Here is a 113442-nt window from a genome sequence, read left to right on the forward strand (position 1 = left end):
GTAGGACGTTGCCAGGCAATTGGAGGATTAGCTCAGCTGGGAGAGCACCTGCCTTACAAGCAGGGGGTCGGCGGTTCGATCCCGTCATCCTCCACCATTTAGCCGACTTAGCTCAATTGGTAGAGCAACTGACTTGTAATCAGTAGGTTGGGGGTTCAAGTCCTCTAGTCGGCACCAGAAAATCATGGCGGTTGTGGCGAAGTGGTTAACGCACCGGATTGTGGCTCCGGCATTCGTGGGTTCGATTCCCATCAGTCGCCCCATTTTTTCTTTGAATAATTAATATGCGGGTGTGGCGGAATTGGCAGACGCACTAGACTTAGGATCTAGCGCCTTTGGCGTGGGGGTTCGACTCCCTTCACCCGCACTTTTAATAAAATAACTCAAACATGTCTTGCGGAAGTAGTTCAGTGGTAGAATACAACCTTGCCAAGGTTGGGGTCGCGGGTTCGAATCCCGTCTTCCGCTCCAATTTTCAATATGACATGCCGGGGTGGCGGAACAGGCAGACGCACAGGACTTAAAATCCTGCGGTGGGTGACCACCGTGCGGGTTCGACCCCCGCCCTCGGCACCATATGCGCCCGTAGCTCAATTGGATAGAGCGTTTGACTACGGATCAAGAGGTTAGGGGTTCGACTCCTCTCGGGCGCGCTTTTATTAACGGGAAGTGGCTCAGCTTGGTAGAGCACCTGGTTTGGGACCAGGGGGTCGCAGGTTCAAATCCTGTCTTCCCGATTTTCCAAAAACACGGGGCCTTAGCTCAGCTGGGAGAGCGCCTGCCTTGCACGCAGGAGGTCAGCGGTTCGATCCCGCTAGGCTCCACTTATTTTAATATATTTTATGGCGGTGTAGCTCAGCTGGCTAGAGCGTACGGTTCATACCCGTGAGGTCGGGGGTTCGATCCCCTCCGCCGCTACCATAAAGGACCTTTAGCTCAGCTGGTTAGAGCAGACGGCTCATAACCGTCCGGTCGTAGGTTCGAGTCCTACAAGGTCCACCACTAAAGCTTTATATCTCGGAGGTATACCCAAGTTCGGCTGAAGGGATCGGTCTTGAAAACCGACAGGCGGCGAGAGTCGCGCGGGGGTTCGAATCCCTCTACCTCCTCCATTTTTTCTAAATTAAATATTTTATCATCGCGGGGTGGAGCAGCACGGTAGCTCGTCGGGCTCATAACCCGAAGGTCGCAGGTTCAAATCCTGTCCCCGCAACCAAATGGTCCCGTGGTGTAGTGGTTAACATGCCTGCCTGTCACGCAGGAGATCGCCGGTTCGACCCCGGTCGGGACCGCCATTTTTTTACATAAAGGCTCGGTAGCTCAGTCGGTAGAGCAGAGGACTGAAAATCCTCGTGTCGGCGGTTCGATTCCGTCCCGAGCCACCATTTTGAAGTCGCAAGCCGACTTAGCTCAACTGGTAGAGCAACTGACTTGTAATCAGTAGGTTGGGGGTTCAAGTCCTCTAGTCGGCACCACTTTCAAAATGAGCCATTAGCTCAGTTGGTAGAGCATCTGACTTTTAATCAGAGGGTCGAAGGTTCGAATCCTTCATGGCTCACCATTTACAATTTAATGCGGGTGTAGTTTAGTGGTAAAACAAGAGCCTTCCAAGCTCTGGTCGAGAGTTCGATTCTCTTCACCCGCTTTTCAATTATGGGCCTATAGCTCAGCTGGTTAGAGCGCACGCCTGATAAGCGTGAGGTCGATGGTTCGAGTCCATTTAGGCCCACCATAATTATTCCGCAGTAGCTCAGTGGTAGAGCTATCGGCTGTTAACCGATCGGTCGTAGGTTCGAGTCCTACCTGCGGAGCCATATTATAGAGAAGTACCCAAGTGGCTCAAGGGGCTCCCCTGCTAAGGGAGTAGATCGCGAACGCGGTGCGAGGGTTCGAATCCCTTCTTCTCTGCCAGAATTGGCCCGTTGGTCAAGTGGTTAAGACACCGCCCTTTCACGGCGGTAACACGGGTTCGAATCCCGTACGGGTCATACTAAAAGAGATAGCATAATCTGCTATCTCTTTTTTGTTGTGTAAAAGCGGACTTTGGATAGTCTGCTTTTTTTATGGGTTTTTTGTGTCTTTAATGCTTGATAGTAATTATTGCAATAAGTTGTAGGAGATTTATATATATGCATTTATTTTTGCAACCTTTTTATTCTCTCATTCGACTATATTAGTAAAGGGAGGAAGAAATAAAAATGGACATAGCCTATCTAGTAAACCAAGCAACAAGAGGAAATGATCAAGCATTTGAACAACTTATTACTTTTGTTCGCCCAAAGCTATATCGAACAGCCTATTCTTATGTAAGAAATGAACAAGATGCACTGGATATATACCAAGAAACAATTTATGAAGCATATCTTTCATTGAGAAAATTAAAAAAGCCGGAGAAATTTCAAAGTTGGATTACTAAAATTCTTGTTTTTAAATCCATTGATTTTGTAAGAAAGTCCTCTAGACAATTTGTTGCGAATGATGAAATGTTATCTAATTTATGTACAGAAGAGAGCATGAATAAATTAGAGCAATCGCTGGATTTAACCGAGGCATTTAATTTCTTAGACCCTACTTACAAAACCATTATTTTATTAAGGTATTATCACGATTTATCTATTAAGGAAATTGCTGAGGTTCTTAATTCTCCAGAAGGAACGGTAAAATCTCAATTACATCGAGCAAAGCAAGCCTTACGCCCCATTTTAAAGGAGGGATATAGTTATGAATAAAGAAGAAATTAATCACCATATCAATGATATTCCTATACCAGAAGATCGGTTAATTCAAAGAGAAAAAACAGCCATGCTTCAAGCTAAGAAAAATCAGTACCGTAGAAAAAAAACAATTAAGTATTCTAGTCTTATTGCTTGTGGAATATGTGTTTCTCTCTTAGGTTTTGGATTCATTTCTCCTATTATGGCAAAGACATTATCGGGTGTTCCAGTTATAGGCTCCATTTATGAACAATTTAATGATATTGCTTCTGATAAAATTGAAAAGGATGAGCTTGCCACATCAATTGAGAGACGAGATAGTCATAGTGGTTTAACGATGAATGTGAAAGAAGCTGTTTACGATGGTGGACGTTTAGTGGTCACGGTGGAATACAAAGGAGAGAATCCTATTTCCAAAAGTAATGAAGAGAAAGCTGGATTTAGTTATATAACCATTAATGGGAAAGAAGTCAGAGCTGCAATTGGTTCTACTTCACAGAAGTCAAAAGGACAAAACACCATTATTGAGCAGCATGAATTTACTCTGGCTAATTACGGTGAATTTGGTGATAAAATTGATATTTCCGTCCATGGGAAAGATTTATTTGAACAAACAGGAATATGGAACGTAGCATTTCCTCTTACAAAAGTTGAAGGTGAGATTCATAAATTCACTCCTAATATAAAAACATTAACGAAAGATAATTTATATGCATTAACAGTAAATCAAGTAACCTTTTCTTCACTTTCAACGAGGATTGATTTGACCTTTGATTATCCAAAAGAAATGGAAGCTAATGATAGCTGGCCAGCACTTGATTATACCGTAACTGATGATAAAGGAAAAATCTACGAAGGAGTCAGCTTGCAAGTTGGTAGCACGGGACTATACGGACACCATATTGTTTTAGCTCTTCCACCAATGGATAATCCTCCAAAATCCTTAACAATTGAACCTACGTATCTTAGTGGTCTAAATGATACATTAAAAAATGGAGGTGCTGAAGATTTAAAAACGACTGTGTTGCTACAATAATTAAAGAGCTTTGCTAGGTTCACATGTTTATTGACTGTTAATAAATGACGGTATGTTAATTTGACGTGTATGGAAAAAACATCGCTGTCCAGCTAAGATAAATTTGTATCCATATAATCAAAAGACGCTATTCTTTTTGTAGAAATATACAGAAAGGATGGCGTTTGTTATGCTGTTATCATTGTCGGTTTTTGTCGGTAAGTCGATATATTGCAAAAATCGCTGATATATTTGGAGTTACGGTCCATATATTTAAAAAATCGCTGATATAATTTCACTTACCGACAAAAACATAAGAAAATCCCTTTCACAATCTAAAGAAAACGTCTCCATTGAGATGGATTCCACACCTATTCCATCAACTTTACACTCTATGTGAAAAAGTTCACAAATAGGTCATAATTTGTGAAGTAATTCACAATAATACGTGCTACAATATGAATGTAAAGAAGTTAAACAACATTAAATTAGTATTTTAATTAATTACTTAAACAATCATAAAAAAATATATGTGAACAATAGAGAGGGGAAATTACCATGAAAAAAGGTATCAATCGTGTAGTATTAGTAGGAACAGGAGCTGTAGGTTGTAGTTACGCTTACTCAATGATCAACCAAGGTGTAGCTGAAGAATTCGTATTAGTAGATGTTAATGAAGCAAAAGCAGAAGGGGAAGCAATGGACTTAAGCCATGCGGTACCATTCTCTCCATCACCAACAAAAGTTTGGAGCGGTAGCTATGCAGATTGTAAAGATGCAGATCTAGTTGTTATCACTGCTGGATTACCACAAAAGCCAGGTGAAACTCGTTTAGACTTAGTTGAGAAAAATACAAAGATCTTTAAACAAATCGTTCGCGGCATTATGGATAGCGGGTTCGATGGAATCTTCTTAATCGCAACTAACCCAGTTGATATTTTAACTTACGTAACTTGGAAAGAATCTGGTTTACCAAAAGAGCGCGTAATCGGTTCTGGTACTACTTTAGACTCTGCTCGTTTCCGTTACATGTTAGGTGACTACTTAGATGTAGATCCACGTAACGTTCATGCTTACATCGTTGGTGAACACGGTGACACTGAACTTCCAGTATGGAGCCACGCTACTATCGGTGTACAAAAACTAGAAACAATCTTAGCTAACAACGAACAGTACAAACAAGAAGACTTAGATAAAATCTTCGAAAATGTACGCGATGCAGCTTACCATATCATCGAGCGTAAAGGTGCAACTTACTACGGAATCGGTATGTCACTACTTCGTGTAACTAAAGCAATCTTAAGCAACGAGAACAGCGTATTAACTGTATCTGCATACCTTGAAGGACAATATGGTGAGAAAGATGCTTTCGTAGGTGTTCCAGCTGTTATTAACCGCGAAGGTGTACGTGAAATCGTAGAACTTGAGCTAAATGAAGAAGAAAAAGCGAAATTCGCTCATTCTGTAAAAGTATTAAAAGAAACAATGGCACCAGTACTATAATAATTGCTAAATAATTCAGAGGCGGGAAACTGCTTCCTACCTCTGAGTTTTTATATAATTTAATATAAATTCCTTTTCCGGTTTCCCTTGTATATCCCCAATATACCCCTTTTGCTGGATAAGGGTCGTTTATAGAAAAGAGCACTCTACTTTATATAGAGTGCTCTTTATTATTATTTTTTAGGTGTTAATCCTAATTTCTTTAAAATATCTGCCAGTGTACCGCTTTTTGATTTTTCAACAGGTATTTGTGATTTAGATGCATCTGGTCCTTTTTTCAAGAAGTTCTTTTCAACGAAACGAATATCTTTTTCGTCGACAATGCCATCTTTGTTAAGGTCGCCGTCTTTCACAGATAGTCCTTTTTTACCATAGTTGCTAGCGATAATTTCAGCATCTTTCATATCAATTACTTTATCAGCATTTACATCGCCAGCAAGGTTTTCGTCAGGTCGTGCATAATAATATTGACCAAGTAGTTTACCATCTTTTTCAGTACCTAGTTTTGTAGTTAGTCGGCTTGTTAAATGTCCTGGAACCTCCACGTATAAGTTATAATCACGTTTATTAACAGGAAGTCCATTCAATTTGAAGTAACCGTATTTATCAAGTGAGCCTTCAAACTTATGACGGTAAGAATCTGTTGCATATACTTTTACACCAAGCTTTGTATAATCGAATTTCTCATCTAAATATCCACGTTCATTTAAGAATGCACCAGGTTTAATATTTCCTTCTACTTTTGAGTTTAAAGACATAACTGAGAATGTTTGATCTTGAAGCACACGCATTCTGCTTGGCTCTGATTCACCTTGTTTCCAGTAAACGAACACCGGTAAATCTAATTGAGCATTTGCTTCATAAAACTCATCATTTTCTACCTTGAAAGTTACATCAATGAACGGGAAGTCACCATCTAATCCGGCGAAGTTTTTATCATCGATAGCTCCGCCTACTGTAACAGAACCTTCTTCTAGTTTCGGCTCATTTACTTTTGCGGTTACCCCTTTTTCAGAAAGGAGTTTTTCAAAAGCAGGATTCAATTTCGCATTTGCAAATTTGAAGTTCTTCTCTAGGAATTTTACGTTAAATTCTCCAGATACAAATTGTTTCACATGTTTGGCGTTTAGTGTCACAGTGAATTCATCATCTTTATATAATTCTTTTTTATCATAACTAGCTTTTGCATATTGTGCACCTTGCGGAATAAACCAATAGTTATTTACACCGCTTGGATAGTCAGGACCTGCAGTTGCATAATCGAAAATATATACGCCTGTGTTCATTGGACCTTCAGTTTTAAAGGAATCAGGTGTAATACCAACTTTAAAGTCACCATTTTCAGTAATAGGTAAAAACTTGTGCAAGTAGGGAGAATAGTCATAGTACATAACGCCGTTCGCTTCTTGCGTAATGTTTAATCCTTTTCCTCTTAAGTAGTCAACGTTAGAATCATATACATTTCCTTTAATCCATAGTGCTTTTTTACCGTCTTCTACTGTATAGTTTTCTTCATTTAATTCATAAATACCAGGCTGTAATCCAGTTAATTTCACTTCTGGCGGTGTATTATCAATTACGACATAATCACCTTTCACACGTGCTTTCCCGGCTTTATCGTAGCCAACAAATTCAATTGTGTAATCTCCTTCTGGTAAGTCGATTTTTTCATCACCAATTGGTTTTGCAGGATCATTTGTAAAAGGATACACTCTGCCGTTAAAGAATGAATCTAAATAGTAATACACATCTGTTTTTAAGCCACTCGTGTTTAATGTTCCGATGAAGCCAAGTGCTTTATTTGTTTTGGAATCTTTCACGATAAGATCTAACGTTTCAAGTTCGCTATTTAATTGGAACGCCCCGTGAACATATGATTCGCGGTATGGATTGAATGTAGATGTATCAGTTGAGATTGTTTTTCTTGATAATAGTGCATTTTCAATACCAGGCTCTGACACACGAATAGAGAACGGAATTTGATACGTTTCTTCTTTATTTTTTGTATTTGTAATATGAATATATCCTTCATATCGGCCTTGCTTTGCACCAGCTGGAATATTAATTTTTGCTTCAATTTCATCTGATTTACCAGCATCAGTCGTAATTGTTTCAGAAGTAGAAATTTTTACACCGTTTGCGGTAGCGTCGTTAATGGCAGAAGAAGCTGGTGTATAAGAAATGTCTGTTTTAAATTCTTTCTTCTCTTGTTTATTGCGGTTTTCAATTTTAATTTTTCGTTTTTGTTCAATTGATTCCCCGTCTTTTTGATAGTATTTACCGAATGCAATGGATCCAGTTTCTTCTGGTACTTCAATCACTTCATCATTGACAATTGTTTTTGTCGTATCTAATACTTTAAAACTTGTTTCCGTGTGAACAGAGTTATAAGCATCTACTCGTCCAGCTCCAACTTCATATACGGAATACTTTTCTTTTAAATCATCAGCTGTGTTCATAAGAGATGCCTTTACATCGAATGGAGAGTATTCTGGGTGTTCTTGCAAAATAAGAGCAGCAACGCCAGCGATATGAGGAGATGCCATGGATGTTCCTTGCATACGTTCATAGGAAACATCGTAGTTTTCACCTTCTTGCGGGTCGTTAATATATTCAGGTACTGTTGAAAGTACCGCAACACCAGGCGCTGTAATATCAGGTTTAATATCATCATTTGATGTAACAGGGCCGCGTGAGCTAAAGTCTGCAAGATGATCGCCTTTTGTTTGAATGTAATTGATTTCATCGAAAGTTAAGGATGTTTTGCCTTGTTCAATTTGAGCTTTTAGTTTTTCGCCATCTTCTTTCGTTAGGCGGAATGCTGGAATGTATTTTGTACTTTCGCCAATGTAGTAAGGAATTTCTCCATCCACATTGTTATAAATAATAACTGCTTTTGCACCAGCTTGTTTCGCATTTGCGATTTTTTCATCAAACGAGATTGTACCACGTGCAACGAGAGCAATTTTTCCTTTTACATCCTTTTTACTAAACTCGTCAGGAGTACCGATCCCTACAGATTCAATAGGGAGAGATTGTCCTTTGAAATCTTCTATTTTATCAGTGAAGTTTTTGCCGAATAAAATTAGGTTAGGGAATTGTAATTGCCCAGCATGACCGGATAGTTTCGGTAATGAAATAGAGCTATCACTTGCTCCAACTGTAATAGCAAATGGAGAAGCGCCTGGTGACCCAAGTGTCGCTGGATTTGGGCCAGAGTTCCCGGCAGCAACGACTGTAACAACGCCCGAAAGCATTGCGTTATTGACAGCGATAGACGTTGGATCAAGCGGATTGTTGCTATCGTCACCTAACGATAAGTTAATGACGTTCATACCGTCAGAAATAGATTTATCGATTGCAGCAATAATACCAGAACTATCGCCGCTTCCGTAAGGACCTAGTACACGATAGTTATACAGTTCAATGTCAGGTGCAACACCTTTTACTGCGGAATCTGATTTATTTTTCTTTTGAGCAGAAACGATACCTGCTACGTGAGTACCATGCGCAGTATAGAAGGAAGAACCACGATCATCAAATTCAGGAGCGCCAGATTGTTGCCACTCTGTATAAGTTGTTTCCATCGGATCTGCATCGTTATTAATAAAGTCCCAACCTTTTACGGAGTTTGGGTCTACCTTACTAGAATCCTCACCCGATTTTGCGCGATAGCCTTTATACACGTCTTTTAAGTCAGGGTGATTGTAATCAATACCTGTATCTAGTACACCAACTTTAATTCCTTTTCCGGTAATGCCCTCGCTATGTAACTTATCTACCCCAATTTGGGGAATGCTATCTGTTAGTTTTTGAGGTGCTTTCTGCTCTGCTTGTTTTGGTAAATTTAATTTCACTTCGTAATCTTTCCAAATACGTTTTACAACGCCAATGCGTAACAATTCTTCAACTGTATTTGCAGGTAACGTTAGCGCAACACCATTTATAGCGTGCTTATAAGAACGTTTAATTTGTACAGACTGGAAATTCCCTGATTTTACTGATGGGCTGAATTGATAAAGGCGTTTTAATCCTTTTTGGAATTCCTCATGTTCTTGATCAATACGTGCCTTTATATTTTCAGGAGCAGCTTGTAATCCTTTTTCTTTTTGTTTTAATTCATTAATCTTTACTGGAGCAGTTTGAAATTCTACAATGATATTTACTGGTTCAGAACTACTCGTATTAATATCTGGCGAAATAGTAAAACCAGGATTGGCATCTAACGTTTGTAATGCTTGGCGCTGTTCTTTAGAAAGTTTTGATAGTAAAGACTGGGCGTTTGAAGAGTCAATTTGGTTAATAGGGTTTTCAGCAAGTACATTGAACGGAAGGGCAGTTGAAAATAGAACGCCAGCCGTCACAATTCCGGTAACAAAACGATTTTTCTTTTTCATATATAGGCCTCCGATAATTTATATTTTAAAAATTATTTCTCCACGCCTGGTGTTTGTTCTGCATGGAATGTCCAGTTTAGCTGCAGGGAATCACCCTGGAATTTATTTTGATCTTGGTCGTTGTCTTCAAAGGAGAAGAGAACGTGTAAATAATCTGTTTCACCAGATTTAATACCATCTATTAAGTTATGACGTTCTAGAGAAGTAGCTACATCCTCCGGTTTCATAGTTTTTAATTCTGATAATTTTGTTTCCCACAAAATTTCATGATCATCGTTTGGATTAGATGGCTTTCCATCATTCACTAAAAATTTGACGATGATGTGATCGCCTAAATCTTCACCATCATTATTTTGCTTTGCATCTGTAACTTCATAGGATGTTTCAAGTGCTACTTTTGCAATATCTAATGTTCCTTTATTTTCAAGCTTGAAGTTTCTTTCAATCAAATCACCTGGTTTTAAATCTTTCACATTAACAATTACACTTGGGTTAATAGAAAGATCTAGTGTACCAGCTTGAAATGAGTTACTAGATGTTTCAGAATCACTGAAATAGGCGAATACACCGCCGAATGTAAGGGATAAGCCAAGTGAAGCTGTGACAACTCCCATTCCAACCTTTTGTTTTAATGACATAAGAAAGCCTCCTAATTTAATTTTTTATCAAACTTTTTCCTGAAGCATGGACAGAGTAAACATAGTGTTTCAGTATGAATTATATTTGCGAGAGTTCGTAGTTCTTTATTGAGAACAAGTATATGCTTATGAATTTTCCATTTCAATAAAATTGTGACAAAAAATGTTGAGAAACATTTTTTTATGACAGATTATTTTGTTGTGATTTTAAGTGATAAATAGCAAGTAAAATAGAATCAATCTAATGAAATAAAGGTTGAGAAATAAATAATAGGATGAAAGACTAGTAGGAAATGAAGCGTTTGCAATGGATATTCGTCAAAATTCGATATTTTACACAGTAAATTTGAATATTTTAAGCGAAATTAAAGAAAAAAACGAATATTTTTTAAAAAATAACAAGGATATTTCAGTTTTTCGCAGAAATGATAAAGAGTAAAAAATTTCTGTCATCTTAGTGAGGTGAACATATTGGATGTAATAAATTGTGAAGAAGTGAAACGAGATGAGTTTCATACAGAAAAGTACTATGACAGTTATAACATCTTTGGAGCACATATTGTGACGGAAGATGGGATGCGAGGTGTACGATTCACAGTATGGGCTCCTCATGCGAAAGCAATGAGTGTTGTTGGAGATTTTAATGAATGGGATTATGAGCAACATAAGATGCTACAAGTGACAGAAGAGGGGATTTGGTCCTTGTTTGTACCGCATATTGAAGAGAATGAGATATATAAGTATGCGATTGAAACGATGGATGGTGACGTTATTTTAAAAGCAGATCCTTACGCAGTATATGCAGAAGTAAGACCAAATACGGCATCTGTAGTTTTTGATATAGAGGGATATGAATGGAATGATAAAAACTGGATTCGTAAGAGAAAGAAAAAATCGATTTATAAAGAAGCGATGACAGTTTATGAATTACATTTCGGTTCTTGGAAAAAGAAAGAAGATGGCGCTCTGTATTCTTATAGAGAAATGGCCGAGGAGCTCATTCCGTATGTGGTGGAACATCAATTTACACATATTGAAATTATGCCGCTTGTTGAGCATCCATATGATCGTTCTTGGGGATATCAAGGGACGGGATATTATGCAGCGACAAGTAGATTCGGCACGCCACATGATTTGATGTATTTTGTCGATGAATGTCATAAATATGGAATCGGTGTCATTTTAGATTGGGTGCCGGGGCATTTTTGTAAAGATGCTCACGGTTTATATTTGTTTGATGGGACACCGACTTATGAATATAAAGATATAGATGTACAAGAAAACCTAGTATGGGGAACTGTTAATTTTGATTTAGGGAAGAGGGAAGTACGTAATTTTTTAATTTCAAATGCGTTATTTTGGATGAAGTATTTCCACATTGACGGTTTCAGGGTGGATGCAGTTGCGAATATGCTGTACTGGAATAAAGAAGGACAAGAGCAAAGTAATGAGCACGCTGTTTCATTTTTACGAGAGTTAAATGAAGCGGTGTTTGCAGAAGATGAAGATTTTCTTATGACAGCAGAAGATTCAACAGCTTGGCCACTTGTAACAGCTCCAACGTATGAAGGTGGGCTTGGGTTCAATTACAAATGGAATATGGGCTGGATGAATGATGTGCTGAAATATATGGAGTGTGCGCCTGAGTACAGGAAGTATATTCATGAGAAAATGACGTTCTCTTTAATATATGCTTACTCTGAAAATTTCATATTACCGCTTTCTCATGATGAAGTCGTTCATGGGAAGAAGTCGTTATTAAATAAAATGCCAGGAGATTACTGGGATAAGTTTGCTCAACTTCGTTTATTATATGGATATTTCTTTACTCATCCAGGGAAGAAATTGCTCTTTATGGGTGGAGAATTCGGGCAGTTTGATGAGTGGAAAGACCTTGAAGATTTAGATTGGAATTTACATGATTTTGAAATGCATCGTTATATGCATGATTACTTTAAAGAGCTCATAGCATTGTATAAGCGCTCCAAACCACTTTGGCAGCTTGATCATTCACCTGAAGGATTTCAGTGGATAGATGCTAATAATCATGAGCAAAGTATTTTCTCGTTTATCCGCCAAGGGGATAAACAAGAAGATGCGTTAGTTGTCGTATGTAATTTTACGAAAGCTACATATGAAAACTATAAAGTAGGTTTGCCAGATTTCGAGTATTATAACGAGATTTTAAACAGTGACGCTGAGCAATATGGCGGATCGGGGCAAGTGAATAAGAAACGTCTCAAGACGATTCAAGAACCGTATCATAATCAAGCGGCACATGTAGAAATTACAATTCCACCATTTGGCGTATCCATATTACGACCAGTGAAGACGAGAAAGGGGAGCAAAAAACAAGATGGCTCAAAAGCAAAAGTGCGTAGCAATGTTACTAGCAGGGGGAAAAGGTAGTCGATTAAGTGCATTAACAAAAAATTTAGCCAAGCCAGCTGTTCCATTTGGTGGTAAATATCGCATTATTGACTTTACGCTAAGTAACTGTGCGAATTCTGGTATTGAAACGGTTGGGATTTTGACGCAATATCAACCACTCGAACTTCATAATTATATCGGAATCGGCAATGCTTGGGATTTAGACCGAGTAAGCGGTGGAGTCACAGTGTTACCTCCTTATGCGGAGTCTTCAGGTGTGAAGTGGTACACAGGTACAGCAAGTGCCATTTATCAAAACTTAAACTATTTAAGTCAGTATGAACCAGAGTATGTTCTGATTTTATCAGGCGATCATATTTATAAAATGGATTACAGTAAAATGCTAGATTACCATATTGAGAAAGAAGCGGACGTTTCGATTTCTGTTATTGAAGTGCCGTGGGATGAAGCGAGTCGCTTCGGTATTATGAATACGAACGAAGAGATGGAGATTGTTGAATTTGAAGAGAAACCGCAATTTCCAAGAAGTAATCTTGCATCAATGGGAATTTATATTTTTAACTGGGCAATTTTGAAAGAGTATTTAGAGATGGATGCAAGAAATCCTCAATCTAGTAATGATTTCGGAAAAGATGTACTTCCGCTTTTATTAGATGAAGGGAAAAAGCTGATGGCGTATCCGTTTGAAGGATATTGGAAAGATGTTGGAACGGTGAAAAGCTTATGGGAAGCGAATATGGATTTACTTCGCGATGAAACATCGCTGAATTTAAACGATCGTAATTGGCGTATTTATTCTGTGAATCCAAATGAGCCACCTCAATATATTGCAGAAAAGGCAAAAGTAGAAGAATCACTTATTAACGAAGGGTGCGTCATTGAAGGGGACGTGAAGCATTCTGTATTATTCCAAGGGGTGACGGTGGAAGAAGGTAGTATGGTTATTGATTCTGTCGTTATGCCAGGAGCGAAGATTGGTAAAAATGTTGTGATTGAAAGAGCGATTGTTGGATCGGAAATGGTTATTGAAGATGGAACAATTATTCGTCCAGAAAAAAATGTCGACGATGTAGTACTCATTGCTGAAGGGAAATAGAAAAGGGGGATGAAATGAATGGGAGAAAAAATGTTAGGAATTATTAATGCAACGGGAAGTTTTCCTTCCTTAAAGAAAGTAACAGGGCATCGTTCATTAGCGGCGTTACCATTTGGGGGCCGTTATCGACTCATTGATTTCATGCTTTCAAATATGGTGAATTCTAATATTCATAGTGTAGCGGTTTTTACAAGTCATAAAAACCGTTCACTAATGGACCATGTTGGTTCAGGAAAACAGTGGGATTTAGATAGAAAAAGAGACGGACTGTTTTTATTCCCGCCAAATTGCCAATGTGACCAAGATGAATTTGGGTCTTTTGCACATTTTAGAAGACATATTGATTATTTTTTAAGAGCTAGAGAAGAATACGTTGTTATTACGAATAGCCATCTCGTAACAGCATTAAATTTTCAAGCGGTGTTAGAGCGACATATACATACGGCAGCTGATATTACTGAAGTTTGCCATGAAGGGGTTTCGCTTCAAACATACGTGTTAAAGAAACAATTATTGTTAGATTTATTTGAGACATATAAAGATGTGGAGCAATACAGTTTATTTGATGTAGTCAGAGAAAAGCGCGGAAAATCACTGCATATTGCTACGTATGAGCATACAGGATATGTAGCTATTATTGATTCAATTGAAAGTTACTATAAACATAGCTTAGAAATTTTGCAACCTGCTATTTGGAAGCAATTATTTAAGAAAGAAGCACCGATCTTTACGAAAGTAAAAGATGAACCACCAACTCGTTACCTGAAGGGTGCAGCCGTGAAAAATACAATGATTGCAAACGGCAGTATTATTGAAGGAGAAGTAGAAAATAGTGTTATCTCCCGTTCTGTTAAAATTGGAAAAGGCTCAATTGTTCGTAATAGCATTATTATGCAAAAGAGCAAAATTGGAGATAATTGTATAATAGACGGTGTTATTATTGATAAAGACGTGAAAATTGGTGACGGTGTTGTACTAAAAGGAAATGCTGATGAGCCATATGTTGTAGAAAAAGGAAGCATTCAAAACAGTACGATTAATAGTTATTCTTAAAAGAATCAGTGGGGGTTTTTCCTCCACTGATTAAAGCATTCATTCAAATGAAAACTCGAAGGGAGGAAGCTGCAAGGGAAGTCGTATAAGCTTTTCGTGCAGTGGGACAACAAGTGAATATTTTATTTGCAGTATCAGAATGTGTACCATTTGTTAAATCGGGAGGATTAGCTGATGTAGCAGGTGCGCTCCCAAAAGAGCTAAAAAAATTAGGCGTAGACGTTCGCATTATACTTCCAAATTATAGTCTTATTCCGCAAAAATTAAGGGATGGATGTACGTTACATAAAGTAATTAACGTCCCGCTTGGGTGGAGAAATCAATATTGCGGAATTTTAAAAGGTGAGCAAGACGGGATTACGTATTACTTAATAGATAATGAATATTATTTTAAGAGAGATTCTTTATATGGTCATTATGATGACGGAGAGCGTTTTTCTTATTTTTCGAAAGCAGTTTTAGAGTGTATTCCGCATCTTGATTTCGAAGTGGATGTTCTTCATAGCCACGATTGGCATACAGCTATGGTGAATTTCTTACTGCGTGAAAAGTATCAAGATAATCCATTATATGAGCATATTAAAACGGTGTATACGATTCATAATTTGCAGTTCCAAGGTGTATTTCCTCCTGAAGTGATGTACGACTTGTTAGAACTTGGTGATGAATATTTTCATAGTGAGCAGCTAGAGTTTTATGGAAATGTGAACTTTATGAAGGGCGGAATTATTGCTTCTGATCAAATTACAGCGGTTAGCCCGACATACAAAGAGGAAATTCAATATGAGTTTTTCGGTGAGAAGTTAGATGGGTTGTTACGAAAAAATAATGGTAAGCTTAGCGGCATCGTAAATGGAATTGATACGAGCGTATATAATCCAGAAACAGATTCGTATATTACTGCTCAGTATGATGCAGAGTCATTAGAGGAAAAGAATGAAAATAAACGCGCCTTGCAGCGTTATTTTGGTTTGCCAGAAAAAGAAGATACACCAATTATTTCGATGGTAACGAGATTAACGAAGCAAAAAGGTCTTGATTTAGTACGTACTGTATTCCGCGAAATAATGGAGGAAGATGTGCAATGTATTATTTTAGGATCAGGTGATTCTGAATATGAACAATTCTTTGAGTGGATGGCATACGAGTATCCTGAGAAGGTAAAAGTGTATATCGGATTTAATGAAGAACTAGCCCACCAAGTGTATGCGGGAAGTGATTTATTCTTAATGCCATCACTATTTGAACCGTGTGGACTTGGACAACTTATCGCATTAGCGTACGGTACAATTCCGATTGTAAGAGAGACAGGCGGATTAAATGATACTGTACAATCTTATGATGAAGAAACTGGAGAAGGAAATGGTTTCAGTTTCACGAACTTTAATGCGCATGACATGTTGCACACGGTTCTTCGTGCGATTGAATTTTATCATGATAAACCGGTATGGGAGCAGCTTGTAAAACAAGCGATGACTGAAGATTATAGCTGGGAGAAATCAGCTCTTGCCTATAAGAAATTGTATAAAAGTCTCATGGAATAACATGTAGGTGGTGAAGAAATGTTTACTCATGTTGAAAGTTTCAAATCAGCTTTTCTAGAAAAGTTAGAGACGATGTATGGTAAAAGTTTTAAAGACTCTACAACTCGTGATCAATACAATACGCTTGGGTACATGGTACGTGAGTATATGAATAGTCAATGGATTGCAACGAACGAAAGTTATCGGTCTGGAGAGCAAAAGCAAATGTATTACTTATCCATTGAGTTTTTACTTGGGCGTTTGCTTGGAAGTAACATATTAAATTTAGGCATCAGGGATGTATGTGAGCAAGGACTTTCTGAGCTTGGGATTTCTTTGCAACAGTTAGAAGAGGTGGAAGCAGATGCAGGTCTTGGAAATGGTGGACTTGGACGATTAGCAGCCTGTTTCCTTGATTCACTTGCATCTTTAAACTTACCAGGTCATGGCTGTGGAATTCGTTACAAGCACGGCTTATTTGATCAAAAAATTGTTGATGGTTATCAAGTTGAATTTCCAGAACAGTGGCTTCTTCATGAAAACGTATGGGAAGTAAGAAGGCATGATCAAGCTGTAGAGGTAAGTTATTTCGGCAATGTTGAACCGCTATACATTGACGGGCGTTTAGAGTTCAGGCATACGAATGCAGAAGTGATTATGGCAGTACCATATGACGTTCCAGTAGTAGGTTATGAGACGAGTACTGTAAATACACTCAGACTTTGGAATGCTGAACCAGTTCCTTTCCCGCAAAATTGCAAAGATATTTTGAAATATAAGCGTGAAACAGAGGCGGTATCGGAGTTTTTATATCCAGATGATACGCATGATGAGGGGAAAATACTTCGTTTGAAGCAGCAGTATTTCCTCGTATCAGCAAGTTTGCAAAATATCGTTCGTATGCATAGAGAAAGATATGGTGACCTTCGTCAATTACATGAGAAAATTGCGATTCATATTAATGATACACATCCAGTTTTGGCGATTCCAGAACTAATGCGTATTTTATTAGATGAAGAAAAACTAGCATGGGAAGAAGCTTGGCACATAACGACACAAACGATTTCTTATACGAATCATACGACGTTATCAGAAGCGCTTGAGAAGTGGCCAATTCACATTTTTAAACCGTTATTACCGAGAATTTATATGATTATTGAAGAGATTAATGAACGTTTCTGTCATGAACTTTGGGAACGTTATCCATATGAATGGCATCGTATTGAAGAGATGGCGATTATTGCGCATGATCTTGTGAAAATGGCTCATTTAGCAATTGTCGGTAGCCATAGCGTAAATGGTGTAGCAAAAATTCATACGGAAATTTTAAAGCAACGTGAAATGCGATTGTTTTATGAGTTTTATCCAGATAAGTTTAATAATAAAACGAATGGAATCGCTCATAGACGTTGGTTAATGAAGGCGAATCCGCAGCTGACAAACCTTATTTCGGAGGCGATTGGAACAGAGTGGAAGAAAGAACCGATTAAGCTTCAAGAGCTACAATTAGTTCAATATGATGCGAGTTTTCAAGAGAAATTTGCAGAGGTAAAACAAGAGCGTAAAGAGATTTTAGCGGAGCGTATTCATAATAAAATGGGGATTACAATTGATCCTAATTCTATTTTTGATGTGCAAGTAAAAAGACTACATGCTTACAAACGACAACTATTAAACGTTCTTCATATTTTATATTTGTATAACCGCTTGAAAGAGGATGCTAGTTTTACATTTTATCCGCGTACTTTTATCTTTGGAGCGAAAGCATCACCTGGCTATTACTATGCGAAAAAAATTATTAAATTAATCAATGAACTCGCAAGGAAAGTGAATAATGATCCGTACGTAAGCCAATATATGAAAGTTATCTTTCTAGAAAACTATCGAGTGTCTTTAGCGGAAGATATATTCCCAGCTGCGGATGTGAGTGAGCAAATTTCAACTGCGAGTAAAGAAGCATCAGGAACAGGGAATATGAAATTTATGATGAATGGTGCGATTACACTCGGAACGTTAGACGGAGCTAATGTTGAAATAAAAGACCGGGTCGGTGATGATAACTGTTTCATTTTTGGCTTAACAGCGGAAGAGGTTCTTCATTACTATCAAAATGGTGGATATCGTGCAAGTGATTATTATCACCACAATATGCATATTAAAAAAGTAGTAGATCAGTTAACGAATGGTTTCTTTGCACATTCGGGAGCTGAATTTGAAGCGATTTATGATTCTCTCGTAATTCAAAATGATGAATACTTCGTTCTGCGAGATTTTGGTCCATATGCGGAAAGACAAGAAGCTGTTGGTAGAGCGTATGAAAACCGAACGAAGTGGCTAGAAATGTCGATTTTAAATATTGCACAGTCTGGTCATTTTGCGAGTGATCGAACGATTTTACAGTATAGTAATGAGATTTGGAGTATTGGTAATGTCGTTACACAGTATTAAGTGAAAGTCCCTTTTGAAGGGACTTTTATTCATGGAGACAAAGTGTATTCACTTTTAAAAGAGGAATATAATTGCTAAAAACCGAGCTTAATCTCATTAAGCTCGGTTTTCTTTTTTTGCTTAAGAAAGAAATGGGATAGCGGTATATATGATACCTGTTCCACCATATTCTCCCGTCGCAAAGTATGAAAATGTAAAGAAACCTGTAAACGTAAAAATTACAATGAGAAAAAGTGCAAAGATAAATTTTAGCATGTAAGGTCCCCTCATCCAAAAATAACTTCATATATTATTATAGTATAAGGATATAGGGTTTCCAATCATTACCTGGTTAAAAATGAGAAGTCAGACATGTTTTGTATGTTGTCATGGCATGATTATTTGTAATAGATTTTGTGTTTTTTGTAAATGTCATGTTGTGATGAACGTGTGCATATTCCCAGTCTTGGTCATTAAAATGGACATTGCGCGGAGGGAGAAGAGGAACGACATCAAATAGATTAACGAAGCGAAAGCTACTAGCTACTTGTAGTTTATAATAATTACGAAATGCAATATCGCCCACTTTGGGAGAGGCAAATGTATAAAGACCGTACTGTGCGAAGGCGGTGTTGATACGCGCATCGAGTATATGTAGTGTGGCGAGCGCGCCGCCTAAGCTATGACCTGTTGCAAGGAGTTTTTTATGGGCTGGTAGTGATACGAGCATATCCATAATAGAATCTCGGCAAGATTCATAAATGGAAAGAAAGCCGTTATGGACATTTCCGCTGTTTAAAGCATATGGGTATGGTTTTTGGTTAACGAGTGAATCGATAATCCAGTCTGTATCTGTTTGTGTTCCGCGAAAAGCTACAATAATCGTATCCTCAGATTCTAGTATGAATCCGAACCATTCTGTCGTTTGAATGGTTTTTCCTTGAAAGCCTTGTACATATTGAAAACCATCCGGTATTTCGAAAATCCCATTTTGTTTATATTGTTCATACGTTAACTCACAACAAGAAGCTAACAATATGGCGGTATCTTTATCGAAGGATAAAGGAGTACGCATTAAGGAAGCCCTCCTTAAGAAAAGGTATAGTTCAATATATGCAGTGAGGGACTTGATTCATTCTTTTGGAGGGGGCAAATAGTTTGTATCGCGTATTTAAATTAGTAGATGAAATTATAGCGACTTATGGACGAATCATGCCAAAATAAAACAGCACCCCATAAGGGCACTGTTTACTCTTTTCCATCTAATAAACGTCCAAGTCCGCCTAAAACGCTGCCTTCACCGCTGTTTTGAGCTGCTGGGCTTGTAAGACGTGCTGCTAAACGGCTAAGTGTTAAGGACTGAATCCAAACCGTTCCAGGACCTTCTAACGTTGCGAAGAATAAGCCTTCGCCGCCAAATAGAGCTGTTTTTACTTTTCCAACGAACTCGATATCGTAGTTAACGTCTTTTGTCATGGCAACGAGACAACCTGTATCGATGCGAAGTCTTTCGCCAGGTTTTAATTCACGCTTATATACAGTTCCTCCTGCATGCATGAAAGCGAGTCCATCACCTTCAAGTTTCTGCATGATGAAACCTTCACCACCGAAGAAACCAGTTCCAATTTTTTTCGTAAACTCAATTCCGATAGAAACGCCCTTTGCTGCACAAAGAAACGCGTCTTTTTGACAAACGACTTTCCCTTGATATTGTGTTAAATCAACAGGGATGATTTTTCCTGGATAAGGAGCGGCGAATGATACGTGGCGCTTGCCATGACCTGTATTTGTAAAGACAGTCATAAACATACTTTCACCTGTAACAAGACGCTTACCAGCGCCCATTAATTTACCGAATAGACCACTAGATGGGCCAGAACCATCACCGAAAATGGTTTCCATTTCGATATGATCTTCCATCATCATCATTGCGCCAGCCTCTGCGATAACGCTTTCTTCTGGATCTAATTCAATTTTAACAAACTGCATATCATCGCCATATAATTTATACTCGATTTCATGTGCTTGCATTTTTTCACCTCATCATATGTAGTAATTATATTGTACAGAAATCAAAGGAATTAGAATACTGTAGATTTGTTAATTTTTGAATAAAAATAGAATGAAAATTTAAGGTTATACTAGGATTATAAAAAACGATGGGGTGAAAGTGTTCTCATTTGACGTTTTTGACATAGCATGATATAGTGAAAATACTATTGAGCTACATAATGTGGTACGGAAATAAAGCACGTTGTATTAAAGGCTGTAAGCTTGTTATACATTCATGTCCTTTATATCCACCTTTTCATGTGGATTCATAGTTTCATTTTTATTTAGGAGGTACATGACATGCAAACAGGTAAAGTTAAATGGTTTAACGGCGAAAAAGGTTTTGGCTTCATCGAAGTTGAAGGCGGAGAAGACGTATTCGTACATTTCTCAGCTATCCAAGGCGACGGCTTCAAAACTTTAGAAGAAGGTCAAGAAGTTTCTTTCGAAATCGTTGAAGGAAACCGCGGACCACAAGCAGCTAACGTTACAAAAAACTAATTAGCTAGCGAAAAAAAGCATTCCGAATTTCGGAATGCTTTTTTTATTCTTTGGAGCTAGATTCATTTGAAGATAACTCGCCTTTGAAAGTACGCTCTTCAAAGTCATCAAGCATTTGTTCATACTCTTCATGTTCTTCTGTGGCGAAAACTTGAGGATTTTTGCCATACATGTCTGTTCCTATAAAATTTTCGAAATCCTCTACATACCCAACATTTTCTTCACTATTTACGTACATGCCATTATAGTTTTTGGAATCCTGTCTTTCTAAATCGGACGGTGTTTCTGATGTCCCATAATTTGCGACATCTTGCCATGCATCTTCAGCATCGTATTCTACAGAATGATCTTCGTCGTGCTTGTGAAAAGAAGGAGCCAACACCTCTTCTTCAACTGGTCGCGTGTTCATATTTAATTTATTTGTAGTGTGCTGAATACATGTTGTAGCGGTTGGCATTGCCTCTAATCTTTCAAACGGAATTTCTTCGCCAGATACTTCGCAAATTCCATACGTACCTTCTTCAATTTTTTGCAGGGCATGTTTTGTATCTTCTAGCTGCTTATGCCAAAATTCGATGAGCCCGAAATCTTTCTCACGTTCGTACAATTCTGTAGCCATATCACCTGGATGATTGTCATAGCTAGATAATTCTCCAACAGAATCGCGTTCAGAAGCACGATCTGTATTCTCATGAGTTTGTATTGTTTGTTCAACTTCTTGTTGTTGTTTTTCTAAAATAGATTTAAATTGATTTATTTGTTGTGGAGTTAACATAGTCGTCCACCTTCCTACAATTCAGTTTCTTTACATAGTATGAGCGTTGAGAGTAGGAATTATGAGCTGAAATTGGTATATGAAAAAGGAGCCACGTTAGCAGCTCCTTTTTATCCCGCATTACCGGGCAGTTGATTAAAGTTTCACTTTATAGGAAATATCCAAGCAATAATCCGATTCCCATGAGGAGACCGAAGATTGTATTTGTTTTTGCTGTTGCAATCATCGCAGGTACCATTTCCATTGGAATACTTTTGCCGATAAAGCCTTTCGTCGCTTTCAATGCTTTCGGTGCACTTAAAAATACGATAAGCATCCATGGTGATACGATGTTAACGATAATTAGAGCGATTGTCCAAATATAAGAAACGATGAACATAGAAGCGAGTACACCAACGGCTCTTTCGCGTCCAACGAGAATTGCTAACGTTTTACGACCGTTTTCTTTATCGCCATCTAAGTCACGAATGTTATTAGCTAGTAAAATGGCACCAATTAAAATGGAGCTTGGAATAGATAGTAAAAAGACTTCTGATGTTACAGTTCCAGTTTGAATAAAGAATGAAATTCCAATAATAATGACACCCATAAATAATCCGGCTGTTAACTCTCCAAATGGTGTATATGCAATTGGAAGTGGGCCACCTGTATAAAGGTAAGCAACGGCCATACAAACAAGACCGATTGCAGCAAGCCACCAGCTAGAATTCATACAAATATAAACACCTAATAGTATTGCGATCCCAAAAAATCCAAATGCTAAGTTAAGCACCGTTTTTGGCTGAATGCCATCGCGAACGATAGCGCCGCCGATACCAACTGACCCTTCGTGATCGAGTCCTCTTTTATAATCAAAGTATTCATTAAACATGTTTGTTGCTGCTTGAATGAGAAGACAAGCGAGAAGCATCATAAGGAAAAGAGGGAGATGTATTTGATTTATACCTCCGACCTGCATCGCATAGGCTGTTCCGATGAAAACAGGAACGAAAGCTGCTGTTAATGTATGGGGACGTAGTAAACTCCACCAAATGCGCCAGCCGGTTTGCTTACTTGGCTTTGGCGCCGTAGGAGAGGAATTCGTTTCGACGTTCATTTCCATGTTGAATCCTCCTTTGGTCACATATTGTACACAACTAAGTGTAGAAAAAGCATCATTTAGTGTCAACGTTTATTTTCTAGGAAGAGAAGGTGAATTTCTCAGAAATGCTAAACGTTGACAGGCCTTTCGTTTGAGGTGTATCTTAAAATCAAGCGTAATTATGACTATTTTTCGCCCATAGGGGGGAGACAATTGTGATTCAAACGAAACAAATAGGCTTGCAAGAAGTTCTTAGTGCAGCCATTAAGCGTGCAACTGATGAAAAAATATTGGTGAGCTTCGTAAAACAAATAGACTGGATAGATCCGCTTCTGTTTTATGCAGCAGGAAAAAGGATCTCATTCGAAAATAGATGTTATTTTGCAGACCCAGCTCAGCATGTAATATTTGCTGGAATTGGCTCTGTTTTCACTATAGCAACTTCTTCTCACAAACGCTTTCAAACGGCTCGTGACGAGTGGGATAAAGTAAAAGAGAAAGCATTTGTACAAAGAGAAAGATACGAATTTGGAACAGGTCCTCTTTTATTTGGTGGATTTTCATTTGACCAAGAAAAAGAGAAAACCGACTTATGGAAAGAATTTGATGATACGACATTTTCACTACCAGCATTTTTATTAACTGTAAAAAATGAAAAAGCATGGTTAACAATGAATACATTCGTTTCAGCAACTGATTGTGCAGAAACTCTTTATAACGAAATTGTTTCTTTAGAAGAGAAAATTTTTTGGGAGAGTAAATGTGCACTCGAAGGATCGAAATTAACAGTTACTTCTAAAGTAGAAGTAGATCCGCAAGGCTGGATGAAGGCCATTGAGAAAGTGCAGGATGAGATGAAGCAGGGGAACGTGCAGAAGGTTGTATTAGCGAGGGAGCTAAAAGTAGAAATGGATCATCATATTGATTCTGCTCTTGTTTTAGAAGCACTTCGCATTGGGCAACCAGATTGTTACGTATTTTCTTTTGATTATAAAGGAGCATGCTTCTTAGGAGCGACGCCAGAGAGATTAATTCGCAAAGAAGATGAGAAGTTTACTTCGATGTGTCTTGCTGGTTCAACTGGTCATGGTCAATCTATAGAAGAAAGTGAACGAAATAGTAATGCGCTTCTTCATGATGAAAAGAATTTAGCTGAACACGGTTATGTTGTGAACATGATTCGAGGAGTACTAAATGAGCACTGCGAATCCGTTAATATTCCGGAAAGTCCGGGCTTATTAACAACGAAAAACTTAATTCATTTATATACGCCTGTAGAGGCAAAAGGCGATGCGAGTCTTTTGACAATGGTAGAAGAATTACATCCAACACCAGCTCTTGGCGGGACACCTCGTTTGGAAGCGATGAAACTGATTCGTGATGTTGAATTGTTAGACAGAGGGTTATATGGTGCACCGATTGGCTGGATAGATGATGAAGGAAATGGTGAATTTGCGGTTGCACTTCGCTGCGGATTATTAAATGGCGCGAAAGCATCCTTATTTGCTGGGTGCGGGATTGTAATTGATTCAGTACCGCAACTTGAATATGAAGAAACAAGCTTGAAGTTTAGACCGATGCTTGGTGCTTTGGAGGAATTAATGAAATGAACAATCATATAGAAGCATTATCATATTATTTAGGCGCGTTCGTGGATGAACTGACGCGTCTAAATGTATGTGATGTTGTCATTAGTCCAGGCTCACGGTCAACACCGATTGCTCTACTAATGGAACAACATGAAGGAATGAACACATATTTACATGTAGATGAAAGATCAGCGGGATTTTTTGCACTCGGTATCGCAAAAGCAAAAAAACGCCCTGTTGCATTATTATGTACGTCAGGAACGGCAGCAGCGAACTACTATCCAGCTGTATGTGAAGCTTTTCATTCACGAGTACCGCTTATCGTCTTAACGGCAGATAGACCGCATGAATTAAGAGATGTTGGTGCACCACAAGCGATGAATCAATTCAATTTATACGGTACATTTGTGAAGCAATTTACAGAGATGGCACTTCCAGAAGCGAGTGAAGCGATGTATCATTATGCTCGCATGACGACGCAGCGCACGATAGCAAGCGCACTTCTAGCGCCGCAAGGACCTGTTCATCTTAATTTTCCAGTTCGCGAGCCGCTTATCCCAAATTTCTCATTAGAAAGTTTATGGGATAAAGGACGCGGGGAATATACAGGAGTAGTTCAGCAAGGGAACGTGATGATGCCGAGTGAATATGTAGATTCTCTTGTAGGGCGCCTTTCACATATGGAAAAGGGGCTTATTATTTGTGGAGATGATAGTCATTCAGAAATCGCAGCGTTTGCGGCAGAACTAGCTGAGAAAACGGGATATCCAATATTAGCGGATCCACTTTCTAACATTCGTAGCGGACATCACGATAAAACGATGGTAATCGACTGTTACGATACATTTTTACGAAATGAGCTGTTAAAAGAAACGTGGAACCCAGAAGTTATGATTCGTTTTGGTGGGATGCCTGTTTCGAAAGCATTAACGCAGTTCATCAAAAAACAGACGAAAGCTGTTCATATCGTTGTTGACGAATCTGGACAATGGAGAGATCCAGCTCTCGTTGCGACAGAAGTTGTCCAAGCAAGTGATATTGCATTTTGCAGTGCATTAATAGAAAAACTGCCAGTTATGAAAAAGAATGATTGGTTCGGAATGTGGCAACATATAAACGAAAAAACGAAGGAAACGCTTCGTGAAATGGAAACATATGAAACTGCATTTGAAGGGAAAGTTATTACGGATATCGTCCGCGTACTACCAGAAGGGGCAACATTATTTGCGAGTAATAGTATGCCAATTCGTGATACAGATTCATTCTTCTTCACATCGGATAAAAATATTCAAGTGATGGCAAACCGTGGTGTGAACGGGATTGACGGCATCATTTCGACAGCTTTAGGAGCGAGCATTATTTGCGATCCGCTCGTATTAGTTATTGGTGATTTATCATTCTATCACGATTTAAACGGATTATTAGCCGCAAAATTACATGAATTAAATATAACGATTGTCGTTGTAAACAATGATGGTGGCGGTATTTTCTCATTCTTACCACAATATGAGAAAAAGGAACATTTCGAATCATTATTTGGAACGCCAATTGGACTTGATTATGAGCATGTTGTCAAAATGTACGGCGGTTCATTTAGTCGTGTAAATGGTTGGGAGCAATTCCGAGAAGAGGTACAAAAGGGAACGACGACGGAAGGTTTACACGTTGTAGAAATTTGTACGAACCGTGATGAAAACTTAACATTGCACCGTAAATTGTGGGCAAAAACGCAGGACGTAATTACTACATCGTTGCAAGGTGAATCAAAATGAACGTAACGCTGCAAGGTGTATCGTATGAATATGAAGTAGTCGGAAGCGGGGAACCACTTCTACTTCTTCATGGTTTTACGGGAAGCATGGAAACGTGGCGTTCCTTCGTTCCTTCTTGGAGTGAGCAGTTTCAAGTCATTTTAGTAGACATTGTGGGGCACGGAAAAACGGAAAGTCCTGAAGATGTAACTCACTATGATATTCGAAATGTAGCATTGCAAATGAAAGAACTATTAGATTACCTTCATATTGAAAGAGCACACATACTTGGCTATTCAATGGGCGGTAGACTGGCGATTACGATGGCATGTCTATATCCAGAATATGTACATTCCCTTTTGTTAGAAAATTGTACAGCTGGGCTCAAAAGTGAAGATGAGAGAGAAGAACGTCGTGAAAAAGATGAGCGACTTGCCGATAAAATTGAGCGAGAAGGCATCAATAGTTTTGTAACGATGTGGGAAAATATTCCGCTGTTTGAAACGCAAAAACGTTTAGCACAAAACGTACAAGAAGCAGTGCGAAAAGAAAGACTTGCTAACAATCCAAAAGGAATTGCAAATAGCTTGCGCGGCATGGGAACAGGGGCTCAGCCTTCATGGTGGAACGAGCTGCAAAACTTAAAAATACCTGTTCTTTTAATGAACGGGGAGCATGATGAAAAGTTCTTTCGCATATTAAAAAACATCGAAAAATGCGTCTCTGACGCGAAATTTGTGAAAATTGATGGTGCTGGCCATGCAATTCATGTGGAACAACCGGAAAAGTTTGATACAATAGTAAAGGGATTTCTAAAAACTATGCAGTGATGCTTGTTCATCTAAGAAGGAAGCTACACTTATAGAGGAGATCAGAAATATACAAGGAGGTAGTTGTAATGGCTATTGAATGGGTAAAAGAAGGCAATTACGAAGATATTATTTATTCAACATACAATGGTATCGCAAAGATTTCGATTAACCGTCCTGAAGTACATAACGCATTCCGTCCTAAAACGGTAATGGAGTTAATCAACGCTTTTGCACACGCTCGTGATGATGCAAATGTTGGCGTTATCATTTTAACAGGTGAAGGTGGACGTGCATTCTGTTCTGGCGGCGACCAAAAAGTTCGCGGTCATGGTGGATATGTAGGTGACGACCAAATCCCTCGTTTAAACGTATTAGACTTACAACGTCTAATTCGCGCAATTCCTAAACCAGTTATCGCAATGGTAGCAGGTTATGCAATCGGTGGTGGACACGTACTTCATATCGTATGTGACTTAACAATCGCTGCAGACAACGCTGTATTCGGACAAACTGGTCCTAAAGTAGGAAGCTTTGACGGTGGATACGGAGCTGGTTACTTAGCTCGTATGGTAGGCCACAAGAAAGCTCGCGAAATTTGGTACCTATGCCGTCAATACAGCGCACAAGAAGCGCTTGATATGGGCTTAGTAAACACAGTAGTACCACTAGAAGAACTTGAAGCAGAAACAGTACAATGGGCACAAGAAATCTTAGCAAACAGCCCAATGGCACTTCGTTTCCTAAAAGCTGCATTCAACGCAGACACAGACGGTCTAGCTGGTATTCAACAACTAGCTGGAGATGCAACGTTATTGTACTACACAACTGACGAAGCAAAAGAAGGTCGTGACGCGTTCAAAGAAAAACGCAGTCCGGACTTCGGTCAATTCCCTCGTTTCCCTTGATCAAACCAAAAGCGGAGCCGACTGTTTAGCCTCGTAGGCTAAGGTTCTTTCGCACAGAAAGTGTTTTTTACTTTCTCGTGCGGAAGGTTCTTAGACGGAAGGGGCTAGGAGGCGCAGCTAGATGAAACCAAAAGCGGAAGCAGCTCGTTCAGAATGTGAGGGGGATGGAGCTTCTGACAAAGAGGCGCTTTTTGCCTCGTAGGAAGAAGTGAAGCCACCGAACGTTCTAGCCGCTGTAGCTAGATGAGATCAACCGGAAACAAAACAACTAAGAGACTTGATGTCATATCAAGTCTCTTTCTTTCATGAAAGGAGAATGTATGATGGAGACGATGCCAAATTGGTTAAAGCAACGTGCATTTTTAACACCAGATCGCACTGCAATTGAAATAGAGGAAGAGAAAGTTACTTTTATGCAGCTGCATGAAAAAGTAGTATCTGTTTGTGAACACCTCACGCATGTAGGAGTGAAGCGTGGGCAAAAGGTGGCTGTTCTGATGAAAAATGGTATGGAGATGATTACAGTTATTCACGCCCTATCTTACGTAGGTGCAGTAGCTGTGCTTTTAAATACGCGTCTTTCAAGAGAAGAGCTACTTTGGCAAATGGATGATGCTGAAGTTATATGCTTAGTGACGGATCAAGATTTCGAGGCTAAAGATGTTCCTGTATATTCGTTCGCCGAAGTGATGAATGGATCGAAGGCGGAAGCCTCTATACAAGAAGAATTCTCTTTAGAAGAAGCGATGACAATCATTTATACGTCAGGGACGACAGGAAAACCGAAAGGCGTTATTTTAACGTACGGCAATCACTGGGCAAGCGCAGTCGGTTCTTCGCTTAATTTAGGGCTTCGTGATGATGATTGCTGGTTAGCTTGTATGCCAATGTTCCACGTTGGCGGGCTATCTCTTTTAATGAAAAATGTTATGTACGGAATGCGTATTTTACTCGTTCCGAAATATGATGCTGATTTTATTCATAAAGCACTTCAAACGAGAGGTGTTACGATCATTTCTGTCGTTTCTAAAATGTTAACTGATTTATTAGAGAGACTTGGAGAAGAGACATATCCATCTTCTTTACGATGTATGTTACTTGGCGGAGGACCAGCGCCGAAACCGTTATTAGAAACTTGTGTAGATAAAGGAATTCCTGTGTATCAAACGTACGGTATGACAGAAACGTCGTCGCAAATTTGTACGTTATCCGCAGATTATATGTTAACGAAAGTAGGATCAGCTGGGAAACCACTATTTCAGTGCCAACTTCGTATTGAAAAAGATGGCGTAGTAGTACCGCCGTTTGTGGAAGGCGAGATCGTAGTAAAAGGACCAAACGTAACAGGCGGTTACTTTAACCGTGAAGATGCGACACGCGAAACAATTCAAAACGGATGGCTTCATACTGGTGACCTCGGTTATTTAGATGGAGAAGGATTTTTATACGTATTAGATCGCCGCAGTGATTTAATTATTTCTGGCGGAGAAAATATATATCCGGCTCAAATTGAAGAAGTGTTGCTTTCTCATCCGATGGTAGCGGAAGCCGGTGTTGTCGGTATGACTGACGATAAATGGGGACAAGTACCCGCTGCTTTTGTTGTAAAAAGTGGAGAGGTAACAGAAGAAGAAATCCTTCATTTTTGCGAGGAGAAATTAGCGAAATATAAAGTGCCGAAGAAAGCGTGTTTCTTAGAGGAATTACCACGAAATGCTTCGAAAAAATTGTTAAGACGAGAGTTAAGACAATTAGTGGAGGAGATGTAAGTGGAAATAAAAAAAGCGACACTTCATATAACGGAAATGCCACTCGTAATCCCGTTTGCTGCAAGCTACGGAACGTATGAAAAGCGTGAAAGTATCGTCATTGAATTAGAAAATACGGATGGATACATTGGATTTGGCGAAGTTGTTGCGTTCTCTGAACCGTGGTATACGGAAGAAACGGTGAAGACAGCGCTACATGTACTTCAAGATTTTTTAATACCGGATTTATTGAAAGCTGAAATTTCTCATCCGAATGAAATACCAGAGTTGTTCAAGCATATAAAGAGAAACAGAATGGCAAAGGCCGGAATTGAAGGGGCTGTTTGGGATTTATATGCAAAGCGTCAAAAGAAGTCATTAGCGACATTGCTTGGCGGAACTAGGACTGAAATTGAAGTAGGCGTTGTGATTGGTATCAATACAATTCCGGTTATGTTAAAACAAATCGAGAAGTATGCAGAAGAAGGATATGAGCGTTTTAAAGTGAAAATAAAGCCAGAGCACGACTACGAGTTATTGAAAGAAATTCGTAAAGAGTTTCCAAGCATCCCGTTAATGGCTGATGCAAATTCAGCGTATACATTAGCGGATACGGAGAAACTGAAACGATTAGATGAATTTCAATTGATGATGATTGAACAACCGCTAGCGGATTACGATTTTCTTGATCATGCACAGTTGCAAAAGGAAATGGAAACGCCGATTTGTTTAGACGAAAGCATCCACAGTTTAGAAGACGCACGCGTTGCAATTACGCTTGGCAGTTGCCGCATCGTTAATATTAAACCAGGGCGAGTGGGTGGATTAACAGAATCGATTCAAATCCATAATTATTGCATGGAGCATAATATCCCAGTTTGGTGCGGCGGTATGGTGGAGATGGGGATTTCACGAGCGCAAAATGTTGCGCTTGCTTCATTGCCGAACTTTACGATTCCAGGTGATATATCTGCCTCTAGTAGGCATTGGAAGAGGGATATTATTTCGCCGGAAGTGATGCTTGAGAGCGGGAAAGTGATGGTGCCGCAAAGTGTTGAAGCTGAGTATGAAGTAGACCGCGGAAGGCTGGCGGAAATTACGAAGCAGCGGATTGTGTTTGAAAGGTGAAATAACAAAGGTTACTCTTATGAGTAGCCTTTTCTTATTGTACAAATTGGATAGACTAGTTTACAATCGAGCGTATAAAGTGAAACTTTAATCAGTGGGGGCATCCCCACTGATTATTAGCCCGCACCAATCGGGCTTTTATGGGCAGTTGATCTTCCACCTAACTTCTTTGATTCACCCGAATTTTGAGGTGGGAGTCTTACTGCCCGCAAATAGCGGGATAAAGGGGGAGTAAAATGAAGCGCATTTCTATTTTAATAGCGGATGATGAGGCAGAAATTGCTGATTTAATTGAGATACATTTAGAAAAAGAAGGGTACCATGTCGTGAAGGCAGCTGATGGAGAAGAGGCAATTCATGTTATTGAAACGCAGCCAATCGACTTAGTAGTTTTAGATATTATGATGCCGAAAATGGATGGTTATGAAGTGACGCGCCAAATTCGCGCGAAGCACCATATGCCAATTATTTTCTTAAGTGCGAAAACGTCTGATTTTGATAAGGTGACAGGTTTAGTATTAGGTGCAGATGATTATATGACGAAACCTTTTACACCGATTGAATTAGTCGCACGTGTAAATGCACAATTACGCCGATTTCTTACGTTAAATCAGCCGAAAGTAGCGGAGAATAAATCAGCTTTAGAGGTAGGCGGAGTCGTTATTGATCCGGAGCGAAGAACAGTAAATGTGTATGGAGAACAAGTTGAATTAACACCGAAAGAGTTTGATATTTTATATTTATTAGCGAGTCACCCGAAGAAAGTGTACAATGTAGAAAATATTTTTCAGCAAGTATGGGCAGATGATTATTTTGAAGGCGGAAATACAGTTATGGTACATATTCGTACATTGCGGAAAAAACTTGGAGAAGATAAAAGAAAGGAAAAGTTAATAAAAACAGTGTGGGGAGTAGGTTATACTTTCAATGGATAACATGATGAAAAGCTTTCGATTTAAAATGATTGTCTTATTTGCGTTAAGTATGGTGCTCGCTGCAACTGTAACTTATATAATTTATAAAGGATTGCAGCTGTATTATAAAACAATGGTTCGCTATGAAGAGCCTTTAGCACAATTTAGGTCAATCGTAAGGGAATTTGGAGACATTAACTTCTTTTTAATTTTCTTTATTCCGTTATCTATTATCTTCTTCTTCTTTTTGACAAAACCGTATTTAAAGTATTTTAGTGAGATTTCTAACGGGATTCATCACCTTGCGAACGGTAACTTTACGAATAAAGTTCAAGTTTCATCAAATGATGAGTTTGGAGATATCGCACGTGAAATAAATGTTGCAAGTGAAAAGTTAAAAGAAGCGGTGGAAAGAGGAGACTTTGCTGAAAGTAGTAAAGACCAGCTCGTTGTGAACTTAGCTCATGATCTAAGGACACCATTAACATCCGTGATAGGGTATTTAGATTTAATTCTTAAAGATGAGAATTTAACAAAAGAACAAATTAAACATTTTTCCACGATTGCATATACGAAATCGCAAAGGCTCGAAAGTTTAATCGATGAGTTATTTGAAATTACACGTATGAATTATGGTATGTTAAAGCTGGATAAAAAGCCGATTGATATAAGTGAGCTACTTATACAGTTAGATGAGGAATTGTATCCTTTATTAGAGAAACATCATTTAGAAGCTAGGTTGAATATTGATCCTCATTTGCCAATTAACGGTGATGGAAAATTGTTAGCTAGAGTATTTGAAAACTTGTTAACAAATGCCGTTCGATACGGATATGATGGGCAATTTGTTGATCTGAATGGGTATATCGATAATGAAGAAGTCGTCGTACAAATTATTAATTACGGAGACAGCATTCCAGAAGAAGACTTACCGTATCTTTTTGATATGTTTTATACAGGTGATAAATCGCGAACTGAGAACCGTGGCGGGACAGGTCTTGGACTGTTTATTGCGAAAAATATTGTTGAGCAGCATAATGGTACGATTTCTGCTGAAAGTAATGTCGTTAGAACAATGTTTGAAGTGCGATTGCCAAAAGACGAGAACTTAACAATTTAATAAAAATTTAAACTTTACCCCACTTTTTATTTTAATAGTTTTTTCTATTCTATACGTAAGTTACGTTAAGGAGGAACTAGAAATGAAAAAGTGGGTATTTATTTCTTTTTTTATAGCATGCACAATCTGTGTAGGCGTTTATATATCACCATTATTCCAAAAGGAGATCGATGTTAAAATTGCCGACAAAGATAATACGGTAAGGGCTGCGAATACGGAAAATATAGAGATTACAAAAGAAGAAATTTATAAAGGGGATCTGTTATTAGTGAATAAAGATTACCCAGTTAAAAAAGATAGTATTAAGTCTGATATTATAAATGTAAATCACAATAGTGAATTAGTAAGAGGTTACGTCATATTTGATAGAAATCTTCGCTTATCAAAGGGTGTTGTGGAAAATTTTTTGAACGTTGTCGATGCAGCTGGAAAAGATGGAGTACAGCATTTCTTAATGAGTAGCGGATATCGAGATTTTAAAGAGCAAAGTAAATTGTATAAAGAAATGGGATCTGACTATGCACTTCCAGCAGGATACAGTGAACATAATTTAGGGTTATCACTCGACGTTGGATCTACGCAAAAGAAAATGGAGAGAGCCCCTGAAGGAAAGTGGATTGAAGAGAACGTATGGAAGCATGGGTTTGTTTTACGTTATCCGAAAAATAAAAGTCATATTACAGGCATTCAATATGAGCCGTGGCATATACGTTATGTCGGCTTACCTCATAGTGCAATTATGCAAAAAGAGAAAATTACATTGGAAGAATACTTAGACTTCTTAAAAGAGAAAAAAGAAATCACAACGAATGTGGAAGGTAAGAAATATACGGTTTCTTATTATAAAGTGTCTGGAAACAGGAAAGTGAATGTTCCAGCGAATAAGCAGTATGAAATTTCGGGGAATAATATGGATGGGGTTATTGTGACGGTTCAGGAATAGATAAAGAGGTTGTTCCGATTTGGAGCAGCCTTTTCGTATATAAGAAAGGGATGGGCATTTTTGTCGGTAAATCAATACTCCTTGTCGAATCGTTGATCTAATTTCTTGTACTATCAGCATTTTGGAGGTGCATCTTTTTATTTACTTTTAAACATTATAACGTTATATTTACTTCTCCCTTTTTTTGTGTTACGCTAAACGTGTGAAAGAGATATAAAGATGAAATTTTAATGTAAGCGTATTCTTATGGCTTCTTATAGCTTCTTATAGAAAAGGGTGGAAATACAATGACAGAACGATTCGTACTACGTAATGTGAAACGTGTGAACGGGGAAGAGATTGACATTGTAATTGAAAATAATAAAATCGCACAGGTGACGAAAGCTGGTGCTGGCGAGGGTGGAAAGGTTTTTGATTACTCTGGTACTTACGTATCGAGTGGCTGGATTGATTTACACGTTCACGCTTTTCCAGAGTTTGATCCGTATGGCGATGAGGTAGATGAAATTGGCGTTAAGCAAGGGGTAACGACAATTGTTGATGCGGGTAGCTGCGGAGCTGATCGTATTGCAGATTTAGTAAAAAGTAGAGAGCAGGCAAAAACGAATTTATTTGCCTTTTTAAATATTTCTCGCATTGGTTTGAAACGAATTGATGAACTATCCAACATGGAATGGATAGATAAAGAGAAAGTAATAGAAGCAGTAGAAAAGTATAAAGATGTAATCGTTGGGTTAAAGGCGAGAATGAGTAAAAGTGTCGTTTGTGATAGCGGAATTGAACCGCTTTATGTAGCGCGCTCATTGTCTCGTGAAACATCATTACCGATTATGGTACATATCGGTTCAGCACCTCCTCGCATAGAGGAAGTTGTACCTCTTTTAGAAAAAGATGATGTGATTACACATTACTTAAACGGGAAAGAAAATAATTTATTTGATGAAGAAGGCAAACCGCTACCTGTATTACTAGATGCAGTGAAGCGCGGTGTTCATTTAGATGTTGGTCATGGCAATGCTAGTTTTTCTTTTAAAGTAGCAGAAGCGGCGAAGCGTCACGATATTGCTTTTAATACAATTAGTACAGATATTTACCGAAAGAATCGTATACACGGTCCCGTGTATAGTATGGCTCACGTTCTTTCGAAATTCCTTTACTTAGGATATCCGCTAGAAGAGGTAATTGATGCGGTGACGAAACATGCGGCAGAGTGGCTGAAAAAACCAGAGCTTGGCCGTATTCAAGAAGGCGATATTGCAAACTTAACTTTATTTACGGTGAAAGATGAGAAGGTTACGTTAATTGATTCAGAAGGGGATCAGCGCATTGCTGAAAGAAGAATTGATACGAAAGGGGTTGTAGTCAATGGGTCATTCATTGAATGCTAAGTACGGATTAAAAAGAGTAATTAATGCGAGCGGTAGAATGAGTATTTTAGGTGTATCCGCTCCGACAGATACAGTGATGGATGCGATGAAACATGGTGGACAAAATTATGTGGAAATTGCTGATTTAGTAGATAAAGCAGGAGACCATATTGCTAGAATTCTAGATTCAGAGGCAGCGGTCGTTGTGAATTCAGCATCGAGCGGAATTGCGCTTTCTATCGCAGCAATTGTGACAGAAGGAAATCGCCGTAAAAGTGAAAGACTTCATCAAGAGGTCATCGCGAAAAACGAAGTGATTATGTTAAAAGGTCATAACGTTCAATACGGTGCTCCTGTTGAAACGATGATTTACTTAGGCGGTGGTAAACTTGTAGAAGTTGGCTACGCAAATGAAGGGAAAGCAGAGCATATTGAAGATGCGATTGGTGAAAATACAGCAGCGATCCTATATGTGAAATCCCATCATGCCGTTCAAAAAAATATGATTTCTGTTGAAGAAGCATGGGAAGTTGCGCAGCGAAATAACGTACCACTTATCGTCGATGCGGCAGCTGAAGAAGATATTCAAAAATATGTGAAGTATGCAGACCTTGCTATTTATAGCGGTTCAAAGGCAATTGAAGGACCTACTTCTGGCATTGTTGGCGGTAAACGAAAATATATTGAGTGGCTGAAAGTGCAATTACATTGCATCGGAAGAAGTATGAAAGTCGGGAAAGAAACAACTTTCGGTTTACTTCAAGCGCTTGATGAGTACGGAGTAAAAGAAGATAAAAGTGAACAAGAAAAAGAGTTATTACAAGTACTTATGCCACTAAAAGAATTAAACGGTGTAAATGTAACAATCGTTCAAGATGAAGCAGGAAGAGCGATTTTTAGAGCACGTATTCACATTAACGAGAACGAGTTAAATAAATCAGCAAAAGACGTCGTAACAGCATTACGCGAAGGGGAAATTGCCATTTATACACGTGATTACGGAGTAAGACAAGGATTCTTTGATATTGATCCACGTCCACTTCAAGGTGATGACATACATGTAATTGAAGAAAAATTGAGAGAAATTGTAGGGGGAAACTAAAATGACAAACATTCAAAAACGTTTTTATAAAGGCCGTGTAGCATTAAATGTATTAGCGAACAATATTGAAAATGCGAAAGACATCTTTGAAGCAGCAGAAGGTTATGTAGTAGTCGGAGTGCTATCAAAAGATTACCCAACAGTAGAAGAAGCCGTTACAGCGATGAAAGCATACGGAAAAGAAATTGATGACGCTGTATCAATCGGACTAGGAGCTGGAGATAATCGCCAAGCAGCAGTTGTAGCTGAAATTGCGAAGCATTATCCTGGTAGCCATATTAACCAAGTGTTCCCTTCAGTTGGAGCGACACGTGCAAATCTTGGCGGAAAAGATAGCTGGATTAATAGTTTAGTATCTCCAACAGGAAAAGTAGGTTACGTAAATATTTCTACTGGTCCAATTAGTGCAGCTGGAGAAGAAAAAGCAATCGTTCCAATAAAAACAGCAATCGCACTTGTACGTGATATGGGAGGAAATTCATTGAAATACTTCCCAATGAAAGGTTTAGCTCATGAAGAAGAATATCGCGCAGTTGCGAAGGCTTGTGCGGAAGAGGGATTTGCATTAGAGCCAACAGGCGGAATTGATAAAGAAAACTTCGAAACAATTGTACGTATTGCGCTTGAAGCAAACGTAGAGCAAGTGATCCCGCACGTGTACTCTTCTATTATTGATAAAGAAACTGGTAATACGAAAGTAGAAGATGTTCGTGAATTATTAGCGGTCGTGAAGAAGTTAGTTGATCAAAATGCGTAAGAAAATTGCAGCATTCGGCGAAGTAATGATGCGCCTGCAAGTACCAGGATATGAGTTGTTGTCGCAAGCTAACACATTACATTACTCATTTTCTGGTACTGGTGTGAACGTTGCAGCAGCACTTTCTCATCTCGGTCATGAAGGCTTTCTTATTTCAACTTTACCGGAAAACTCGGTTGGGGATGCTGCGGTATCACATATTCAAAAGTTAGGCATTCGGGCACCGTTTATTTCAAGAGGCGGTAAATATGTCGGCATATACTTTTTGGAAAATGGATTTGGTGCACGTGCAAGCCGCGTTACATATTCAAATCGATTAGAAAGTAGCTTCAATACGGCATGTGAAGACATGTATCAATTTGAAGAAATCGCCAAGGAAATTGATATCGTTCATTTTTGCGGAATTACACTTGCGATGAATGATACGGTGCGCCATCATATGAAATCTTTAGCGAAAGCAGTGAAAGAAAACGGAGGCACTGTCGTTTTTGATTGTAATTATCGTCCATCGCTTTGGGGAGAAGACGGATATGAGCAAGCGAAAACGCATTATGAAGAAATGCTAGCTCTTGCTGATATCGTTATGATGAACGAAAAAGATGCAATGTTCGTTCTTGGAATGAAAACAGAAGAGACAGAGCGAGAGGCGCAACTTGTTGATCTTATTCCAAAGGTTGCTGAAATATATCAGATTGCTACAATTGCTGGTACACATCGCTCTATTAATAGCGATAATACACACTCACTTCGCGGGTTTATATGTAAAGATGGTGCGTTCACTTTTGCAAAAACACTTACGTTTTCTGTATATGATAGAATAGGTGCTGGAGATGCTTATACGAGCGGGATTATTCATGGCGAGATAGAAGAGTTTGCACCAGAGAAAGCTGTTTCATTTGCGTCAGCAGCTGGAATGCTTGCACATACAATCGTCGGTGATACGCCAATGTCATCAGAGAAGGATATACTTCGGGCAATGACGGCATCAGTAGGTGATGTAGAAAGGTAGTGGGTGTAACGGTGAACGTAACGAGGAAAAAAGGACCATTATATTTACAAATAAAAAATATTATTCGTGATCGAATATTGCATGGTGTATATGCGATTCATACGAATATTCCTTCCGAACCGCAGTTAGAAGAAGAGTTCAAAGTGAGCAAAATTACAGTGCGTAATGCGATTAAAGAACTTGCTCAAGAAGGATATTTAGAAAAGAAAAGCGGTAAAGGAACGAAAGTGATCCGCAATACTTCTGCGACAAAGTTGTCAAAGGGTAAGAAATTTACAGAAGTGTTAGTGGAAGAAGGATATAAAGTACAGAAGAAATTGCTCAAAGCAGAAATCGTTCATAATGAAGAAGGAACGGTGCCATTTCGATTATTCGGTAAGGAAAGTTTTCGCATTGAACGTTTATATACGTTAAATGATGCACCGTACATTCATTATACGCACTATTTCTCAGCACACATGGCAAGTACAGATTTATCGGACTTTGACTTGCAATCGCTTTACGATTTAGTTGAAGACCGAGGTATACATTTAGAAAACTTCAGAGATGAATTCGCTGTTGGACTTGCGCCTAGTTTTGTTGCAGAAGCGTTAGGTGAAAAAGAGGGGACAGCGTTATTAAAACGTATGCGCTATTCTTACGATGAAGTTGGCGAAGTAATTGAATATAGCGAAGGCTACTACAACACAGAAATGCAGCATTATGTAGTGAATTATGACGTATAAAAGGAGGGTATTCGCCCTCTTTTTTTATAAAGTGTTTCATTAGATTCATCCCGCACCAATTAGGTGTTTATTGCCTGCAAATACGGGATAAAAGTAAGGGGAATGAGAGATGGATATATACTTATTAATCGTCACGTTATTTGCAATTGCGATTGTTATTTTAGGGGTATCATGGTGGAAATGGCATGCATTTATTAGTTTAACAGTTGCGAGTTTATTTTTAGCTATCATGTCTGGATTGAATTTGACGAAAATAGTGACTGCCTATGAAACTGGTGTTGGTAGTGTACTAGGGCATTTAGTTGGTATTTTAGCTCTCGGAACAATTTTAGGAAAAATGATGTCCGATTCAGGGGCCAGCATGCAAGTGGCAGACTTCTTTATTCGATTTTTCGGTGTAAAGAAACTACCTTGGGCTATGTTATTTGCAGGATTTGTTATAGGGATTCCGGTATTTTTTGAAGTGGGGATCGTCATTTTATTACCACTTGTTATTTCCATTCGAAAAACGACGAAGCAAAATATATTATTAATTGCATTACCTGTCATTGCTGGATTATCGATTGTGCATGGGCTAGTGCCACCACATCCAGGGGCGATGACAGCAATCGGTATTTATAACGCGAACTTAGGAAAGGTACTTTTATATTCATTAATTATCGCGTTACCAACAGCCATTATCGCAGGACCGATATTTGCAAAGTGGGTAAATAAAAGGGTTATACCTGAAAATGAACCAGAGCTAGTTCGAGTTACAACTGTATCAACTGATTTACCAAGTCGTAAAGTTTCATTTTTTATTATTTTATTACCGGTTGTATTAATGATTTTATCAGTGGTTGCACCATATATTTCATTACCGAAAAAGATAACTGAATTTTTTGTATTTATAGGAAGTCCAGTAATTGCTTTACTTATTTCATGTTTTGCAGCATTTTATTTACTTGGAATAAGGCAAGGAATTAATAAAAAGGTGATTAAAAAATTAACGGATGAAAGTTTATTACCGGTTGGTTCCATTATTTTAATCATCGGTGCAGGCGGTGGATTTAAACAAATATTAATTGAAAGCGGCGTTGGAACAGCGATTGCGCAAATGGCAGAGCATATATCGTTATCGCCGATCGTGTTAGCTTTTATGGTAGCTGGATTAATTCGAATTGCAACAGGTTCAGCAACAGTAGCATTAACGACAGCAGCAGGTATTGTTTCACCAGTTATTCAGCACATGTCAGGTGTAAATTTAGAATTGCTCGTTATAGCAACAGGTGCGGGATCATTAATGTTTTCTCACGTAAATGATGCAGGATTCTGGCTTGTAAAAGAGTATTTAGGATTAACGGTGAAGGAAACGTTTAAAACGTGGACGGTACTTGAGACATTGTTATCATTTATTGCATTTGGCTTTGCGCTCTTATTAAATACTTTTATTTAGAAGATACCTTAATTGGTATCTTTTTTTTGATGAAGCCCATTTCCAAAAACAAGCCCGTTTTTAGGTAAGCCAAGCTTCCTATTCGCCCTGAAAACATACTATAAATGGAATCCCCTCATTTAGAGCAAGGTGAACTTGTTATGAATGATACTAAAGGAGGAATAGAGTAATGAGCGAAAAGTGTGAACACAGACATGATGATTGTAACCGCAGAAACCATGGTTGCGGAGGCGGTTTTGCGCTTCTAATCGTATTGTTTATTTTATTAATTATCATCGGTGCTAGCTGCTTCGGCGGAGGCGGTTGTGGTTATGGTGGTTACGGCGGTTATGGCGGCGGCTATGGTGGATATTGCTGCTAATTAAAAACTATTGAAAATAGCCTTGTGCATTATGCACAAGGCTATTTTATTCATATTTTTATATGCTGTGATAATTTATTAATGTACAGAGAACGGATTAAGAAGAAGAAAATAATCTCGATAATCCCGAAAAAGGTGAGTACAATCAATAACTCTTTTAGTAAAGAAAAAGCGAACATGCTTTGTAAAAACTTAACCGCAAATAACGTGTGAACACCAGCAACGATATAAGGAACGAAAAATAAAATTCCTAACTGAATCGTTGCAGAGCGAAACATTTCTGATTCAGTTAAGCCTAGTTTTGTAATCGTAATGTATTTTTGTTTTTCATTCGTTAAGTCGTTATACATACGGAAGTATAAAACGCTAGCCGCACCGATAAAGAAGATAAAGCCAAGAAATGCCCAAATAAAGAATTGAGCAACTGCATTTTCTTTATTATGGAGTAACTCATCAGTAGCTGTATAAATATTAAAAGGAACGGGAGATGCATGCTTATCGTCTTTATGTGCCTCATAATATTTTTCGGTGTCATTACTAATACTTTTTAATATATTTTTTGTTGGAATAATTGCATTTTCCCAATTATCCACGAAGTAGTTATAAACTGTAATGGTTTCAATATGAGGAATCATAGTATCGATTGCATAATCTTGCATAATAACTAAATTTGCTAATGCAAATGGTGGTGCTATTCCTTTGTTAATAAATCCCTTTATATAAAACTCCTTTTTATTGGATTCAAGCGTAATTGTATTTTGTTTTACAAATGGATTTGATACAAGGTTTAATAGCTCTGGTGAATAGCCAGAAATAATGTAAACTTCTTTTGAATCAAGGGTGATTGTAGGTCTCTTTAACTGTTTAGCAATTTCGTTATAATCACTCATTTTCATAATTGCAATCTCTTCTTTTGAAGCAGTATCTTTTAAAAGCGTAAATTTATATTTTTTATATTGAAAATGAGCATTGGAAAGTTCGGATTCAATAGTATTAACGTGCTTTCGTTCAAGGGAATGATCCCCTTCTAATTTGTATGTGAAGGGAATAGGATATCGCTCTAGTATCGACGCTTTTGTATTATTATTCGCAGCAAATAGTCCGATAATAATCGTAAATGCAAGCGCAGATAGCATCGAAACGATAAAGAGTACATTAATATTACTACGGGTACGAGCAACTAAATCTGAAATCCATAACATGTTTATTTGTTTCAAATAAAACTTTCTACGCTTCTTTAAAATATAGATAAAAAGAAGAAATGTTTGTGAAAAGAAAAAATATGTTCCGATTACTACGAGTGGCAAAATAGATAATATAATAAAGAAGACAGATCCGTTTTGCACATTTTTTTCGGTTACGTAGCCTTGTGGATAACCAGCAATATAATAACATAACCCTAAACAAGTTAAAGCAAATATCGAAATGAGTATAGACGGCCTTTTTTCGGCTGTCACTTTCTTGTTCCCTTTAATAAGATGGACTGTTTTACGCGTACGAATAAACATCGGTGTAAACGTAGAAACGATTAAAAATAAAATGATAAACGTTACGGTTGTCACGATTATCGCTTCTGTTGGCCAATATAAATAGAGACCTTTCGCACTTGTTAATTTCGAAGTGACTAATAAGAAAAAGTTAGAAAATACAAGGCCACCTTGAATGCCGATAAAGATAGACAATAGCCCGATGATCATGTTTTCAGTAAATAAAAGTCTTTTTAATTGTTTCTGTGAGATACCGAGAATCGTGAGTATCCCGAATTGCTGCTTCCGTACATTTAAAAATGTTCCAATTGAATATAAGAGAAAGAAGAACGAGAACATAACGATAACAAGCTGTGCTGTACTAGCTAAGTTCATTAGAGGATCACGTTCTTGAAAGCTTTGTACATTTTGTAAGCGTGGGTGATACGCGTATACAGTAAATGAAAAGAAAACCATGATAGAAAAAGCACTACTTACAAAATAAGCGAAATATGCTTTAGAATTACGCGAGACATTTTTAAATGCAAATTGCCAAAATGTCATCCACGTCTTCCTCCTAATAATGCTAAAACATCTAATATTTCTTGATAAAACTTTTCGCGATATAGCCCGCGATGTAGTTCGTTGTAAAGCTCGCCATCTTTAATAAAAATGACGCGGTTACAGTAACTTGCTGCGAATGGATCGTGCGTAACCATTAAAATTGTTGCATCTTCTTCTTTATTCAATTTCGTAAATAGTTCCATCACGTCAATTGCCGCTTTTGAATCTAAATTTCCCGTTGGCTCATCGGCAAGTAGAAGTGACGGATGATGAATAACAGCACGTGCTACTGCGGTACGTTGTGCTTGTCCCCCAGAAACTTCAAAAATACGTTTGTCTAAAATATGATCAATGCCAAGCTTTTTGGAAATGTTATTAAGCTTTTCGTCCATTTCTTTTAATGGAACATTATCTAATGTTAAAGGTAGTACGATATTTTCACCGATTGTTAGTGTATCTAGTAGGTTAAAGTTTTGGAAAACAAATCCTAACTCTTGGCGGCGGAAAATAGCTAACTTCTCTCTACGAAATGTGTGCGGTTTTTTTCCGTTAATCACGACATCACCAGAAGTAGGGGAATCAATTGTAGAGATAACGTTTAAAAATGTAGATTTACCACTACCAGATGGTCCCATGATAGCGACAAATTCACCTTTATCTACATGTAAATTTATATTTTTTAAAGCAGTATGAGGGACTTTTCCTTCATACACTTTTGAGACGTTTTTTATGTGTAAAACTTCTTCCATAGTAATCACCTTTCTATCCGTTAAAACTTAATGTGTTGTGATAATTTTTGCATATAGAAGGAACGAATTAAAAGGAAAAATAAAATTTCAACCGTTCCAAAAATCATAAGTACGACTGTAATCTCAGCGAAGAACGAGAGATGTAATACTTCTTGTAGCATCTTTGTCGCAAACATCGTATGAATCGATGCCATAATGTATGGAACAAAGAAAAGAATTGCAAGTTGAATTGTAGCAGATCGTTTCATCTCAGCTTCTGTTAAACCGATTTTTGTAATCGTTACATACTTTTCTTGCTCATTTGTTAAATCTGTATACATTCTGAAGTAAAGAACACTGCCAGCACCAATAAAGAAAATAACACCTAAGAAAGTCCCAATTAAGAAGAACGAAGCGACATTTTGTTTTGTTGTGTATAGAGAATCGCTCGCTTCACTTGCATGGAAAGGCGGGTGCTCTGCTTGAATGTTGTTCCCGTCTGTATTCACTTTTTCTATGAATAAAGAGCCGATGTTATTAGCTTTTTCCCAGTCCTTAACTTTAAAGCTATATACACTCATCTGTTTTGAAACGGATGATAACGCCTCTACATTTTCATCAGATAGTATGAGCAATTGGTATATTAAGCGATTTGGGAATGGGTTATAACTTTTATATTCTTTCACTTGTAGTTGTAAATTGTTTTGAGTAAGTGTAAGAGTATTTTTCTTGTCTTTATTATGAAGCGTTCCAATAACCTGATCATCTAAGTCTTTCATAAGAATATAAGATTCATTCTTATTTACCGTGAGCGTTTCCCAATTTAAAGCCTTAGCAAGTACATTATAGTCACTTTGTTTAATTGCATAATAGAGCTGCGAATTTCCTTCCGCTGAAGATACTTCATATATATCCGTTTTAAATTGTTTATAAGTAAATTGCTCTTCGTTAAACTTTTGTTTTAACCAATTTAAATGTTCATCCGCTAACGTATTTTCAGTATGTGATAAATATGTAAAAGGAAAAGGATTTTCTCTTACTGTATCGAACTTCATAAATTTACCAAAACCATATAAGAATGTAATCATAGTAAAAGCAAGTGTTGATAGCATCGCTACAATAAAGAGCATGTTAATGTTTGTCCGAATGCGCGCTGCTAAATCAGAAATCCAAAGCATATTAATTCGCTTCATATAAAATGTTCTTCGCGTTTTTAATATACGAATGAGTAAAAAACTAATTTGTGAAAAGAAAAAGTATGTTCCAGCTGCAACAAGTGACGGAATGAGAAATATACTGGTGGCGGCGTACAAAAGCCCAATTACGTCGCCCAACGACATGAAATATAGCGGATTTGCTGCTAGTACGTATCCAGATATTAAACATGTCGCACCAAATAGAGAGATGAGCACGGATGCTTTTCTTTCTTTTTGTTTTGTTCCTTCTTTTAAAAGACGTACAGCCTTTCTCGTCCGAATGAGCATCGGCGTAAACGATGAGACGAGAATGAAGAGTCCTAGAAAAATGATCATAGTTAAAATAATGGCAGCTGTTGGCCAATATAAATATAAACCAGGAACATGTGTAATTTTGGCGGTAACTAATAAAAAGAACTGCGAGAAGACAAGTCCAAGTTGAATGCCGAAAAAGATGGAAAGAACACCAATTAGCATGTTTTCTAGAAATACGAGTCTCTTTAATTGTTTTTGAGATATGCCAAGTACTGTTAAAATCCCAAATTGCTTTTTTCGTACTTTTAAGAAAGTACCGATTGAATATAGTAAAAAGAAAAATGAAAAGAATACAATGACAATTTCTGAAATTGTCATTAATATGTTCAGAGCAGCATTCACGCCTGTCATATGCAATTTAGGATGAAATAAATAAACCGCAAACGAGAAAAAAATTGCAATGGAAAATGCACTACTTACAAAATAGGCGAAATAAGCTCTGGCGTTCCGGGTTACGTTTTTGAATGCAAACTGCCAAAATGTCATTCACCTGAACCTCCTAATAGAGTGAAGAAGAAAAGGATATAAGAGATACCCTTTTCCTGTACTAATATATTTATAAAACTTAACCATTCGTATACTCTGATAACTTTTGCATGTAAAAGGAACGAATAAATAAGAAAAAGATGACTTCAACGACTCCAAAAATAATAAGAACAGCTGAAATTTCTTTGAATAGTGATAAATCAATTACGTCTTGGAGCATTTTTGTTGCGAACATTGTATGAATGGACGCCATAACGTACGGAACGAAAAATAAAATGCTAAGTTGAATGGTTGCAGATATTTTCATCTCTACATCTGTTACACCAATTTTTGAAATTGCTACATATTTTTCTTGTTCATTCGTTAAATCAGTATACAGTCTAAAGTAAAGAACGCTACCTGCTCCAATAAAGAAAATGACACCTAAGAATGTCCCGATTAGGAAGTATGCGGCACCTCCTGATGTAATTCTATATAATGAGCCTGCTGATTCATAGGAGCGTATAAGGGGTCCTTCGTATTGGAATTCCTGTCGATCTCTTTGTATTTTTTTCATAAAATCATCAGCGATTTCATACGTCTTTTCCCAGTTTTGTACGTTATAATTGTACGCTGCTACATGCTTTGTTGTATTTGGTAAGTTGTTTACAACAGCGTCAGGTAAAATTAAAGTTTGATATGAAAAGTCAGAGGGAATGGCCCCTACTTGTTCATATCCTTTTACTTGTAATGTCGTATTTGTGCTAGAAAGTGTAATAGATTTTCTATTGTAGCTTGGCTCAAATTGGCTGAATAAGGTGAAATAAGCGCTACCTGTTAAGACATATGCTTCGTTATCGCTCATGAATAGTTGTTTCATTCGCAGGGAAGCTGCAAGTTTGTTATAGTCACTTTGTTTCATTGCATAGATGTCATTGTAAGTCGTTATACCTTCATCTTCTTTCAGTGGTGTTTCATATAAATCAGCTTTTAGTTTTTTATAAGAGAAATCTTCCTTTTGTAACTGCTTTTCAAGCCAAGTTAAATGCTCGTTAACAAAAGGATTTGCGTCATATGAAAAATAAGAAAATGGAAAAGGTGAAGTTCTCGCAACATCTAGCTTTGTAAACTTTCCGAATCCATATAGGAACGTAATCATTGTGAAAGCAATTGTAGAAAGCATCGCTACAATAAAAAGCATATTGATATTCGTTCGAATACGACTTGCTAAATCCGAAATCCAAAGCATGTTAATTCGTTTCATATAAAAATTTCTTCTTTTCTTTAAAATATAAATAAGTAAGAAACTAATTTGAGAAAAGAAAAAATATGTCCCAATTGTAACAAGTGCTGGAATCACAAAAACACTTGAAACCATATAGATAAAGCCTACTTGCGTGTTTATTGAGAAGAAATATTTAGGGTTTGCAGCTAAAATATAACCACCTAATAAACAGATAGCACCAAATAGAGAAATGAATATGGATGGTTTTCTTTCCTTTTGTTTCCCACCATTAGTTTTTAAAAGGTTTACCGTCTTTTTCGTACGAATTAGCATGGGTGTAAATGAAGATACAGCGATAAAGAGACCAAGAAATACAATCGTTGTTAAAATGAAAGCATTCGTAGGTGGATATAAATATATCCCTGGTAGATGTGTAATTTTCGCTGTCACTAATAAGAAAAATTGTGAAAATACAAGTCCAAACTGCATACCGAAAAAGATAGATAAAATACCAATTAACATATTTTCAGTGAAAACGAGTCTATGTAATTGTTTTTTTGATATACCTAAAATAGTTAAAATACCAAATTGCTTTTTACGAACTTTTAAAAACGATCCAATTGAATAGAGTAGAAAAAAGAACGAGAACAAGACAATAACAACTTCTGAAAAAATCATTAATCCTGAAATTTCAGAGATCATAGTGGGATTTTGTAATTTCGGATGAAACAAATAAACAGCAAACGAAAAGAAAACAGCAATTGAAAAGGAACTGCTTACGAAGTAAGCAAAATAAGCTCTCGAGTTGCGCGTTACATTTTTAAATGCAAATTGCCAAAATGTCATAATATGTACCTCTCGCTAGAAGGTAAATATGTAGTTTTATTGCAAAAAATGTATGAGAGTAAGTTCTCATACATTTTGCTAGCATATGTTCCGGTCATGCTTCGGTCACCTTCTCTGTATGTTCTGCTTGATTATTTGCAGCGTTGTGGAAGATGATTTTAATCGTCGTTCCTTTACCAACTTCAGAATCTAGTTTGACAGAGTGACCTAAATAATCACAAATTTTACTTACAATATAAAGTCCCATACCAGTAGATTCTCCGAATGCGCGACCGTTTTTCCCAGTGTAAAACGGTTCAAATACTCTTCGAATATCTTCTTGCGGAATACCAACACCTTCATCGCGAACTTCTAAAATAATATCTTTTCCGTTTCGATAAGCAGATAAGAAAACTTTCTTCCCGCGCTCACCAGAGTAACGAACTGCATTTGTCATTAACTGATAAATGATGAACTTTAGCCATTTCGCATCAGAAGCAACTTTTAAATCGGAATGAACTTCTAAAACAGGGAAGACCCCATTTCGAATGAATAGTTCTTTTAATCCGTTAATATTTTTTGTTACCGCATCTTTTAATGAAATCGTCTCAACGTGGAAATCTTCATGGAAGTTATTTAACCTTGCCATATATAAAGCCATATCGAGTCCTTGATTTAATCGTTCTAATTCTTTTTTGAATTTCGGAATCAAATGTTCATCTTCCATTTCGAGTACCATAAGTTGCATAACAGACACAGGTGTCTTCATTTGATGCACCCAGTGGTTAATGAATAATTGATGTTCTTGTTGTTTTACTTCATACGACTGTAGTTCCTTTTGGAAGAGACGGTACTGTGTGCGCACGAGTTCATTTACACCGTGAGGCATCGGAGCAGTTGCTCTTTCAATAAACGCATCTTCCATTTTCTCTGGTTGCTCACTTAATCTATGGTACATTCTACGATTGCGGACGTAACGATAAGCGAGGAAACAAATGAATAAATATAAACTTAAAACGACGAAGTAAAATTTATTATTTTGAAATCCATCTACTGCATCATACAGAACGAAAATGATGCCGAAGTTTAATACATATAGTAGAAAAAATGCAAAATGATCACGTAAAAATAGCTTCATGCTTATTCACTCCAAGTTGCGTTAAAACGATACCCAAGTCCACGTACTGTTTCAATAGCATTTTCAATACCAAGCTCATTGAACTTTTTACGAAGACGCGTAATGTTTACGTTTAATGTATTTTCCTCAACGAAGCTTTCGTCATCCCATAGGGCAGCTAATAAATCTTCACGGCTCGCTGTACGAGGGAATTTAGATAATAACATTTCTGCTAAAATTGCCTCTTTCTTCGTTAAAAGAACTTGCTCAGCACCGAAATGGATTTCTGGGCGTTCTGGGAATAGTTTTAAACCTTCTACTTCAACGATACGTTCAGAAATATTTGGCGCATAATCACCGTAAATACGGCGTAATTGACCTTTAATTTTCGCCATTACAACGTCATAGTGGAACGGTTTTGTAATATAATCATCCGCACCGCTTTCAATCGCCATAATTTGTTCCATCTCGCCAGCACGCGCTGAAATGAAAATAATTGGACAAGTAGATTCATGACGAATTTGACGGCACCAGTAGAATCCATCAAATTTCGGTAAGTTTACATCAAGTAAAACAAGATGTGGTTTCACTGCATTAAACGATTCCATAATATCATCGAAATTCTCTGCAACAACAGCTTCATAGCCATATTTTTGAATGTGAGATTGTAGTAATGATGAAATATTTGGATCGTCTTCAACGATTAAAATTTTATACATATGTATACTCCTCCTAAAAAAACAATTGTAGCTATAGTGTATCATGTGTTTCAAGTCTTTTCATTATGTTGAAATGTAGGCTAATAAACAGTATAGGTCAAAAGTGTGAAAAGTAAAAAGGTTATGGGTACAATTTATAATTATTGGTACAGCGAGACTAATGATGGGATATTCCTACGTCGCTTATAAAAAGAACTAAAAATATAAATAAAAGCTGCTTTTCCTTTTAAGGAAAAGCAGCTTTATTTTTTATTTCTTCAAAACCGGTATCCAAATTTCACTTTTAAAGTTTGGAGAGGATGTATCTTTCTGTTCATTCCACAATATTTCTGGTCCTTCCGCTAGTTCATAGTTTGAGGAAGGAAACCATTCGGAATAAATGCGTCCCCATACATTTTGTAATGTTTCAGGAAATGGACCGACAGCTTCAAATACGGCCCACGTTGAAGCTGTGACTTCAAGTTGTGCGAATTGCTCTGGACAATCTTTCGTTGAGGCTACTCCAATGTAGTGATCGAGTTCTCCCTTTTCCTCCATTCTTCCTTCAGAAAAGTTAGTAGAAGCACTAATGATTCCATTCGGTTTCATGTTTGAAAGTGACTTTAACATTTGAATGGACTCTGGATTTAAACTTTTCCACATAGAAGCAATTTCTTCATTTACACCGTTAAATACAATTGGTACGCGTTTTTGTATACCAATAATTCGAAATGGTTCTTTTTCTTTAATTCGATAATTCATTTCATTTCCTCCTTGAATCGATAACTGGAAGGTCATTGGTGAATAAGCTTTCAAAGAACGAATTGTACTTCGAGCTTCTGAAGGCGTTATACCGTGCAAGTTTTGAAAGGCACGTGTAAAGGAATCGGGTGAGTTGTATCCATATTTGATAGCGACATCAATGACTTTTGCATTGCTATCTTTTAGTTCAAAAGCAGCAAGAGTAAGACGTCTACAGCGAATATATTCTGACAGTGGTATGCCAGCTAGGAAAGAAAACATTCTTTTAAAATGATATTCGGAGCAGAAAGCTATTTTTGCGACTTCTTTAAAATCAATTTCGTTTGTAAGGTTGTTTTCAATATACTGCATTGCCGCATTCATGTTTTTAAGTGAATCCATATCATGACCTCCTTGTTAAATAGAATAGCAGGAACAAACGAAGTCCATCCGACATTTCATGCACAACTTTGTAGGGTACATTTTTAACCTTACAAAATTGTAATGTTCCTGTAAGGAGAATGAATGGATGGTATGATATCCCAATGCTATAGTAACAAAGTACTTTTGTTCAGTAGGTTAAATTTTTATATCTTTACTTATGCGTCTTACATAACTGTCATGTTTGTGTAAGAAACATCGATAGTGGCAAGAGTAGAGAGTGTATATAGTTGAAAATAGAGAATAGAAGAAATGAGGGATGTCGAGATGAAAACAGTGTTAGAAGCAAAAAATATTGAAAAAGTGTATGACACGGGTGGTAATAAATTTGCAGCGTTAAAAGGTATTAACTTACAAGTAAAAGAAGGTGAGTTCGTTGGAATTATGGGACCTTCTGGTTCGGGTAAGACGACTTTACTAAACGTTCTTTCTACAATTGATAATGCGACGAACGGTGAAATTTTAATTGATGGAAAAGATATCGTGAAGATGAACGATGATAAGTTAGCGTTATTCCGCCGCGATCATTTAGGGTTCATTTTCCAAGATTATAATTTATTAGATACGTTAACGGTAAAAGAGAACATTGCGTTACCTCTTGCGTTATCAAAGGTGAAAGCGAGTGAGATTGATCGCCGCGTTCTTGAAATTTCAAAGAAATTCGGTATTGATCACATTTTAAGTCAGTTCCCATATCAAGTGTCAGGCGGACAGAAGCAGCGCTGCGCAGCATCGCGTGCGATCGTTACGAATCCTAGTATGATTTTCGGGGACGAGCCGACAGGAGCGCTTGATTCTAAATCAGCGACAGATTTACTTGAAAGTATGAAGTCGTTAAATGAATATGATAACTCTACAATTTTAATGGTAACACATGATGCGTTTGCGGCGAGTTACTGTAAACGAGTTATTTTCATTAAAGATGGTGAGTTATATAAAGAATTGCACCGCGGGGAATTAACGCGTAAACAGTTCTTCCAACAAGTCGTTGACGTAATGTCTTCCATTTCCGGAGGTATGGCTGATGACCTTATCTAGCATTGCCCTCCGCAACATACAGCGGAATTTTAAAGACTACTTTGTATATTTTGCATCTATGATCTTTAGCATCGTCATTTATTTTACATTTAAGGCGTTGCAGTATAATTCACAAATGGAAAAAGCTGCGGAAGCTTCTAAAAAAATTAGCGGAGCGTTCCAAGTTTCAAGTGTTATGCTAATTATTTTCGTAGCGGTGTTCATTATATATTCGAACGGTTTCTTTACAAGGAAGCGTAAAAAAGAAGTTGGGCTATATTCCTTATTAGGCATTCGTAAAAGACAAATTGGTAAAATGCTGTTTTATGAAAATATGTTAATGGGATTAATGTCTTTAATTATCGGAATTGCGATCGGTAGCGTTCTTTCAAAACTATTCCTTGAACTACTAATAAGTATGATGGGAATAAACTTAAACGTTCATTTTGAAATACCGATGGCCGCAGTTATTGATACAGCACTTATTTTCTTTGTGATTATTTTGTATACATCACTTCAAGGATATCGTTTAATTTATCGCTTTAAGCTAATTGAACTTTTCCGAGCGGAACGCGAAGGAGAAGCAATGCCAAAAGGATCCGTAGTGATGGCGTTAATTTCAGTTTTCTTAATCGGTTCAGGTTATTTCTTAGCGTTAATGTACATGAAAGCAGTTATGTATGCAGACTTTATGGTCGTTGCATTATACATTTTACTAGCGACAGTAGCAGGAACTTATTTATTGTTTATGTTCTTCACAGTATTTGTATTGAAGCGAGCAAGAAATAATAAGTCAGCATTTTATAACGGTATGAATATGGTAACGACATCGCAACTACTATATCGCATTAAAGGAAACTCGAAATCACTAGCAACAATTGCTATTTTAAGTGCAGTGACATTAACAGCGGTTGGTACGTCAGTTACGATGTATTACAACACATTTACGCAATCAAAAGTTGCAGCACCGTATAGTTATTCTTATGAGAAAAAAGATGAAGCACTAGATAAAAAGGTAAAAGAAATACTTGCTGGAGAGAAGAGCAATCATCCAGTGACATATGAGTCAGAAGTTGAAATGATTCCTGTGAAGGGAACATTTAAAGGTGAAAGAGCAGATCAAGTGCTGAACACACACTATAATGTTACGAAGCAGTACCAGCTTATTTCTCAATCAAGCTTTAATACAATTGCGAAACGTTTAGATGTAGAACCTGTAAATTTAAGTGTGAATGAAGCTTTTGTATATGATAGCCTCTATATTGAAAAACTCGATTTTGGTCCTCTTTATACAGGAAATAAAGCTGTATTTCCTGTTGGGAATGAATCGAAAGAGCTAAACATTAAAGGTGTAAATAGTAGAAGTCTTACAAACTTAAATGAACTATTTGTAATCGTCCCAGATCAAACATATGAGCAGGCGAAACAAGTACATGAAACACGCGCTGTAAAAAATATTGATGTAAAAGGTGAGCGAAATAGTAAAGAGTTAACAGCGAAATTAGCAAGTATTATGCCAGCAGGTGAATCGGAAGTTTTAAAACCATTTAACGATTTCTATACAGGATTCCAAATGGGAATTGAAACGACAGGTTTAATGATGTTCATTGGGCTATTCTTAGGATTAGTTTTCCTATTAGCGACAGGCTCAATCATTTACTTTAAGCAACTTACAGAAGCAAGTGCTGACCGTGATCGTTACGTTGTTCTTCATAAAATTGGTGTAACGAAGCAAGAGATGAAGAGAGCTATTGCAAAACAAGTGAGCTTTATCTTTGCTATTCCGTTAATTATCGGTATTTTACACAGTTTGTTCGCACTAAAAGGTTTGTCAAATATATTACCATTCGAAATTATGATTCCGCTCCTAATTAGTATTGGAGTATATGGCGTCATTTATATCGGATATTACTTCCTAACAGTTCGTTCTTATTATAAGATTGTGAGTGCGAAATAATAAATGAGCAGCTATCGCTATATGCGATAGCTGTTTTTTCATTCTTCATAAATTCTTAAGAAATCTCCTCAATTTTTGTTAAGAAACGATAGTTATACTTAGACACAAGTTAAAAACTATCGAACGAATGGGGAGAGGGTTACATGCAACTCATAACATTCTTACATGAATTTATAAAACATCCGAAACATACTGGTGCAATTGCGCCAAGTTCAAAAATATTAGCAAAGAAAATGGTAGATGTCATTGATTTTAATAGAGCGAAATGTATCGTAGAGCTAGGGCCTGGTACAGGGGTTTTCACGAGAGAAATTATGAAGAGAAAGAAGAAGGAAACGATATTTCTTCTTATTGAAATTAATGAAGTGTTTTGCAAAGAGTTAAAGAGAAAGTTTAAAAATGAGCAGAACGTCATTGTTGTACACGGTTCAGCTGAAAATATAAAGAAGTATATGAAAGAATTACAGATAGAATGCATTGATTACGTCTTATCGGGATTGCCTTTTACATCTTTACCAGAAGAAGTTTCAAAGCGTATTTTAAACAATGTAATGGAGGCGATACATGAGACAGGTGAATTTATTACATTTCAATATTCACTTGTGAAAAAAGGATTTATACAGCATTTCTTCCCTGAAATTACGCTTGAAAAAGTGTGGCTCAATTTCCCGCCAGCGTACGTCTTTAGCTGTAAAAAAGAGCTAAAGAGAGCATATGCTTAATGGACTTACATGAATTATTATCTTATATTGAACAGTACGGTTATTGGGCACTATTTTTCTGTTTATGGTTAGGTATTATCGGTATGCCAATTCCAGACGAAATGATCGTAATGAGCGGTGGTTTTGTCTCTTCACTAGGGATATTAAATGTCATTCCAGCATTTGTATTAACATATTTAGGCGTTGTCTCTGGGCTATCTTTAGGTTATATAGTAGGGAAAATATTTGGTACAAAAGTACTTGATAAGCTAATGAAAAAGAAAAAGGCGAAATATCTTTTGAAATCTCAACAAATGGTAGAGAAGTATGGCCATTATGCGTTAGTCACAAGCTACTTCATACCGGTTGTAAGACATATCGTACCGTATTTAGTTGGAATGAATAACATGTCATTTAAGGTGTACACTTTGTATTCCTATACGACAGGACTTGTTTGGACACTTGCTTACTTTGTACTCGGTTCTTTATTTGGACAACATATTGAAAGGATTGTAGCGCTTGCGATAGAGTATGGCGTGTATTTTGGCGGAATTGTTTTTGTTGTTGCGAGTGGTGCTTATTTGTATAAGCAAAGAAGAAGTACGGTGATGAGTAAATAAATAGAATGAGGGCTTACGCTTATTGAGAGTAGTATAAAAGGGAGAGTTATTTTGTAGAATAACTCTCCCTTTTAATGTAATAGCTTTTCATTACTTACATTAGGTGTTGTTTGAAATACAGTTATATAAATTGTTAATATGATTGTATTGATTAGATTAGCTAGTATAGTCATAAAATCACTTGATGGAGTGATAAGAACAAAGATTGAAAGTATGGCAGAAGCAAGTGGAATAAACTTTTGTAGTGTAGTTAACTTTCCGTCTTTATGAAGCTTCGAAGATTGAAAGAAGCAAAGTAAGAAAATAAAGGACGTAAATAATAATCCTAGATAGCCCCATCCATCTTCAATATACCAAGGTAAAAAGCTCATTCTTGATGTGAAAATAAATAAATTGAATACTAACGTGCTAATGATTAGCGTATTTAAAATCGTGATATTTGTCTGTTTTTCCATTTGAATTATACTCCGAAATTTATTTTATCCTGCTATTTGTGGGGCAGCAAAAAACATTAATTAAAATTTCACTTTATTGAGATGTTTTTGCCGTTTCCATAAATCTTTGTTCAATTTCATCCAATTCGAATGAGTGGCATATTCTGCGGTCTTCTTTATCTAAAATTCGATAATGTTGAGATAAAATATTTTGTTGTATTTGATAACCATTTAATTCTTTTATTTGTCGCCACCACACTTTTCCTCCTAAAGTCTTCGGGAAGTTTGTACTGTAATGTGTAAAAGCGATTGTTTTTATAATTTCATTCACATCATCCCCAAATGTCATCTGGACTGTATCGCTCTGTTCGAAGAGTGTTACGACACAAACTGCGCCTGCCCATGTTAGCGTGCGTCTTCCTTTTTCGATTTCTACTAATGTTTTCTTCGATAAGCCAATAATTTCTGACATTTTATCTTGTGATAGATTATTTTCAACACGGATGAGTTTTAATTTTGAATTAACGAGTTCAATAAATTCTTGTTTATTCATCATGCAGCTCCTTTTTTAATATAGTGTAAAATTACACTAAAAGTGTAATTTTGTCAATCAGAGTGTAAAAAGTTATTTTTTGTCTATTTCAATCTTTTTAATTAAAATTTCACTTTTAGTTTAAGAAAATGTTAAGAAATCGAACGAGTTTTTATTAAGAAATAAGCTCTATACTTAGAAAAACCTTAAAGAAAACATAATGAAAGGTGGAATATAGATGAAAAGATTTATTTTTGGATCACTACTTGTTATCGTCGCAGGAGCGGCATATTTATTAAATGGGAGCGCGGGGTTTGATAGAATGAATCCATTTCTTGATATAGAGGACCATTATGCAATAATTGATAACGATGGAAAAGAGTTAGGTGGAAATAAAGGTCGTGAATATAAAGTGAAAGCTTATGATGAAAATGGTAAGAAAAAAGAAGTTACAATTGACGAAGTAGATGAATTACCAAAAGGCTCATACTGGCATGTGCTTACGAGAGGTAAGTTCTTACATAATAAAGTACAAGTAACAACAGATAAAATTCCTGATGGAGCGAAGGCGAAATTAGGACTATAAGTATAAAACCGATTCTCAATGAGAGAATCGGTTTTGTTGTTTTATGGTAATGTTTAGTGTAAGGGGGCGAGGGTGATGCTACTCATTGTTAGTCTTATTTTAATCGGGGTTATGTGTAGTATGAGAATAGTATCTTTACATATGATAGAACGAGAAAAGATAGAAGAGCGATATGTATATTGTCCAAAATGTAATGCGAAAATTAGGAGAGGCAATTCTGCTCCCTTTTGTTCCAAATGTAATTTAACATTTTAATTATAGGAAATTTGAAATCATTTTGTATGGTTTTGGATTTTTTACACGAAAGCGTAAGAAAGAAATAGGTCTTTACTCTTTACTAGGTATTGGAAAAAAAGAAATAGGCAAAATGCTGTTTTATGAAAATACGTTAATGGTTTTACTATCGATTAGTAATCGGCATTGTAATTGGTAGTTTACTTTCAAAATCATTCCTTCAGTTATTAGTAAGCATGATGGAATTAGGCGTAAACGTTCATTTTGAAGTACCGATTGGAGCGGTTATTGATACAGCATGTATTTTTTTGTTTCATTTTTCTTTATACATCTTTTAAAGGATATAGCGTTATTTATATTAGTTATTATTTCTTAACGGTTCATTCTTATTTTCGGATTGTGAGTAAATGAAAATAGTGATAAAGTTTTTCGGGAAACGAAAGAGAACATAGTGAAAATTATGTTCTCTTTCGTTTTTTATTAGCTAAAATGAGGTGTGCATAACTAAGGTTTGATAAGGGGAATTTGAAACAGAAAAGAGATGGGAAAACCATCTCTTTTCTGTTTCAATGTTTTACGCTATTATCTATTTTCTTTCTATTCACATATAGGAAATGCATCTTGTAGATAAGGAGAAAGATAATCCTTTATTCTAATATTTAAAGTGGAGAAAAGCAGAAGTTAGAGCTTTTGTAATAAACGCTCGCTACTATTCATATCATTTTTGCATAATGGACATTTTGGTTCTTCTTCTAATGAAAAATTTTTACGCATCCATCCACGGCAGTCTTTTGCCGTGCATTCCCATATAGCTATCGCTTCGGGATCTTCTACAGGCTTATCATTTTTTCTCCAATACATGTGATCGCTCCTCTAAAGTGAAAAGTTTTTTTGAAAAAATAAAAAGGTTGTTAACATTTTTTGTTAACAACCTTTTACTTATTAATTATACTGTATTTTTCGCAAAAATGCGAAGTTTAGTAATTATTAAAGTATAATAAAGTATTGATTACACAACCGCAGGATTATAAATCATCGTAAAGTGTCCTTGTAATAGTTCAATATGACAAGGTGTATGAAGCGAGCTTTCTCCATCTGTATCTACTTCTTTTTCTTCTTCTGTTTCAATATGAATGGATTTCGCTTTTACGTGGAAGATGTCATTTTCATTTGAGTCTTCAAATAGTTTCTTTCCGATATAATCTTTAAACGCTTGAATGCCTGTTGATTTGACTACGAAAATATCAAGTGTTCCGTCGTCGCATTTTACGTTCGGGATAAAGGACGGGATCCCGCCAAGATATTCACCGTTTCCAACCATAACAAGGACAGCTTCGTCTTCATATACTTGTCCGTCGTACGTAATTTTTACTGGGAATGTTTCAGCATTTTTGACAGTTCGAATTGTGCTTAAGTAGTAGCCGATTTTTCCAAGCTTTGCTTTCTCTTCTGCATCAATATTGTTTGATACTTCAGAGACCAGTCCAATGCCCCAGAAGTTTAAGAAGTGTTGTCCATTTGCTTTTGCAACATCAACTGGTTTTACGTGTTCTTGTGTAATGAGTTTTGCTGCTTCTGCGATGTTTTGCGGAACGCCTAGCGTACGAGAGAAGTCGTTGCAAGTGCCGCCTGGAATGATTGCAAGTGTAGGTCTAGTTTCAAGAGGTGCTAAGCCATTTGTGCATTCGAATACAGTACCGTCGCCACCAAAGACGATAATTAAATCTACTTTACTAGCAAACTCTTGGCAATATTTTGTTGCATCGCCTTGCTCTTTCGTATGAAGGATATGTAAGTCAGGAAAAGCTGCCGCAAGAGGTGGTACGATTTTCGTTAAGTTCGTATGTAGATCACCTTGTCCTGCTTTCGGATTTACGATGAGGAGTACTTTTTCAAATTTTGTTTTTGTCATTTTATTCTCTCCCTTTGTCTTTTACGAATCGTGATAGAAAATAAACTTCCATCAATGATTGATAGAAGTTTATTCTATTATATTATTCCGTTACAACTGAAGCGATAAATGGTAAGTTACGATATTTTTCTGCGCAGTCGATACCGTAGCCAACGATAAATTCGTCTGGAATTTGGAAGCCAACATATTCAGCTTTTAAGTCCACTTTACGACGCTCAGGTTTATCAAGTAACGTACAGAATTTCAATGCTTTCGGTTTATGCATAAAGAAGTGGTCTTTTAAGAAGTGAAGTGTTAAACCAGAATCGATAATATCTTCTACGACAATTACGTTTTTTCCAGTAATGTTTACATCGATATCTTTTAATAGTTTTACTTTGCCAGTTGTTTCTGTTTGATTTCCGTAGCTAGATGCAGAAATAAAGTCGATTGTTACATCGTTTTTAATGTGACGAATTAAATCGGCAGCGAATACGAAAGATCCTTTTAATACAGCGATTACTACGATTTCTTCTCCTTCAAAGTCACGTTCGATTTGAAGTGCTAGTTCTTTTACTTTTTCTTGTAATTGTTCTTCAGAAATTAAAGTATCTTTTATTTCAAGATTCATTGGAGTCCTCCTACAGTGTAAAACTTGTGAACATTTCGACTGTAAAGGAAAGAAGGGGAAAAGTCAAAGAAGATATAAGTTTTTTACAGAAATCCCCACAAAATAGTCAGATGATATGATATACTGATCATATAAAGAAAACGCTTCCAAAGAGGGTGATTATGATGAGAAAGAAAGAGTATACAAGTGCAACATTTATAAAAGCATTACTTTTAACAATTGTTCTTGGTAGTTTGGCTTACATAATTGATGTACCAGCGATTCGAATTTCACTAATTGGAATGACTTTAGTATTAGGCGCAATTTCCCACGGTATGATGTCACAGCTACAAGAAGCTGGAGTGGATCATATGAAAGATCATATAGATAAGAAATGAGAAACCTTCACGTATAGAGAGTGAAGGTTTTTTGTTTCTTACAAAAATGTAAGGTAGTTGTAAGGCAAATCGATAGTTGCATAGTAGTGTTTTGGATAAACTATAGGTGTAAGGTAAAAGGCAAGCATATTTTAGGTAAATTAAGTTTTAGGCACTCTATATGTGAAAAAGGAGTAGGAGGGCATGGAGAAACGTTGGACGACCTTTTCTTTTTTAGCAACTAGCAACACCGTAATGCTAGCTGGCGAAATGGATTTTTTGCACTTGTTTGATCGAGAAGACGATCATTCTTCTTCTAAATTTACAATGAAATGGAATAAATGGAGCGAAAGTTGTAGGTTTGAAGAAGAGGCCCCTAACGAAGAGCAAAAGATTATTTTGACAAACCCTATTAAAGCGTGGGTTGTTCAACGTCGTAAGTGTAACGTCAAAAATCACTTAAAGAAAACTGAGCCGAGACAATTAGTTATCGCTCCGGCCCGTTCTACTTCTAAATCACGCGAAAGTAACATGTAAATATTGAGACACACACCCGAAAAAACATCGCATATATTGCGATGTTTTTTTATTTTTCTACAATGAAATCTTTAAATGAAATATATTTCATCTGCATCTTATATTTATATCTCTTGTTTATTCTAGTGATACATCCGATGCGAGTTGATGTGAATAAAATATAAGGAGAGAATGAAGATGAAAAAGAGACTATTACCAATTTGTGCAATGGCACTTTTAACAGTAGGATATTCTTCAGTAGCGAGTGCGGATACTGGAACAGTAACAAAGGAAGAACAGGCACAACTGCAGCAAGATAAAGCGAAAAAAGAAGCAGTGATTAAAGAACAGCAAAAAAGTGAAGAAGAGAAAAAGAGAGTAGCGCAAGAGCAGTTGAAAAACGATAAGGCGAAAAAAGAAGCAGTGATTAAGGAACAGCAAAAAAGTGAAGAAGAGAAAAAGAGAATAGCACAAGAACAGTTGAAAAATGATATGGCAAAAAAAGAAGCAGCACAAGTACAACAAAAAAATGGTGTGGTAAAAAAAGAAGTAGCGAAGCCAGCTGTACAAGGTGAAAAATTACCAAACACAGCATCTAATAATGTAGCAATGATGGCACTAAGCGCATGTCTTGTAGGGATAGGGACATTATTTGGTTTGAATCGTCGCAATAAAGTTAAGGCGTAAATAAAATATTGTCCTATAAAGAATGGAATAATTTCATATATTAAAAATGGTAGGTTATTCCTACCATTTTTGGCATGGAGGGATGAACATGAAGTTACTCAATTATATAGGTATCATATTGATGGCCATAGGGCTATTCACGGGATCATATTACGCTATGGAATGGTATAAAGGAAAAAGCTCTGCTCAACAATTAACGAAAGAAGAATTAAAGAGGCTTGAAAATATACAACATAATCAACTTTCTTACGAAACACCTGTAACTTCCCAAGTACCTTCTTCTCAAACAGAACATAAAGAAGGAGAAAAGGTTGCACTGTTAAATATACCGAAAATAAAGAAGAAGTTTTCTATATACTGGGGAGCGGATGATGCAACGTTGAAGAAAGGAGTTGGAATGTTCGTTAGTGATGTAACGACAACGCCATCTGGAGGGGGACATACTGTACTGAGTGGACACCGGGATACTGTCTTTACAGATTTAGGAGAGTTAAAAGAAAAAGACACTCTTGTTTTAGAGTATGATAATAAAACTTACACATACGAAATTCAAAAGATATGGATTACCCATGCGGATGATCGTACTGTTATTATAAAAAAAGAAGAACCGATATTAACACTAACGACTTGCTATCCATTTGATTATATAGGGGATGCACCAGATAGATATATTATCGAGGCGAAGTTAACGGCTAGTTATTCAAAATGAAGTGATAGTTTCTGAAAGCGGAAGGGGGATACATAAGTTATGTCAAAAAACATTTTAATTGTGGAAGATGAAGATATTTTGCGTGAAATATTAAAAGATTATTTTTTGAGCGAGCAATATGTGGTGTTTGAAGCAAGAGATGGGAAAGAAGCTTTAGTTGTATTTGAGGAAGAAGAGGTTGATTTAGTTATTTTAGATATTATGTTGCCGGAACTTGATGGATGGTCTGTTTGCCGAAGAATTCGTAAAACATCTGAGGTTCCTATTATTATGCTGACGGCACGTGTAGATGAAGATGATACGTTACTTGGATTTGAACTTGGGGCAGATGACTATGTGACGAAGCCGTATAGCCCACCAATTTTATTAGCAAGAGCGAAAAGGCTGTTAGAAAGTAGAAAAGTAACGAAGCAACTTCTAGAGAATGAAGATGATACATTATCCATCCACGGTATTCACGTCCACTTCCCATCGCGCACTGTTACTGTAGATAGGACAGACATTAATTTAACACATACTGAATTTGAAATATTAGCTTATTTCATGAAAAATCAAGGGATTGTTTTAACGCGAGAGCAACTCATTTCAAGAATTTGGGGATATGAATTTGCTGGTGACGATCGAACGGTTAATAGTCATATTCGTAATTTAAGAAATAAATTAGGAGAGAAAGCAAAGTGCATTACAACTGTAGTACGAACAGGTTATAAATTTGAGGGGAATGTATGAGAAAGGGGATTGTACTAAAATTATTTGCCCTCACAACAGCATTATGTATGTTAATTTTAGCGACGATATTTATTGGACAAACGATATTTTTTAAACAATATTATGCGAATCGAAAAGTAGAAGATATTAAAGTGAATTTAAATTCCTTTGAGAAGAATTATTTGAATTATGCAGGAAGTGCAGAAGGAATTCAGAAGCTGGAGCAAGATTTTTTAAGAGAAAATAATACGTGGATTACAACGTTAGATCAGAATGGGAATTTAAAACATGCGGATGATTTTTATTTTGAAGTAACGATAGATCGTAGGCAACAAAAGAGCTTTGGACAACAAATATTCAAAATTCCTTTATACAATCTCGTCAATATAGAGGAGATTGATAATAAATTATCAGATCCGTTTTTAGGACAAGAAATTTATTTTTCTGGCGTGAAAAAAGGTGATAGTTTTATTCCATTCTCTTTCGCGTTAGGTAAGCAAAATTTAAATGGATCTAATAAACCGTTAGAAAAAGCGTTTCAGGAGAAAATGAAATTAGATGAGGAGAAAAAGAGAGCGGATCAAGAACAACTTGTTAAAGAAAAGAAACCAGCTGTTCAGGAAGAACCTGCTCAGGAATTAGATACTTACATAAGAGGACGTGTTACGAAAGTACAGTTTCCTGATGTAAAAGGTCTTGTAAATCCAATTTATAAAAATAGTCTATTCTTAGATAGCATAAAAGAGTTTCAAAGGGATGTATTACTAAATGAAAGTAATCAAATAGAATATTCAATAAAAACAATGGACTATGAAAAAAATGATATAAAATATAAATTATTAATGAAACCAATAACAGAAAGAGACGGATCAGTCACATATATTTATGCGATGGCTTCTTTACAGCCTGTAGATGAAGCTGTACAAATGGTGCAAGATTACTACATTTACATCATTGCATTTGTAGTCGTTCTTATTTTTCTAGCTTCGTTCTATTATTCAAAACAAATTGCAAAGCCGTTATTAAAAATAAATGATACGACGAAGAAAATAGCACACTTAGATTTCACAGAACAAATACCGATTACTTCAAAAGATGAAATTGGTGATTTATCGAAAAATATTAATGTATTATCTAATAAGCTCCATTCGCATATTGGACAGCTAGAACAAGATATTGAAAAGGAAAGAAAGTTAGAAAATACGCGGAAAGAATTTATTTCTGGTGTTTCGCATGAATTAAAAACACCGCTGAGTATTATGAAAAGCTGTATTTCTATTTTAAAAGATGGAGTAGCTGAGCATAAAAAAGAATACTATTTTCAGGCAATGGAACGAGAAGTAGATAAAATGGATACTTTAATTTTGGATATGCTGGAGTTAGCTAAATTTGAGTCAGGTACATATAAAATGAAAAAGGATGTATTTTATATCGATACAGTAATTGAAGATATATGTGAACACCTTTCTGTGGACATAGAGAAAAAAGAACTTCATGTGCATAAAAATATATGTTCATTTGAAGTAGTCGCAAATCAAAGTCGGATTGAACAAGTAATCGTGAACTTCATTACGAATGCCATACGTTATACACCGAATAAAGAGGATATTATTATTTCTACAATAGATGAGAAAAATCGTATAAAAGTGTGTATTGAAAATAAAGGTACTCACATTGAAGAAGAGCAATTAGATAAAATTTGGGACCGTTTTTATCGCGTGGATGCAGCTCGCCAGCGTTCACAAGGTGGAACTGGGCTTGGTCTAGCTATTTCTAAAAATATTTTAGAACTGCACGATGCTGAATATGGGGCAGAAAATACAGAAGACGGTGTATTATTTTACTTTTATTTACCTAAAAAAGCGTAGATAATGGATGCTACGCTTTTTTAATTTATTTTCATATTATCTTTACCTAATCTTTATTTTTAAGCGATATAATCTGGTTAGAAAATGAGGTTATGTAAGGAGTCGATGAACCGTGCATAGCAAGTGGCTAAGTATAATGGTATTTATTTTCTTTTGTGCATTTATTGTATTTTTAATTGATATTACGATATAACAAAAAGAGCGCTTATTAAGCGCTCTTTTTGTTTGAATTTATTTGATAAGCATTGATGCTCTTGAATAAGCGAGGTGAAGTAAGAAATAAAAATATAAGTAAAACGGTACATAAAATAAAAGAACCGAGCATTGTACTGCCGTTTACGATTAATGAGTATAGAACTGCTGATTGACCTTTCGGTGCATATTGTCCCCAGAAAATAATACCAGCAATAAAGTGGCAGAAATAGCGAGCAAAGCTACCGATAAATGTAGCAAGGATAATATAAGCAAGGACTTTCTTACCTTCGTTTTGTTTTGATGAAGGTTTTTCTTTACGGGTACCTAAACTTGATTGTTCTAAGTTATTTTCATTAGACGTTAAAAGTGCTTTTTGAATTGGACGATAGAATAAGCCAGCAAATCCGATAAAAGCAAAGGCCATGAAGTACTCAATGAAAGCTTGAATAGGTGTTAAAATGTAAGCATCTCCTACGACAATTTGTAATAGTCCCCAAACTAAACCACCTAAGAAAGCTGATTTAAAGCCCCAGCGGTATGCAATAATAAAAATAGGAATCATAGCGAATGAAATGGAACCGCCTGTTGGAAGTTTGATTGATAATGGTAAAATGTCGATGACCAAGGCGAAGGCTGCAAGAATTGCAGATTCGATCATCGCTTGTAAATTGGTGTTACGCATGTTGTCTCCCCCTAAATCCAAGTTGTACAAAAAAGAATAGATATCATAGGAGGATACGAAATACGTAAATAAAAAAGAGGTATGTATTTCGGACGTTTGCACAATCCCTGCGTTAGCATTAACTAACAGGTTCGAAGGGTCGGAACGAAGTGTTCCCTCTCAGCGGCATGGCTCCCCCAGTGATAACGAGATTCTTTATTTGCTATTGTTTATTGTAAGCGAAATGGATGAGAATGGCAAACGAATACAGTATGACAATGATTGAAATAGAATTGTAGCGAAATGTTAATAAATATGAAGCAAAAGGGTATAGTACAAGAGAAATAGAGTGTGCTATAATTTTTTTGAAAATAATTATCATTCTCTTCTGAGGGGGAAGGTTATGAGCTTAGTAGATATTAAAATCGGTGAGAAAGTGTTAGTAAAAAGCGTTCAGTCTTTAGATCATTTACTGAAGAGAAGATTGGCTGCTTTCGGTCTTTCTGAAGGAAGCGAACTTCGCATGAAGCAGAAAGCGATGTTCAAAGGTCCTTGTACATTGGAGTGTCGTGGACAGTTAATTAGTATTCGTCATTGTGACGCGAAAATGATAAAGGTGGAATTAGCGTGAATAAGGTAGCTTTGCTAGGGAATCCGAATACAGGGAAGACATCATTATTTAATGCACTTACTGGTTCTTATGAATACGTAGGAAACTGGAGCGGTGTAACAGTAGAAAAGAAGGTTGGTAAATTAAAAGATAAGCAAGGAACATTAATTGATTTACCAGGTGTTTATGATTTGAATCCAGTTTCGCGTGATGAAGGTGTCGTTACAAATTTTCTACTAACAGACGAATTTCATCATATGTTAAATATAGTGGATTCTTCGCAATTCGAGAGAAATATGCATTTAACGTTGCAATTACTTGAGTTTGGAAAGCCGGTTTCAATCGGATTAAATATGGTCGATGTGGCAAAGCAACGAGGCATTGTAATTGATGTAAAACGATTATCAGAGCTATTAGGTGTAACAGTCGTTCCTGTCGTTGCAAGAAGTGGAAAAGGCTGTGAAGAACTACTTGCTACTCTTAAAGAAAATGACAAAAACGAGAAAAAGCCATTCATTATTTCATATGGTGTACAGATGGATGAAGGAATTGGAGAGGTAATAGCCCTTTTAGAGACAGCGAATTATAAGCATCCAAGATGGTTAGCCCTTCAATTTTTAAGCAATAACGAAGTAGTAGAAAAAGAAATGAAAGCATTACCAATTTATAAGGAACTTGTAGCCATTCGATCTCGCTTAGAAGGAAAACTTGATTGTACGTTGGAAGAGCACATTTACAAAACTCGTGAAGCGTATATTGAAAAGTTAAAAACAAATGTTATGAAGCATGAGAAAGAAGGAAAAATTCCTTTTTCGGAAAAAATTGATAGATTAATTACACATAAAATTTTAGGACTTCCAATCTTTTTAGCAGTTATGTTTTTTATTTTTCAGGTTACGTTTACGTGGATTGGTACACCTTTATCCGATATGTTAGATGAATTTTTTGGTGGACAGCTTACGGATTGGGTAACGGCTGGGCTCACAAGTGTTGGAGCTTCTGATTTTATTCAAGCACTCGTTACAGAAGGTATTATTGCCGGTGTTGGTGCGGTATTAGTATTCGTTCCACAAATCTTTGCACTATTCTTTTTCATTTCATTATTAGAAGACTCAGGATATATGGCGCGAATTGCAGTTGTTATGGATAGAATTATGGAGTTCTTCGGTTTAAATGGAAAAGCATTCATTCCGATGATTATCGGTTTTGGATGTAATGTTCCAGGTATTATGGCAGCGAGAACGATTGAACAAGAAAAAGAACGTTTACTTACAGTTCTTGTAACACCATTTATGTCTTGTTCGGCACGTTTACCTGTATACGCATTATTTGCGGGAGTATTCTTCCCTCATAGTCAGGCAACTGTTGTGTTTTCTTTATATGTTGCAGGTATTGTTCTTGCATTATTAGTTACAAAAATTATGTCTCTTACAATTTTAAAAGCGGAAAAGTCTATTTTCGTCATTGAACTACCTCCTTACCGCGTGCCACAAGCGAAAACGTTATGGCTAAGCACGTGGGAGAAAGGTAAGGGATTTGTTCGTAAAGCAGGTACATTCATCTTCGGTGGTTCTGTTGTCATTTGGTTATTAAACTATGCAGGTCCATCAGGATTTGGTGTTGATATGGGAGATAGTTACTTAGCGATGATTGGTGGATTTATTGCACCACTATTTGCACCGCTCGGGTTTGGGACGTGGCAAGCTGCAGCATCTCTTTTAACAGGATTTTTAGCGAAAGAAGTTGTCGTTTCTACAATGGCAATTATTTATGCGGTGAAAGAAGATGTGCTTGGAAATGTAATGGGAGCACATTATACTGCGTTATCAGCATATGCATTTATGTTCTTTATTTTATTATATGTTCCGTGTTTAGCGACAGTAGCTGTTATTAAACGTGAAACAGGATCAACGAAGTGGACGATTTTCTCTGTCGTTTATCCACTCGTTGTTGCTTATGTATTAACGTTCATTATATACCAAGTTGGATCCTTACTCGGATTCTAGAAGGAGATGTATTAGAGTGATGGTCAATATTATAATCGGAGCTATCATTTTTGGTTATGCAGCATACACGTTAGTTAATTTTGTAAAGAGAAGTAAAAAGGGAAAATGCGCAGCATGTTCTTTAAATAAATCATGTCAGTCGCAAACTTGTAGTCCGGATATGGAGCAAATCGCTCACAAATAGCAAAAAAGCTTTGCGAATTTCGCAAAGCTTTTTTGTTTTACTTTTTAATTTTTACAAGTTGAGAAGCTTCTACACCGTTGTAGCCAGGGAATTCTTTACTAGGGTCTTTATCGAATTTTAATACCCCAACAGATTTTTCATCGCCTTTTACATTTACGTAAGTTGCATCATCAACAATCGCGAACATGTCGGCATATGCACGTCCACTTCCGATAATTGTATTGCCTTCGTATTTTAATTTTGCCCCATCAAGTGTAGCATTTTCTACTTTTTCTTTAGCAAATAATACACCTTGCTCTGCTGTTACAGCTGGTAATTTATTAAGTGGTTTCGTGTCGTCTTTTTCATCAACTTTGCTAAGTAACTCTTTCTTCACCAGTTCTTCACCAGTTTTCTTATCCATAACAAGAACTTTTTTACCCTCTAATGTAGTCATTTTCATTTTATAGAAGTCTTTTTCTTTCACTTCTTTTTTGTTTTTATCTGTAATTTGTTGAACTTGTTCTTCTGATCCGTACAGTACAAAACCGTTTGCTTTCTCTCCTAATAAAGAACAACCTGATAATGCTCCGAATGAAATTGCTGCTGCTAATCCGATGCCTACTAATTTTTTCATGATGATTTCTCCTTTTTATATGTTTTATTGTAAATACAGTTTTTGTATTAGTTCTGAAATGATGAGAAGCTTGTTCGTTGCTTCTGGTATTAGTGTATAAGAAATATTGCAACGTAACTATCGAGTTAGCTTACAGTAACATTACAATAATGTAATTTAGTGAAAGTGCATAAAAATAAGTCAATTCTGAAGAGGGTTAATGAGAATATATTAGGAATACAATGTTTTATATAGAATGTCATATTATATTGGCTGTATTTTGGAAATAACATGTAAGGACATATTAGTTTTGTTATAATAAACACGTAGGCTGTAAAAATGAATATTCTTTACTGTTAAGGGAGATTTTTCAGTTTTCCAAGTAGTGAATTTGAAATATGAGGTAAGTCATAGGAGGAATTAGAATGTCTGTATTTAAACGATTACGAGATTTAACCATGTCGAATGTATATTCATTAATTGAAAAAGCGGAAGATCCAGTTAAGATGACGGATCAATATTTACGCGATATGCAAGCGGATGTACAAGAAGCTGAGAAAAGTGTAGCAGCTCAAATTGCACTTGAGAAGAAATTCAAAATATTATTTGAAGAGCAAGAAGCACTTGTGAAAAAACGTGAAGAGCAAGCTCATATGGCTGTTCAAGCAAGCAATCTTGATCTTGCACGTCGTGCTCTTGAAGAAAAACAAAACGCAGAGCAAAAGATGAATGAGTATAAAGCAAGCTATGAGCAAAACAAAGCTGCTGCCGATAATCTTCGCCTGAAGCTAGAAGAAATGCGTAAGCAATTAACAGAGCTGAAAAATAAACGTGAAACACTTGTAGCACGTGTAAATGCGGCGAAAGCACAAAAGAATATTAATCAGGCGATGTCTGGATTTGATTCAAATTCAGCAAAAGCTGGTTTAAGTCGTATGGAAGAGAAAGCTCTTCAATTAGAAGCTGAAGCAGAAGCAAGTGGTGAAGTGTATAAAAAAGAAAAGTCATTAGATGATGAATTCGCAAGCTTAAACAAAAATTCTGCTGTTGACGATGAATTAGCTCGTATTATGAAGCAGTATGAGAAATAATATAGAATAGACAAAGAAACCGACATGTCTGAAGAGAATTCATGTCGGTTTTCTATTACATTTTAGAGGAGGTTTTGCAATGACATGGACAAATGTGTTAGCCATGCTTGTATGGACTGGAGCAAGTGCAGTACTTTTATTTGCAATTATGTGGGTTGATTCAATTTTTACTAAATACAATGATTTAAAAGAAATAAAGAATGGGAATACAGCTGTAACAACGCGTTTCGTTATGAAATTATTCGCGCAAGGGTACATTTTATCTCAATCCATAACGAAAGCAAATGACTTATGGCAAGCGCTACTTGCATCAGCAGTTTCTTTCGTTATTTTATTAGTGGTAGAAATGTTTATCGAATTTATGTTAAAGAAAATGTCCGGTTTAGATTTAGAAGAAGGTACGAAAGAAGGCAGTGTTGCGCATGCGATGTTGGCCGGATCATTACATATCGTTGGTGCACTTATTTTAGGTGCTTGTTTATAAAGAGAGAAGGAGGGGTAAATCATGAGTTTATTTAAACGAATTAAAAATATAATGAAGAGCCCAGAACCGCCGAAACCGGAGAAGAGTTTGTTAACGTTAGCTCCTGGCGATATGATTGAAGTTTCATTAGTCATGTACGAATTAACTGGGAAAACGAGTATGCATTCTCGTAAAGAAATTGTTTTAACACTGCAAGACGGGAAAGATATTCGTTATTTAAAAATTGAAGATCGTGAAAATACGTATTACAAATTATATACACCAATCGATGGTCGTTTAGATTCAATTGATGAAGTTCCGACGACAATTGAAATGGATGATACAGAGTACCATATGGAAGAGCAATATAACGGACGTGTTGTTGTGATGGGGAAAACACCATTCTCTGCTTCAGAGGAACAGTACGTATGGGAATTCCAATCAGATAACCGAAAATTATTACGTATTGAATGGCAAAATGGTCGCACAATGATGTATGAGGGAGAAGCAATTATTCCTGCTGATGTACAAATTATAAGAGCAACGTAAGGGGGCGTAATCATGTCAAACCGATTGTTTACCATGATTAAATCGTTCGTAATCCCTATACTTGCTATCGTTCTATTACTTGTTGTTGCTGGATATGCCTTATCAGGTTGTCAAGGCGGACAGACAAAGTCGATTCAAGACCGTTATCCACTAGAATCTGTCGCAAAAGAAGGTAAACAAGAATCTTACGTGTATAGGGCCGCCAATCGGTCAGTTCCTGAAGTCGCAAAGGAACTCATTAATGAAAGAGAACCGAAGCAAGCATCTAAAGAAGACGAAAATCAAATGTTCCTCGTTTATTCTGATAAGATTTATAACCTGCAAAAGGATAAAGAGAAACCTTCTGATACGTTAATTGAAATAAGTAATAAAGAATTTGTCCGTCAAAATTACCAACCATCCTTCCTGCAAGGATATATTATGGGAAGTATTTTAAACGATATATTCGGTTCACGAAAATCATCATACGGTGATTATCGCGGATATAATGACAGACAAAATCATAAACCGGTTATTCCAGAGAGACCGCCTACGAAAGAAGAAAAGAAAACCCCGCCTCCAATTACGAAGGAAGGGAAAGGATCTATCATTAAGCGAGGCGATAATGTAGATTCGAAACCTTCCGTAGGAGATACAGGAAGTATTACGAAAAAAGGAAGTAGTACGCCTCCGCCTTCTACTGGAAGCAAAGGAAAAATTACAAAAACACCAGGTGGCTCGAGCGGATCAGATGTGAAGCCGAAATCATCTATTAAAACGCCGCCAAGGAATACATCTCCTCCGAAAACGAGGGTCGGTGGTTCAGGAAAAATTACGAAGAGAAGATAGGTATAGAGGCCGAAAAGGAGAAGTTGCTTTTCGGTCTTTTTATTATGGAAATTAATTCCTTGTAGCTGGTACAATTAAGTTATAAGGAGGAAATTAGTATGACTATATATAAAAGGTTTAGTTTGATTATGTTCCTCGTTTTATTCCACAGTTTGTTTATTAGCACAACGATGAAATTTCACTTTGTAGTAGGTATTCTATGGATACTATGTACATGTACTCTTTTTCTATATGTTCCGCTGCGCTTTCAACATGAAGTGCCTGCCTTTCAAAAATACGTAGCATGGATTAAGAGAGGAAGAAGATGGGGAGAGTAAAATTATATCAGCGATTATTGAAATATATCGACTTACCGACAACGACCGCAACTTCATAATAAGAAGAGGGTGTGCCAAATTGTTGGCACACCCTCTTTATTCATGATGATTAATGAATATCACGTTTCTTAAAGTTACCGCCTTTTACTTCTGCTACGTCATAAACTGTAATAAAGGCGTGTGGATCGATTTCATTAATAAGTTCTTTCATTTTACTTTCTTCTAAACGGTTAATTACACAAGAAATTTCTTTGAATTTCTCTCTTGAATAACCACCGTATACTTCGTTATATGTTGCACTTCGGCCTAAACGATCACGAATTGTTTCTACCATTAATTCAGGCTCTTTCGTAATGATTTTAAATGCTTTCGAACCACTTAAACCAACTTCAACGATATGAATCACTTTCGAAGCAATAAAGTAAGCAATTGCCGAAAGGATAGCTCCTTGAAGACCGAATACTGTTGATACGAAAATAAATACGAACATGTTTAAGAATAAAATAAGGTCACTTGTTCCAAAAGGTAACTTACGAGAAAGCAATACAGCTAGCATATCGATTCCATCTAATGCGCCGCCGTTACGTAATGCTAGTCCCATACCGAAACCGATAATAATACCACCAACAACTGTAACAAGTAGTGTATCGCCTTCAATAATAGCTGGTATTCCGTGCATAACAACAGTACCTACTGCTAATGAAGCAATCCCGATAATGGAATAAATAGCAAAGCTTTTACCGATTTGCTTATATCCTAACCAAACGAAAGGAATGTTAATAACTGCGATTAGAGCTCCTAATGGCAATCCAAATAATCTTGAACTAACGATACTTAAACCAGTCACACCACCGTCTGATACGTTATTTGGAATTAATACTGCTTCTAATCCGTACGCTGTGATAAATGCCCCAATAATAATCATCAAAGCTTTTGAAGCAATTTTTAGCTTATTGGGCTTGTTTTTGATAATTTTCTCCATGTAATTTCCTCGTTTCAAACTAGTTTCTTATTTGTTACGTCATTCACACCTAACTTCCATTTTAACATTTAATTTGAAAAATTTCTCCTTTAATGGATGTATGCAGGGGATATTATGACCATACTCACTTTAAAATATTTTTGAAGTGAGTATAAGAAATCCCATCCTTTCAAAGGATGGGAGACTATTAAGAAATGATAAAACTAAGCACGGATAGGAATAAAGAAAATCCTAAAATAGCTCCGCAAACTTTCATATGACGTTTACGTCCCATCACAACGATTGCGACATACTCACGAATCATTGCATTAGGCCAGTAATAAAATGCAGTTTTTGATCCGATTCCTTGGCTATTAAGCCCCGCTTGTCTTGCATATATACCAGCGCGGAAAAGATGGAAATTATTCGTTGTAAAAATACTTCTATACTTACCTTCAGGTTTTAAAGACTCCATAATTTCTTTAGAGAACGACATATTTTGATATGTGTTTACAGAGCGATTTTCTTGCACTGTATGTTCAAGCGGGATTCCTTTTTCAACAGCGTACTTTTGCATCGCTTCCGCTTCTGGAAGACCTTCATCTGGACCTTGTCCACCAGAGAAAATGATTGTTGGTGGTGTATTCACAGCGGCTTGTTTCCAGTAAAAGTCGATTGCTTTATGAATACGACTTGCAAGTAAAGGCGGTACTTTATCATTAATTAAGCCGCTACCAAGAACGATGATGAAATCTTGATTACGCCTTGGTCTGTTGAATTGATATAGAAAATAAGCGCTTAAGAAGTTAGATAAGTGTATAAAGAAATATAAGGTTATAAGAGAAATTCCACCAAAAATAGGTTGCAAATGCGGTGAGAAGAAACTTGCTGGACTTATGAAAAAGAATAATATACAGAATAAAATACCTAAAGCAGCAATGAGTGTTAAACAGTTAGTGAACCGTCGTCCTTCTCGTTTCATTAAAATTCTCGCATTCAGAAATAGCCCAAACATTAAAGCAACAACACCGAAAGGAATCATAAGAATAAGTGCTAAAATAGGTAAAATTATACTATAGCGTAGGACATCAATACTTGAATTTACAGATATAATCACACAAAAAAGAAGGAAAAAACAGAAAAAAACATTAAATAAAAAGCCGTTTATTATTTTTCGCGGATCCTTTAAGTAAGAGATAAGAAAAATAATAAACAATATAAGAGGAATAATTCCAAAATACATAAATATAGTACACCTCAATTTGTATAATAATTTGACATACCCTTTATATTACATGATTTTATAATTGAAAATGAAAGAAAAAATGATTTAGAATTTTCTCAATAAAATATATAGATACATATGTTACAATGTATGGAAAGCGATATATTAAAAGTAAAATGGTAGAAAAGGCACTCTATGGAGTGTCTTTTCTTTTTTTCATGTAATTATGCATATTATATTTATTTTCAAGTGAAGAGGATTAAAATATAAGTGGTAGGCAGACTATATAAAGCAGAATTTCTTAAAAACATTTCCCTCTACTTTTTGTATCTAACAATCGTATAACAATAAATAATTCTGTTTTATAGCGTCTGTTTATGAAAGGTGCCCTCTTTGAAGGCACCTTTTTATTGTTTCATGTAGATACTTTTCACTGTTGATATAGTGGAAAGTATCTATACTAAAAATTAGCAATCTTCCGTATAAATATTATCAATTTACTATATATTCCAGTGGTGTTAACCTACATATGAAAGGCTTTCTTTTTCAAAATATTACCCCTAATAAATTTTTGAAGAAGTCAACTGTCTCCAAAATTGCCATTCATGCTTAGCAAAAAAGAATCCTTTTGGATTCTTTTTTTTGTTCGACATAATGTGACAAAATATATTTAAATAATTTGTTATATTGTTAAATGGTTATTATAGGAAAGAAAAGGAGACTTAAGTATGGGATTTAAAAAATTAATTTTAACAGGTGCAATTGTTGCAACTACAGCATTTACTTCAATTGGAACAGCGCAGGCAAGTGCAGATTTTAAAGATGTTCCAAACAATCATTGGTCTTATAAAGCGATTATGGATTTAGCAAATAAAAACGTTGTTGCTGGATACGGAAATGGGATTTTTGGATTTGGTGATGATGTAACACGTGAGCAAGTTGCAGCTCTTATGTTCCGTCATTTAAAACCGACAGTAAAAGAACAGTATAACAATCCGTATAAAGATGTTACGGATCGTTCAACTATGTTTAAAAAAGAGATTCTTGCTTTAACAGAGATGGGTGTATTCGTTGGAGATAACACAGGAAAATTTAGACCGAAAGATTCATTAACTCGTGAAGAAATGGCACAAATTTTGACAAGGGGATTCCAATTGCAAATAAGAGGCGATCATAATTTCCCGGATGTAGATAGAAATGGATGGGCGAATCCTGCGATTACTGCAATTAAATCAAATTATATTACGGCTGGAACTGGTGATGGTAAATTCGCACCTAAAATGCATGTAAGTCGTGAGCAATACGTTCAGTTCTTATATAATGCAACGTTACCATTTGAAGAAAGACCAGGAGCAAAACAACCACAACCAGAAGTGAAGCCAGAAGTAAAACCTGAAGTGAAACCGGATCCGAAACGTTTTGCTAATTGTAAAGAAGCAAACGATGCTGGATATTATGACATTACAAGAGATAGTCCATATTATGGTAAGCATTTAGATCGTGATGGCGATGGAATTGCTTGTGAGAAAAAGAAAAAAGGTAAATAAGAAAAAGCACTCAGTTTGAGTGCTTTTTCTTATGGAAACATGCTATTTTTTTAGGCGGTTCTCATAAAATAAAAGTAAGGAAATGAAAGTAGGTGACAAAATGCCATCAGTTGTGGAAGGCGTTATTATTGAAAACTGTAACGGAACGATTAATTTAGGAGATAAATATAACGTGCAGCCGATTGAAAAAACGAAAGCTTATAATGGATCAGGATCATCGAATACAGGAAAAAAAGTACAAACATTTAGTGGTATTAGTACAGCAGATGTAAGGGATAGCGATGCGAACGATCAAGGAATACAGTTTACTTTATAGATAAATATGTAAAATTGCATAAAATGATGAACGTGCCCTGTGCTACAATCTAGCTGTGAGCTGTTCATGATTCTTCTGTATTATAGTTGTTAGATTGGAAATATAACATCTTATCAAAAATCATACGTACAAAAAAGACACTTCAAACGAAGTGTCTTTTTTTATTTTAGTGATACCCTTTAGCAGAGTCTTTATGAATTTTATTTTTAAAGATACTGTAGCTCCAAAGTTGATATCCAATAACAATTGGTACCATAACCATTGCAACGAAGAACATAATTTTTAAGTTTAATTGACTACCAGCTGCGTTATATAGCGTTGTACTATAAGCATCATTAATACGAGATGGTAACATTCTTGGGAACATACCTGCAAATCCAGTTGTCATAAACATTGCGATTGTTAAGCAAACGAATGTGAATGCGAGACCTATATTATGTTTGTACACCATAATAAGTGCGAGTACACTCATTAACATTGCAAGTACCGGAAGAATGAATAGTACCGGATATTCTGTGAAGTTTTGGAATAAATTTGTACGATTTGCAGTTGCTACATAGAAAATAGCTAAAATGATAGCAGCTGCCATTGAAAATGGTCTTGCGATTTTATAAGCACGATCAGATACTTCACCAGTTGTTTTAATCATAACCCAAAGGGCGCCAGATACGACGAATATAGCAGTGAAGAACAGACCACCTAAAATACCATAATGATTTAGTAAGCTTAGTAAATTTCCTTCATAGCCATTTTTTCCGATTTGTAGTCCGTAATAAAGGTTAGCGAACGTAACACCGAATAAGAAGGCGATTAGGAAACTACCAATTGTAAATGCCCATTTACAAGTTTTTTGCCAAATTGGTGAATCGTCTTTATGCATAAATTCAAGTCCGGCAGCACGAGCAAACAGTGCGAGTAATACTAAAAATAGTGGTGTATATAGGTAACTAAACATATTTGCATATGTGACTGGGAAGGCAGCAAATGTTGCGCCACCAGCTGTAATTAACCATACTTCATTACCACCCCAGAATGGGCCGATTGCTTCTTGTAATTGATTTCGTTCTTGTCGGTCTTTCGCAACGAAAGGAAAAATCATTCCGTTACCAAGTGCATATCCATCAAGAATGAAGTAAACTGTCCAAATCACGCCCCATAAACCAAACCAGATAATTGCAAGCATATCATGAGACATGAGCTGCACCTCCCTCAGTAGCAGGTTCTTCTAATGCTGCTGGTCCTTTTTTCGCGAACTTTAGCATTAAGTATACGTCTGCGATTAAAAGTAATGTGTAGAACAAGATTAAACTAATTAATGAGAACCAAATTTGTGGAACAGATATAGGTGATACAGATTCTGCTGTACGCATTAGTTTATAAACTGTCCATGGTTGACGACCTACTTCGGCAACAATCCAACCAGCGTTAATTGCGATATATGGTAGTAAGACAGACCATATTGTAATTTTTAAATAACGTTTTGAGTTTTCTAGTTTTCCTTTTCGGTTTAAGTAGAAACCGTACCAAGTTAATGCCATAAAGAACATACCAAGTGCAACCATTAAGCGGAAGCTATAGTACACGAGGTTAACATTTGGACGTTCATCTTTCGGGATATCTTTTAAACCAACAATTTCGCCATTAAATGAGTTTGTATAGAAGAAACTCCCTAGTTTCGGAATAGTAAGGAATTCAAAGTTCTTTTCGTTTTTTACATCAGGAATTTGAACAATCGAAAAGCCTTGTCCTTTTCCAGTTTCCCAAACTGCTTCCATCGCAGCTCCTTTAGCTGGTTGATATTTAGCTGCTGATACACCAGACTGATGACCCATAAACGGTGTAACAGTTGCAGCGAATAAACCTAACATTAAACCAAATTTAAATGATTTTTTGAAGAATTCCACTTCATTTTTACGTAATAAATGATAGGCGCTAATTGCCATAACGAAGAAAGCACCAACGATATAACAACCAATTACAGTATGGAAGAACATGTTCCAAGCATATGGATTTGTCACAAGTGCCCAGAAATCATTTAATTCAGCGCGGCCGTTACGTACGACGTAGCCAACAGGATTTTGCATAAAACCGTTTGCTGTAATAATCCAAAGGGCGGAAATATTTGTTCCAAGTGCAACCATCCACATACAGAAGGCACGGAACTTTGGTGAAATTTTGTCTTTACCGAATAACCATATTCCCATGAAAGTAGATTCTAAGAAGAAGGCAACGAGTGCTTCGATTGCGAGAGGTGATCCGAAAATATCTCCCATATATTTGGAGTACTCAGACCAGTTTGTTCCAAATTGGAATTCCATCGTAATCCCAGTTATAATCCCCATTACGAAGTTAATTGTAAATAATTTACCCCAGAAATTTGCCATTTTGCGGTATGTTGGATTCAATGTGCGGGCGTATTGAGTTTCCATACATGCTACTAAAATAACAAGTCCGATTGTCAAAGGTACAAATAAAAAGTGATAAAAAATAGTAATTGCAAATTGAAAACGACTCAGTAACAGAACGTCGGACATAATGAATATTCACTCCTTTTTTACATTATCTACAATCAGTTTATAGTGAAAATACGTTTTAAATAGGAGGGACTTGTTACAAAGGTGTGTGTATATTTTGAAAGAATTATGTCGGTTATCTGAAAATATCTTATTTTCACTATAAAGTAATATCCTTTTTGAGTTTTTTAAATTTTGGTACACTATATAAGTAATGTAAATGAGAGAAAAGAGGGTTCTTTACTATGAAGTCATTAGAAGAGATTTTACAATACAATGAAAAATTCGTTGAAGAAAAAAAATACGAAGAGTACGAAACAGGTAAATTTCCAAACAAAAAGATGGTAATTATCTCTTGTATGGATACTCGTCTTGTTGAATTATTACCGAAAGCGATGAATATGCGTAACGGTGATGTGAAAATTATTAAAGTAGCAGGCGCTGTTATTTCACATCCGTTTGGAAGTATTATGCGTAGTATTTTAGTTGCTGTATATGAACTTGGTGCTGATGAAGTTTGTGTAGTTGGTCACCACGATTGTGGTATGGCAAAAATTCAAGCAAGCAGTACAATTGAGAAGATGAAAGAGCGCGGTATAACAGAAGAGAAATTAGATACACTTCGTTATTCTGGAATCGATTTAGAAAGATTCCTACAAGGATTCTCTAGTGTAGAAGAAAGTGTAGAACATAGCGTATCAATACTTCGCAACCATCCATTACTTCCTGAAGAAGTACCTGTTCACGGTCTTGTTATAGATCCTGACACAGGAAAATTAGATTTAGTTGTGAATGGTTACGACAATTAAGAATTTACTTTGTCATCCTTTTTATCTGGGACAGGATCAAATCCTCCCGGGTGGAAAGGGTGACATTTTAATATACGCTTGCATGTAAGCCAAAACCCTTTCAGAGCACCATGTTTTTGAAATGCTTCTAATCCATAATGAGAGCAAGTTGGGTAAAAGCGGCACGTTGGTGGTGTCATTGGAGAAATGAATTTTTGATAAAAGCGTATAATCCCAATAAAAATCTGTTTCATAATGGTCTCCTTTTCAGCATAGTCTTAAAGTATTATAGCACGACTGTACATAATACTTTACTAATGTTGATTTCCGTTATATCATATTGGATATAACGGAATTAAATTAAAAGCGGGAGAGATGTTGTATGCCATCAGTAGAAAGCTTTGAATTAGATCATACGATTGTAAAGGCGCCTTATGTAAGACATTGCGGAGTTCACAACGTAGGTAGTGACGGTATTGTAAATAAATTCGATATTCGTTTTTGCCAACCGAATAAACAAGCAATGAAACCAGATGTTATTCATACGTTAGAACATTTATTAGCATTTAATTTACGTAAATATATTGATCGTTATCCGCATTTTGATATTATCGATATTTCACCAATGGGCTGCCAAACAGGATATTATCTTGTAGTAAGCGGAACACCAACGGTTCGAGAAATCATTGATTTATTAGAATTAACATTAAAAGATGCGGTTCAAATTACAGAAATTCCAGCTGCAAATGAAACACAGTGTGGCCAAGCGAAGCTTCACGACTTAGAAGGAGCACAACGCTTAATGAACTTCTGGTTAAGCCAAGATAAAGATGAACTTGAGAAAGTATTTGGATAAAAAGAAAAAACTGCCTGTGAAAGGGCAGTTTTTTGTAACACGATGATAAATGAAATTATATCGACGATTTTTCGAATATATCGAACACAACTTGAAATATATTAACGATTTTTTTAATATATCGATGTTTCGAAACTGGATATCGACTTACCGACAAAAACTGCCAATAGTATGAATCAAATATAAAGAAGAGGCCGTCTAACATATGTGTTGGGCGGCCTCTTTTTTATGAAAGTATACTAGATACCCCAACATATAAAATAAAGGCAGAACCGAGAAAATAAACAAATGCTTTTGCTTTTTGCCGCTCTTTTATTTCATCGATTCCAAAAAGGATAAACATAATACTCAAAAGGATAAAAACGTATGGTAAAAGCGTAGAGAGGTTTGCGAAGAAGCTAAATAGGGCGAGAATAAGAGCGATAGTAGCTATTATAATTCGAATGTTTTTAAACATATAATTCTCCTTTAAAAGAACATTATAAATGGAATAACAAAAACAATCGTAAAAAGACTTAAACCGATGCTAATAGCTCCAATTTGTTTTTGTTGTTTTTGAATCGTCTCAATTCCTACTAAAATGCCATATAAACTAAAGAGGAACAAAATGATAGGTGAAAAGGTTTGAAAGTTCATTGTAAATGTGCTGTATAAACATAAGATTAAAGTAATAAAAACGATGGTTAGCTGTAATTTTCTTATATGCATTATAACCTCCTAGTAGAAAGATAGTTATTGAGAGACAAAAATTATAATAGCAACGATTAAAGTGAATACGCCAGAAAAGAAGGAGAGTGTACTATGTACTTTCTTTTGTTTCTGTTTTTCTTCTGCGCTCATGATGAAGGTCATAACAGATAAGGCGATGAGCATATAAGGCATTGTAACAAGTGCGTTTGTAAACATTCCGGATAAAGCGAGAGCGATGACGATAAGAGCGGATAAAATGCGAAAGGTTTTTAGCATATAAATCTCCCTTTTTTAAATAAACTATTTACCGAAATATTTCTGAGAGGCCAAGTAATAAAGCACCAGCTCCAGCCATGAACGCAAGTATGCTGCTAGATTGTTTCTGTTTTTTTATTTCCTCTAAACCTATAGTGAAAGCCATAGCTCCTAAGAAAATGAACATGTAAGGCATAATGTCTCTGTTACCGCTAATAAAACTATAGGTTGCTATAGATAAAGTGATAAGTGCAAAAGTAATTCGAACGCCTTTTAACATAAAAGCCCTCCTTCTAGTTTATGTAGGTAATGATGAGAACAATCAAAGAGAAAGCTCCAGCAGTAATACAAATAAAGCCTGTTCCTGAATCCTTTTTCCTTATTTGTTCAATGGCAATGAGAAACAGTAAAGCTCCTAATAGAAATTGTGAAAGTGGTAGAAAGTTATGTTGAAATGTCAGTAAATTAATACTGGATAGGATGTGGGCTAAAATAAGTAGTATATGAAGCGTATTATGAATTCTTCTTGCTGTTTTTTGTATAAGGATTATCTGCTGGCTTATCAACAGAATGTTTATAAGCGTAGCCTTTATTAATCGTCATGACGGAGAGTACTAGTATGACTAGGACGATTATAATACCGATAATTAATATTTTGAACATGGAATCCCTCCTTTTCTTTATTTTACATAATTTTGTAATTGATGAAAACAATAGAAATTAAAAGGATGAAAGAAGGGTGTTACATGGAGACGAAAAAAACATATTATATATCAATAGGAAACGGTCAAATTTCACAAGTGAAGACGGCGGATACGTATAATTTTGAGATTTCCGCAAGTGATGAGGAAATTACGGAGTTAAGAGAGTACTTTGATCAAGCATATGTAGAGGATTTAGGTTCATTTGTACGTTCTCACGTTCCATTTGTTGAGTATCATCACGATTCGAATAATGACCGATATGATGAACAACTACAAAAAGCATATAAAATGATTTACGATTTAGGTAATCATGAGACGAAAGAATTAGTCGCGCAAATGGGAATAATCAATGGATTGTAATTGGATAATATTATGCAGAAAAGCGAGAATATGCTACAATTTGTGGTAGGAAAAACTTGTAACCATCAATAGGGGAGTAATGGCATGTACAAATTTAAAGATTATTACCACAATACTGTACAATTATCGTTTGAACGTTATCCATTTTCTCCTGAGCCAAAGCATGTTTGGGTTGTATGCCGGTACGGGGATCAATGGTTATTAACGCATCATTTACGTCGCGGTCTTGAATTTCCAGGTGGTAAAGTAGAATTAGGGGAAACACCGGAAGAAGCGGCAGTTCGAGAGGTTCATGAAGAAACCGGCGGCATAGTTTCTGATTTAACTTACTTAGGACAATATAAAGTATCTGGAAAAGACAAAATAATCATTAAAAACATTTATTTTGCAACAATTAGTGCGGTAGAAGAACATACGCATTACGAAGAAACGAAAGGATCTGTTTTATTAACAGACATTCCTGATAACATTAAAACGGATAGAAAATTTAGCTTTATAATGCGTGACGATGTACTGGCGCGCACGATGAAACATATAGAAGAAATCGGCTGTTTTACGAAGTAAAGTGGCCGGTTTCTTTTTTTTGTGTGTAAGAATAAATGTAAATATATCTTTACATCATTTTGGGTATATTATACAATTTTGTAAAGATATATTTACATTTTAGGAGGGGGAAGATGGATAAAAGAAAAGAAACGACTGTTACTGTTTCGATGGGGAAATTAAATTTCTATTCATGTTGTATAGCATTTGCTCTGGCGATTGGAGTTAGTTTTTTACATTCACTTCTTTCAGGTGAGTTTCAAATTGAAATTACGTTACCAACCTTGTTTCTTTTTATTATCGCAATGATTGTTCTTGTTTGTATTCATGAAGCGATACATTTAATAGGGTTTCGCTATATCGGTGGTGTTCCGTGGAGTGAACTGAAATGGGGTGTTAATTGGAAATTAGGTGTTGCATATGCTCATTCTAAACAGGCGATTACAGTAAAGCAAATGAAGAAAGTGTTAATGCTGCCGTTTTTACCAACTGGAATTTTGCCAATTGTAATTGGGTTAACTACGAATGTGCAATCCATCTCATTTTTAGGGATTTTACTAACAGCAGGTTGTATCGGTGACATTGCCCTATATCAAAAAGTTTCAAAGTTTCCAGATGGTGCGCAAGTTAAAGATCATCCGAGTAAACCGCAGTTTACAGTATATGAATAATAAAGGAAGGGGAGGCGTTTTTGAAAAACGGCCTCTTTTTTGTTTGTCAGCTTTTGTCGGTAAGTCGATATATTGTAAAAAAATTGCCAATGTAATTTATTTACTATTATTTTGTTTTCATTTTTACCTCTAAAAACGAAAGCACCTCCAACAAATCGTTCACTATACGTGGATGCTCAAAATCATCCCAAAATGAATCTCTCTTCCACACACCAAGAATCCCTACTCGTTCAGAACCAAGCACGTCGTTTTCTGGATGATCTCCAACGTAAAGACATTCTGTGGCCTTAACATCTAGCTTTTTTAAAGCCCGTTCGAAAATCTCAGGATGTGGTTTTTTAATTCCTTCCGCTTCTGAAACGAGAATTGTATTTGTATACGTATGTATGTTTAGTGCGCGAAGATTATTCATTTGAAAGTCAGTAAAGCCATTTGTAATAATACCAATTTTAATATTTTGTTCTGTTAAACGCTGAAGTAATTCATGCATATTTTGGAAAGGAATACAATGATGTTGAAAGTTTGTAATGTAGTCGTACAGCAGTTGCTCTGGTGTTAAAGTGGTAATGTTGTATTCGCAAAGGAGAGTAGCATATACTTTATCTTTCCACGTATAGCCATTATTATCGAGTTCAAGAAACCGAGAACAATACCCTGTTTTTTTATGCTCATTAAGTGAGAGGCAAAGCGATTATATTGATCATGAATAAACTGTTCTAGAGATTGGCGCCGATCTAATAGTGTTCCATCTAAGTCGAATAAGATTGCTTGAATCATGAGAAACCTCCTTACAGTTTGTATAATTAAGTATCGCATATTCGTTAGAAATTGCTTATGATATTTTTGTAGAATGGAACGACGGAGGTTTATATGAAGAGACTGTATGGTAAGTTAGTAGCGGTTGTCGTCGCAATTGGTTTAGTAGCAGGTTGTGATATTTCTATGAAGAGTGTGAAGGAAAAAGAAGTTTGTAAAACAGAAGAAGAATGCGTGGAAATAGGAGATAGGAAACTTCAAAAAGTATATGAAAAAATAGATGGATTATCTGAGCTTGAAGCAGTAGAAGATTATGATATAGAAGAGTATGAAAGTGCGAATATGAAAGAGGCAGAGCAGAAAAAAGAGGATGACGAAAATTATTTCTTTTTAGCCTCTTATTATATTGATGGTGATGAAATTGTAGATCCTTATTTTGAAAAAATAGAACGGAAACGTTTAAATAAAGTATTCGCTGAAGATAAAGAAGCGAAAGAAGAGGTGCTACAACAGCGTCAAGATAGAGGTTATCATGAAGACTTATGGGATATGTACCGCACGCTCATTCCAGCTAAATATCGCGGGAATATAACCGAATTTGATTTAATAACGGACGGTTATGACGGTGTTGTTGCTCACGTTATGCCTAGTATGGAGAATCCGAAAGATTGGACCCTAAGCTTAGATACACTTGATTCCGCGGTAAATATCGATGAAGTGATGAAAACATTAATTCATGAGACGGCTCACGTGTTGACGCTCGGGCATAAGCAAATACCAGTAGATGAAAACTATGTAAAGGATTTTGAAGAAGATAAAGATATTTCAACGTACCGAAATAACTGTGAAACTCTTTTCTTACAAGAGGGATGTGCGAGGGGAAAATCTTATATTAATCAATTTTATAACTCTTTCTAGAAGGACATTGAGCAGGAGTGGATAGAAAAGAAAGTAGAAGAAAGTGAAGAAACTCAAATTGAATTTTTTAAAGAAAAGCATGAGGAGTTTGTCTCACAGTATGGAACGACAAACGTAGCGGAAGATATTGCAGATACGTTTACAGCATTTATTTTGCAAGATTCAAAAAAGGTGAAAGAAGGATCGGAGTTAAAGTATAAAAAAATTGCGTTCTTCTATCAGTTCCCTGAGCTTGTAAAAATGAGAGCAGAAGTGTTGTCGGGATTAGATGATATCTCAAAAACGATAGAACAACAAAGCGGACAATAATGAGAGGTATATATTTTAGCCAATAAAACGTAAAGAATTTTAGTTCTTTGCGTTTTTTTATGTTTATAAAATTGAAAATTCTGTCTTTTTTTAAAAAGAAGAAGGAACTGAAGCTTTAAAAGAGAATTAGTATAAAAATGTCACAAATTAGACACAATTATAATGCGCATATTGTAGGGACTATAAGTTTACTCTCAAGGAGGTAATGAAACGTATGAAAACGATTCTTGCGGTTGCTGGTCTCATTTGGGTAATGTCTCACGGTTTTCCGATTTTTGAAGGAGAGCAAATTCGTAGTGCATTAAATAAAAAGTATGATGATTATCATGTAATAGATCGAAAAGAAAATGTCGTTACAGTACGTGTGAAAGATTGTTTCCATACAGTTACAGTTGCGGATGGAAACGTTACAAATGAAACAAAGATGTGTGATAAAAGGTAAAGAAAGAAGCTGACTATAGTTTATCGCCCTAAGTCAGCTTCTTTTTCGTTTTCCAATTAGAAGTTTTTCAAATGCCTCAACAAACACATACATAAGTGTTGCGAGGACGCAGGTGAGTAGTACGCTCAGTAAGACGAGCGTGAAATTAAATACTTGGAATCCGTAGCTAATTAAGTAGCCAAGACCTTGTTTAGAGACGAGAAGTTCGCCGAATATAACACCGACCCATGATAAACCAACGTTCACTTTTAACGTTGAAATAATTGCTGGGAAGGATGCAGGGAGAACGACTTGCTTATAACATTGCCATTTATTTGCGCCAAACGTGTCCATCACTTTTATATAGTTAGAATCGACTTCTTGAAATGCGCTGTAAATAACGAGAATGGTAATGATGATGGAAATGATTACCCCCATTGCAATCGACGAAGAAATATTTGGACCGAAGATTACAATGATAATAGGTCCAAGTGCCACTTTTGGCATGGCGTTTAGGACGACGAGATAGGGGTCGAGCACGCGAGCGAGAAGTGGCATCCACCAAAGAAAAGTAGCGATAATAGCGCCGAGCACTGTTCCAAGAATGAAGCCTACTCCTGTTTCAAGTAATGTCGTCCATATGTGAACCCAAAGCGAACCGTCAATCCATTTACTAAGGAAGAGATCCCAAATGCTTGAAGGAGAGCTAAAGAGTAAAGGATCAACCCACTCTTTTTTGCTAGCTATTTCCCATAGTGAAAAGAAAAGAATGAGCAGTAAAAGCTGCAGTGAGCGTGCTAACCATGCACGCTTACGTTCTTTTTTCTGAAACTGTTCATGTAGTTGCTTTATATTATCCAAGTCGCTCCAGCTCCTTCCATATATCTTGGAAGAGGGATGGGAAGTCATGGTGGTGGCGTGATTCTAACGGTGATAAGGAACGGATGCTTTCTGGGACGATAAATGTTTTTGCAATTTTCCCGGGATTCGCTTGTAGTAAATAAATACGATCACTCATCGCAATTGCTTCTTCAATATCATGTGTTACGAGTAGTGACGTTTTCTTATATTTGCGTAGTAAGTTGAAAACGAGATCTTCTAGTTTCAATTTCGTTTGATAATCGAGTGCTGAGAATGGTTCATCTAGCAATAAAATTTTAGGATCGGTCGCTAACGTTCGAACGAGAGCGGCACGTTGACGCATACCGCCGGACAGTTCACGAGGGTATTGCTCTTCTACATCATGTAGACCGACTTGTTTTAAAAGCTGTAAAGTATGTTCTTTCGTCTGTTCATTGTAAATTTTTCGGGTGTGAAGTCCGAGCATAATATTTTCTTCAATTGTTTTCCAAGGGAACAAGTAATCTTGCTGCAGCATATATCCCATAGATGAAGTTTTCGTTGTAATAGGCTCACCATCTAAAAAGACGATACCTTCAATTGGATCAAGTAGCCCGGCAATAATGGAGAGGAGTGTCGTTTTGCCGCAACCACTTGGACCGAGTATAGAAATAAATTCGCCTTCTTCCACTTGTAAGCTCATATCTTCGAGAATTAGTTTGGCATTCTCTTTCGCGAAAAAGCAGTGAGAAACGTTACGTATTTGTAAAAAACTCATACACTTCGCCTCTATTTCTTAATAACGCTTTCGGCAATTTTTGTATTGACGAGCGCTTCATGTGGAACTTCTTTTTGTAATTCGCCAGCTTCTTTCATAATCGTTTGGAGCTGTTTCCATTCTTCAGCATCTAATAGCGGATTTGTCGCATAAGAATGTTGCCTTTTATAACGTTCAATTACTTTTACTGTAATGTCCTTTGAAGTGTCTTTAAATAATGGAGAAACGGTGTCAGCAATCTCTTCTGGACTATGTGTATCAACCCATTGTTGTGCTTTATAGAGCGCACGTGTGAATTTTTCAGCAGCATCTTTATCTTTCTTTAAGAAGCTTTCTTTTGCCATGAACGTTGTATACGGAACAGTTCCAGATTCATTTCCGAACGAAGCGACAATATATCCTTTTCCTTCTTTTTCGAATATACTTGCAGTCGGTTCAAAGAGCTGTACAAATTCCCCAGTACCAGATGCAAAGGCACTTGCAATGTTAGCAAATTCGATGTTTTGAATTAAGTTTGTATCTTTGCGAGGATCAATGCCATTTTTCTTTAAAACGTATTCTCCAACCATTTGCGGCATGCCGCCTTTACGCTGTCCTAAAAACGTAACACCTTTTACGTCATTCCAATTAAAAGAGTCTAATTTTTTACGCGAAACTAAAAATGTTCCGTCTGTTTGTGTAAGTTGTGCGAAGTTAATGATAGGGTCTTTTGCACCTTGTTGATGAACATAAATAGACGTTTCAGAACCGACGAGAGCAATATCAATTCCGCCAGATAATAGTGCGGTCATCGTTTTATCTCCGCCGGCTGTTGTTTGGAGTTCAATATTTAACCCTTCATCTTTAAAAAATCCTTTTTCAATCCCGACATATAAAGGGGCATAGAAGAGAGAATGGGTAACTTCGCCGATGCGAATGTTTTGCGTTTGTTCTTTCGTACCTTCCTTTTTACTACTGCAAGCAGCAAATGTGAAAACAGCTAGTAACATGATGCAAAAAACAGCTATTAATTTTTTCACTATATGACACCTCCTATAAGTCACTCTACAAGCATGATATGTAGGTAAGTGCCCATATGTGAGTGTAGATAGCAGGAATTTTTTGGGTGGTAAAGAAGTACAAATATAAGGGGTGATAAAATGGAGTACGAATACGATGATAGCTTACATTTACATCTTGACTATTTCGGAACAGAATGTGATATGGAATCGATTGCTTATAAGCGGAAGAATGAAGACGTGTGGGATGTGTATTTTAATTTTGGAACATATGGTCTTCAGAAAGATGAGATCGAGACAGGTAGATTTATGGACGAATATGCTGGTCATTACGTTTTTTCTGTACATGCTCGTGATCTTAGCTGGGAATTTGGAAGTGCTCAATTTGAAGAGTGGGTCTTGAAAAATCATATAGTAGAAAAATCGCTGCAAAAATAGGGAGGAATTTTGTGGTCGATTTTCTCATTTTCTTGTTCATTTTCGTAGTCGGTTTTTTTATTATGCAAGTACTCATTTACAGATTTGCAAAGAAAAACATTCAAAAATATACAAAAAGAAAATGGATTCATATGTGGCTAGAGATGAATATGAAAAAGGGCCCGAGATTAGATCTTTTTGATTTTGTAGTTATCTTACTTGTATGTATTATATGGAAAGTATGGATGTATTCTCTTATATAATACATATGCTCATGTCTGTTAGAATGAAGGAGAACCTGTCAGTGTTGGTAGGTTCTTTTCTTATGGTAATAATTTTGTGAAGCATAGTTCATTTATGCTGTTAGAATATAGAGCGAAGAAGTTTTATTCCGTTCAATCTTGAACGGCCCTAGCTAATTAAAGTTTCACTGTATTTTTAAGGGGAAATTAAGGATACATGTGTATTATTACAAGCACATAGGGAGACTAGCTGCATACAAATATGGTATTTTGTATATGACAATATGTTTGTTGATGCGAGACGAAGGGGTAAAGGAAAGAGGGAATAAATTGCGCTTTAATGTTTTTACACAGCGACGAAGAAGAGATGAATTTCATTTTAGTTTCTCGGCTCAGCAACCGAGAAAGAATCTATTAATTTCTATCATTCTTAGTGGAATGTGGGCGATCTGTTTAGAAACGCTATTCTTTGTTATGTTAAGGTCTTTCGAATTTGAGAGAACGAAAGATTTTTTTAATGGGGAAATACCGCTAAGTATACTCATTATTGTTTTGTGGAGTGTACTACTATATATCATTCATTTGAATAAAGGCATCAGTCATAAGCTTAGGCCGGCTATTCGAGTGTATGTCGTATTATTTTTAATTGCTCATACAATGAATTGGATGTATATCATAGTGCAGGAGGACATGAACCTTATAGTAGTAAATACATGGGTGTATTTACAATATGGACAGTATATATTAAGCCTGTTATTTATTTATATGGTATACGTTTTTGCATATAATTTGCTTGGAAGAGTTTTCTTAAGTACAACGATAACTAGCTTAGTCTTACTTATTTTTGTGATGGTGAACCATTTTAAACTCATTTTTAGAGGAGAGCCATTCTACCCGTCTGATTTTACACAGATTGGTCATATGAATTCCGTTATACCGATGGTCATGGAGTATTTTAGTTTTTGGAATATGTTCCTGACAATCGTTGGCATTGTGTTGATTGTATTTGTAGTTACGTATATACGAAAGTATATTCCAGTTATAAAATCACATATTATTATGAGGATTATTTTAATATGTGGCTCTGGGTTTATGTTGTATGGATATAGTAACTATCCTACTACCTTTATGAATGATTTATTTATAAAAGGTGGAGTAGACATCCGTGCATGGAATCAAGCTGCAAATTATAAAGCGAATGGTTTTATTATTGGATTTTTAAGTAACTTAGATACGACAGTTATTAAAGAGCCAGAGGAATATTCAAAAGAAAGTATGCAGCAAATTGCAAAGGATATAGAAAAACAATATAGCGGCAAAGTAAAAGCACAAAAAAAAGTAGAGAAGCCGAACATTATATTTATTATGAGTGAAGCATTTTGGGATCCAACAAAATTAACGAATCTTTCATTTAGCGAAGATCCAGTGCCGAATTTACATCATTATACAGAGAATTTTCCAGGTGGACAAACGATAGCTCCTACATTTGGAGGGAATACAGCGAATACAGAATTTGAAGCCTTAACGAGTTATTCGATGAGTCTTTTAATGCCAGGTTCTATACCATATCAACAAGCTGTTCCAAGCCAAAAAGAGATTCCATCGATTGCAAGTGAGTTGAAAAAACAAGGGTATTATGCAAGTGCAATTCATGCGTTTAATCGATCGTTTTATAAACGTGAAGATGTATATAAAACATTGGGATTCGATAATTTTAATGCAGAAGATACGATGAAAAATAAAGAAGTAGTGGGAGACAATATTGGTGATTTATCTATGAGTAAAGAAATCATAGATGAATTAAATAAGAGAAAAGAACCTACATTTATTCATGCGGTGACGATGCAAAATCATTTTCCGTATACGCCAAATATGTTTGGAGAAAATAAAATAGAAATTAGTGGATTAACAGAAGAGGAATCGAAAGCGGAATTAGAAGCATATACAGAAGGTGTAAGACTGTCTGATGAAGCTCTGCAATATTTAATCGAGCAGCTTAACGATTTAGACAGACCTACTTTATTAGTCTTCTTTGGAGATCATTTACCTATGTTAGGAACTAATAAATCTATTTATAAAGAAGCAGGATATATAGAAAATGAAGAGACGGTAAGAGAAAGATTAATTATGTCAGAAACACCATTGTTAATGTATGCAAATTTTGATTTGCCAAATGACAATTTAGGTTTAGTAAGTCCAATTTATTTTTCTAATCTTGTTTTTGATTATGCAGGACTAAATCAATCACCGTTTTATCAATTTTTATCGGAAATGCATAAAGAAATACCGGTTCTTAGAGATGAGTTAAAGGTTAATAAAGATGGGGAAGAGATAACAGATTTAACAAAGAAACAAAAAGAAATGTTAGAGCAATATAAAATGATCCAATATGATTTACTTGCTGGAAAGCAGTATAGTAAAGATATACTTTTTAAATAGAACAAACAAAAAGAACTTGTATAACGATACAAGTTCTTTTTGTTATAGTATTTAACGGGGTAACCAGACAAGCTGGGTTTAGGGAGTATTACCTGTACATTTAGTATAAATGTACAGGTAATCGTTTTATTGATTGATTTGTGAGAAATATGTGAATTTTAATCTTTTCAAAAAATGCATTCCAATTGAAGCGATTTGGTATAGATTTTTATGAATGCAAAAACTTTATAAGTTCTGCATTCAATTCATCCGCTTGATCAATTGGAGAGCCGTGACCGCTATTTGTAAGAGGATGTAACTGAGAATTTTTAATCCGCTTTTGCGTGAGTTCAGCGCTTTTGTAAGGGATAAGTTGATCGTGAACACCGTGGAATATTTTTGTTGGGACGTTAATTTCACTTAAATCTTTCGTTACATCTTCATTTGCGGCTGCTTGCAATATTTTGATGAGAGCGTAGGAAGCAGACTGCATACCGAGATAAGAAAACCATTCTAACGTAGCAGATCCTAAGTTTCTATTAAAAAATGATAAAGATACATCATTTAAAAATTTTGGCATATTGGCATACATTTGATTAATGAGGGTATCTGCTTGTTCTTTTGGGACACCATAGGGCGATTCTTGATTTTTAACGAAAGAGGGGGAAACAGCATCGACTAATACAAGTTTAGAAATACGATGGCCATTATAGCGGGACATGTACCGAATAGAAAGAGCACCACCTACTGAGAAACCGACTAATGTAGCATTTTCTACTTGAAGTGCTTCGAGAACAATGGCGATATCGTCTGCTAAACGATCGTATGTGTAACCAGTCCATGGTTTATCAGATTGCCCGTTTCCGCGTATATCCATAGCGATGCAGCGGAAACCATGCTGTGGTAACACATTGAGTTGATATTGGTACATTTGATGATTTAAAGGCCAGCCATGAACGAAAAACACGGTTTTACTACCGGGTCCAGGATTAACGTCTTGCACAAAAATATGCACATCTTTCTCGACGGTAACAAACATAAATTATCCCCCTAACCTATTCATATGCTCTATCCCAAAAGCGTTGTTTCGTCATGGCTTTAATGAATTCATTTGCAAGTTGCGTAGGATTTTGTTCTATTAGGACGCCAGGCTTTCCTTCAATATTTAAAGATTGAATAACAGTAGAACCATTTTGAAAGGCACCAATTGGCTTAAAGTGATTATATGATTCTACGACAAATGAACTCGCTTTATTAAGAAACTGTTCATCAAGGTTTCCTCCAATAAGAAGTAGCCCGTCATAAAGAAGTGAAGATCCCGTTAAGAAAGTGTCATTCACGTCCCAACGTACATTTTGCGTTCCTTGCACAATACCTAATCGCTCGGAAACAATTACTGGCTGCAACCCAACTTGTTTGAATTGATTTAGTATATATTGCGCGTTTTGTCCGTCATATCCATTTGCAACAATGACACCTACTCGTAATGTATTCGAACTAAATGTCGTATTTGCCATACTGAGTGCTGGCGATGATTTCGTAACGCCCGATTCTTGAATATTTGGGACTTTTGCTCCGATCGCTTCAGCGACTAACGTAGCTAATTCAGTACTAATATGCCCAATCATAGTTACGACTTGTTGGCGGACCGATTTACTTTTTACTTTTCCTAATTCAAAGGAGAAGGCTTGCATAATATGAACCTTTTCGACGTTACTCATACTATTCCAAAATAAACGTGCTTGAGAGAAATGATCTTTGAAACTAGCGGCTGTTTCTCTCGTTTTATGCCCTGATACAGTAGAAGGATATGTAACGAACCCACCCTTTGTACCGGGGACAGTGTAAGGAGTGTTATTTGCTAAGGAATTATTATGGTAAGCAATTTTTCCTTTGTCGATTATATATTTAGATGCACCATCTCTTTGATTGTTGTGAAATGGGCATATCGGACGGTTAATCGGTAATTCTTGATAATTCGTACCGACGCGTGCCAATTGAGTGTCTGTATAAGAAAAGAGCCTACCTTGTAAGAGCGGATCATTTGTAAAATCAATACCACGGACGATACTTCCCGGATGAAGCGCGACTTGTTCCGTTTCAGCGAATACATTCTCGACGTTGCGATTTAATGTCATTTTCCCGATGATTTTAACGGGGAAATCTTCTTCAGGCCAAATTTTCGTCGCATCTAATATATCGAAATCGTATTTAAATTCATCCTCTTCTTCTAAAATTTGAATGCCAAGTTCGTACTCAGGATAGTTTCCAGCATTAATATTTTCCCATAAATCACGGCGATGGTAATCTGGATCAGCACCACCTAATTTTTGCGCTTCATCCCAAATTAATGAGTGAATGCCGAGCTTCGGCTTCCAGTGAAATTTTACGAATCGTGACTTTCCATTTTTATTCACTAAGCGAAATGTATGAACGCCAAACCCTTGCATCATTCGAAAACTTCTTGGAATGGCACGATCAGACATAATCCACATCATCATGGCAGCCGATTCTTGGTTATTGGGATGATTTTCCTCAAATGTTCGATTTATCTTTGTTTGTCTATGAAAATCATTTATTATAATAAATGGTATTCTTCGAGATATTATTTTGAAGGGGTGTTGAAGTGAAAGGAAGTTTTCTATCATATAAAGAAGAAGAAAGGAATGCAAAAATTTTTTTATGGGTGCTATATGTCATTGTTGTTTCATACCAAATTTTCTATGCAATCGTATTAGAAAATAAATCATTAACGGATAGGGGACATAGCATACTATGGCAAGTTATTTGCGGAACTGCAATACTCGGTGTGAATGTATATTTAATAAAAAAAGAGAAAGCGAACCTTGTTAAATATGCATGTGTATTTGCATACATAGGAATAGAAATCGTTAATATACTTTCGTATATGCTTTATAATGAGGCGGCATTTGATGGAGTAAATATAATAGAAAGTATTTTCATCTTCTTTGTACCTATATTTTTAAATAAAAAATATTTTGTGTTTGTACTTTCGACAATTGTAGGGAAATATGTTATTTATTTATTCGTATTAAAGGAAGTAAAAGGATTTATGTTCCTCATTATGTATACACTCGTATTAATAGCGGCATACATCATTTTAAATCGATTTATACAATACCTTTCAGCGGTAAAGGAAAGTATTAAGATTGCTAGTGAATCACAAAAATTAGCAGTAATCGGAAAAATGGCAGCGACAGTGGGACATGAAATTAAAAATCCACTTGCTTCATTAAAAGGGTTTACGCAATTACAACGAGAGAAGCATGAGGAGGACCCTATTTACGAACAGATGATTTTTGAAATAGAAAATATGAATAATATGATAAGTGAGTTAATGGAAGTTGCTACATGTAAACCTTCTGTTTATAAGAAACATAATATAGGTGAAATTGCATTACAAGCAGTAAAAATTGTTCGCGAAAAAATGAATGAATCTAGCGTCCAGTTTATTTCTAATGTGGAAGAAAAGACGATAGAAGTTGAATGTGATGAGCGGAAAATAAGAGGGGTCTTTCTATATGTCATAAAAAATGCTCTGGAGGCAATGGAGCAAGGTGGCACATTAGAGTTACGGTTAGAAAACAAAGGACAAGATTATGTAATGCTAAGTGTAATTGATAATGGTTACGGTATTAAGAAAGAAAATTTAGCTCGTGTTAAAGGGGCCTTTTATACAACGAAACAAGATAAAATTGGCCTAGGACTTACTGTAGCGAATCGGCTTGTTACTGAGCAGCATCTTGGTGAATTACATATTTCAAGTGAAAGAGATATTGGAACTAGAATAGATATTATGCTCCCGAAGCAACGTGGAAATAATGAAATCCAAGAGAGAGAAAAGCTAGGAGTTACGATATGAATAAAGACGATATATTTAAAAATGAAGAAATGAAGGCACTGAAAATATTTTTAAGTTTATTTTTCATTATATTTTTTGTATACGATCTTGCCTACGAATTTATTGTACCTTTAATAGGAGGAGAGCAAGAAGGAGTAGGACAATTTGAAGATGGTTTAGGTTTATGGCTTTATTTTCTAATGGTGATTTTGTTTTGTATTGGAGTATACTTCATGAAATGGAAGAATCCATTTGCAGTGAAATATATTATTCTAATTGGATATAACCTATTAGATTTTATCCATAATTTTATGATTTACTACGGTAGTGATGCTGAGTTTGATGGTGGGAATATAGTAGAAGGATTTTTTATTTTATTTGCCCCACTCTTTGTGAACAAAAGGTATTTTTGGTTAGTTACTGGTATACTTGTTGGGAAATACGCTCTTATAGGAATCATTATTCACTCGTCACTCGTTTTAATCCCGATGGCATTATATAGCGTATTTACTATTATATGTTGGATTATGTTTTTAAGGTTTCAATCTTACGTTCGTACGCTTGAGATGATGGATAAAGAAATACAACAAACAGAAAAGCTAGCAACTGTTGGGAAAATGGCTACAGTTATTGGTTACAAAATTAGAAGACCTCTAGCTAATTTAGATAAATTTGTTAATAAGCAAGCAAATAAATATCCTGAGGATAAAATATATAGTGATATTATGAAACAAGAAGTAGAACGAATTCATACAATCGCTACAGAACTTAGTGGATTTGAGAAATCTAAATCACTAGAATCAGAAGTTCATAATATAGAAGAAATTATCGCTTATGTTATTCGAGTTATGGGAAAGCCTGCTTTAAAGCAAGGAGTGCACATACAAGGTATTTATAGTAAAGACATACCATCGATTACATGCGATGAAAAACGATTAAAGCAAGTATTTTTTAATTTAATTAAAAATGCGATTGAAGCAATGTCAGTTGGCGGAACGATTACGATTAAAGTGACTGTAGAAGATGCAATCATTGTTCAAGTTAAGGATGAAGGTTGCGGTATTCCAAAAGACAAAATTCCGAAGCTAAATGAAGCTTTTTACACAACAAAAGAAACGGGAACAGGTTTAGGTTTAGTAGTTACAGAAAAAATTATTAAAGACCACAACGGTAAAATGAGTTTTGAAAGTGAAGTTGGGGTTGGAACGACTGTGAAGATTGTATTGCCAATGTAATGAAAAAATTTTAAAAAGGGAGATTACTTATTTGAGAGTGATCTCCCTTTTTTATTGTGGATGAGAGTAAGACATGTTGATAAAGGTAGGCAAGTTAATTATATTAACATAGTGTATATAATTAAAAATCCAATATGTGGATAAATTTACAATGATAGTATATACTAAACTTGTCTGTTATTTGTTTTAATTCATTTGTATTTCTATTTGCTGACCCGAATCTCGGGTCTTTTTTTGTTAAATAAATTATTTTTTAGTAAGGGCTATATATCAGTGATTAAAAAAATAGAATATACAGCACTCGCAGTAATTCCAGGGGTAATATAAAGGGATATAGCATCTCCTCTCGAAACTGAGTTTCCAGTTGTAATGCTAGTCCAAGTTACAGTAGCGGGACCTACTGCTGGATTAGGATTAAACACTTGAATTTGTCCTGATCCAGTATCCGTTGGTTTAATTGAAAATACCATAGTTCCTGTAATTTTGTCAGTGGTAGTTAAAGTAAGAGTAGATAGGATGTAACTAGAGGTAGGGGCAGTAAGGTTTGTTGGAACATTCCTGCAAATATTAATCGTATAAACAGCAGCAGGTAAGTTATTTACATTTATAGATGCAGCGAAGCCAACTATACTACCGGCTCCAGCAGTGACATATGGAATAACATTGGAGTCAATTCCAGGAGAACCCGCTATACGTTGAAAACCAGCATTTGTTCCTTGAAAAACAATACTTTTTGCTGATGCACTACCTGCAGTTCCAGTAGGCCCGGTAATGCCAGTAGGCCCGGTAAATCCAGTAGGTCCGGTACTACCAGTAGAACCAGTAAATCCAGTAGGCCCGGTAATGCCGGTAGAACCAGTAAATCCAGTAGACCCGGTAATGCCGGTAGAACCAGTAAATCCAGTAGACCCGGTAATGCCGGTAGAACCAGTAAATCCAGTAGGTCCGCTTTCTACTAATACGATATAATCTGGAGATACATTCGGAAATCCTTGAGGTGCATCTTTTTTTACAACATAGCCGCTGCTCGTATAAGTGACAACTTGTCCTTTTTTATAGGTGGGGGCGGCTGCTAGACTAAAGGCGGTAGTACTTTGGAAACCAGCTCCGGAAGGCCCGGCAGAGCCAGTAGGTCCAGTACTACCAGTGGGTCCGGTGTTCCCGGAAGGTCCAGTAATGCCGGTAGGCCCAGAAGGTCCAGTGCTACCAGTGGGACCAGTGTTTCCGTTAGAGCCACTGTTGCGTCTGCCATCGCAACTAAAACAATTACGTGGCTACATGTATGTTCTCCTTTCTATATTTTGAAAAATTTGTTTTAAAAATAGAACCACTATATACATATTATGAATTCTATATTTTTGTGTGTTCAATCGTATTGTGTATAAATTTCAAAATAGAGAGGAGAGTTGAATCGTTATAGAGCCAACGTTTCTCTTGTGGGCCGAAAGTAACACCCAAGTCAAAATTAAGCTGCAAATAAATCTTAAAGTGATTCTTATTTTTTCATAGCAAAATAAGAAGCGGTTAGGAAACAAATAAAGCCTAAAATCCAACCAATAGAAGGAGAATAAGGAAGTATATGTTGTAATAGCATTCCGCTAGAAATAAAAAAGCTACCGAGTAGGCCTAAGAAGATGGGGTATCGCAGTAATTTGAACATGAGTGATACAACCTCCTTTATTACATATATTGTATATTAGTCTTAATTTTCTGTATATAAATTCAAGAGAAAATGGTGGTACAATGTATGAAGGATATGAGAAGAGAGGATGAAGATTAACATATGTACGTTACTGTAACAGAAGCAGCATATAAAAAGATTATGGATACGATTCCAAATGAAGCGAAATATATAAAGTTATTTTACGATAATGAAGGTTGCGGTTGTGTAATGAGCGGAATTATCGATTTAGTAGCTGTAGCAGAAAAAGATGAGCGCGATGTGGATATCGAATCTAGCGCAATGAATTTTATCGCAGATCGCACAAAGCTTGTATTTATGGATGATAAGTTAACAGTTGATTGGCATGAAGTTGGAGGAACTTTTCAGCTGAAGAGCCCAAGCCAATTTTATAATCCAAATATGAAGTTACACGTTCGAGTGTAAGAAAGAAAAGATGGTCCAAAATATTTTTGGACCATCTTTTTATTATATAAGGTACTATTATTTTCGTTTTTTGTTGATAAGTCGATATATTCGAAAAATCGTCGATATAAGTTTATGTACCAAACAAAGCAAACCTCTCCATACAATACAAAGATTTTTTCACATAATGAAATGTACATGTGATTGAATTTTCTGTATAATCTTATTTGCGGAGGGGATATGCATGAGAAGATGGGGGATTGAGTTATTAATTTTAGCAGTCGTTATTATTTGGGGGATTAATTTTACGATTGCTAAATATGGACTTTTAGAATTTACAGCAATTGAGTTTACTGCACTTCGGATGATATCAGCGGCACCGCTTATGTTACTCCTTACATTTTTTATTGAAAAGTCGGTTTATATGGAACGAAAGGATATACCTAGATTAATCATCGTTAGTGTTGTAGGTATTGTACTGTATCAAACGTTATTTATGGAAACTGTCAAATATACGTCCGCTACAAATGCCTCTTTACTCATTTCTATTTCACCTATTTTTACAACTGTATTTGCTATTTTTTTGAAACAAGAAAAGTTTTCTTCTCGAAAGCTCATCGGTTCTATAATTGCCTTTGGTGGTGCCGCATTAGTTTTAGTAGCAGGGCATTCGCTTGCTAGTTCTTTTTATGGTAACGGAATTGGACTTATTACATCAATATGCTGGGGGCTTTATCCTGTTTTAGCAGGTCCATTAATTAAAAAATATTCAGCACTACGTGTTACCGCATGGTCAGCATTAGTTGGCGCGATTCCGCTTTTATTGTTAAGTGGACCACATGTATTTATAATGCCATTTCACATTACACATGGAATGACACTATTCGCTTTACTATATTCCATTTTCTTTGTAACAGTATTTGGTTTAGTGATGTGGTATGTTGGTATTCAAAAAATTGGCGCGTCACATACGATGGTATATATGTATATAACGCCACTTGTAGCTGTTTTATTTGCAGCTATATGGGCAAATGAATATGTATCATTTCAACAAATAATCGGTGGAATTATTATTTTCTTCGGTCTATGGTTTGTGAAATCGGAGAAAGTAAAAATTCATTCTACTGCGGGGGAACCTATATCAAAATAGGAAAACAGATCATCTATGATCTGCTTTCCTATTTTTTTATTTTTGGTAAGAAGACGAGAAATAAGATAGCAGTAATAAGTGGAATTAAGTTTAAAAATGGAATACGGAAGAGTGTGATAAGAATAATACCTGGAAGAAGAACACCGAGGACAGCGTAGAAAATACTATGATTTTTCGTGTACCAATACAATGAAAGTCCAATAAGTGCAGGGATAATGAGGTGAATGAGAGCCATTAAAAAATAAATCATTAGACGCCCCCTTTATTTGTGTACTTATTACATCATATCCGTATGTTCATAGATTGATATCACTTTTTTCATAAATGGACGAAAAATGTTTGGAAAAACGTCACAAATTATGAGAATATGATGTTTGAAATCTTGTATAATATTATTTCCTGAAAACATTCAAACAACATAAACATACTGTTTATGTTGTTTTTAATTTGAGTGAAATGAATTTTAAGTAGTATGAACTCGAAAGAAATGAGTTATACAGCTTTTGTTGGATAGATAAAAATTACTGAAGAGGAGAACAGCATGATTAGTATGTCATTAAGATCATTTAAAATTCAATCGTATTATTTACTAGGTTTTCTTTTGCTAGGATGGATGTTAACACCGTTTTCAGCTCATTTTCTAGGTGCTGGAATTGGACTTATCGTAAGTATGTATTGTGTTTGGCTTTTAGGGAGACGAATTGAGAAGCTTGGAGATAGTATCGTAAAGAAAACGAAAGCACCGATGCTCGGTATGTTTAATCGTTTTGCAGCTGCCATTTTGGGCGCTGTTATTATGTACGAAATTGAGCACCACATGGTTATGTGGGCATTTGCAGTAGGGATTCTGGGTGGTTATTTCTTAATCGTTGTGAATTTAGGCTACTATAGTATGAAAGATGAGGAAGAATTAACAAAGGGCTAAAAAGATAAAAAGCCTCTTTTTAGATGGAATAGAGGGTCCGGCGAGGGGGAGTTACAATAGGAAGCATAATTTTGCATAAAATACAGGTTTCTGCTTCCTATAAGCTAACATGAAATCACATATTAGTATGACTCTTATGTTCTTTAAAAAAGGTGGATATAATACAACAAATTATTCCGGTAATTAGAATAATATATTTTATCGTTTCATTTGTATGCTCAAATAAATTAACGTTAAGCATCACAAGTCCCCAAAACATTTGGATCGCTCCGTAACTGAATAAAATTTTTCCTGTACGAGAAAAATTTTCCATATGCCTCATCCTTTCCTGTATATGTAAATTGTATCATAAAAAACTAAAAACGAATGATTATAAAATGAATTTTCTGTAATTTCACGAACTAAGTCATAGATGAAGAGATAAGATATAGAAAGAAGCTTACGTTTTTAACGTAAGCTTCTTTTTTATGTAAGTGTGTATAACCGTTAAGCCGCATTGGGTTTTGTCGGTGAGTACGCGGAACTTTACGGTTACACGACACTTATTCATATGAGTAAAAGGGGTATTCCAACAGAAAGTTTGTACTTAAGCGATTGGACCGCCTAAGTTAATAATATCTTCAGAAACGCTGTCGAACTTTTTGAAGTTCTCTTTGAATTCGCTCGCAAGCTCGATTGCTTTCGCTTTGTAAGCAGCTTTATCAGCCCAAGTTTGTTCAGGCATTAACACTTCGTCAGGTACACCTGGTACGTGAAGTGGAACTTCAAGACCGAAGATGTCATGTTTAGCTGTTTCAGTTTTCGCAAGTTCGCCGCTTAATGCTGCTTGAATCATTGCACGAGTGTAACCTAAGTTCATACGTTTACCAATGCCGTATTCGCCACCAGTCCAGCCAGTGTTTACTAAGAATACTTTCGCATCGTGTTTCTCGATTTTTTCACCAAGCATTTCAGCATAGCGAGATGCATCAAGTGGTAAGAATGGTGAACCGAAGCAAGTTGAGAATGTTGCTTGCGGAGATGTAACGCCGCGCTCTGTTCCTGCTAGTTTACTAGTGTAACCACTTAAGAAATGATACATAGCTTGTTCTTTTGATAACTTACTGATTGGAGGCAATACGCCAGATGCATCAGCAGTTAAGAAAATGATTGTATTTGGGTGTCCAGCAACACTTGGCAGTACGATATTGTCAATCGCATGCATAGGGTATGCAGCACGAGTATTTTCTGTTAAAGTAGTATCGTTATAGTCTGCGATACGCGTTTGGTTATTAATGATAACGTTTTCTAAAACAGATCCAAATTTGATTGCATCGAAAATTTGTGGTTCTTTCTCGTGAGAAAGGTTTACACATTTTGCGTAGCAACCGCCTTCAATATTGAATACACCGTTATCAGACCAACCATGCTCATCATCACCGATTAATTTACGGTGTGGATCAGCAGATAATGTTGTTTTACCTGTTCCAGATAAACCGAAGAATAGTGCTACGTCGCCTTCTTCACCTACGTTTGCAGAGCAGTGCATAGAAAGAATATCTTGTTCAGGTAGTAAGAAGTTCATAATAGAGAAGATTGATTTTTTCATTTCTCCAGCGTATTCTGTACCACCAATTAGTACGATACGTTTTTCGAATGAAACCATAATGAATGCTTCAGAGTTTGTACCGTCAACAGCTGGATCAGCTTTGAAATTCGGTGCAGAAACAATTGTGAACTCTGATTCATGAGTTGTTAATTCTTCTTCAGTTGGACGAATGAATAATTGATGTACAAATAAATTGTGCCATGCATATTCGTTAATAACTTGAATTGGTAGGCGGTAATTGCGGTCAGCGCCTGCAAATCCATTGAAGATGAATAACTCTTCTTTTTCTTTTAAGTATTCTAAAACTTTAGTGTATAATTTATTAAAATGTTCTTCAGAAATCGGTTGATTCACTGCTCCCCAAGCAATTTTGTCAGCAACCGATGCTTCTTTCACAATAAATTTATCTTTAGGAGAACGTCCTGTATATTTTCCTGTTGAAGCAGAAACGGCACCAGTAGAAGTTAATTTCCCTTCATTTCGCATTAATACTTTTTCCACTAATTGCGGAACACTTAGTTGAATCTGTGCATTGCTTCCGTTCAATAATTCGTGTAAACCAATTTGGACATTCACAGTACTCATATTTATATACCATCCTTTTCATTTAATGAAATATTTCTCGTAATCCCCAACAAGAGTATAACACAATTATATAAATAATGTATACTATTTATTTCTTTTTGTTTGTGTGAATGTATTATTTCCTTATTAATATTTCATTCCAGGCGTATTGAGAAAAACTTTCAGGAAAATGTGAATATTAATTGACAAATGAATATCATTTCTTTAGTATAGGTTGGGACGGATACTCTCTTATCCCGAGCTGGCGGAGGGACAGGCCCGATGAAGCCCAGCAACCTCACTTGTAGTGGTAAATACAGGTGAATAGGTGCTAAAACCTGTGCGAGGCTAACGGTCTCGAACGATAAGAGCAAAGGGCAAAAAGCAGTATGCAAGTAGCAAATTAAACCTTTCCTCTATGCAAAGTAGGAAAGGTTTTTCTGTATGCTTGTGTGGGAGAATAAATGTATGTCGCAGTTTGTGGCAAATTAAGGATGAGTTCCGTACAATATATACAATTACTGTAGGGAGGTTTACCACATGACAAAAAAACGTCATCTGTTCACATCTGAGTCTGTAACTGAAGGACATCCAGATAAAATTTGTGACCAAATTTCTGATTCAATTTTAGATGCGATCTTATCAAAGGACGCAAATGCACGTGTAGCTTGTGAAACAACTGTAACAACTGGTTTAGTATTGGTAGCGGGGGAAATTACGACTTCTACTTACGTAGATATTCCAAAAATCGTTCGTGAAACAATTCAAGGCATTGGTTACACACGCGCAAAATACGGATTCGATGCAGAAACTTGTGCAGTTTTAACATCTATCGATGAGCAATCTGCTGACATCGCTATGGGTGTTGACCAAGCGCTAGAAGCACGCGAAGGTCTAATGACTGACGCTGAGATTGAGGCAATTGGTGCGGGAGACCAAGGTTTAATGTTTGGCTTCGCATGTAATGAAACACAAGAATTAATGCCACTTCCAATCTCGCTTGCTCACAAATTAGCTCGCCGTTTAACTGAAGTACGTAAAGATGACACATTATCATACTTACGTCCGGATGGAAAAACGCAAGTTACAGTTGAGTATGATGAAAATGGTAAACCTGTACGTGTAGATACAATCGTAATTTCTACACAGCATCATCCAGATGTTACATGGGAAGAAATCGATCGCGATTTAAAAGAGCATGTAATTAAAGCTGTAGTTCCAGCAGAATTAATGGATGGAGAAACGAAATTCTTCATTAACCCAACTGGCCGCTTCGTAATTGGTGGACCACAAGGTGATGCTGGTTTAACAGGACGTAAAATCATCGTTGATACTTATGGTGGATACGCTCGCCACGGTGGCGGTGCATTCTCTGGTAAAGATGCAACGAAAGTTGACCGTTCTGCAGCATATGCAGCTCGTTATGTTGCGAAAAACATCGTAGCAGCTGGTCTTGCTGACAAAGCAGAAGTACAACTTGCATACGCAATTGGTGTAGCACAACCAGTATCAATTTCAGTTGATACATTCGGGACTGGTAAAGTATCTGAAGACGTACTAGTAGAACTAGTTCGTAACAACTTCGATCTTCGCCCAGCTGGTATTATTAAAATGCTAGACTTACGTCGCCCAATTTATAAACAAACAGCAGCTTACGGCCACTTCGGACGTACTGATGTAGACCTAACATGGGAACGTACAGACAAAGCTGCAGCTTTAAAAGAGCAAGCTGGTCTATAATATATGAAAAAAAGCTTTGCGCCGTGAGCGCAAAGCTTTTTTTATTTCGTTTTACTTACAATTTGAATGCATGAGCTACAATATACTTTGCCGTCTAGCTCAATATACTTTTTCATATTCGTCATGCCACTTGCCGGAAAAGGCATATGAACCCATGCCTTTTCATACGTTTGTATTTCTTTTTCACATGATTTGCAAAGGGTTGGTTTCTTCTTGAACATATGTAATCAACCTTTCATTTGACGTGCTTTACCCGCGCAAAAGGCACTGCTTAGTAAAAATAGTGTTGCGAATATAATACTTACTAATGTAGCGTATGGAATTGCGCCTTTTAGCGAAAAGCCGACAGTAATGGAAGCGACGAATAAGAGGATGAATGTTGTTGTTAGTTTTTTATAAAGTTCCATAGTGAGTGAACCCCCAGATTATTTTGTAATTTAAAATGAAATCTACTATGTGGAAAATATAAGAGGATTTAAAGAGTAGCTAATGATGTGTAGTCTAGGAGTATAAGAAAGTATATTTTCCTTTTTGTGGTTGTATATACTTATATTGTATCATGGTGTATTAGCGGCTTCATACATAATTGTGTAAAGATAGGTATGATAAAATGAAGAAAAGACTTTAGGAAAGGGAAGATGAAAAATGAGTGTAACTGAACATAAAAAGCAAGCTCCAAAAGAAGTGCGTTGTAAGATCGTGACGATTTCCGATACACGTACGGAAGAGACAGATAAGAGCGGAAAACTATTACATGAATTGTTAAAAGAGGCAGGGCATACAGTGACCTCTTATGAAATTGTAAAAGATGATAAAGAAAGTATTCAGCAAGCGGTGTTAGCTGGTTATCATAAGGAAGATGTAGATGTTGTATTAACAAATGGCGGTACTGGTATTACGAAACGCGATGTCACAATTGAAGCAGTATCAGCGTTATTACATAAAGAAATTGTCGGATTTGGTGAGCTGTTCCGTATGATTAGTTATTTAGAAGATATCGGAAGCAGCGCAATGTTAAGTAGAGCGATTGGTGGTACAATTGGACGCAAAGTAGTTTTCTCGATGCCAGGATCGAGCGGAGCAGTTCGCCTTGCAATGAATAAATTAATTTTACCGGAATTAGGTCATATTACATTTGAGCTGTATCGCCAATGAGTAAGTATGCTGGAATTGTATTAGCAGGCGGTATATCGAGTCGATTCGGTGAGCCGAAAGCGTTAGCAATTTGGAAGGGAACTACTTTTGTTGAGCATATTGTGAAAGTGATGGGAACTACTTTGCAAGACATTGTAGTAATTAGCCATACTGATATAAAAGAGCGAGTAGAGCAATTCGTACAAGTACCTGTTATAGAAGATATTCCGCATTATAAAGGAAATGGACCGCTTGCCGGCATTGTATCAGGTATGGAATATATAGAAGCAGATTGGTACGCTATTATGCCTTGCGATGCGCCAAATATTTCGCAAGAATGGTTTATCATTTTGCTAGAGCAAACGAGTAATGAATATGATGCGGTTGTACCTATTATTAATGGAAGAAAACAACCGTTACTTGCAGCGTATCATAACCGTGTGAAAGAAAAGATTTATGCTTTGCTTCAGGAAGAAAAAAGAAGTGTGGGCCAGCTTTTATCACAATGTAATGTAAAGTATGTTGCTGGAGAAGATGTACAAGCGCATGCGGATTGGTTTATAAATGTGAATACGAAAGAAGAATATGTGCAGGCTCAAAAAAACCTTTCAAATGAATGAAAGGTTTTTTGGTATACAGAAATTGGGGAACAATTACTGTATAAAGGTATGTGAGTAAGTTGATTTTAAGGGGAATTCTTAAAATCACTATACAGTTAAAATACTGTATAACCATATATTAATTTTTATGGGTTTTTATTACAAGTCTGTTTAGTTATGTTTATTTTTGATATAATGAATATAGAAATAAAACAATGTTTAACCTTATGTATCATTTATGAAACTAAAATTTATAACTGTGTAATAAACTCCCTTCGTCTAGTTGAAGGGAGCTCTTCTGTTTAAGCGAGTAATTCTGATGCGGTGTTCTGAAGGATGGTTTCGTATTGGTCAAGTAACCCACGGAAAATCTCATCCCAGCTTTTTGTTTTAGCATAAGATGAAGCCGCTATGCTCATTTGCATAAGTTGCTCTTCATTTCGCAATAAAGAATGGATGGATGATAGAAATGAATCCGCATGTTTGGGCGGGCAAAGAACTCCTGTCTGTCCATCCGTAATAATATTTTTAACCCCGCCACTATTTGCACCGATGACAGGTGTACCGCATGCAAGTGATTCGAGTACGACATTTCCGAACGTTTCAGTAGCGGATGGAAATACCATGATGTTAGAACAAGCATATGCTTCAGCTAAATCCTTACCTTGTAAATATCCAGTAAAAGTGACATTTGTATTCGGAACAGCTTCACGTAAATTTATTGCTAGAGGACCGTCTCCTGCAATGAGCCAATGAATATCGTTTCGAGTATGCGCTGTTTTCGCGATAAGGTGTTGTAACGTATCAATATCTTTTTCAGGGGCAAGCCGTCCAACATAGGAAAGGACATACTTCGCTGTAATATTATATTTTTTTCGGAATAGGTCTGTATTGTAAGATGGATGAAAGAGTGTGCAATCTACACCACGTCCCCATATGGAGAGGGAATGAAAGCCTTTATTTTTTAGTTGGTGTAACGTTTCAAAGGAAGGAACGAAATTTTTTTGCATATGGCTATGAAACCATTTTAAATAGTTCCAAAGCATGTTAGAGAGAAATTCGATTTTGTAATAGCGTAAATAAGCATCGAAATCAGTATGATAAGAACCGACAACTGGGATGTTTAACTTTTTTGCATAATACAATCCACAAAGTCCCATGTTGAAAGGTGTAGCAATGTGAATAATGTCAGGTTTAAAGGAAAGAAGTTCTCGTTTAATGCGCGGAGTAGGAAAAGAAAAGCGGCATTCTGGATATAATATTGTTAACGGGATACTTCTCATCTTGTTCACATTAGCTACGAAATTATCTTCAGCTGTATGCTGAGGGGCGAAAACAGAATAGGCGATCTTTTCTTTCTGAAAGTAACGTGTTAATCGTTCTAATGTTTTCGCAACTCCGTTAACTTGTGGCGTAAAAGTATCGGTAAAAATGGCGACTCTCATCATATCACTCCTTTATGTGAAAAGTGGGATGAATTGATAAAAAGAGATGATGCCAGAGCAAGTGCCGAGGCACATACCGACGAATACATCAGACGGATAGTGAAGCCCTAAATAAATGCGAGAAATACCAACGCATAATGCTAACGGTAATAGAAAAGCAAATATGCTTGGATTATAGCAAATAAATGGAATAAGGACAGAGAAAACGGCTGTTGTATGACCAGACGGGAAAGAGTGGTCTTTTAATGGATGGACTGGATATTTCGCATCCTGAATTGTTAAATAAGGGCGTTTTCGCGGATACCATCTTTTTAATATTTGTACAGGAATATGGCTAATTGCTAAAGAAATAGCAGTTGCGATTGCAGCTTGATGCAAAGTCCCTTTTGCAAAAATTAAAAAGAAAAGTGTGAGTGCGATTGAGAAAGTAGCACCACCGATATGAGTAATATTGCTGAAAAAGATATTTAATGTTTTTTGATCAAAGTATCGGTTAATTCCTTTGAAAATGTAACATTCTATTTTATACAGTCCACTGACCTTCATGAAAATTCTCCTCCCTCGTTTACATATATATGGAGATATTAGCTTTTATTTTAATAAGATTTTATTGAGGGAGTAATAATGTTTTGTAAAGAAAAAGTTAGTTTTTATATAAAAAGCTGCCACTTTAATGGCAGCTGGAAAAGTTACTTCTGTAATGATTTATAATACTGGCCTTTTTCAACATATTGTGTGCGAATTCGCTCCATGTCTTTACGGTCTTCTTCTGTTAATTCACGAAAGACTTTAGCTGGTCGACCGAATGCTAATGTGTTTGGCGGAATTTTCTTTCCTTGTGAAACGAGGCTTCCAGCACCGATAAAGGCTCCTTCACCAATTTCAGCACCATCTAATATAATAGATCCCATTCCAATTAAAGCATCTTTTTTAATATGACAGCTATGTAAAATAACTTGATGCCCAATGGTCACGTCGTCTTCTAAAATAAGAGGATACTGTGGGCTTTGGTGAAGTGTACATTGGTCTTGTACATTTACCCGGTTTCCAATGATTGTTGGTGAAACATCACCGCGTATGACTGTATTAAACCAAATACTTGATTCTTCACCAATGGAAACGTCGCCTGTAATCGTAACATAATCAGCGACAAAAGCACTACTCGCAATTTTCGGATTTTTTTCTTTGTAAGGATATATCATGTAAAGTCTTCCTTTCCTAGAGACTAGTTTCAGTGTATCAAATTATGAGAAAGAGTGAAATGGAGGAGGTCCGTATGTGGAATTATGAAGCAGAGGAAGCGAAAGCTGTCGTTGTTATCGTGCACGGCGCAATGGAATATCACGGACGTTATGAAGCCGTTGCGGAAATGTGGAATCATATCGGCTATCACGTCGTGATGGGGGACCTTCCGTCACACGGAACGACTTCAAGAAATAGAGGACATATTGATTCATTTGATGAATACATAGAGGAAGTTAAATTATGGGTGAAAGAGGCAAGAAAGTATAGGTTACCTATTTTTATATTTGGTCATAGTATGGGTGGTCTTATTGTCATTCGTATGATGCAAGAAACGAAGAGAGAAGATGTAGACGGCATTATTTTAAGTTCGCCATGTTTAGGCTTAGTAGCTGGACCTTCAGCACCACTTCAAGCTGCCTCAAAAATATTAAATATTATCGCTCCAAAATTGCAATTTGCAACGAATCTTACAGTGGAAATGTCCACTCGTAATCATGAAGTTAGGGACGCGATGGAGAATGATTCATTGTTCTTGCGCAAAGTATCAGTACGTTGGTATAGTGAATTGATTAAGTCTATCGAAATTGCTCATAAAAAAATAGATGATTTTCCAGATGTTCCGCTCTTGCTAATGCAAGCTTGTGAGGATAAACTTGTAGATAAAATACGTGTCCGCACTTGGTTTGATAATGTTAAAATAAGTGATAAGGCTTTTAAAGAATGGCCGAATTGTTATCACGAGTTATTAAATGAGTATGAGCGTGATGAAATTTTGAATTATATTCAGTCATTTACTGAAATACGCATCAATAACATAATAGAAACAAACAAATAAGTAAATTATTTGTACATCGAATAGAGGAGATGAAGGAAGAAGTGAACGTACCGAGTAATCCCATAACGCTCATGGCGAAAGTATACCGTGATGTGTTTCCGGTAGTACACCATGAGCTAGCGGTGTGGAAAGAGCGTGCCTACCATATTCCGAATGATGAGCTTCATAGTCAGGCAATCGCGAGTATTGAGAATAAAACGTTTCATTGCGAAGGCGGTGGTATTTTAGCACTGTTAGCAAATGAGCACCGAGAGGAATGCATTCGTTTTATCGTAGCGTATCAAACAATCAGCGATTATTTAGATAATTTATGTGACCGCAGTACATCACTTGATCCGAATGATTTTGCCGCACTGCATGAATCTATGTTAATGGCATTATCACCTGAAGTAGAAGGTGGCGGTAATTATTATCGCTATCGTGATGATCAAGACGATGGTGGTTATTTAGATGAACTTGTTGAAACATGCCAAGATGTTTTAAAGAAAACGAAGCACTATGACAAAATTGCTCCTGTTCTTCATGAACTTGCTTGTTATTATTGTGACTTGCAAATTCATAAACACGTGAAGTTAGAAGAAAGAGAACCACGCTTACAAAAATGGTTTGAAGCACATAAAGAAAATTTACCTGAAATGAGCTGGTTTGAATTTTCAGCATGTGCCGGTTCTACACTTGGAATCTTCTGTCTTGTAGCATATGCATTTCATGATGAATTACATGATGAAGATATTGCGAAAATTAGACAAGGATACTTCCCATACGTACAAGGACTTCACATTTTACTTGATTATTTCATCGATCAAGAAGAAGACCGCGCCGGCGGGGATTTGAATTTCTGTAGTTATTATGAAAACGAGCAAGCGATATTAGATCGTATGAAACATTTTGTAGAAGAAGCAGAGAAGAGCATTGGTGATTTACCTCATGCGAAGTTTCATCGTCTCATAAGCCGAGGGTTACTTGGTATTTATTTATCAGATCAAAAAGTATCAGCACAAAAGAATATGCACAAAATGGCACGGCGCATTGTAAAATACGGAGGGCTTACTTCACGATTCTTCTATTGGAACGGGAAGATGTACCGAAAGAAAATGGCGCAGTGATGAAGAAAACCACTCTTGTAGAGTGGTTTTCTTATTATGATTGTATTTTTGCAAATACATATATGAGAAGTTCAACCGCGAAAATAACTAAAACAGATAGTCCGAATAAAGGCATGACAGCGCCTAGTATAACCATCATGATAAAGAAAACGATTATGCTTTTTTTATCTCTTTGTTTTGGCGGTGCTGCTAATTTTCCTTTCGGCTTTCTTGCTAGCCACATTTTTATTCCGTAATAAATAAGAAGTAATAAAGATAATGTCGTTAGTAAGCATAATATTTTATTTGGCCATCCGAATAAATGTCCTTCGTGAAGCGGGATACCGTAAGTGAACCATTGTGCAAATAATCCATAATCACGATAGTCCGTTTTGGAAATAAGTTTTCCGCTATATTGATCAAAATAAGCTGTTATTTCTTCATTTGGTGCGACGTGCATACCCGTAATACCAGAACCGCTCGATTTTGAAATGGTGAATACACCTTTCGGATCAGTTGGTAATGAGATTACATATGGTTTCTTTATTTCAATTCTCTTTTGTAATTCATCGACAGAAATAGCTTTCGGTTCATTTGTATTCGATTCAGGAGGAGCTTCTTTTCTTGTTGCCCACGGCAATTCTTTTACCTTTGATTCAGGCGGTGCCATATACAACTTTGGATATCCAATCGATTCATTCGACGATGCGATTTTATAAATTTGGTTACCCATAAATCCTGACCATGGCAATCCAGATGCGACTAACAAAACGAGTGGAATTGTAAATATAATACCGATAATAGAATGACGTCGTTTTACTTTTTCTCGTTTATTAGATGCCGGTGTGTTTTTGAACTGGCGTATACTCATATATAATCCAGTTACAATTAAAAAGATTGTCCAGCACGCCGCAAGTTCTACAATATAGTTAACGACAGTGCCACCAACTAAAAGAGAACTATGTAATTCCCGCATTATATTGGCAAACGTTTCACTTGCATTTTGATCTCCAATAATTTGATTATTGCTATCTAAATACACATATTTTTGTTGCCCTGTATATTCATTTGCAATAGTAAGCCTCGTATTATAATCCCCATTAAACTCACTAATTTTCGCCACACTATAATGTGGATATTTTTTCTCTGTTAAGGAAATAGAATCAGAAATCGAAATAGATTCCGTTTGGGCGCTCTTCCCAAAATATAAATCTTTATAGATGAAATCTTCAACTTCTTCCCGAAATAAATACCCAATTCCGCTCAGTGACAACGTAATAAGAAGCGGTGTAATAAAAAGCCCAGCATAAAAATGCCAACGCCAAAAAATGTAATGAAGCGAACGATTTACTTTCATACTTTCAGTTCCCCTAACCTTCCCTATATGAATAAATTCCTCATTTTAATATAGCGAGATTAAGTGTGGATATTTTGAAGGAATTGTGAAAAATGTTAAAAGTTTTGGGGATGTTTTCTATGTTTATGAAGATTTCTTTGTATTTGATAGATACATCCTAACAAGCGCCTCAGCAAGACATTGAGAGGAATCAACAAAATCCTCATCCGCCACAACATTTAAATCGGTACATGCGATAATTGCGGTATCTACTTCATTTCTCAATTGTAAAACGAGCGTATGCCACAATTCGCGGGCTTTTTCAATTTCTCCGCCTTTAATACAAGAAATAGTTTGATTAATCATTTCTTGCCATTTTCCATGATGAATGTATTCTATATTCCGTTTTGCAATACCGTCTTGATAAATACCAGCTTGAATTGTCGCTTCTGTTGCGAGAAGCGCGACTCTTTTTGTACTTTCAGGAATTGCTTGTAACGTCTCATCGACTATATTTAAAATCGGGATAGAAAGAGAATGCTGTAATTCTTCAAAATAAAGATGCGCTGTATTGCAGGGCATAGCGATAAAGTCTACGCCAATACTTTCAAGTTTTTGTGCCCCTTCAATAATTGCTTTTTTCATCGCCTCATGATCAATAGGCCGATCCATATAAAACGGTGTCGGACAAGAATAAATCATCATATGAGGAAAGTCCATATCATGCTTTGCTCCGTATATAGTTTGGCACCCTGCTACAACTGTATCAACGAATGGCCCAGTTGATTTTGGTCCCATTCCTGCTAGTATCCCGATCATTGGTTTGTCTCCTTTAATATGTAATTAAAAACGTTTTTTACGAACGACAAAAAGAAATAAAGTAAGTAATAAAAATGAATATACGATAGCCCAAGCTGTGAGCCATAGCGTGTGAGTAAGTATATTAAATTTGTATTGTCCAAGCATTAGAAAGCTTTCGACAGGTGGTAAAAACCATAGTAACTCTTTTTTAAACCGGATTGAGGCGATTGTTATAAGTAATATGAATGTAAGGCTAAGCCAAGCGGTGCTTGCTTTTGGAATCATATTTCTAGTAAATAAAGTTGCAATTGAAATTCCTAATATAGAGAAAGACATGTGAGTGAGAAATCCGACTAAAAATAAAGAAACTGTCATTTCTTCATTAAACATTTGCAAAAAAATTGGGTAGATTACGGATATAAAAGATAAAACAGTACAAATGAGAAGAGCTGTAATATATTTACCAACGTATAATGCTGAAATGTTATTTGTATGAGACATAGTAATTTGTTCTTGTACAGGATCTTCAGTATGAAAAATTGTGACCGTAATCCAAGCAGATAATAAATAAAGTGCGAGTGCCGTTTCTAAGTATGTCGGCACAATAGGAGTAGGTTTATATGCATATACAAAAAGTAAGCTCACAAAGTACATCGCAATAGGAGGGACGTACTTATACGATTTTGTATAGTCGAGAAAGTGATAACGAATAAGAGCAAACATAATA

At 36.4% G+C, this 113442-nt stretch carries 116 protein-coding genes, 22 tRNA genes, 4 pseudogenes and 2 riboswitches; of the genes and pseudogenes, 91 read left to right on the forward strand and 51 right to left on the reverse strand.

The window, feature by feature from the left end; genetic code table 11:
- Positions 1–21 precede the first annotated feature (21 nt).
- The 25 genes from DM800_RS05130 (at position 22) to DM800_RS05250 (ending at position 5232) form a co-directional block, all read left to right on the forward strand.
- Positions 22–97 (forward strand) — tRNA-Val (locus DM800_RS05130).
- 4 nt (positions 98–101) lie between these two features.
- Positions 102–177, forward strand: a tRNA-Thr gene (locus DM800_RS05135).
- Between the two features lie 10 nt (positions 178–187).
- A tRNA-His gene (locus DM800_RS05140) sits at positions 188–263 on the forward strand.
- 23 nt (positions 264–286) lie between these two features.
- Positions 287–367: transfer RNA gene (locus tag DM800_RS05145), tRNA-Leu, on the forward strand.
- Positions 368–396: 29 nt separating this feature from the next.
- Positions 397–471, forward strand: a tRNA-Gly gene (locus DM800_RS05150).
- 16 nt (positions 472–487) lie between these two features.
- Positions 488–576, forward strand: a tRNA-Leu gene (locus DM800_RS05155).
- A gap of 3 nt (positions 577–579) precedes the next feature.
- A tRNA-Arg gene (locus DM800_RS05160) sits at positions 580–653 on the forward strand.
- A 10-nt stretch (positions 654–663) separates the two neighbouring features.
- A tRNA-Pro gene (locus DM800_RS05165) sits at positions 664–737 on the forward strand.
- A gap of 14 nt (positions 738–751) precedes the next feature.
- A tRNA-Ala gene (locus DM800_RS05170) sits at positions 752–824 on the forward strand.
- A gap of 20 nt (positions 825–844) precedes the next feature.
- Positions 845–921, forward strand: a tRNA-Met gene (locus DM800_RS05175).
- Positions 922–925: 4 nt separating this feature from the next.
- Positions 926–1002: transfer RNA gene (locus DM800_RS05180), tRNA-Ile, on the forward strand.
- A 17-nt stretch (positions 1003–1019) separates the two neighbouring features.
- Positions 1020–1112: transfer RNA gene (locus DM800_RS05185), tRNA-Ser, on the forward strand.
- A gap of 27 nt (positions 1113–1139) precedes the next feature.
- Positions 1140–1216 (forward strand) — tRNA-Met (locus tag DM800_RS05190).
- Positions 1217–1219: 3 nt separating this feature from the next.
- Positions 1220–1295, forward strand: a tRNA-Asp gene (locus tag DM800_RS05195).
- A 14-nt stretch (positions 1296–1309) separates the two neighbouring features.
- A tRNA-Phe gene (locus DM800_RS05200) sits at positions 1310–1385 on the forward strand.
- A 14-nt stretch (positions 1386–1399) separates the two neighbouring features.
- A tRNA-Thr gene (locus DM800_RS05205) sits at positions 1400–1475 on the forward strand.
- A gap of 10 nt (positions 1476–1485) precedes the next feature.
- Positions 1486–1561 (forward strand) — tRNA-Lys (locus DM800_RS05210).
- Positions 1562–1574: 13 nt separating this feature from the next.
- Positions 1575–1645: transfer RNA gene (locus tag DM800_RS05215), tRNA-Gly, on the forward strand.
- A 10-nt stretch (positions 1646–1655) separates the two neighbouring features.
- Positions 1656–1732 (forward strand) — tRNA-Ile (locus tag DM800_RS05220).
- Between the two features lie 7 nt (positions 1733–1739).
- Positions 1740–1814: transfer RNA gene (locus tag DM800_RS05225), tRNA-Asn, on the forward strand.
- Between the two features lie 6 nt (positions 1815–1820).
- Positions 1821–1911, forward strand: a tRNA-Ser gene (locus DM800_RS05230).
- Positions 1912–1916: 5 nt separating this feature from the next.
- Positions 1917–1988, forward strand: a tRNA-Glu gene (locus tag DM800_RS05235).
- Positions 1989–2198: 210 nt separating this feature from the next.
- Positions 2199–2729, forward strand: a complete 531-nt coding sequence (locus DM800_RS05240; protein WP_087984940.1) for a sigma-70 family RNA polymerase sigma factor — start codon at positions 2199–2201, stop codon at positions 2727–2729.
- Positions 2722–3750 carry a DUF4179 domain-containing protein gene (locus DM800_RS05245; protein WP_147786533.1) on the forward strand — a complete coding sequence of 343 codons (1029 nt, stop codon included), beginning with the start codon at positions 2722–2724 and terminating at the stop codon, positions 3748–3750. The genes DM800_RS05240 and DM800_RS05245 overlap by 8 nt, the downstream gene beginning before the upstream one ends.
- Before the next feature lie 537 nt (positions 3751–4287).
- A complete protein-coding gene (locus tag DM800_RS05250) occupies positions 4288–5232 on the forward strand; it encodes an L-lactate dehydrogenase (protein ID WP_060632710.1) in 945 nt (314 codons plus the stop codon).
- Positions 5233–5405: 173 nt separating this feature from the next.
- Here DM800_RS05250 and DM800_RS05260 read toward each other — a convergent pair whose 3' ends face one another.
- Positions 5406–9629 (reverse strand): S8 family serine peptidase, encoded by a 4224-nt coding sequence (locus DM800_RS05260; RefSeq protein ID WP_147786534.1) that lies wholly within the window; start codon positions 9627–9629, stop codon positions 5406–5408.
- A 32-nt stretch (positions 9630–9661) separates the two neighbouring features.
- Entirely contained in the window at positions 9662–10267 is a 606-nt protein-coding gene (locus DM800_RS05265; RefSeq protein WP_061679984.1) for a CalY family protein, read from the reverse strand.
- Positions 10268–10738: 471 nt separating this feature from the next.
- Between DM800_RS05265 and glgB the strand changes: the two genes are divergently transcribed.
- The 5 genes from glgB (at position 10739) to glgP (ending at position 18778) form a co-directional block, all read left to right on the forward strand.
- On the forward strand, positions 10739–12676 hold the full coding sequence (glgB, locus tag DM800_RS05270; RefSeq protein ID WP_060486611.1) for a 1,4-alpha-glucan branching protein GlgB: 1938 nt from the start codon (positions 10739–10741) through the stop codon (positions 12674–12676).
- The gene (glgC, locus tag DM800_RS05275; RefSeq protein WP_147786535.1) at positions 12624–13754 is read left to right on the forward strand and encodes a glucose-1-phosphate adenylyltransferase; all 1131 of its coding nucleotides are present in this window, start codon (positions 12624–12626) and stop codon (positions 13752–13754) included. The genes glgB and glgC overlap by 53 nt, the downstream gene beginning before the upstream one ends.
- A gap of 18 nt (positions 13755–13772) precedes the next feature.
- A complete protein-coding gene (gene glgD, locus DM800_RS05280; protein ID WP_000504142.1) occupies positions 13773–14807 on the forward strand; it encodes a glucose-1-phosphate adenylyltransferase subunit GlgD in 1035 nt (344 codons plus the stop codon).
- 113 nt (positions 14808–14920) lie between these two features.
- Positions 14921–16351, forward strand: coding sequence for a glycogen synthase GlgA (gene glgA / locus DM800_RS05285; RefSeq protein ID WP_002203738.1), 1431 nt, complete (start codon positions 14921–14923; stop codon positions 16349–16351).
- Positions 16352–16369: 18 nt separating this feature from the next.
- Entirely contained in the window at positions 16370–18778 is a 2409-nt protein-coding gene (glgP, locus tag DM800_RS05290) for a glycogen phosphorylase (RefSeq protein WP_064474435.1), read from the forward strand.
- A 120-nt stretch (positions 18779–18898) separates the two neighbouring features.
- Here the strand turns inward: glgP and DM800_RS29535 are convergent, their stop codons facing one another.
- The 3 genes from DM800_RS29535 to DM800_RS05300 all read right to left on the reverse strand — a co-directional run bounded on the left by DM800_RS29535 (position 18899) and on the right by DM800_RS05300 (position 20788).
- Positions 18899–19033 carry a hypothetical protein gene (locus DM800_RS29535; RefSeq protein WP_000911073.1) on the reverse strand — a complete coding sequence of 45 codons (135 nt, stop codon included), beginning with the start codon at positions 19031–19033 and terminating at the stop codon, positions 18899–18901.
- Between the two features lie 76 nt (positions 19034–19109).
- A complete protein-coding gene (locus DM800_RS05295; RefSeq protein WP_001260119.1) occupies positions 19110–19832 on the reverse strand; it encodes a lipase family protein in 723 nt (240 codons plus the stop codon).
- 173 nt (positions 19833–20005) lie between these two features.
- Positions 20006–20788, reverse strand: coding sequence for a TIGR00266 family protein (locus DM800_RS05300; protein WP_147786536.1), 783 nt, complete (start codon positions 20786–20788; stop codon positions 20006–20008).
- Positions 20789–21109: 321 nt separating this feature from the next.
- Between DM800_RS05300 and cspD the strand changes: the two genes are divergently transcribed.
- Positions 21110–21310 (forward strand): cold-shock protein CspD, encoded by a 201-nt coding sequence (cspD, locus tag DM800_RS05305; protein ID WP_001193052.1) that lies wholly within the window; start codon positions 21110–21112, stop codon positions 21308–21310.
- A gap of 43 nt (positions 21311–21353) precedes the next feature.
- Here cspD and DM800_RS05310 read toward each other — a convergent pair whose 3' ends face one another.
- Both DM800_RS05310 and DM800_RS05315 read right to left on the reverse strand, forming a co-directional pair.
- Positions 21354–22085, reverse strand: coding sequence for a yteA family sporulation protein (locus tag DM800_RS05310; RefSeq protein WP_048541151.1), 732 nt, complete (start codon positions 22083–22085; stop codon positions 21354–21356).
- A gap of 148 nt (positions 22086–22233) precedes the next feature.
- A complete protein-coding gene (locus DM800_RS05315) occupies positions 22234–23187 on the reverse strand; it encodes a 1,4-dihydroxy-2-naphthoate polyprenyltransferase (RefSeq protein WP_147786537.1) in 954 nt (317 codons plus the stop codon).
- Between the two features lie 194 nt (positions 23188–23381).
- On the opposite strand from DM800_RS05315, the gene DM800_RS05320 reads away from it, so the two are divergent.
- From DM800_RS05320 to DM800_RS05395, 16 genes are all read left to right on the forward strand, one after another.
- A complete protein-coding gene (locus tag DM800_RS05320) occupies positions 23382–24776 on the forward strand; it encodes an isochorismate synthase (RefSeq protein ID WP_088609425.1) in 1395 nt (464 codons plus the stop codon).
- Entirely contained in the window at positions 24773–26527 is a 1755-nt protein-coding gene (gene menD / locus DM800_RS05325) for a 2-succinyl-5-enolpyruvyl-6-hydroxy-3-cyclohexene-1-carboxylic-acid synthase (RefSeq protein WP_147786538.1), read from the forward strand. The genes DM800_RS05320 and menD overlap by 4 nt, the downstream gene beginning before the upstream one ends.
- Positions 26524–27336 carry a 2-succinyl-6-hydroxy-2,4-cyclohexadiene-1-carboxylate synthase gene (gene menH, locus DM800_RS05330; RefSeq protein WP_147786539.1) on the forward strand — a complete coding sequence of 271 codons (813 nt, stop codon included), beginning with the start codon at positions 26524–26526 and terminating at the stop codon, positions 27334–27336. Before menD ends, menH begins: the two co-directional genes overlap by 4 nt.
- Before the next feature lie 68 nt (positions 27337–27404).
- Positions 27405–28223: a 1,4-dihydroxy-2-naphthoyl-CoA synthase gene (gene menB / locus DM800_RS05335; RefSeq protein WP_000963888.1), complete on the forward strand. Its 819-nt coding sequence runs from the start codon at positions 27405–27407 to the stop codon at positions 28221–28223.
- Between the two features lie 323 nt (positions 28224–28546).
- Entirely contained in the window at positions 28547–29992 is a 1446-nt protein-coding gene (locus DM800_RS05340; RefSeq protein ID WP_147786540.1) for an o-succinylbenzoate--CoA ligase, read from the forward strand.
- Positions 29993–31099 carry an o-succinylbenzoate synthase gene (menC, locus tag DM800_RS05345; RefSeq protein WP_147786541.1) on the forward strand — a complete coding sequence of 369 codons (1107 nt, stop codon included), beginning with the start codon at positions 29993–29995 and terminating at the stop codon, positions 31097–31099.
- Positions 31100–31335: 236 nt separating this feature from the next.
- Positions 31336–32034 (forward strand): response regulator transcription factor, encoded by a 699-nt coding sequence (locus DM800_RS05350; RefSeq protein ID WP_147786542.1) that lies wholly within the window; start codon positions 31336–31338, stop codon positions 32032–32034.
- Positions 32027–33133 (forward strand): HAMP domain-containing sensor histidine kinase, encoded by a 1107-nt coding sequence (locus tag DM800_RS05355; RefSeq protein ID WP_147786543.1) that lies wholly within the window; start codon positions 32027–32029, stop codon positions 33131–33133. Before DM800_RS05350 ends, DM800_RS05355 begins: the two co-directional genes overlap by 8 nt.
- 82 nt (positions 33134–33215) lie before the next feature.
- On the forward strand, positions 33216–34076 hold the full coding sequence (locus tag DM800_RS05360; RefSeq protein ID WP_147786544.1) for a M15 family metallopeptidase: 861 nt from the start codon (positions 33216–33218) through the stop codon (positions 34074–34076).
- A 287-nt stretch (positions 34077–34363) separates the two neighbouring features.
- Entirely contained in the window at positions 34364–35464 is a 1101-nt protein-coding gene (locus tag DM800_RS05365) for an amidohydrolase/deacetylase family metallohydrolase (protein WP_147786545.1), read from the forward strand.
- Positions 35442–36545: a DgaE family pyridoxal phosphate-dependent ammonia lyase gene (locus tag DM800_RS05370; RefSeq protein WP_000510094.1), complete on the forward strand. Its 1104-nt coding sequence runs from the start codon at positions 35442–35444 to the stop codon at positions 36543–36545. Before DM800_RS05365 ends, DM800_RS05370 begins: the two co-directional genes overlap by 23 nt.
- 1 nt (position 36546) lies before the next feature.
- Positions 36547–37302, forward strand: coding sequence for a 2-dehydro-3-deoxy-phosphogluconate aldolase (dagF, locus tag DM800_RS05375; RefSeq protein ID WP_000181914.1), 756 nt, complete (start codon positions 36547–36549; stop codon positions 37300–37302).
- Positions 37295–38311, forward strand: coding sequence for a sugar kinase (locus tag DM800_RS05380; RefSeq protein WP_147786546.1), 1017 nt, complete (start codon positions 37295–37297; stop codon positions 38309–38311). Before dagF ends, DM800_RS05380 begins: the two co-directional genes overlap by 8 nt.
- A complete protein-coding gene (locus tag DM800_RS05385; protein WP_000539264.1) occupies positions 38311–39036 on the forward strand; it encodes a GntR family transcriptional regulator in 726 nt (241 codons plus the stop codon). The genes DM800_RS05380 and DM800_RS05385 overlap by 1 nt, the downstream gene beginning before the upstream one ends.
- Before the next feature lie 109 nt (positions 39037–39145).
- Positions 39146–40471 (forward strand): gluconate permease GntP, encoded by a 1326-nt coding sequence (gene gntP / locus DM800_RS05390; protein ID WP_147786547.1) that lies wholly within the window; start codon positions 39146–39148, stop codon positions 40469–40471.
- A 169-nt stretch (positions 40472–40640) separates the two neighbouring features.
- Positions 40641–40832 carry a YjcZ family sporulation protein gene (locus DM800_RS05395; RefSeq protein ID WP_098721880.1) on the forward strand — a complete coding sequence of 64 codons (192 nt, stop codon included), beginning with the start codon at positions 40641–40643 and terminating at the stop codon, positions 40830–40832.
- Between the two features lie 50 nt (positions 40833–40882).
- Here DM800_RS05395 and DM800_RS05400 read toward each other — a convergent pair whose 3' ends face one another.
- The 7 genes from DM800_RS05400 to DM800_RS05430 form a co-directional block, all read right to left on the reverse strand.
- Positions 40883–42862: an FtsX-like permease family protein gene (locus DM800_RS05400; protein WP_147786548.1), complete on the reverse strand. Its 1980-nt coding sequence runs from the start codon at positions 42860–42862 to the stop codon at positions 40883–40885.
- Positions 42859–43611, reverse strand: coding sequence for an ABC transporter ATP-binding protein (locus DM800_RS05405; protein ID WP_071757563.1), 753 nt, complete (start codon positions 43609–43611; stop codon positions 42859–42861). Before DM800_RS05405 ends, DM800_RS05400 begins: the two co-directional genes overlap by 4 nt.
- Before the next feature lie 20 nt (positions 43612–43631).
- Positions 43632–45587, reverse strand: a complete 1956-nt coding sequence (locus DM800_RS05410; protein ID WP_147786549.1) for an ABC transporter permease — start codon at positions 45585–45587, stop codon at positions 43632–43634.
- Positions 45588–45666: 79 nt separating this feature from the next.
- Positions 45667–47637, reverse strand: coding sequence for an FtsX-like permease family protein (locus DM800_RS05415; RefSeq protein ID WP_147786550.1), 1971 nt, complete (start codon positions 47635–47637; stop codon positions 45667–45669).
- Between the two features lie 94 nt (positions 47638–47731).
- Complete coding sequence (locus tag DM800_RS05420) at positions 47732–48754, reverse strand: sensor histidine kinase (protein WP_000765337.1); 1023 nt, start codon at positions 48752–48754, stop codon at positions 47732–47734.
- A 2-nt stretch (positions 48755–48756) separates the two neighbouring features.
- Complete coding sequence (locus tag DM800_RS05425; RefSeq protein ID WP_000276736.1) at positions 48757–49452, reverse strand: response regulator transcription factor; 696 nt, start codon at positions 49450–49452, stop codon at positions 48757–48759.
- A 249-nt stretch (positions 49453–49701) separates the two neighbouring features.
- Entirely contained in the window at positions 49702–50574 is an 873-nt protein-coding gene (locus DM800_RS05430; RefSeq protein WP_147786551.1) for an AraC family transcriptional regulator, read from the reverse strand.
- A gap of 306 nt (positions 50575–50880) precedes the next feature.
- On the opposite strand from DM800_RS05430, the gene DM800_RS05435 reads away from it, so the two are divergent.
- The 4 genes from DM800_RS05435 to DM800_RS05450 all read left to right on the forward strand — a co-directional run bounded on the left by DM800_RS05435 (position 50881) and on the right by DM800_RS05450 (position 54908).
- The gene (locus DM800_RS05435) at positions 50881–51651 is read left to right on the forward strand and encodes an ABC transporter ATP-binding protein (protein WP_000859654.1); all 771 of its coding nucleotides are present in this window, start codon (positions 50881–50883) and stop codon (positions 51649–51651) included.
- The gene (locus DM800_RS05440) at positions 51638–53587 is read left to right on the forward strand and encodes an ABC transporter permease (protein ID WP_147786552.1); all 1950 of its coding nucleotides are present in this window, start codon (positions 51638–51640) and stop codon (positions 53585–53587) included. Before DM800_RS05435 ends, DM800_RS05440 begins: the two co-directional genes overlap by 14 nt.
- 143 nt (positions 53588–53730) lie before the next feature.
- Positions 53731–54309 (forward strand): class I SAM-dependent methyltransferase, encoded by a 579-nt coding sequence (locus DM800_RS05445; RefSeq protein WP_147786553.1) that lies wholly within the window; start codon positions 53731–53733, stop codon positions 54307–54309.
- Complete coding sequence (locus DM800_RS05450; RefSeq protein ID WP_147786554.1) at positions 54309–54908, forward strand: DedA family protein; 600 nt, start codon at positions 54309–54311, stop codon at positions 54906–54908. The genes DM800_RS05445 and DM800_RS05450 overlap by 1 nt, the downstream gene beginning before the upstream one ends.
- A 71-nt stretch (positions 54909–54979) precedes the next feature.
- Here DM800_RS05450 and DM800_RS05455 read toward each other — a convergent pair whose 3' ends face one another.
- Positions 54980–55363, reverse strand: a complete 384-nt coding sequence (locus DM800_RS05455; protein ID WP_087984913.1) for a hypothetical protein — start codon at positions 55361–55363, stop codon at positions 54980–54982.
- 73 nt (positions 55364–55436) lie between these two features.
- Positions 55437–55895, reverse strand: a complete 459-nt coding sequence (locus DM800_RS05460; RefSeq protein WP_147786555.1) for a helix-turn-helix transcriptional regulator — start codon at positions 55893–55895, stop codon at positions 55437–55439.
- A 217-nt stretch (positions 55896–56112) separates the two neighbouring features.
- Between DM800_RS05460 and DM800_RS05465 the strand changes: the two genes are divergently transcribed.
- From DM800_RS05465 to DM800_RS05475, 3 genes and pseudogenes are all read left to right on the forward strand, one after another.
- Positions 56113–56460, forward strand: coding sequence for a YxeA family protein (locus tag DM800_RS05465; RefSeq protein WP_097889151.1), 348 nt, complete (start codon positions 56113–56115; stop codon positions 56458–56460).
- Between the two features lie 75 nt (positions 56461–56535).
- Positions 56536–56715: a hypothetical protein gene (locus tag DM800_RS05470; protein WP_088064659.1), complete on the forward strand. Its 180-nt coding sequence runs from the start codon at positions 56536–56538 to the stop codon at positions 56713–56715.
- A gap of 19 nt (positions 56716–56734) precedes the next feature.
- Positions 56735–57051, forward strand: a pseudogene (locus tag DM800_RS05475) (FtsX-like permease family protein); the annotation flags it as partial.
- A gap of 324 nt (positions 57052–57375) precedes the next feature.
- Here the strand turns inward: DM800_RS05475 and DM800_RS05480 are convergent.
- The 3 genes from DM800_RS05480 to hpt form a co-directional block, all read right to left on the reverse strand.
- The gene (locus DM800_RS05480) at positions 57376–57555 is read right to left on the reverse strand and encodes a cold-inducible protein YdjO-related protein (RefSeq protein ID WP_000289924.1); all 180 of its coding nucleotides are present in this window, start codon (positions 57553–57555) and stop codon (positions 57376–57378) included.
- A 148-nt stretch (positions 57556–57703) separates the two neighbouring features.
- Positions 57704–58606, reverse strand: coding sequence for a diacylglycerol/lipid kinase family protein (locus DM800_RS05485; protein ID WP_060486638.1), 903 nt, complete (start codon positions 58604–58606; stop codon positions 57704–57706).
- An 82-nt stretch (positions 58607–58688) separates the two neighbouring features.
- Positions 58689–59216, reverse strand: a complete 528-nt coding sequence (gene hpt / locus DM800_RS05490) for a hypoxanthine phosphoribosyltransferase (protein WP_001047287.1) — start codon at positions 59214–59216, stop codon at positions 58689–58691.
- A gap of 161 nt (positions 59217–59377) precedes the next feature.
- Here hpt and DM800_RS05495 point away from each other — a divergent pair, with 161 nt between their 5' ends.
- The 6 genes from DM800_RS05495 to DM800_RS05520 all read left to right on the forward strand — a co-directional run bounded on the left by DM800_RS05495 (position 59378) and on the right by DM800_RS05520 (position 64060).
- Positions 59378–59593, forward strand: a complete 216-nt coding sequence (locus tag DM800_RS05495; protein WP_048541082.1) for a hypothetical protein — start codon at positions 59378–59380, stop codon at positions 59591–59593.
- A gap of 183 nt (positions 59594–59776) precedes the next feature.
- Complete coding sequence (locus tag DM800_RS05500; protein WP_046199459.1) at positions 59777–60109, forward strand: hypothetical protein; 333 nt, start codon at positions 59777–59779, stop codon at positions 60107–60109.
- 177 nt (positions 60110–60286) lie between these two features.
- On the forward strand, positions 60287–60775 hold the full coding sequence (locus tag DM800_RS05505; protein ID WP_088609437.1) for an LPXTG cell wall anchor domain-containing protein: 489 nt from the start codon (positions 60287–60289) through the stop codon (positions 60773–60775).
- A gap of 88 nt (positions 60776–60863) precedes the next feature.
- Positions 60864–61484, forward strand: coding sequence for a class D sortase (locus DM800_RS05510; protein WP_097889154.1), 621 nt, complete (start codon positions 60864–60866; stop codon positions 61482–61484).
- A gap of 39 nt (positions 61485–61523) precedes the next feature.
- A complete protein-coding gene (locus tag DM800_RS05515) occupies positions 61524–62213 on the forward strand; it encodes a response regulator transcription factor (protein ID WP_060486642.1) in 690 nt (229 codons plus the stop codon).
- Positions 62210–64060: a sensor histidine kinase gene (locus tag DM800_RS05520; protein ID WP_147786556.1), complete on the forward strand. Its 1851-nt coding sequence runs from the start codon at positions 62210–62212 to the stop codon at positions 64058–64060. The genes DM800_RS05515 and DM800_RS05520 overlap by 4 nt, the downstream gene beginning before the upstream one ends.
- Before the next feature lie 208 nt (positions 64061–64268).
- On the opposite strand, the gene thiT is transcribed toward DM800_RS05520, so the two are convergent.
- Complete coding sequence (thiT, locus tag DM800_RS05525) at positions 64269–64937, reverse strand: energy-coupled thiamine transporter ThiT (RefSeq protein ID WP_147786557.1); 669 nt, start codon at positions 64935–64937, stop codon at positions 64269–64271.
- An 86-nt stretch (positions 64938–65023) separates the two neighbouring features.
- Positions 65024–65125: riboswitch (TPP riboswitch) on the reverse strand.
- Positions 65126–65319: 194 nt separating this feature from the next.
- On the opposite strand from thiT, the gene DM800_RS05530 reads away from it, so the two are divergent.
- Genes DM800_RS05530 through DM800_RS05540 form a run of 3 tightly spaced genes read left to right on the forward strand, consistent with a single transcriptional unit; the run spans position 65320 to position 67716 of the window.
- Complete coding sequence (locus DM800_RS05530; RefSeq protein WP_000060518.1) at positions 65320–65547, forward strand: FeoA family protein; 228 nt, start codon at positions 65320–65322, stop codon at positions 65545–65547.
- On the forward strand, positions 65544–67532 hold the full coding sequence (gene feoB / locus DM800_RS05535) for a ferrous iron transport protein B (RefSeq protein WP_088064653.1): 1989 nt from the start codon (positions 65544–65546) through the stop codon (positions 67530–67532). Before DM800_RS05530 ends, feoB begins: the two co-directional genes overlap by 4 nt.
- Before the next feature lie 16 nt (positions 67533–67548).
- Positions 67549–67716 (forward strand): FeoB-associated Cys-rich membrane protein, encoded by a 168-nt coding sequence (locus tag DM800_RS05540; RefSeq protein WP_000989597.1) that lies wholly within the window; start codon positions 67549–67551, stop codon positions 67714–67716.
- A gap of 37 nt (positions 67717–67753) precedes the next feature.
- Here DM800_RS05540 and DM800_RS05545 read toward each other — a convergent pair whose 3' ends face one another.
- Positions 67754–68332: a lipoprotein BA_5634 family protein gene (locus DM800_RS05545; RefSeq protein ID WP_097889156.1), complete on the reverse strand. Its 579-nt coding sequence runs from the start codon at positions 68330–68332 to the stop codon at positions 67754–67756.
- Between the two features lie 404 nt (positions 68333–68736).
- Here DM800_RS05545 and DM800_RS05550 point away from each other — a divergent pair, with 404 nt between their 5' ends.
- The 5 genes from DM800_RS05550 (at position 68737) to DM800_RS05570 (ending at position 71559) form a co-directional block, all read left to right on the forward strand.
- The gene (locus DM800_RS05550; protein WP_000110287.1) at positions 68737–69402 is read left to right on the forward strand and encodes a PspA/IM30 family protein; all 666 of its coding nucleotides are present in this window, start codon (positions 68737–68739) and stop codon (positions 69400–69402) included.
- Between the two features lie 79 nt (positions 69403–69481).
- Positions 69482–69886, forward strand: a complete 405-nt coding sequence (locus DM800_RS05555; protein ID WP_147786558.1) for a DUF350 domain-containing protein — start codon at positions 69482–69484, stop codon at positions 69884–69886.
- Positions 69887–69907: 21 nt separating this feature from the next.
- The gene (locus DM800_RS05560; RefSeq protein ID WP_000051753.1) at positions 69908–70414 is read left to right on the forward strand and encodes a DUF4178 domain-containing protein; all 507 of its coding nucleotides are present in this window, start codon (positions 69908–69910) and stop codon (positions 70412–70414) included.
- Positions 70415–70426: 12 nt separating this feature from the next.
- On the forward strand, positions 70427–71242 hold the full coding sequence (locus tag DM800_RS05565) for a DUF4247 domain-containing protein (protein WP_000071201.1): 816 nt from the start codon (positions 70427–70429) through the stop codon (positions 71240–71242).
- A 98-nt stretch (positions 71243–71340) separates the two neighbouring features.
- On the forward strand, positions 71341–71559 hold the full coding sequence (locus DM800_RS05570; protein ID WP_147786559.1) for a hypothetical protein: 219 nt from the start codon (positions 71341–71343) through the stop codon (positions 71557–71559).
- A gap of 109 nt (positions 71560–71668) precedes the next feature.
- Here DM800_RS05570 and DM800_RS05575 read toward each other — a convergent pair whose 3' ends face one another.
- Both DM800_RS05575 and DM800_RS05580 read right to left on the reverse strand, forming a co-directional pair.
- Entirely contained in the window at positions 71669–72541 is an 873-nt protein-coding gene (locus DM800_RS05575) for a YitT family protein (RefSeq protein ID WP_000411244.1), read from the reverse strand.
- 187 nt (positions 72542–72728) lie between these two features.
- Positions 72729–73763, reverse strand: a complete 1035-nt coding sequence (locus tag DM800_RS05580; protein ID WP_087984896.1) for a YdcF family protein — start codon at positions 73761–73763, stop codon at positions 72729–72731.
- Between the two features lie 710 nt (positions 73764–74473).
- Between DM800_RS05580 and DM800_RS05585 the strand changes: the two genes are divergently transcribed.
- Both DM800_RS05585 and DM800_RS05590 read left to right on the forward strand, forming a co-directional pair.
- Positions 74474–75292 (forward strand): S-layer homology domain-containing protein, encoded by an 819-nt coding sequence (locus DM800_RS05585; RefSeq protein ID WP_088609444.1) that lies wholly within the window; start codon positions 74474–74476, stop codon positions 75290–75292.
- Positions 75293–75374: 82 nt separating this feature from the next.
- The gene (locus tag DM800_RS05590) at positions 75375–75608 is read left to right on the forward strand and encodes a spore germination protein (RefSeq protein WP_033657613.1); all 234 of its coding nucleotides are present in this window, start codon (positions 75375–75377) and stop codon (positions 75606–75608) included.
- Between the two features lie 166 nt (positions 75609–75774).
- Here the strand turns inward: DM800_RS05590 and cydB are convergent, their stop codons facing one another.
- The gene (cydB, locus tag DM800_RS05595; RefSeq protein WP_098148036.1) at positions 75775–76803 is read right to left on the reverse strand and encodes a cytochrome d ubiquinol oxidase subunit II; all 1029 of its coding nucleotides are present in this window, start codon (positions 76801–76803) and stop codon (positions 75775–75777) included.
- Complete coding sequence (gene cydA, locus DM800_RS05600) at positions 76793–78142, reverse strand: cytochrome ubiquinol oxidase subunit I (RefSeq protein WP_048541033.1); 1350 nt, start codon at positions 78140–78142, stop codon at positions 76793–76795. The genes cydB and cydA overlap by 11 nt, the downstream gene beginning before the upstream one ends.
- A 224-nt stretch (positions 78143–78366) precedes the next feature.
- Here cydA and DM800_RS05605 point away from each other — a divergent pair, with 224 nt between their 5' ends.
- Positions 78367–78930: a beta-class carbonic anhydrase gene (locus tag DM800_RS05605; protein WP_000838167.1), complete on the forward strand. Its 564-nt coding sequence runs from the start codon at positions 78367–78369 to the stop codon at positions 78928–78930.
- On the opposite strand, the gene yidD is transcribed toward DM800_RS05605, so the two are convergent.
- Positions 78927–79163 carry a membrane protein insertion efficiency factor YidD gene (yidD, locus tag DM800_RS05610; protein WP_000809334.1) on the reverse strand — a complete coding sequence of 79 codons (237 nt, stop codon included), beginning with the start codon at positions 79161–79163 and terminating at the stop codon, positions 78927–78929. The two genes, DM800_RS05605 and yidD, sit on opposite strands and share 4 nt — an antisense overlap.
- A gap of 128 nt (positions 79164–79291) precedes the next feature.
- On the opposite strand from yidD, the gene luxS reads away from it, so the two are divergent.
- Complete coding sequence (gene luxS, locus DM800_RS05615) at positions 79292–79765, forward strand: S-ribosylhomocysteine lyase LuxS (RefSeq protein ID WP_001141371.1); 474 nt, start codon at positions 79292–79294, stop codon at positions 79763–79765.
- 226 nt (positions 79766–79991) lie between these two features.
- Here luxS and DM800_RS05620 read toward each other — a convergent pair whose 3' ends face one another.
- From DM800_RS05620 to ytzI, 6 genes are read right to left on the reverse strand one after another with little or no spacing between them, the layout of a single operon-like run.
- Entirely contained in the window at positions 79992–80222 is a 231-nt protein-coding gene (locus DM800_RS05620; protein WP_098230337.1) for a YczI family protein, read from the reverse strand.
- An 11-nt stretch (positions 80223–80233) separates the two neighbouring features.
- A complete protein-coding gene (locus tag DM800_RS05625; protein WP_064474485.1) occupies positions 80234–80473 on the reverse strand; it encodes a hypothetical protein in 240 nt (79 codons plus the stop codon).
- Between the two features lie 24 nt (positions 80474–80497).
- Positions 80498–80731 (reverse strand): DUF3953 domain-containing protein, encoded by a 234-nt coding sequence (locus DM800_RS05630; RefSeq protein ID WP_147786560.1) that lies wholly within the window; start codon positions 80729–80731, stop codon positions 80498–80500.
- 28 nt (positions 80732–80759) lie between these two features.
- A complete protein-coding gene (locus tag DM800_RS05635) occupies positions 80760–80990 on the reverse strand; it encodes a YczI family protein (protein WP_088123588.1) in 231 nt (76 codons plus the stop codon).
- Between the two features lie 13 nt (positions 80991–81003).
- Positions 81004–81231: a DUF3953 domain-containing protein gene (locus tag DM800_RS05640; protein ID WP_147786656.1), complete on the reverse strand. Its 228-nt coding sequence runs from the start codon at positions 81229–81231 to the stop codon at positions 81004–81006.
- A complete protein-coding gene (gene ytzI, locus DM800_RS05645; protein ID WP_147786561.1) occupies positions 81224–81373 on the reverse strand; it encodes a YtzI protein in 150 nt (49 codons plus the stop codon). Before ytzI ends, DM800_RS05640 begins: the two co-directional genes overlap by 8 nt.
- Positions 81374–81456: 83 nt before the next feature.
- Between ytzI and DM800_RS05650 the strand changes: the two genes are divergently transcribed.
- From DM800_RS05650 to DM800_RS05660, 3 genes are all read left to right on the forward strand, one after another.
- Positions 81457–81774, forward strand: coding sequence for a hypothetical protein (locus tag DM800_RS05650; protein ID WP_000448410.1), 318 nt, complete (start codon positions 81457–81459; stop codon positions 81772–81774).
- A gap of 84 nt (positions 81775–81858) precedes the next feature.
- Positions 81859–82338 carry an antimutator 8-oxo-(dGTP/GTP)ase gene (mutTA, locus tag DM800_RS05655; RefSeq protein WP_000276386.1) on the forward strand — a complete coding sequence of 160 codons (480 nt, stop codon included), beginning with the start codon at positions 81859–81861 and terminating at the stop codon, positions 82336–82338.
- A 113-nt stretch (positions 82339–82451) separates the two neighbouring features.
- A complete protein-coding gene (locus tag DM800_RS05660) occupies positions 82452–82988 on the forward strand; it encodes a DUF3267 domain-containing protein (protein ID WP_087984890.1) in 537 nt (178 codons plus the stop codon).
- A gap of 106 nt (positions 82989–83094) precedes the next feature.
- Here DM800_RS05660 and DM800_RS05665 read toward each other — a convergent pair.
- Positions 83095–83765: pseudogene (locus DM800_RS05665) on the reverse strand (HAD family hydrolase).
- A gap of 93 nt (positions 83766–83858) precedes the next feature.
- Between DM800_RS05665 and DM800_RS05670 the strand changes: the two are divergent.
- Positions 83859–84971 (forward strand): annotated as a pseudogene (locus DM800_RS05670) (zinc metalloprotease).
- A gap of 214 nt (positions 84972–85185) precedes the next feature.
- Complete coding sequence (locus tag DM800_RS05675) at positions 85186–85413, forward strand: hypothetical protein (protein WP_000849118.1); 228 nt, start codon at positions 85186–85188, stop codon at positions 85411–85413.
- A gap of 33 nt (positions 85414–85446) precedes the next feature.
- Here the strand turns inward: DM800_RS05675 and DM800_RS05680 are convergent, their stop codons facing one another.
- From DM800_RS05680 to DM800_RS05690, 3 genes are read right to left on the reverse strand one after another with little or no spacing between them, the layout of a single operon-like run.
- A complete protein-coding gene (locus DM800_RS05680) occupies positions 85447–86253 on the reverse strand; it encodes an ABC transporter permease (RefSeq protein WP_147786562.1) in 807 nt (268 codons plus the stop codon).
- Entirely contained in the window at positions 86246–87010 is a 765-nt protein-coding gene (locus tag DM800_RS05685; protein ID WP_088064639.1) for an ABC transporter ATP-binding protein, read from the reverse strand. Before DM800_RS05685 ends, DM800_RS05680 begins: the two co-directional genes overlap by 8 nt.
- Positions 87011–87021: 11 nt before the next feature.
- On the reverse strand, positions 87022–88029 hold the full coding sequence (locus DM800_RS05690; protein WP_147786563.1) for an ABC transporter substrate-binding protein: 1008 nt from the start codon (positions 88027–88029) through the stop codon (positions 87022–87024).
- 120 nt (positions 88030–88149) lie between these two features.
- Here DM800_RS05690 and DM800_RS05695 point away from each other — a divergent pair, with 120 nt between their 5' ends.
- From DM800_RS05695 to DM800_RS05705, 3 genes are all read left to right on the forward strand, one after another.
- A complete protein-coding gene (locus DM800_RS05695) occupies positions 88150–88446 on the forward strand; it encodes a DUF3986 family protein (protein WP_147786564.1) in 297 nt (98 codons plus the stop codon).
- Between the two features lie 11 nt (positions 88447–88457).
- Positions 88458–88688 carry a hypothetical protein gene (locus DM800_RS05700; RefSeq protein ID WP_087984884.1) on the forward strand — a complete coding sequence of 77 codons (231 nt, stop codon included), beginning with the start codon at positions 88458–88460 and terminating at the stop codon, positions 88686–88688.
- A gap of 273 nt (positions 88689–88961) precedes the next feature.
- Positions 88962–91106, forward strand: coding sequence for an LTA synthase family protein (locus DM800_RS05705; protein ID WP_147786657.1), 2145 nt, complete (start codon positions 88962–88964; stop codon positions 91104–91106).
- Positions 91107–91314: 208 nt separating this feature from the next.
- On the opposite strand, the gene DM800_RS05710 is transcribed toward DM800_RS05705, so the two are convergent.
- Both DM800_RS05710 and DM800_RS05715 read right to left on the reverse strand, forming a co-directional pair.
- Positions 91315–92124: an alpha/beta fold hydrolase gene (locus tag DM800_RS05710; RefSeq protein WP_088064636.1), complete on the reverse strand. Its 810-nt coding sequence runs from the start codon at positions 92122–92124 to the stop codon at positions 91315–91317.
- 16 nt (positions 92125–92140) lie between these two features.
- A pseudogene (locus tag DM800_RS05715) lies at positions 92141–93610 on the reverse strand (catalase); the annotation flags it as partial.
- A gap of 101 nt (positions 93611–93711) precedes the next feature.
- On the opposite strand from DM800_RS05715, the gene DM800_RS05720 reads away from it, so the two are divergent.
- Both DM800_RS05720 and DM800_RS05725 read left to right on the forward strand, forming a co-directional pair.
- On the forward strand, positions 93712–94968 hold the full coding sequence (locus tag DM800_RS05720; RefSeq protein ID WP_147786565.1) for an ATP-binding protein: 1257 nt from the start codon (positions 93712–93714) through the stop codon (positions 94966–94968).
- Positions 94965–96182: an ATP-binding protein gene (locus DM800_RS05725; RefSeq protein WP_046958663.1), complete on the forward strand. Its 1218-nt coding sequence runs from the start codon at positions 94965–94967 to the stop codon at positions 96180–96182. The genes DM800_RS05720 and DM800_RS05725 overlap by 4 nt, the downstream gene beginning before the upstream one ends.
- A gap of 263 nt (positions 96183–96445) precedes the next feature.
- Here DM800_RS05725 and DM800_RS29825 read toward each other — a convergent pair whose 3' ends face one another.
- Positions 96446–97360: a collagen-like domain-containing protein gene (locus DM800_RS29825; protein ID WP_370512862.1), complete on the reverse strand. Its 915-nt coding sequence runs from the start codon at positions 97358–97360 to the stop codon at positions 96446–96448.
- Between DM800_RS29825 and DM800_RS29875 the strand changes: the two genes are divergently transcribed.
- Positions 97242–97487 carry a hypothetical protein gene (locus DM800_RS29875; RefSeq protein ID WP_370512861.1) on the forward strand — a complete coding sequence of 82 codons (246 nt, stop codon included), beginning with the start codon at positions 97242–97244 and terminating at the stop codon, positions 97485–97487. The genes DM800_RS29825 and DM800_RS29875 overlap by 119 nt on opposite strands.
- Before the next feature lie 190 nt (positions 97488–97677).
- On the opposite strand, the gene DM800_RS29100 is transcribed toward DM800_RS29875, so the two are convergent.
- A complete protein-coding gene (locus tag DM800_RS29100; RefSeq protein ID WP_087984879.1) occupies positions 97678–97842 on the reverse strand; it encodes a hypothetical protein in 165 nt (54 codons plus the stop codon).
- Positions 97843–97965: 123 nt separating this feature from the next.
- Here DM800_RS29100 and DM800_RS05735 point away from each other — a divergent pair, with 123 nt between their 5' ends.
- Both DM800_RS05735 and DM800_RS05740 read left to right on the forward strand, forming a co-directional pair.
- On the forward strand, positions 97966–98289 hold the full coding sequence (locus DM800_RS05735) for an iron-sulfur cluster biosynthesis family protein (RefSeq protein WP_048540845.1): 324 nt from the start codon (positions 97966–97968) through the stop codon (positions 98287–98289).
- A 223-nt stretch (positions 98290–98512) separates the two neighbouring features.
- Positions 98513–99418: a DMT family transporter gene (locus DM800_RS05740; protein ID WP_048540844.1), complete on the forward strand. Its 906-nt coding sequence runs from the start codon at positions 98513–98515 to the stop codon at positions 99416–99418.
- A 28-nt stretch (positions 99419–99446) separates the two neighbouring features.
- On the opposite strand, the gene DM800_RS05745 is transcribed toward DM800_RS05740, so the two are convergent.
- Positions 99447–99668: a hypothetical protein gene (locus tag DM800_RS05745; protein ID WP_000639043.1), complete on the reverse strand. Its 222-nt coding sequence runs from the start codon at positions 99666–99668 to the stop codon at positions 99447–99449.
- A gap of 291 nt (positions 99669–99959) precedes the next feature.
- Between DM800_RS05745 and DM800_RS05750 the strand changes: the two genes are divergently transcribed.
- Positions 99960–100343 (forward strand): ATP synthase subunit I, encoded by a 384-nt coding sequence (locus tag DM800_RS05750; RefSeq protein WP_147786566.1) that lies wholly within the window; start codon positions 99960–99962, stop codon positions 100341–100343.
- A 115-nt stretch (positions 100344–100458) separates the two neighbouring features.
- Here the strand turns inward: DM800_RS05750 and DM800_RS05755 are convergent, their stop codons facing one another.
- Together DM800_RS05755 and pckA are read right to left on the reverse strand one after the other, a co-directional pair.
- Positions 100459–100656, reverse strand: coding sequence for a hypothetical protein (locus DM800_RS05755; RefSeq protein WP_147786567.1), 198 nt, complete (start codon positions 100654–100656; stop codon positions 100459–100461).
- 273 nt (positions 100657–100929) lie between these two features.
- The gene (pckA, locus tag DM800_RS05760) at positions 100930–102516 is read right to left on the reverse strand and encodes a phosphoenolpyruvate carboxykinase (ATP) (RefSeq protein WP_087984876.1); all 1587 of its coding nucleotides are present in this window, start codon (positions 102514–102516) and stop codon (positions 100930–100932) included.
- 228 nt (positions 102517–102744) lie between these two features.
- Positions 102745–102866, forward strand: a riboswitch (SAM riboswitch).
- A gap of 169 nt (positions 102867–103035) precedes the next feature.
- On the opposite strand from pckA, the gene metK reads away from it, so the two are divergent.
- Entirely contained in the window at positions 103036–104235 is a 1200-nt protein-coding gene (metK, locus tag DM800_RS05765) for a methionine adenosyltransferase (protein ID WP_000163113.1), read from the forward strand.
- 41 nt (positions 104236–104276) lie between these two features.
- On the opposite strand, the gene DM800_RS05770 is transcribed toward metK, so the two are convergent.
- Positions 104277–104456: a hypothetical protein gene (locus DM800_RS05770; RefSeq protein ID WP_147786568.1), complete on the reverse strand. Its 180-nt coding sequence runs from the start codon at positions 104454–104456 to the stop codon at positions 104277–104279.
- Between the two features lie 6 nt (positions 104457–104462).
- A complete protein-coding gene (locus DM800_RS05775; RefSeq protein ID WP_000424805.1) occupies positions 104463–104642 on the reverse strand; it encodes a hypothetical protein in 180 nt (59 codons plus the stop codon).
- A gap of 238 nt (positions 104643–104880) precedes the next feature.
- Between DM800_RS05775 and DM800_RS05780 the strand changes: the two genes are divergently transcribed.
- The gene (locus tag DM800_RS05780; protein ID WP_147786569.1) at positions 104881–105390 is read left to right on the forward strand and encodes a MogA/MoaB family molybdenum cofactor biosynthesis protein; all 510 of its coding nucleotides are present in this window, start codon (positions 104881–104883) and stop codon (positions 105388–105390) included.
- Positions 105387–105989, forward strand: a complete 603-nt coding sequence (locus DM800_RS05785) for a molybdenum cofactor guanylyltransferase (RefSeq protein ID WP_087984874.1) — start codon at positions 105387–105389, stop codon at positions 105987–105989. The genes DM800_RS05780 and DM800_RS05785 overlap by 4 nt, the downstream gene beginning before the upstream one ends.
- Before the next feature lie 281 nt (positions 105990–106270).
- Here the strand turns inward: DM800_RS05785 and DM800_RS05790 are convergent, their stop codons facing one another.
- From DM800_RS05790 to DM800_RS05800, 3 genes are all read right to left on the reverse strand, one after another.
- Positions 106271–107413 (reverse strand): glycosyltransferase family 4 protein, encoded by a 1143-nt coding sequence (locus DM800_RS05790; protein ID WP_147786570.1) that lies wholly within the window; start codon positions 107411–107413, stop codon positions 106271–106273.
- A gap of 12 nt (positions 107414–107425) precedes the next feature.
- A complete protein-coding gene (locus tag DM800_RS05795) occupies positions 107426–107959 on the reverse strand; it encodes a phosphatase PAP2 family protein (protein WP_000868583.1) in 534 nt (177 codons plus the stop codon).
- A gap of 143 nt (positions 107960–108102) precedes the next feature.
- Entirely contained in the window at positions 108103–108615 is a 513-nt protein-coding gene (locus DM800_RS05800; protein ID WP_147786571.1) for a gamma carbonic anhydrase, read from the reverse strand.
- Between the two features lie 74 nt (positions 108616–108689).
- Between DM800_RS05800 and DM800_RS05805 the strand changes: the two genes are divergently transcribed.
- Together DM800_RS05805 and DM800_RS05810 are read left to right on the forward strand one after the other, a co-directional pair.
- Positions 108690–109493: an alpha/beta hydrolase gene (locus DM800_RS05805; RefSeq protein ID WP_046958673.1), complete on the forward strand. Its 804-nt coding sequence runs from the start codon at positions 108690–108692 to the stop codon at positions 109491–109493.
- Between the two features lie 41 nt (positions 109494–109534).
- On the forward strand, positions 109535–110599 hold the full coding sequence (locus DM800_RS05810) for a tetraprenyl-beta-curcumene synthase family protein (protein ID WP_046956135.1): 1065 nt from the start codon (positions 109535–109537) through the stop codon (positions 110597–110599).
- Positions 110600–110633: 34 nt separating this feature from the next.
- On the opposite strand, the gene DM800_RS05815 is transcribed toward DM800_RS05810, so the two are convergent.
- The 3 genes from DM800_RS05815 to DM800_RS05825 all read right to left on the reverse strand — a co-directional run bounded on the left by DM800_RS05815 (position 110634) and on the right by DM800_RS05825 (position 113438).
- Positions 110634–111935, reverse strand: coding sequence for a PepSY-associated TM helix domain-containing protein (locus DM800_RS05815; protein ID WP_147786572.1), 1302 nt, complete (start codon positions 111933–111935; stop codon positions 110634–110636).
- 123 nt (positions 111936–112058) lie between these two features.
- Positions 112059–112733, reverse strand: coding sequence for an aspartate/glutamate racemase family protein (locus tag DM800_RS05820; protein WP_098133116.1), 675 nt, complete (start codon positions 112731–112733; stop codon positions 112059–112061).
- 24 nt (positions 112734–112757) lie between these two features.
- Positions 112758–113438: an ABC transporter permease gene (locus DM800_RS05825; protein WP_147786573.1), complete on the reverse strand. Its 681-nt coding sequence runs from the start codon at positions 113436–113438 to the stop codon at positions 112758–112760.
- Between the last annotated feature and the right edge of the window lie 4 nt (positions 113439–113442).

The sequence above is a fragment of the Bacillus sp. AY18-3 genome (assembly GCF_008042305.1).
Taxonomy (GTDB): Bacteria; Bacillota; Bacilli; order Bacillales; family Bacillaceae_G; genus Bacillus_A; species Bacillus_A wiedmannii.

What these genes read in the sequence shown, in the direction of transcription:
- DM800_RS05240 (WP_087984940.1), top strand. Translation starts at nt 2,199, where the DNA reads ATGGACATAGCCTATCTAGTAAACCAAGCAACAAGAGGAAATGATCAA.
- DM800_RS05245 (WP_147786533.1), top strand. Translation starts at nt 2,722, where the DNA reads ATGAATAAAGAAGAAATTAATCACCATATCAATGATATTCCTATACCA.
- DM800_RS05250 (WP_060632710.1), top strand. Translation starts at nt 4,288, where the DNA reads ATGAAAAAAGGTATCAATCGTGTAGTATTAGTAGGAACAGGAGCTGTA.
- DM800_RS05260 (WP_147786534.1), bottom strand. Translation starts at nt 9,629, where the DNA reads ATGAAAAAGAAAAATCGTTTTGTTACCGGAATTGTGACGGCTGGCGTT.
- DM800_RS05265 (WP_061679984.1), bottom strand. Translation starts at nt 10,267, where the DNA reads ATGTCATTAAAACAAAAGGTTGGAATGGGAGTTGTCACAGCTTCACTT.
- glgC (WP_147786535.1), top strand. Translation starts at nt 12,624, where the DNA reads ATGGCTCAAAAGCAAAAGTGCGTAGCAATGTTACTAGCAGGGGGAAAA.
- glgD (WP_000504142.1), top strand. Translation starts at nt 13,773, where the DNA reads ATGGGAGAAAAAATGTTAGGAATTATTAATGCAACGGGAAGTTTTCCT.
- glgP (WP_064474435.1), top strand. Translation starts at nt 16,370, where the DNA reads ATGTTTACTCATGTTGAAAGTTTCAAATCAGCTTTTCTAGAAAAGTTA.
- DM800_RS29535 (WP_000911073.1), bottom strand. Translation starts at nt 19,033, where the DNA reads ATGCTAAAATTTATCTTTGCACTTTTTCTCATTGTAATTTTTACGTTT.
- DM800_RS05295 (WP_001260119.1), bottom strand. Translation starts at nt 19,832, where the DNA reads ATGCGTACTCCTTTATCCTTCGATAAAGATACCGCCATATTGTTAGCT.
- DM800_RS05300 (WP_147786536.1), bottom strand. Translation starts at nt 20,788, where the DNA reads ATGCAAGCACATGAAATCGAGTATAAATTATATGGCGATGATATGCAG.
- cspD (WP_001193052.1), top strand. Translation starts at nt 21,110, where the DNA reads ATGCAAACAGGTAAAGTTAAATGGTTTAACGGCGAAAAAGGTTTTGGC.
- DM800_RS05310 (WP_048541151.1), bottom strand. Translation starts at nt 22,085, where the DNA reads ATGTTAACTCCACAACAAATAAATCAATTTAAATCTATTTTAGAAAAA.
- DM800_RS05315 (WP_147786537.1), bottom strand. Translation starts at nt 23,187, where the DNA reads ATGGAAATGAACGTCGAAACGAATTCCTCTCCTACGGCGCCAAAGCCA.
- menD (WP_147786538.1), top strand. Translation starts at nt 24,773, where the DNA reads ATGAACAATCATATAGAAGCATTATCATATTATTTAGGCGCGTTCGTG.
- menH (WP_147786539.1), top strand. Translation starts at nt 26,524, where the DNA reads ATGAACGTAACGCTGCAAGGTGTATCGTATGAATATGAAGTAGTCGGA.
- menB (WP_000963888.1), top strand. Translation starts at nt 27,405, where the DNA reads ATGGCTATTGAATGGGTAAAAGAAGGCAATTACGAAGATATTATTTAT.
- DM800_RS05340 (WP_147786540.1), top strand. Translation starts at nt 28,547, where the DNA reads ATGGAGACGATGCCAAATTGGTTAAAGCAACGTGCATTTTTAACACCA.
- DM800_RS05350 (WP_147786542.1), top strand. Translation starts at nt 31,336, where the DNA reads ATGAAGCGCATTTCTATTTTAATAGCGGATGATGAGGCAGAAATTGCT.
- DM800_RS05355 (WP_147786543.1), top strand. Translation starts at nt 32,027, where the DNA reads ATGGATAACATGATGAAAAGCTTTCGATTTAAAATGATTGTCTTATTT.
- DM800_RS05360 (WP_147786544.1), top strand. Translation starts at nt 33,216, where the DNA reads ATGAAAAAGTGGGTATTTATTTCTTTTTTTATAGCATGCACAATCTGT.
- DM800_RS05365 (WP_147786545.1), top strand. Translation starts at nt 34,364, where the DNA reads ATGACAGAACGATTCGTACTACGTAATGTGAAACGTGTGAACGGGGAA.
- DM800_RS05370 (WP_000510094.1), top strand. Translation starts at nt 35,442, where the DNA reads ATGGGTCATTCATTGAATGCTAAGTACGGATTAAAAAGAGTAATTAAT.
- dagF (WP_000181914.1), top strand. Translation starts at nt 36,547, where the DNA reads ATGACAAACATTCAAAAACGTTTTTATAAAGGCCGTGTAGCATTAAAT.
- DM800_RS05380 (WP_147786546.1), top strand. Translation starts at nt 37,295, where the DNA reads ATGCGTAAGAAAATTGCAGCATTCGGCGAAGTAATGATGCGCCTGCAA.
- gntP (WP_147786547.1), top strand. Translation starts at nt 39,146, where the DNA reads ATGGATATATACTTATTAATCGTCACGTTATTTGCAATTGCGATTGTT.
- DM800_RS05395 (WP_098721880.1), top strand. Translation starts at nt 40,641, where the DNA reads ATGAGCGAAAAGTGTGAACACAGACATGATGATTGTAACCGCAGAAAC.
- DM800_RS05400 (WP_147786548.1), bottom strand. Translation starts at nt 42,862, where the DNA reads ATGACATTTTGGCAATTTGCATTTAAAAATGTCTCGCGTAATTCTAAA.
- DM800_RS05405 (WP_071757563.1), bottom strand. Translation starts at nt 43,611, where the DNA reads ATGGAAGAAGTTTTACACATAAAAAACGTCTCAAAAGTGTATGAAGGA.
- DM800_RS05410 (WP_147786549.1), bottom strand. Translation starts at nt 45,587, where the DNA reads ATGACATTTTGGCAGTTTGCATTCAAAAACGTAACCCGGAACGCCAGA.
- DM800_RS05415 (WP_147786550.1), bottom strand. Translation starts at nt 47,637, where the DNA reads ATGACATTTTGGCAATTTGCATTTAAAAATGTAACGCGCAACTCGAGA.
- DM800_RS05420 (WP_000765337.1), bottom strand. Translation starts at nt 48,754, where the DNA reads ATGAAGCTATTTTTACGTGATCATTTTGCATTTTTTCTACTATATGTA.
- DM800_RS05425 (WP_000276736.1), bottom strand. Translation starts at nt 49,452, where the DNA reads ATGTATAAAATTTTAATCGTTGAAGACGATCCAAATATTTCATCATTA.
- DM800_RS05430 (WP_147786551.1), bottom strand. Translation starts at nt 50,574, where the DNA reads ATGGATTCACTTAAAAACATGAATGCGGCAATGCAGTATATTGAAAAC.
- DM800_RS05435 (WP_000859654.1), top strand. Translation starts at nt 50,881, where the DNA reads ATGAAAACAGTGTTAGAAGCAAAAAATATTGAAAAAGTGTATGACACG.
- DM800_RS05440 (WP_147786552.1), top strand. Translation starts at nt 51,638, where the DNA reads ATGACCTTATCTAGCATTGCCCTCCGCAACATACAGCGGAATTTTAAA.
- DM800_RS05445 (WP_147786553.1), top strand. Translation starts at nt 53,731, where the DNA reads ATGCAACTCATAACATTCTTACATGAATTTATAAAACATCCGAAACAT.
- DM800_RS05450 (WP_147786554.1), top strand. Translation starts at nt 54,309, where the DNA reads ATGGACTTACATGAATTATTATCTTATATTGAACAGTACGGTTATTGG.
- DM800_RS05455 (WP_087984913.1), bottom strand. Translation starts at nt 55,363, where the DNA reads ATGGAAAAACAGACAAATATCACGATTTTAAATACGCTAATCATTAGC.
- DM800_RS05460 (WP_147786555.1), bottom strand. Translation starts at nt 55,895, where the DNA reads ATGAATAAACAAGAATTTATTGAACTCGTTAATTCAAAATTAAAACTC.
- DM800_RS05465 (WP_097889151.1), top strand. Translation starts at nt 56,113, where the DNA reads ATGAAAAGATTTATTTTTGGATCACTACTTGTTATCGTCGCAGGAGCG.
- DM800_RS05470 (WP_088064659.1), top strand. Translation starts at nt 56,536, where the DNA reads ATGCTACTCATTGTTAGTCTTATTTTAATCGGGGTTATGTGTAGTATG.
- DM800_RS05480 (WP_000289924.1), bottom strand. Translation starts at nt 57,555, where the DNA reads ATGTATTGGAGAAAAAATGATAAGCCTGTAGAAGATCCCGAAGCGATA.
- DM800_RS05485 (WP_060486638.1), bottom strand. Translation starts at nt 58,606, where the DNA reads ATGACAAAAACAAAATTTGAAAAAGTACTCCTCATCGTAAATCCGAAA.
- hpt (WP_001047287.1), bottom strand. Translation starts at nt 59,216, where the DNA reads ATGAATCTTGAAATAAAAGATACTTTAATTTCTGAAGAACAATTACAA.
- DM800_RS05495 (WP_048541082.1), top strand. Translation starts at nt 59,378, where the DNA reads ATGATGAGAAAGAAAGAGTATACAAGTGCAACATTTATAAAAGCATTA.
- DM800_RS05500 (WP_046199459.1), top strand. Translation starts at nt 59,777, where the DNA reads ATGGAGAAACGTTGGACGACCTTTTCTTTTTTAGCAACTAGCAACACC.
- DM800_RS05505 (WP_088609437.1), top strand. Translation starts at nt 60,287, where the DNA reads ATGAAAAAGAGACTATTACCAATTTGTGCAATGGCACTTTTAACAGTA.
- DM800_RS05510 (WP_097889154.1), top strand. Translation starts at nt 60,864, where the DNA reads ATGAAGTTACTCAATTATATAGGTATCATATTGATGGCCATAGGGCTA.
- DM800_RS05515 (WP_060486642.1), top strand. Translation starts at nt 61,524, where the DNA reads ATGTCAAAAAACATTTTAATTGTGGAAGATGAAGATATTTTGCGTGAA.
- DM800_RS05520 (WP_147786556.1), top strand. Translation starts at nt 62,210, where the DNA reads ATGAGAAAGGGGATTGTACTAAAATTATTTGCCCTCACAACAGCATTA.
- thiT (WP_147786557.1), bottom strand. Translation starts at nt 64,937, where the DNA reads ATGCGTAACACCAATTTACAAGCGATGATCGAATCTGCAATTCTTGCA.
- DM800_RS05530 (WP_000060518.1), top strand. Translation starts at nt 65,320, where the DNA reads ATGAGCTTAGTAGATATTAAAATCGGTGAGAAAGTGTTAGTAAAAAGC.
- DM800_RS05545 (WP_097889156.1), bottom strand. Translation starts at nt 68,332, where the DNA reads ATGAAAAAATTAGTAGGCATCGGATTAGCAGCAGCAATTTCATTCGGA.
- DM800_RS05550 (WP_000110287.1), top strand. Translation starts at nt 68,737, where the DNA reads ATGTCTGTATTTAAACGATTACGAGATTTAACCATGTCGAATGTATAT.
- DM800_RS05555 (WP_147786558.1), top strand. Translation starts at nt 69,482, where the DNA reads ATGACATGGACAAATGTGTTAGCCATGCTTGTATGGACTGGAGCAAGT.
- DM800_RS05560 (WP_000051753.1), top strand. Translation starts at nt 69,908, where the DNA reads ATGAGTTTATTTAAACGAATTAAAAATATAATGAAGAGCCCAGAACCG.
- DM800_RS05565 (WP_000071201.1), top strand. Translation starts at nt 70,427, where the DNA reads ATGTCAAACCGATTGTTTACCATGATTAAATCGTTCGTAATCCCTATA.
- DM800_RS05570 (WP_147786559.1), top strand. Translation starts at nt 71,341, where the DNA reads ATGACTATATATAAAAGGTTTAGTTTGATTATGTTCCTCGTTTTATTC.
- DM800_RS05575 (WP_000411244.1), bottom strand. Translation starts at nt 72,541, where the DNA reads ATGGAGAAAATTATCAAAAACAAGCCCAATAAGCTAAAAATTGCTTCA.
- DM800_RS05580 (WP_087984896.1), bottom strand. Translation starts at nt 73,763, where the DNA reads ATGTATTTTGGAATTATTCCTCTTATATTGTTTATTATTTTTCTTATC.
- DM800_RS05585 (WP_088609444.1), top strand. Translation starts at nt 74,474, where the DNA reads ATGGGATTTAAAAAATTAATTTTAACAGGTGCAATTGTTGCAACTACA.
- DM800_RS05590 (WP_033657613.1), top strand. Translation starts at nt 75,375, where the DNA reads ATGAAAGTAGGTGACAAAATGCCATCAGTTGTGGAAGGCGTTATTATT.
- cydB (WP_098148036.1), bottom strand. Translation starts at nt 76,803, where the DNA reads ATGTCTCATGATATGCTTGCAATTATCTGGTTTGGTTTATGGGGCGTG.
- cydA (WP_048541033.1), bottom strand. Translation starts at nt 78,142, where the DNA reads ATGTCCGACGTTCTGTTACTGAGTCGTTTTCAATTTGCAATTACTATT.
- DM800_RS05605 (WP_000838167.1), top strand. Translation starts at nt 78,367, where the DNA reads ATGAAGTCATTAGAAGAGATTTTACAATACAATGAAAAATTCGTTGAA.
- yidD (WP_000809334.1), bottom strand. Translation starts at nt 79,163, where the DNA reads ATGAAACAGATTTTTATTGGGATTATACGCTTTTATCAAAAATTCATT.
- luxS (WP_001141371.1), top strand. Translation starts at nt 79,292, where the DNA reads ATGCCATCAGTAGAAAGCTTTGAATTAGATCATACGATTGTAAAGGCG.
- DM800_RS05620 (WP_098230337.1), bottom strand. Translation starts at nt 80,222, where the DNA reads ATGTTTAAAAACATTCGAATTATAATAGCTACTATCGCTCTTATTCTC.
- DM800_RS05625 (WP_064474485.1), bottom strand. Translation starts at nt 80,473, where the DNA reads ATGCATATAAGAAAATTACAGCTAACCATCGTTTTTATTACTTTAATC.
- DM800_RS05630 (WP_147786560.1), bottom strand. Translation starts at nt 80,731, where the DNA reads ATGCTAAAAACCTTTCGCATTTTATCCGCTCTTATCGTCATCGCTCTC.
- DM800_RS05635 (WP_088123588.1), bottom strand. Translation starts at nt 80,990, where the DNA reads ATGTTAAAAGGCGTTCGAATTACTTTTGCACTTATCACTTTATCTATA.
- ytzI (WP_147786561.1), bottom strand. Translation starts at nt 81,373, where the DNA reads ATGTTCAAAATATTAATTATCGGTATTATAATCGTCCTAGTCATACTA.
- DM800_RS05650 (WP_000448410.1), top strand. Translation starts at nt 81,457, where the DNA reads ATGGAGACGAAAAAAACATATTATATATCAATAGGAAACGGTCAAATT.
- mutTA (WP_000276386.1), top strand. Translation starts at nt 81,859, where the DNA reads ATGTACAAATTTAAAGATTATTACCACAATACTGTACAATTATCGTTT.
- DM800_RS05660 (WP_087984890.1), top strand. Translation starts at nt 82,452, where the DNA reads ATGGATAAAAGAAAAGAAACGACTGTTACTGTTTCGATGGGGAAATTA.
- DM800_RS05675 (WP_000849118.1), top strand. Translation starts at nt 85,186, where the DNA reads ATGAAAACGATTCTTGCGGTTGCTGGTCTCATTTGGGTAATGTCTCAC.
- DM800_RS05685 (WP_088064639.1), bottom strand. Translation starts at nt 87,010, where the DNA reads ATGAGTTTTTTACAAATACGTAACGTTTCTCACTGCTTTTTCGCGAAA.
- DM800_RS05695 (WP_147786564.1), top strand. Translation starts at nt 88,150, where the DNA reads ATGGAGTACGAATACGATGATAGCTTACATTTACATCTTGACTATTTC.
- DM800_RS05705 (WP_147786657.1), top strand. Translation starts at nt 88,962, where the DNA reads ATGCGAGACGAAGGGGTAAAGGAAAGAGGGAATAAATTGCGCTTTAAT.
- DM800_RS05710 (WP_088064636.1), bottom strand. Translation starts at nt 92,124, where the DNA reads ATGTTTGTTACCGTCGAGAAAGATGTGCATATTTTTGTGCAAGACGTT.
- DM800_RS05725 (WP_046958663.1), top strand. Translation starts at nt 94,965, where the DNA reads ATGAATAAAGACGATATATTTAAAAATGAAGAAATGAAGGCACTGAAA.
- DM800_RS29100 (WP_087984879.1), bottom strand. Translation starts at nt 97,842, where the DNA reads ATGTTCAAATTACTGCGATACCCCATCTTCTTAGGCCTACTCGGTAGC.
- DM800_RS05735 (WP_048540845.1), top strand. Translation starts at nt 97,966, where the DNA reads ATGTACGTTACTGTAACAGAAGCAGCATATAAAAAGATTATGGATACG.
- DM800_RS05740 (WP_048540844.1), top strand. Translation starts at nt 98,513, where the DNA reads ATGAGAAGATGGGGGATTGAGTTATTAATTTTAGCAGTCGTTATTATT.
- DM800_RS05745 (WP_000639043.1), bottom strand. Translation starts at nt 99,668, where the DNA reads ATGATTTATTTTTTAATGGCTCTCATTCACCTCATTATCCCTGCACTT.
- DM800_RS05750 (WP_147786566.1), top strand. Translation starts at nt 99,960, where the DNA reads ATGATTAGTATGTCATTAAGATCATTTAAAATTCAATCGTATTATTTA.
- DM800_RS05755 (WP_147786567.1), bottom strand. Translation starts at nt 100,656, where the DNA reads ATGGAAAATTTTTCTCGTACAGGAAAAATTTTATTCAGTTACGGAGCG.
- pckA (WP_087984876.1), bottom strand. Translation starts at nt 102,516, where the DNA reads ATGAGTACTGTGAATGTCCAAATTGGTTTACACGAATTATTGAACGGA.
- metK (WP_000163113.1), top strand. Translation starts at nt 103,036, where the DNA reads ATGACAAAAAAACGTCATCTGTTCACATCTGAGTCTGTAACTGAAGGA.
- DM800_RS05770 (WP_147786568.1), bottom strand. Translation starts at nt 104,456, where the DNA reads ATGTTCAAGAAGAAACCAACCCTTTGCAAATCATGTGAAAAAGAAATA.
- DM800_RS05775 (WP_000424805.1), bottom strand. Translation starts at nt 104,642, where the DNA reads ATGGAACTTTATAAAAAACTAACAACAACATTCATCCTCTTATTCGTC.
- DM800_RS05780 (WP_147786569.1), top strand. Translation starts at nt 104,881, where the DNA reads ATGAGTGTAACTGAACATAAAAAGCAAGCTCCAAAAGAAGTGCGTTGT.
- DM800_RS05785 (WP_087984874.1), top strand. Translation starts at nt 105,387, where the DNA reads ATGAGTAAGTATGCTGGAATTGTATTAGCAGGCGGTATATCGAGTCGA.
- DM800_RS05790 (WP_147786570.1), bottom strand. Translation starts at nt 107,413, where the DNA reads ATGAGAGTCGCCATTTTTACCGATACTTTTACGCCACAAGTTAACGGA.
- DM800_RS05795 (WP_000868583.1), bottom strand. Translation starts at nt 107,959, where the DNA reads ATGAAGGTCAGTGGACTGTATAAAATAGAATGTTACATTTTCAAAGGA.
- DM800_RS05800 (WP_147786571.1), bottom strand. Translation starts at nt 108,615, where the DNA reads ATGATATATCCTTACAAAGAAAAAAATCCGAAAATTGCGAGTAGTGCT.
- DM800_RS05805 (WP_046958673.1), top strand. Translation starts at nt 108,690, where the DNA reads ATGTGGAATTATGAAGCAGAGGAAGCGAAAGCTGTCGTTGTTATCGTG.
- DM800_RS05815 (WP_147786572.1), bottom strand. Translation starts at nt 111,935, where the DNA reads ATGAAAGTAAATCGTTCGCTTCATTACATTTTTTGGCGTTGGCATTTT.
- DM800_RS05820 (WP_098133116.1), bottom strand. Translation starts at nt 112,733, where the DNA reads ATGATCGGGATACTAGCAGGAATGGGACCAAAATCAACTGGGCCATTC.
- DM800_RS05825 (WP_147786573.1), bottom strand. Translation starts at nt 113,438, where the DNA reads ATGTTTGCTCTTATTCGTTATCACTTTCTCGACTATACAAAATCGTAT.